The sequence below is a fragment of the Colwellia echini genome (assembly GCF_002843355.2).
Lineage (GTDB): Bacteria > Pseudomonadota > Gammaproteobacteria > Enterobacterales > Alteromonadaceae > Colwellia > Colwellia echini.
Map to the genome: position 1 here is coordinate 1 of NZ_PJAI02000017.1, position 89568 is coordinate 89568.

Below are 89568 nucleotides of genomic sequence, written 5' to 3' on the forward strand. Positions count from 1 at the left end.
CAGCGAGAATTAAAAGGTTTAAAAGCAAGGCATTGATTGAAGAGAATGGTTATTCCCTTGTCAAAATCAATAACGCAGCTTGTAAACCTTTTAAAATCGCCCTCTGGGAGCTATCTCGATACCCACTAACATCGTTAAATTTATTTGATTTAGAATGACTAAACCGAAACAAATTTGCCTTGTTAATGAGTATCGAATATAGCTCTGAGTTGAGAAGAAACTTAATCAAATTGGTATTAATCATTTATTTTTTTGCTTGGGTCACCGCTTCTGCTGCTGGTTTAGTTGGGTCAAAACGTCTAATTTGAACTACCATGCCCATACTTGGATGATCGAAATAATGAATTTCTCCGGTGATCACTCGACGGTCTTGTTTAAATGATGCGATTTCATATTGACTGTTATCACTATTACTTTTGTTAGTGAAATTGTTATTTGTTGTTTTGACTAATGTATGCTTTTTCTCAGCAATGTTAAATTCAGTGTTGATATAAAGATAATGATCTAAGTGCACTTTAAATAAACCATCAAGCATCCAAGGCTGAGGCGGTGGGGTGATACTCGTTGTGTTATTCACTGTGTTGTTTGTGATCAGGTTTTGATTAGGCTCATCGATAGCATAAGTTAATTCAGCAACGAGTCGCTTAACTTGCTCTGTGTTTGCAGCCGTTTCTGTATCGGTATCTGTTAGCAGGCTAAATTGTTCGAAAATATGGTTTAGTTGCTGTTGTTTTACTTGCTCTATTTTCTGCTCTTCAATGCTTAGAACAGTAGTGCCTTGCGCACTTCCTTCCTTGACGGCATCTTTGTTAACCGTTTCTGAATTAAGCTTTTGTTGAGTAATTGCTTCTTGGTAGTGCAAATCTAAATTTTCACCGGCAAAAACCTTGATAGCTTTTGCTTGTCTTCTATCTTCACCTATTTGGCGCCAACCAAAATGTAATAGTGATTGGTAATTACGTGAGCGTTTAATTCTATTAGCGATAGATTTTAACTGTAATGAATCTTCGCTAATTAAATAAGGGGTATTGCTTGCCCAAATGATTTCATCGGTTTCATCGGCTTGCCATTGCTCAAGGCCGTCGACTGTAGTTTTAAACTCTTCAATGGGGAAGCTATCAACATTAAAGCTTTCAAGTTGTTCTACAGTTAGGTTTTGAGTGATCGTTGCCGTTGGAATAATACATAAGGGCGTTTGGCTTTGACTAATATAATGACTAGGATACTGGGTATAGATTGTTAATGGCTGATTAGCTGTTTGGCTTTGCTCGTTAATATCAAGTAAAGCTTGGCTTTTCTCTTTAAAGGATGTCGAAATAATAGACACCGACATATTAGCGTTTTCAGAGTTTACTGCGCTGTGTATTGTCTCATTGGCATAGTTATTACTACTAACATTGCGGAGAGTCGAGTCATTATTAATCAGCGCTTCAGTAGAGCTCTCACTTAAGCTGTCTGGTGAGTTAACATCCGAATTTTCATCTACAGGGTTATCAAGGCTAAAAGGCGCAAGGCTTATATTATAAGGAAGTGCGGGGTGTGATTGTTCACAACTAGGAAGTAACTGCTTTAATGTCGCAATATTAGGTTGTATATAAGGCGTTAATAAATCAAAAGCATTTTTCTTTTTATCAGTTAAATTATTAGGGGTGAATTGCTCAGGTTTTTCAGATGAATTAGTGTTTACATGCTTAAAAAGAATGATTTCAATTTCAAACCAACGACCATTACCTTCCTCAGTATCATTATCTGCAGCGAACACACTTTGGCCGCTGAATAAACAAAATGAAGCCAATGTTGAAGTAACTAAACTAGCTAAAGTAGTTGATGTAAAACGACGCTTAAAAGGTAAATTGGAAGCATTGATTAAATTGTATTTCATAAAAATCCGTATTTTAAGGCAGAATTATTGCGCTTGAGCGGCCAGCGAAACGTTAATCTTCAAAAATTATGCGCTCAAGTTTAGCATTATATAGCACTACATTACTAAATCATTACATTGCTAACAGGTTATTTAATTAAGTCATTTAATATATTGGCAATTAAAGTAAAGCGTTGTTGTGTATCTTCATTGGCTTTAATAAATTTTAATTTACTTGCCCCCGCCATGCTATACATTGCAGGGCTTTTTTGAATTAAACTAATAATCAACATAGGATCTACCGTTGTACTATTACTAAATTCTATTGAACCGCCAGTCGCACTTGCTTCAATACGTGATATACCAATAGTTTGCGCTTTAAGGCGTAACTTGGCTATTTGTATTAAGTTTTTACTTGGCTGTGGTAACAAACCAAAACGGTCGATTAACTCTACTTGAATATCATCTAACTCATTTTTAGTTTTACAGCTAGCAATACGTTTATATAAGCTTAATCGTAAGCTAACATCAAAAATGTATTCTTCAGGTAATAATGCCGGGATACGTAGTTCAATTTCAGTTTGATTCGACATCACTTGGTCAAGGGATAATTGTTTACCTTCTTTAAGTGCTTCAACCGCTTGGTCGAGCATTTCCATATATAAACTAAAGCCGACTTGGCTCATAGATCCGCTTTGATCTTCACCTAATAATTCACCGGCGCCCCGAATTTCTAAATCATGGGTTGCTAGGGTAAAGCCTGCACCTAAATCTTCTAATGAAGCAATGGCGTCTAAACGCTTTTTAGCGTCTTTAGTCATACGCTTTTCATGAGGTGTTAACAGGTAAGCGTAGGCTTGATGATGTGAGCGACCAACACGACCTCGTAATTGATGTAGTTGCGCTAAACCTAAGTGATCAGCTCTGTCCATAATGATAGTGTTGGCGCTAGGTACGTCGATACCGGTTTCAATAATAGTGGTACATACAATCACGTTAAAGCGCTGATGATAAAAATCACTCATGATGCGCTCTAACTCACGTTCATTCATTTGACCATGGGCGGTAACAACGCGCGCTTCAGGGATTAATTTTTGAATGTCTGCCGCAGTTTTATCAATGGTATCAACATGATTATGTAAATAATACACCTGACCACCGCGTAAGGTTTCACGTAAAATGGCTTCTCTTATCAAGGCTTCGTCGTGTTCGCGAACAAAAGTTTTTACTGCTAATCGCTTAGCTGGCGGTGTGGCAATAATAGATAAATCGCGCATACCGCCCATGGCCATATTTAAAGTACGTGGAATTGGCGTTGCGGTGAGAGTTAAAATATCAACATTGCTGCGTAGCTGCTTAATTTTTTCTTTTTGTTTAACACCAAATCTATGCTCTTCGTCAACAACCAATAAACCAAGATCTTTATATTTAATGCTATTTTGTAGCAATTTATGAGTACCAATTAGAATATCTACGTGGCCAGATTCAACACGGGCAATCACTTCTTTTTGCTCTTTTGCGGTTTTAAAGCGTGATAATACTTCAATTGTTACCGGCCAATTGGCAAATCGGTCACGAAAGTTTTCATAATGTTGTTGGGCAAGTAAGGTAGTAGGTACCAATATAGCGACTTGTTTAGCGTCATTTACGGCAACAAAAGCGGCGCGCATCGCTACTTCTGTTTTACCAAAGCCAACATCACCACAAACGAGTCTGTCCATAGTTTTATGCGATAACATATCGCTAACTACAGCATTAATCGCTTGTTTTTGATCGAACGTTTCTTCAAAACCAAAGCTATTGCTGAAAGTTTGGTAATCTTGTTTGTCGCGTTTAAAAGTATAACCGTGATTACTAGCGCGTTTGGCATATATATCGAGTAACTCAGCAGCAACATCACGAACTTTTTCAGCGGCTTTTTGCTTCGCTTTACTCCAGGTATCAGTGCCTAGTTTGTGTAAAGGCGCATGATCACTATCGGCACCAGAGTATCGACCAATTAAATGCAGTGAACTAACAGGTACATAAAGCTTGGCTTCGTTGGCATAACTGAGCATTAAAAACTCGGTGACTATGCCGCTGTTTTCAATGGTTTGCAGGCCTAAATAACGACCAATACCATGTTCAATATGTACCACGGGTTGGCCAATAGTAAGCTCGGCTAAGTTTTTGAATAAGGCGTCTGCTTGTAAATCTTGTGCTTTGGTTCGACGTCTTGCTTGCGAAACGTGATCACCTAATAATTCAGCCTCAGTAATTAGAGCAATAGCGTTTTTCTGGCTATGTCCTTTGGCTTGAAATGAGAAACCCTGAGTTAATCGGTTAACCGTGATACCAATGCTTTCATCGCTACTGATAAAGTCATCAATATTATCAAATTGCGCGGGCTTAATACTATCGCGTTCAAGCAATTCAAGTACGCTTTCTCGACGACCTTGGCTTTGAGCGATAAATAACACTTTACTCGGTGTTAGTTTACTGGCTATAAACTTATTAATAAGCTCAAACGGATGTTTTAATTTATGATTGATTGTTAAATCAGGCAGGGCGCTTACATCAAAATATATTTCACTGCTTTTGGTTTTAGCTCGTGTTTCGTCAATTTCACTAACTGTCTCGATAACTACTTCATTTACGTCTTTGCCAACGTCTTCGTTAATTTCCGTACTAATGCTGTCATTGGTATCTATTTGTTTAGCGGCTAATAAAGTATTGTCGTTTAACGCTGCGGTTTTTATTGCAAGGCTCTGAATTGATTCTTGCTTAGCAATGGTGATGCGATCGAATGGTTTTAGTGCGCTATAAAGCTGAGATTCCGTTAAAAATAACTGCTCCGGCGGTAAAAGCGGTCTTGTTGGGTCATAACGTCTATTTTCATAACGATACTCAATATCAAGCCAGTATTGCTTAAGGGAATGTTCAATATCACCACTGATCACCACTAATGTATCATCAGTTAAATAATCACATAAGGTGTTACTAAGTTTATTTCCTTGGCCATCTACTTGTTTACTTTCGCCTTTATTATCAGCAAAGAATAATGGCAAGTAGTATTCAATTCCTGGAGGTAATATACCGTTACTGACTTTATGGTAAACAGATTCTTTATGGATATTGCCACTAAATTGCTCGCGAAATTGACTACGGAACAAGTTAATACCCGCTTCATCAATAGGAAATTCATGGGCAGGTAATAGGTTAATTGCATCAACGGTTTCTTTAGAGCGTTGGTTTTCCGGATCAAACAGTCTTATTTCATCAATTTCATCATCAAAAAAATCTAAGCGAAATGGCTTTTTACTGCCCATCGGAAAAATATCTAAAATGGCACCACGGGCGGAAAACTCGCCGTGTTCTAATACTTGATCAACATTGCGATAACCACTGTCTTGCAAGGCTTGGCGCATTTGATGTAAATCTTTTTTGTCACCCTTTTTAATAATCAGGCTATTAGCTTCAATATATTGTTTAGGTGCTAACTTTTGTACTAAGGTAGTGACAGGCACAATAATAATGCCAGTGTCCATACGCGAGAGTTGATATAAGGTTGCTAAACGTTGCGAAATAATATCTTGATGCGGTGAAAAATTGTCGTAAGGCAAGGTTTCCCAATCAGGAAATAAGCAAATAGTGGTTTTATTTTGCTTATCATGTTTGGCTAAGCTTGTTAATTCTTGCTCAACTTTTAATGCTTGCGGTGTATTATTGGTAATTAATAAAATAGGAGTGTCGGCTATTTTTGCCGCTTCATAGAGCGCTAAACTACTACTGCTGCCGTGTAAATTATGCCAACTTTTTTTATCTGGATTCTTACCACGGCGCTTGGCCAAAACTGGGGTTAACAGGCTACTTACTTTGCTCATGATTTCCTTACACTTTCCATACACTAATTAAGAGGCGCAATTTTACCGACGCAATTTATAATGTGGCTATTCTAATTAAGCTAGCTTCAGATCGCCAGTATAGATGCATTTTTGTTTGTAAATTACAGTGTTATAAAGATTTTATTTTGCTTATTTATTTTCATAACTTGTGCCCTCAAAGTGAATATCTCGTTATTGGCTTCGCTTTCCTGCCTTGTCCTACCAAGAATGGAACTATTATAGAAGAGGGATTCTATGTGATTGACAACACTAACTACACACTTTCATTAGCCCCTACACCCCCGACATTGCCCCCGAACTTAACTTTTTATAATAAATTTACGAGTTAAGTTAGGGTATAAATTAACGCGATAAATTATTAAGTTACGTGAGAGTTAGTTACTCATTAGGTTAAGCTAGGCTTAGCTTTAGCATTGACAGAAATGATATTTCCAACTAAACCTAATAATACTGTTAGGTAGTCATTAGATTGTGGCTAGATATTTTAACTATAAGTTTTAATTAAACACTTAACAGCTACTTTTGATGTATTACTTTACAAGGAATTAAAGATGTTAAATAAAGCATGTCAACCCAACACAAGTTCGCTCAAAACACACCCAGTTAAAAAACTATTATCTGTTTTTACAATAGGAGTCGTTTTATTAACAACCCCGTTATTAGCTAACAGCAAAGAGGTAAATGTTGCTGAATCTAGCCAAGAACAAGCGGTTGTTAAAGAACAAACAGTTAACCTGAATAAATCATCCCTTGAACAATTACTTACCCTAAAAGGTATTGGCTATAGCAGAGCACAGTCGATAATTGTTTATAGAGAACAGATGGGGGGCTTTAAATCGGTTGATGAATTGAGCCAGGTAAGTGGTGTTGGTGAAAAGATCATGAGTGAGAATAGAGCAAGATTAACCATTTAAGTTAAGCGTTGTTCGCGTTATTTTATTAGCATTTAATATAAAATTAAAAATCAGCTACGGCTGATTTTTTTATGCTTAAAATTATGTTTTGCTTTTCTACAAAATTTAAGTACGTGGTTTAAGCAAGAGGTAAAATATATTACTTTAGGTAGCAATAAAGCACAGAAATTAACTCAATATGTTAAAACCTAAAACCTAAAACCTAAAACCTAAAACCTAAAACCTAAACTTAAAGTTAAGTATTGATAAAAATGTTATAAAAAAGCAAAGTGCTTATTACTTTTTGATATATAGAATGCGTTTCTTATGATGGAATATATCTATATTTATGGCATTATAGCGCCATTAATTTTTCATAAGGTTTGTATTAGCAGATGAATTTAACCCATTTAAAAAAACTTGAAGCAGAATCTATCCATATTTTTCGTGAGGTAGCCGCTGAATTTGATAATCCAGTAATGTTGTATTCAGTCGGTAAAGACTCTGCAGTATTACTTCACCTTGCTCGTAAAGCATTTGCGCCGGGTAAAATACCTTTTCCTTTATTACATGTTGATACCAACTGGAAATTTAAAGAAATGATTGCCTTTCGTGATCAAATGGCGAAAGACTACGGTTTTGAATTATTAGTACATCAAAACCCAGATGGTATTGCTATGGGTATGGGTCCTTTCACTCACGGTAGTGCAACGCATACTGATGTAATGAAAACTCAAGGCTTAAAACAAGCACTTAACAAATATGGCTTTGATGCAGCTTTTGGTGGCGCACGTCGCGATGAAGAAAAATCTCGTGCAAAAGAACGTGTTTATTCGTTCCGTGATGACAAACATCGCTGGGATCCAAAAAGCCAACGTCCAGAATTATGGAATATCTACAACGGCAAAGTTAAAAAAGGTGAAAGTATTCGTGTTTTCCCATTATCTAACTGGACTGAGCTTGATATTTGGCAGTACATTTATTTAGAAAGTATTCCAATTGTTCCACTTTATTTAGCAGAAAAACGTCCTGTTGTTGAGCGTGACGGTACATTAATTATGGTTGATGATGACCGTATGCCAATTGAAAAAGATGAAGAAATACAAATGAAGAGTGTTCGCTTTAGAACGCTAGGTTGTTACCCATTAACAGGTGCGGTTGAGTCAACAGCAACTACGTTACCTGAAATAATTCAAGAAATGTTATTAACAAAAACTTCTGAGCGCCAAGGCCGTGTAATTGATCATGATAGCGCTGGCTCTATGGAAAAGAAAAAAATGGAAGGTTACTTCTAAATCTAAAGATTAAACTTTAGATAGAGCCTCTATTTTCAACATAACATTTTATTTGATTAAAAATTTCCGAAGGAAAACATTATGAGTAACCAGCAAGAATTAATTGCAGACGATATTCAAGCTTATTTAAAACAGCATGAAAACAAAGAATTAGTACGTTTTTTAACGTGTGGTAGTGTAGATGATGGTAAAAGTACCTTAATTGGTCGTTTATTACATGACTCTAAAATGATCTTTGAAGATCAATTAGCAGCAATTGAAAAAGATTCAAAAAAATCAGGTACAACCGGTGAAGCTATCGATTTAGCCTTATTAGTTGATGGTTTACAATCAGAGCGAGAGCAAGGCATCACCATTGATGTTGCTTACCGTTATTTTGCTACTGACAAACGTAAGTTTATTATTGCAGATACTCCTGGCCATGAACAATATACACGTAACATGGCAACAGGTGCTTCTACTTGTGATATCGCAATCATCTTAATTGATGCGCGTTACGGCGTACAAACACAAACCCGTCGTCATTCATTTATTTGTTCTTTATTAGGCATTAAACACATTGTTGTTGCTGTGAACAAAATGGATTTGGTTGATTACTCACAAGAAAAATATCAAGCAATCAAAAAAGATTACCGTGAATTTGCAGAATCTCTTAACTTTGAAGATGTACGTTTTGTACCTATGTCGGCGCTTAATGGCGACAACGTAGTAGAAGAAAGTGCAAACATGGATTGGTATCCGGGTGCTACATTAATGAAGTTGTTAAATACCATTGATGTAAAAGAGAAAAACGAATTTAGTGAGTTACGTTTTCAAGTGCAATATGTTAACCGTCCTAACCTAGATTTCCGTGGTTTTGCTGGTACTATTTCTTCAGGTCATGTGCTTGTAGGCGACACTATCGTAGCCTTACCTTCTGGTAAAGAAAGTGTAGTAAAAGAAATTGTTACCTTTGATGGCAACATTGACCGTGCTGATAAAGGCATGGCAGTAACATTAACTTTAGAAGACGAAATTGATATTAGCCGCGGCGAAATCATTGTTAAAAAAGGTAGTTTACCAACCTCAGCTAAAGAGCTAAATGCAACTGTAGTATGGATGCATGAAAATGAGCTAGAAGCAGGGCGCGAGTACTTTATTAAACACGGCAGCAAAATGACCACAGGTCATGCTAGTAAAATAGTCAATAAGTATGATGTAAACACTATGGAAGCCTCTGCCTCAGCACAACTTGCTGTAAATGAAATTGGTAGTGTTGATTTTGTAATGGGTGAAACATTACATTTTGATGATTATCAAGTTAACCGTGGTAGTGGTGCTTTTATTATCATCGATAGATTAAGTAATCTAACGGTTGGTGCTGGTATGATTAATCATGCTATTGCTGAAGATGCAACAGAATACTCAGCGTTTGAATTAGAACTAAACGCACTAGTTCGCAAGCAATTCCCACATTGGGGTGCTCGCGACATAACTAAATAGGTTTTAGCTTACTTAGTCGCTTTAGTTCAGTAAACGGTATGCACTTTTAAGTCGGACACAGATTAGTTTGACAAAACTAGTTCGACAAAATAAGTGTGACAAAATCGCCATAAGCTCTGTTAAGAGTTTGTGGCGTCTTTTTATAAGCACAAGACCAATTTTAAACATAAACATAAGTAGATCATAAATGGTAATAGAGCAGTGGTTGATGGTGGCGGTTTTTATCACTACATTTATCAGCTTAGTTAAATACAGCAAAGTCCCAGAGCGCGTTTTTTCTGTGACGGTTTTGGTGTGTTTAGCGCTGTCGTTTGTTAGCGTAAATGATATCTTAACCAATGCAGTTAATCCCGGATTAGTTACTCTTGTTTTATTAGTGTTATGTTCTTTTGCTTTTGAGCGAACTAGTATTTTAAGGCGCTTGTCTGCAGGGGTTTTTCACGGCTCAAAAGTTAAATCAAGTTTACGTTTATTGCTCGGCACTGCTTTTGCCTCGGCTATTATGAGCAATACTGCAGTTGTGGCAACGCTGATTAACACAGTGAAAAAAAACCAACTAATCAATGCTGGTAAACTACTATTACCGCTGTCATTCGCCGCTATATTGGGTGGTACACTGACTTTAGTAGGTACATCAACCAACCTTATTGTGAACAGCTTATTGATTAAACAAGGCCATGAAGGCTTTGGTTTCTTTGATTTTTCTTTGATAGGTTTAGCGGCGTTCGCTTTATGTCTTATCGTTATTTTATTGCGTAGTCGAACATTACCCGATATTAGTCGAGATGATTTAATTACCGAAAACTATTTACTTGAAGCTGAAGTCTCGCTTTCATCTACCTTAATTGGTAAGTCTATTGAAGAAAATGGCTTAAGAAATTTAGATTCATTATTCTTAGTAGAGATTGTGCGCCAAGGGCGATTAATCTCGGCTATTTGTCCTGAAGATGAAATTCAAGCTAACGATAAACTCATTTTCAGTGGTGATATTTCCAAAGTACTTACCTTACAACAATTTGACGGTTTAAGTTTATATGCCGAGCAAGATGATTTGTTGCGCGATAACTTAACTGAAGTACTGCTTAAAAGTGATTCTGCTATTGTTGGCAAAAGCTTAAAACAGGCTGGCTTTCGGGCGCGTTTTGATGCTGCTGTTGTTGCCGTTCGCCGTGAGGGGAGCGCCTTATCAGGTAAGTTAGGTGATATTGTTTTGCAGTCAGGCGACTTTTTAGTCTTGGCTGTTGGTAAAGATTTTCCAACACGTACTAACTTATCGAAAAACTTTTATATTCTATCAGGTCGTCAAGCAGACAACATGCTTAGTGGCTGGCGCGACTACGCTACTGTTTGGGGATTTGTTGCCAGTATTTTCGTTTCTGTATTTACCACACTGCCTTTATTGAGTTGTTTATTTATTTATATCGCCTTTTTAATTTTCAGTGGTGCGCTTACCGTCAACGAAATAAAAAGACGCTTTCCGCTTGAGATTTGGATGATAGTGCTAGGCGCATTAACCTTAGCCTCAGCCATAGAAAACACTGGTATTGCCAGTATGTTCGCGCAAAATATTGAAGGCTTTTTACATGGTCAAAGTATCTACATTGCATTTGTACTCATTTTTGTTTTAACCTTAATATTGACCGAATTAATTACTAACAGCGCAGCTGCTGCTTTAGCTTTTCCTATCGCTTACAATATAGCTCTTGCTTTGGATGTTGATCCTATTCCGTTTGTTATGGCGGTTGCCTTTGCAGCTAGCGGTAGTTTTATTAGCCCCTATGGTTATCAAACCAATGTTATGGTGTATAACGCGGGTAATTATCAGTTAAGCGACTTTGTAAAATTTGGTTTACCTATTTCAATCATTTATAGTATTACCGCGATCATCATGATCCCGTTAGTTTTTCCTTTTTAACCTATGACAGTTATCGCCATTATATATGAGCGAGTACTCAATATGAGAACACTATGAAAACAGAAAATACCGTTTGGCATAATCAACAAATTAGCAAAGCACAACGTGCCGATTTAAAACAACAAAAACCAGCATTACTTTGGTATACCGGTTTAAGTGGCTCAGGTAAATCTACCGTGGCTAATGCCGTTGATGCTTTATTGTTTAAGCTAGGTTGTCATAGTTATTTACTTGACGGCGATAATGTACGTCATGGTTTAAATGGTGATTTAGGTTTTAGTGATGAAGCGCGCGTAGAAAATATTCGTCGTATTTCTGAAGTGGCAAAATTATTTCTTGATGCAGGTTTAGTTGTTTCAACAGCTTTTATCTCGCCTTTTGCTAGCGACAGAGCACAAGCCAAAGCTAAACTTGAAGAAGGTGAATTTATTGAGGTTTACATTGATACGCCAATTAGTGTGTGTGAAGCACGTGACCCTAAGGGCTTATACAAAAAAGCTCGTGCGGGCGAAATTAAAGATTTTACTGGTATAGACTCAACGTACGATGTACCAGTAAATCCAGAGATACATGTTAAAACTGATACTAAATCTGTTGAAGAATGTGCAGAGCAAATTGTTGGTTACTTAATGGCTAAAGGTTTTATTACACAAGCTTCTTTACAGTCAGCGTAAACAAGTGCCTAGTCTGTCTTTATATTTTATAAATAATTAATAATAAGTTTAAGGAAAGGGAAACTCCATGCATTACGATGTATTTAATGGCGATGCCGACGGTATTATAGCACTGTTACAATTGCGCTTAGCACAACCAAAAGAATCAGTTTTAGTGACGGGTGTTAAACGTGACATTAGCCTACTTAAACAAGTTGATATTGCGCAAGCAAGTGCTGTTACTGTATTAGATATTTCCCTCGAAAAAAATGTTGAAGCGCTTCAAAAATTACTTGATAACGATGTTGATGTTTTATATGTAGATCATCACAGAGCGGGAGATATACCTAAGTCTACTCACCTTAAAACCTTAATCAATACCGATGCCAACACTTGTACTAGTTTGTTAATAAACGACTACTTACAAGGTCAATATGTTAATTGGGCAATTGCCGCGGCTTTTGGCGATAACATGCAAGCCTCAGCAAAAACATTAGCAACCAAGCAAGGTTTAACCGCAACAGAGCAAGCACAATTAAATGAATTAGGTGTTTATATTAATTACAACGGTTATGGCGCGAGTGTTGATGATTTACACTTTGACCCTGCAGATTTATACCAAGCTCTATTAAAATATCCAGATCCATTTACGCTTATCAATGAAGAAAACTCAATATTTTGGCAGCTCAAAACCGCATACTTGGCTGATATGGCAAAAGCGCAACAATCACAAGTATTAAGTGATAATGATATCGTTAAAACGATAGTGCTTGAAGATGCTGCTTGGTCTCGTAGAGTAAGTGGTGTTTATGGCAATGAACTAGCGAATCAATCCCCTGATAAAGCTCATATTGTCTTGACGCTTAATAAAGCTAAATCTACAGAGATAATTGCTAAAACTAATAGTGCTGAAGGTAATATTGAAAGTAGTGATAAAATAGCGCAAAGCTATACTTTAAGCTTGCGCGCGCCACTTAATAATAAACAAGGTGCGGGTGATATTTGTGCATCATTCCCAACGGGGGGCGGAAGAGCTGCAGCTGCGGGAGTAAATGAATTACCTGAAATTAACGTACCTGATTTTATCAAAGCGGTTGAAAGCTACTACCAACCCTAAGCGTTTAACGATAAACTAATTATAAGTGTTAAGAATTATTAAAATTTGAACGAATCAATTTAAAGGTAATGGAATTATGAGTTTATTAATCACGGGTGGTACAGGCTATATTGGTAGTCATACGGTTGTTGAACTACTACAAAGTGCAGAGCAAGAAGGTGTATCTCAGGACTTATCTAAAGAGATAATTATTGTCGATAACCTGTCTAACTCTTCAACAAAAGTACTTGATCGTATTGAACAAATCACCGGTAAAACCGTTACTTTTATTGAAGCTGATATCTGTGACGCACAAGCATTAGATAAAGTCTTTACTACACATAATATAGAGGCCGTCATTCATTTTGCAGGCTTAAAAGCCGTTGGTGAGTCAGCTGAAATACCACTGTCTTATTATCACAATAATGTTTCTGGCACAGTAACTCTATTAGAGATTATGGCTAAACATAGTGTTAAAAACATAGTGTTTAGTTCATCAGCTACTGTTTATGGTAATAATGTTTCGCCGTTAAATGAAACCATGACAACTTCTGCTACCAACCCTTATGGTCAAACCAAATTAATGGTTGAACATATTTTGTTTGATTTAGCGAAAAGTGATCCACAGTGGTCTATTGCGTGTTTACGTTATTTTAATCCAATTGGCGCACATCAATCAGGTTTGATTGGTGAAAACCCTAATGGCATCCCAAATAACTTATTACCTTATGTTGCCCAAGTGGCGGTAGGGCGTTTAGCGCAATTACAAGTGTTTGGTGATGATTACGACACGGTAGATGGCACTGGCGTACGTGATTACATTCACGTAGTAGATTTAGCGCAAGGTCATGTAAAAGCCCTTGAGAGCTTGGGTCATGCTAAAGGTACGGTTAAAGGTTGCCAAGCGATCAACTTAGGTACAGGTAATGGCACTTCTGTTTTAGAAATAGTTAATACCTTTAAAGACATTAGTAAGGTTGATATTCCTTATAAGATAGTACCGAGACGTGCAGGAGATTTAGCAACTGTTTATGCTGATGCGGCACTTGCGGGTAGTTTGTTAAATTGGCAAGCAAAATTAGATTTAACAGCGATGATAGAAGATACATGGCGATGGCAATCAGAAAATCCTAATGGCTTTTAATTTGTTGTAAATTAAAGTCTAGTAATCTTGTATAGAGAAGTATTTACTTTTAACAGTAAATACTTCTCTATAGCATTGTTTATTTTGAACAATCATTACTCCATCTCTGTAATAGTTATGTGTAATAGTTATGACTTTTTAGCGTTAAGATAAATAATATAACCACAACTAAATACTAAACCTCCTATAGCCCCCCACAAATGGGCATCAATAGCGACATTTGCGTCAATCAAATTTGCTACCTGCTCGCTAGCTCCATAATACTGTTCATGAGCTATTTTTAACCAAACACCGATAAATAATAAATATCCTGTTTTATCTTTATGGCGAATGTCCATGATAGCGCCAAATACAAAAATTCCATGGATAACTCCAGATAAACCAACATACTGACTGATATCAGGTGAAAAAAGATATAAACCTAAGCTGCAAACTAACGCTGAACTGATAAACATTAAACTGTAATTTTTAATATTATAAAAATGTCCGTGTAGTGCCCATAATAAAAGTAGCGCAGATAAATTTAATAAAAGATGTACAGCATTAGTGTGAAATAAGTGTCCGGTAAATACTCGCCATAATTCACCTTGGCTAATCGCATTATGCTGATAAACAAATAAGTTAGCTATTTGATCATCAAATACAAAAGCTAAAATGGCGAGTATTGAAATAATGCTTACAATAAGAGTGTGCTGCTTTTGTATAGGTAAATTTTTGGCTGTAAATGTCATTAGGTAATAGTCGTATCCGAACTGGAGAGTTAATGATTTATAAAACAATGCTAAAGTATACAACGATTGTTGCACTGGGTATTAGATAATAATCATACCCAATTAAACATACTCAGCTTACTAGGTATGATTAATGAATACTAAAATAACACTTACTAATAAGAACTGATGAGTTAAATAATAAAGAAATTTGTTAAACTTATCGCAAGCTTGAAATTACACTAAGAGATTTACTTTATCTATGTCCCGAATACTTTGTGACACTTGCCAAAGACCTGAAAAATCGTGTATTTGCCAATTTACGACACCCGTAGTGAATGTTACGCATGTGGTAGTTTTGCAACACCCTAGTGAAGTCACACAAGTTAAAGGAACTATTGCGCTATTGGCTAAATCTTTAAATTCTTGCCAAATTATTGTAGGAGAAAATTTTTCAGATAATCTTGAATTACAACAAGTTATTAAACAGTATGATAGCTTGCTGTTATACCCAAGTGAGCAGGCAAAAATAATAGAGAGCTCTTTAATTAGAAGGTTGCAAAAGCAAAACTCTATCGCGAGTACACAATGTAAACCAAAATGTTTAATTATACTTGATGGTACGTGGAAAAAGGCGTATCGAATGTTTATGTTATCGCACAATGTCCAACAGTTGCCGCAGGTATGTTTACCTGAAAACCTTGCAAACGCAGGGCAATATCATATTCGTAAAGTTGCTAAAAAGAATGCGTTATCTAGCTTAGAAGCTGCTTGTTATGCACTAGCGTTGATGGAATCAGGTGCTGATGATATTGGCCCTAATCAAGCAGGAAAATATCAACCATTACTCGATAAATTTGCTGAATTTAATCAATTTCAATTATCTTTTAGACCAGAGCGCGTTGTTACGTAAAATACTGTTTTTCATGGCTATACGCTGAAAATATATTGAAAGCAAGAATCAAATACCAAGGAAAAAAAATGTTTCATCAATTATTCTTACTCCGGGTTTGCGTTAAATCTATAGCGGTTAAATTCATAACAGTAAAACCTATAATCTTAGCGCTGCTTATCTCTACGTTTTTTTTAAGTCACAATGCGTATGCCGAGATTTTACCCTCAATAAATGATGTGCCGCTTTTAAAACGAGAAGATCGTGAGCCCGAAGCCGCTACCGGATTTACTGAAAAAAAAGCCGTTTATGCGAAAGAATACATGATTGTTGCTGCTAATCCTTACGCAAGTAAAGCAGGGTTACTAATGATGGAGAAAGGTGGTAGCGCGATTGATGCAGCAATTGCGGCACAATTAGTATTAAGCTTGGTTGAACCGCAATCATCAGGGCTTGGTGGCGGCACATTTATACTGCATTGGGATAATAAAACCAAGAAAATGATTACCATTGATGGCCGAGAAACAGCGCCTAAAATGGCAACAAGTGAATTATTTTTAGATAAAGAAGGTAAGCCTCTAAACTGGGTTGATGCTGTTGTTGGTGGTAAATCAGTGGGTGTACCAGGCTTGCTTGCCGCACTACAAAAAGCACATGATAGTTTTGGTGTATTACCATGGAAAGAGCTATTCACACCGGCTATTGAGCTGGCTGAAAATGGTTTTATTGTCTCACCACGTTTAGTAAAGTTACTTGGAAGTAATTACAATCCTGGCCTTTATAGCATGCCAGAAATAAAAGCATATTTTTCACCAAATGGCGAAAGGGTTAAAGCTGGAGATTTATTAAAAAACCCTAAATTAGCAAAAGTATTACGCAGTGTAGCTAAAGAAGGAGCTGAAGTTTTTTACCAAGGCTGGATCGCTAAAAAAATTGTCGATAAGGTTCAACAATCGATTATTTCGCCTGGTTTATTAAGTATTGAAGATATGAATAATTATCGTGCTATTGAACGTCCACCTGTTTGTGCACCTTATCATCAATATAAAGTATGTGGCATGCCACCGCCAAGCTCTGGCGGGATCACCGTTATTCAAATACTTGCACAATTACAAGCGTTTCAATTATCACAATATTTACCTAACTCACTACAAGCTGCACATCTATTAACGCAAAGTGCACGTTTAGCTTTTGCCGATAGAAACAAATATATTGCCGATAGTGACTTTGTTAGCGTGCCTGTTGATGGCTTACTTAATAGCGAATACATGACAAAACGTGGTGCGTTAATTGATGAAAAAAAGGATATGGAGCAAGCCTCTGCGGGAGAGCCTGAACAAGGCGAAGATTTAGGTGATGACAATGCCATTGAAAAACCTTCTACCACGCATTTAGTGGTTGTTGATAAACAAGGTAATGCAGTATCAATGACCAGTAGTATTGAAAACGGCTTTGGCTCGGCGTTAATGGTAGAAGGCTTTATTTTAAATAACCAATTAACTGACTTTTCATTATCGCCAAAAACTAATGGTAAGTGGGTAGCAAACCGGGTTGAACCGTTGAAAAGACCACGCAGCTCAATGGCACCAATGATGATCTTTAATAAAGATAATTCTTTACGTCTACTTCTTGGTGCTCCTGGCGGAAGCCGTATTATTAATTATGTAGCACAAGTTATTGCTGGCGTGCTTGATTGGCAACTTAATGTACAACAAGCTGTTAGTTTACCGCATGTAACTAATAGAAATGATGTAACAGCCTTAGAACAAGGCACTGATATTGTGCAGCTGAAGCCTGAGCTTGAAGCAATAGGGCATCAAGTAGTTATTCAAGAGCTTAATAGCGGTGTTCATGTGATTGAATTAACGCCAAAAGGGCTTGTTGGCGGCGCAGATCCAAGACGTGAAGGGCTGGCATTAGGTCATTAATAATTAGAATAACGCATTGTTAACAGGCTATTTACTGGGCTTGTACATTCTCTTTGATTTTAATTCAATATGTTACTGCTAGGCACAATCATTGCTAGTAAGAAGATGTTAGCTGTTTAAGATTAAATAGTGTGCTGTTTGAGTTTATTGAATTACTAGCCATAATTGATAGGAATTCAATATTTGCTTTTCAAAACTTTTCAGCTCAATTGTTAGTAAAAGATAGCAGTTATATATTAGTTGATTAGTCACTTAAAAGAGTAACTAAAACGTTGTAACTAAAATAAAAAATCAAATTGAGGTGTTTTAATGCGCTTAAAAACAAAAATATTAGTTTTTGTACTTGTGTTGTTCTTATCGTTGATGAGTATTGCGCTGCTTGGTCTACAAGTATTAACTCAGGCAAGTGAGGCTGATAATAAAGCTCGAATAAACCAATTGATGAAATCTACTGTTAATATCATTGAACAATTTGAGTTACTTAGTAGTAAAAACGGACTTTCAGAACAACAAGCAAAAGAGTTTGCTACCCAGTTACTTAGAGAAAATAAATACCACGACTCAGAATATGTTTATGTGGTTGATGAGCAACTTAACTTTGTTGCAACCCCGCATGACCCGCAATTACACGGTACTAGCTTTAATGACTTTAAAGATGCCAATGGAGGAAGTGTAGGTCAAATGGTTGCAAGACTGGTTGGTAATAAAACTAATCAAATCATTACATATCATTGGGATTCAGAGCGAGAAGGTAAAGTTGTAGACTTAACCTCGGTTGTACAAAAAACACCTAAATGGGGTTGGTATATAGGTACAGGGATCAGTAATGCAGAAGCTGATGCGCGTTATTGGGATACAGCTAAATGGTTACTTACGTTATCTATTTTTATTGCACTTATTTTATCTTCGGCTTTAGCACGTTTTGGACTTGCATTAAATACAGCTTTGGGCGCTGAAATTAAAGATGTACACCAATTAGTATTAAAAGTTTCTCGAGGTGATCTCAACCAAGAAAGTCAATTTAGCTATGCCAACAAAGAAAGTGTTGTTGGCGCCATTAACTTTATGCAAGCATCGTTACAAGAGGTGTTACAAGGAATTAAAAATGTTGCAGATCATCTACATACGCAAACAGATAACTCAGAGCGTCGCGCAGGTGAGCTAGATACGTTAACAAGGGTTATGAATGAAGAGACACAAATGGTTGCCTCGGCAATAACTGAATTAACCGCATCGGCAAGTAATGTTGCGGACAACGCTAAACAAACAGCTGATTCTGTTATTGATGCAGAAAAACAAGGAAATACTGCCAATGCTCTTACCAAGGAAGCCTCTGAAACAATTAACTTACTTGAGACGCAAATTGAAAATGCAGGGACTAATATTCAATTACTTGATGATGAAGTAAATAACATTGCGAATGTATTAACCGTGATCCAAGGTATTGCTGAGCAAACTAATTTATTAGCATTAAATGCGGCAATTGAAGCGGCAAGGGCAGGTGAACAAGGGCGAGGTTTTGCCGTCGTTGCTGATGAAGTTAGGCAACTTGCTCAGCGCACGCAAGCAAGCACTGAAGAAATTCATCAAATGATCACTAAATTACAAAGTGCTACGAAAGAAGCAAAAAGTTCAGTGAGTCAAAGTATCGCCACTAGTGAAAAAACCGTTGAAAAATCTAAACAGGTTTCAGAGCAGTTACAACAAATTGCCAGCTTATTAGGAGGTATATCGCAAATGACTCACCATATTTCAACGGCGTCGTTAGAACAATTAGCCGCAGGCGAAGACACTGCTCAACGCATTGTTAATATTTCTGATACGGCAAGCAATACTTCTACGGTATCTCATGAAGCGAGAAGTGCTGCTAATGAGGCGCAAAAGCTTAGTGAAAGCTTAGAAATAGAGATTAATAAATTTAAAATGTAAACCATCCTGTCAAAATCAATATATCAGAGTAACGTAAAACGGCTTAGTGAGTATAAGCCGTTTTATTATCATCGCTTCAATAGTTTCTGTTTTTTAATTTCTTCTCACTTTATTCTCTGGTGTGATAATTGCTTGTTACGTTATTAATCGTTTAATAGTCCCTAATATCCGACAAAATGTTGGCAGGAGTGTAAACAAGTGGCAGCAAAAACAACCCGTTTTATTACCCAAGTATTAAGTTTGATTGCGCTTTTTTCGGCAAGTCAAAGCTATGCATTAGAAGGTTCAGTGCAATTACAAAAACCTAACCAAGATAAAAGCTATGGTTACAGTCTGGTTCTTGGTGATGAATTTTTTAATCAAAAAGCATTTAATTGGCAGGTTAGTTATAACCGCCTTGAAAATGTCGCAATTACTGACTTAGATGAAACGAGTCAAACTTGGGATGATGCCAATTTAGATTTCACCTTACAGACCATTGAATTAGGTTTGTCTTATCGTTATTACCCTCGCTCTTACGACAAATTAATTAGTAGCTTAATGATTGAGTTTCAAGTGGCTGCTGCAGTTAATTTGAGTGAACACAAACTTGTTTTTAGACCAACTTTAGACCGTGATGATATTTACTTTGCTAATCAGGGGGATATCAACCCTGTTATGTCAGTTATGCTGCAAAAAAGTTTTACTAAAAACTCAGCCATACAACTAGGCTTAAAGTATTACCCGAGCTATTCAGACTTTGGCAGCATTAGTACTTTGTACCTTGGCTATAATTATCGTTTTGGTCGCCAAATAGGTTACTAAGTTAAGTAATTTGAGTTCGGAATAAGCAAGGTGCTACAACAGCCTTATTTATCCGTATTTCTTCGTTAAGAAAACTCCCAATAACTCGTTATTGGCTTCGCTTTCTCGCCTTGGACTACGAATAACTAAAACGATTGTAGATGCGCGACTACAAATAGTTGGTTTTGTTTTACTGTACTATTTCATTATCCCGATCTCAGATTAAGTAACACTGACGTCCATTAAAGTTTTATCTTTTGGAATTGTTGCCGATAACAACTAACTGACAAAAATTTTCACCCTATTTCCCTCACTTTGGAGAAGCGTGTGTTGAAGTATAAAATACGTAGCTTTAAATTTTTAATTATCTTGTCACTGTTAATCAGTAGTCATGCTTTTGCCGTTGATACCGACGGTGATGGCTACGATGATTCCGTCGATAAATTCCCTAATGATCCCTTAGAGTGGCTTGATACCGATCTTGATGGCATTGGTAATAATAGCGACGATGATATTGATGGTGATGGACTCACAAACGATATTGATAATAACGATGATGGCGACTTGGCGATAGATATTTACGATCCCCTGCCAAATGATCCCAGTGAGTGGTTAGATACCGATCAAGACGGTTTAGGTAATAATACTGACACCGATGATGATAATGATGGCGTACCCGATGCACTTGATGTATTTCCACTTAACGCATTAGAAAGTTTAGATACCGATCTTGATGGTATCGGTAATAACGCCGACAGTGATGATGACGGTGACGGCGTACTTGATGTTTATGATCAATTCCCCCTTGACCCTCTTGAATACTTAGATACCGACCTAGATGGTATTGGCAATAATGCCGATAATGATGATGATGGTGATGGCGTTAATGATGCCGATGATACCTTCCCACTTGACTTCAATGTTAATGCTGACCTTGATGGTGATGGGATTGGTAATGCACAAGATCCAGATATTGACGGCGATGGCATTGTGAATACCTTTGATATTTTTCCTTATGACAATACCGAATGGTTTGATACCGACGGTGACAGTATAGGAAATAATACCGATGACGACGATGACGGAGACGGTATCCTTGATACTTTAGACGCATTACCGCTTGATCCTTTAGAAAGTATTGATACGGACAACGATGGCATTGGTAATAATGCCGATGATGATGATGACGGTGATGGTGTTTCAGATGATCTTGATGCTTGTCCGTTAGATCCGCTTGAACGTCTTGATACCGATATTGATGGTATATGTGACGGGGTTGATACTGACGATGATGGTGACGGCAGCTTAGATATTAATGATGCTTTTCCGCTTAATTCTCTCGAATGGCTCGATACTGACAATGATGGTTTAGGCGACAACAGTGATAACGATATAGATGGTGATGGTATCGGTAATGCGTCAGACGCTTTTCCTTTGGATCCAAGCGAATATTTAGATACAGATCTCGACGGTACTGGTAACAATGCTGATCTAGATGATGATGCTGATGGTGTACTTGATAGTCTTGATGCTTTCCCACTTGATTCTACGGAATCAGTAGACACTGATGGCGATGGCATTGGTAATAATGCCGACCCTGATGATGATGATGACGGTATTGTTGACGCGGATGATGCTTTTCCGTTAGATCTGTTAGAGGATCGTGATAGCGATGGCGATGGTATTGGTAATAATACCGATCCTGATGATGACACTCACGCCACAACTGGTGTTGGCGATAATGTGTTAGACGCTAATGATGCTTTCCCTTTTAATCCACTTGAGTGGAATGATAATGACGGTGATGGTATTGGTGATAATAGCGACTCTGATGATGACACTCATTATGTGACCCTAGTTGGCGATGGTTTTCCTGATCTTGTTGATGCGTTTCCTTTTGATGCCAGTGAATGGCTAGATAGTGATAATGATGGCACTGGTAATAACGCTGATAACGATGATGATAACGATGGCGTTTTAGATGGCGATGATATTTATCCATTAAATTCAGCTGAGCAGTACGACAGTGATGGCGATGGCGTTGGCGATAATAGCGATAGTGATGATGATAATGATGGTTTCGCTGATGCAATAGATGCCTTTAAAAATGATCCTCTTGAATGGTTTGACACTGACGACGATGGCGTTGGCAATAACGCGGATTTAGATGACGATGGTGATAGTCGTCCAGATAATATCGACTTATTTCCTCTTGATGCAACAGAATGGCAAGATTCAGATAACGATGGCATAGGCGATAATGCCGATGCAGACGATGATAATGATGGCATTAGAGATATTGATGACGCATTTCCATTTAATCCTATTGAATCGGTAGATACCGACGGTGATGGCTTAGGTAATATATTAGACACAGATGATGATAATGATGGTTTTTTAGATTTTGAAGACCAAATGCCATTTGATGCAAATGAACGATTTGATACCGATGGTGACTTAATTGGTAATAATGCTGATTTGGATGATGATGGTGACGGCATGAGTGATGTTTTTGAATTGCTTCATAACTTTGATCCATTAAATAAAGATGATGGCTTGTTAGACACTGACTTTGATGGGGTGAGTAACCTTGCTGAAGCATTAGCTGGAACTAATCCGTTAAATGATGATTACGCGCCAATTATTACGCCGCCTCAAGCTGTGCACATTAACGCAGAGCATACTTATACAATGCTCGATATTAATCGTTTAATCGAATTAACTAATATTACAGTACGTGATGGTCTTGATGGCAGAAATTGTTGTGGCTTAACCGCACTTGGTTTTGAAACTGGCGCTAAAAATGTTAGCTCAGGTTTAGTTTCAATACTTTGGCGAGCAGTTGATAATGCAGGTAATATTGCCACAACAGCGCAAACCTTAAATATTCATCCGTTGGTGAATTTTAGCTCAGCGCAAACGGTTGCTGAAGGCGGCGTAGCAAAAGTGTCTGTAGTTTTATCAGGCCAAGCTCCTTCATACCCAGTTACTATTCCGTTAACTATTACAGGCAGTGTTGATGAAGCTGATTATACTATGGCTGATAATCACATAGTGATTGAACAAGGCGTATTAGGTTCTATTGACATTGCTCTCAATACCGACTTTCAATTAGAAGGAGATGAAACCTTAATTGTAAGCTTTGAGCAGGGCGTTAATGCAGGCGTACACCAGTCACATGTAATTACCGTATCAGAAGATAATGTTGCGCCGAGTATCAATTTAACGCTTTGGCAAAAAGGTATTCAAGTACCGAGTGTGGCTAAAAATGATGGTGAGGTGACGGTTGAGTTATCAATTACCGATAGTAATATTTTAGACACGCATCAAATTGATTGGAAAATTCCAGATTATTTAGCCGCAGTACAATCGGGCGATGAATTGCAGTGGGTTTTTCCTGTAGAAAATGTAACTATTCCTGATGAAAACAAAGGGCTGATCAATATTAGTGTCACTGTTACCGACAGCGGAAATACCACCAATAGTGGAACGCAAGAACTGTCACAAACTAAGCACCTTTATATTCCGTTGTTGGCAACTCAGCAAACGTTACGGGGGTTAGATACCGACAGAGATGGTATTAATGACAATATTGAAGGTTTTAGTGATGAAGATCTAGACGGTTTGCCGGCCTATATGGATAATTCAACAATTCCATACTTACAACCATTACATGTTAATGCAGCTGTGGTTAAATTAGCTGAAACTGAACCAGGTTTACAGTTAAAATTAGGTAAATTTGCGCTTCACCAAAGCTCAGATGGCGTACAGCTAACTCAACAAGAGCTAACGAATACAGGGTTGGTTGAGCAAGATACTTTGGTGAATACTATGGGCTATTTTGATTTTGAAATTCATAACATTACACCATTTGGTCGCTCAGTTGCTATTGTTTTACCATTAAGCCAAGCTATTAAAGATTATGCGGTTTACCGTAAAGTAAATAGTGATTTACAATGGAGCGACTTTGTTGAAGACAGTCAAAACGTTATTGCTACAAGCTTACCAGTCAATGGTGTTTGTCCGCCGCCGCACAGCGATCTTTATCAAGTGGGTTTAAATATTGGTGATACTTGTTTAAAACTATTGATTGAAGATGGTGGCGCTAATGATGCTGATGGCATTGCTAATGGTGTAATTGATGATCCAGGCGGCATTGCGGTGATTGACAATAATACAATTTCTCTTGATGTAACTCCTGAAAAATCAAGCAGTGGTAGTACCTCAATATTAGCATTACTTTCGTTAGCTTTATTTGCCTTGATGAGAGCACGACATCTACTGTTGGTTAGTCGTAAAGAAAATAGCAATCGGTAGTAGCCATTGATAGTAGTTATCAATAGTGCTAATTAAGAGCAGTTATCAATATTAGTTAGAAATAGTAGTTATCAATAAAGGGTTTGTTAACAGGAAATTAAAAGTTGAACGACTAAGTAGCCGTTATAACTAATTACTTATAGCGCTCACAGGTTAGCTTAATAACTGATCATTTAAGTTAAAATTATCAGTTATTAAGCGTAGATCACCGATAAATCATTTTTTTTGTTGAATCCTTGTCATATTCTTGGTCAAATGACGCCCATAGTCATAAATAATTAATATTAGTTATTTAGCTGCATGTCTCATCAGACCCTTGATGAATTTAACGTCATGCTGCGCAAGATAACCTAGACACATAACCAAGACAAAATAAGCAATAGTCATCTAAATGAAATATTCCCGCGTATTTATTAATAGCTTATCGTATGAACTGGCACCTGAAGTTGTCACCAGCGTAGAGCTAGAATCTCGTTTAACTCCTTTATATCAAAAGTTTCGTATCCCAATGGGACAATTAACCGCATTAACTGGTATTGATGAACGCCGTTGGTGGCCAGCAGACCATATTCTTTCTGATGGCGCAATTGTTGCTGCAGAAAAAACAATGCAAGAAACAGGTATTGATGTTGCTGATATAGGTGCGGTTGTTTACACCGGTGTTTGTCGTGATCAACACGAGCCAGCAACAGCTTGTCGTATAGCTGCAAAATTAGGTGTATTAAAAGACACTGCAATATATGATATTAGCAATGCGTGTTTAGGCGTGCTGTCAGGTATTTTAGATATTGCTAATCGAATTGAGCTTGGTCAAATTAAAGCTGGCTTAGTGGTTTCGTGTGAATCTGCACGTCACATAGTAGATGTAACCATTGACGATATGCTTGCCGAGCCAACGATGCAAAATTATGCTCGTTCTTTAGCTACTTTAACCGGTGGCTCTGGCGCTGTTGCGGTATTACTTACGGATGGTAGCTTTGATTTAAAAACAGATCGAAGTCACCAATTACTTGGCGCTAGCCATTTATCAGCACCTGAGCATAATAATTTATGTCAGTGGGGCTTAAAAGAAGTTGGTCCACAATTATTCCGTGAATTTATGCGTACCGATGCGGTGAGTTTACTCAAAGAAGGTGTTTCTTTAGCAAAAGATACTTGGGAACATTTTTTATCGCAACGCGAATGGGTTGAAACACAAGTTGATAAAGTTATTTGTCATCAAGTTGGTGCAGCTAACCAAAAGCAAGTATTAACTGCTTTAGGGATTTCTAAAGAAAAAGAATTTCCAACCTACCAAAAACTAGGCAATATGGGCACAGTTTCATTACCGGTTACCGCGGCAATGGCGCATGATCAAGGCTTTTTACAAAAAGGTGATAATGTTAGCTTTTTAGGTATAGGCAGTGGCTTAAACTGCATGATGTTGGGGCTTAAGTGGTAAATATGACTAATTTAGAGAATCACTCGCCGTTTAAAGCTAATTACATTAACCGTAATGGTCATCAATATCATTATGTCAATGAAGGGCAAGGCTCTCCTGTGGTTATGGTGCATGGCAACCCCAGTTGGTCGTATTATTACCGTAATCTTGTTAGCCAATTAAGTGAAAATCATCAATGTATTGTTCCTGATCATATCGGTTGCGGTTTATCAGATAAACCTGATGATGAAGGTTATGATTACACCTTAGCTAATCGTATAGATGACTTAGACGCTTTACTTGAGCATTTAAACGTAAACGAAAATATTACCCTGGTTGTACATGACTGGGGCGGAATGATTGGTATGGGCTATGCGGCTCGATATCCTGAACGTATTAAACGTTTAGTTATATTAAATACAGCAGCTTTTCATTTACCAAAAACTAAAAAGCTACCACCTGCTTTGTGGTTAGGTCGCAATACGTTTATTGGTACTGTGCTGGTGCGTGGCTTTAATGCATTTTCTGGAATCGCTTCTTGTATTGGTGTTAAGCGTAAGCCAATGCCTAAAGCAGTGCGTGAAGCTTATGTTGCGCCATTTAACTCATGGAAAAATCGCATATCTACTTTACGATTTATTCAAGATATACCGCTTAAAGAAGGCGACAGAAACTACCAATTGGTTTCCGATATTAGCGATAGTTTAGAAAATTTTAATAAATTACCAATGCTTATTTGTTGGGGATTAAAAGATTTTGTTTTTGATAAACATTTTCTAGATGTTTGGCAGCAACGCTTCCCAGAAGCAAAAGTACATGCTTTTGATGATTGCGGACATTACATTTTAGAAGACGCTGCTGATGAAGTAGTGCCGTTAATTAATGAGTTTATCAAATCAACAGAAGTACAACTTACAAAATAGAGTTTAGACACATAAGTTTAACTTGGTAATATCTAAAAGCCCAACAGGAAACCGGAAAATGATAGAAACAACTAACTCGTCTTCCAATCAAGCTAACTTATGTCGTCATCTCGCTCATGCTGCAATAGCCACGCCAAACGCGTTAGCCGTTGCAGTACAAAAAAGCCAAAGCGGCATACTTACCTATCAAGAAATTAATTTTGTAACCTTACATCAACGCAGCGATGAAATTGCTTATGCATTAAATGCCTATGGCATTAAATCAGGCATGAAAGCGGTGTTAATGGTAACCCCAAGTATTGATTTTTTTGCCTTAACTTTTGCTTTATTCAAAGCGGGTATTGTACCTATTTTAGTTGACCCGGGTATGGGCATTAAAAACCTAAAGCAATGTTTTATTGAATCTGCCCCTGATGCTTTTATTGGCATTCCGAAAGCGCATATTGCCAGAATAATATTTGCGTGGGGTAAAGGCAGCGTAAAAAAATGTTTAACCGTGGGTGGAAGCTCTGTTATTGCAAAACTAGTTGCCAAGGTAATTGGTGGCGATAGCTTAGCTAACATACTTAAACGTTATCCTCTGAATATAGAAAAAGACACAGATAATAAAGCGACTTACCCAATGGTAAAACTTGCTGATGATGCTATGTCGGCAATAATGTTTACCAGTGGCAGTACAGGTACGCCAAAAGGTGTGGTGTATAGCCATAAAATGTTTGAAGCACAAATTACTGCACTTAAAAACGATTATGCTATTGAACCCGGAGAACGTGATTTAGCAACCTTTCCATTATTTTCATTATTTGGTCCTGCATTAGGTATGGCGTCAATTGTGCCAGATATGGATGCCAGTAAACCGATTAGAGCCAACCCTCATTATATCTTCGCAGCTATTGAAAAATATCAATGTACTAATTTGTTTGCCAATCCCGCATTAATTGAAGTGTTAGGGCAGGCGGGGGCAAGTGATGCTCAGCAAGACAACTCAAGCGTTACAAAATTAACGAGTTTAAAGCGCGTTATATCAGCAGGTGCACCAGCAACATTGCCATCTATTGCACGATTTACTCACTTACTTAATGATAATGTACCTATATTAACGTCTTATGGCGCTACAGAGTCGTTACCGCTAACTAAAATTGCGAGTAATGATTTACTCGAAACTAGCCATATTACCGATAATGGTGGTGGTATATGTGTTGGCCGACCTATTAGCGGCGTTGACATTAAAATTATTAAAATTACTGAAGAGGTAATTGAGCAATGGCATGACGTTCTTGCCTTAGGCCCGAACGATATAGGCGAAATTGTCGTAAAAGGTGATATGGTCAGCCAGCAATATTATCAGCGTGACTTGGCTACTGCACAGGCAAAAATTAAAGACTGTGATGGAGCCGATAATGTACGTCATAGAATGGGCGATTTAGGTTATTTAGATGATAACGGGCTATTGTGGATGTGTGGCCGTAAAGCACATCGCGTTGAAACACCGAAACAAGTTTTTTATTCTATTCCTTGTGAACGTATATTTAATACTCATAACCTCGTTAAGCGCTCTGCATTAGTTGGCGTGAAACTGTTAAATGTTACAACGCCAGTAATATGTATAGAGCTTACCGATGAAGCGAAAAAACTACAAAAAGTAAAAAACAGTACATTTGATGAATCGAGTTTGTTCTCAGCATTAAGATCGATTGCTTTTGCTCATCAACAAACTGCAGCTATTTCACATTTTTTAATTCATGATGATTTTCCTGTTGATATTCGTCATAACGCAAAAATATTTCGTGAAAAGCTTAGCGTGTGGGCACAAGAAGAGCTAACTGATGACTGACAAAATTATTCCGAACAAAACTACTACAGACATAGCGATTACGGACACAAAAATCATAGAGCCCATAATCACTGAGACAAGAAGCACTGAAAAACACATGCATGAATTAGAATCTATTATTGAGGCGTTTAATAAACAGCTTCAACAACCGCTGAGTGATCTTGCTGAGCAAACAAATCATGTGTTTGTTACAGGAGCAGGGGGGTTTTTAGGAAAAGCACTCTGTAAATTATTACGCCAAGCGAACATTAAAGTAACTGGCTTTGCCCGGGGTGTTTACAGTGAATTATCTGACATCGGTGTAAACATGGTGCAAGGTGACATTACTGATTTCGCCCAACTTAAAAAAGCAATGGCATCGTGCGACCTTGTTTTTCATGTTGCTGCTAAAGCAGGTGTTTGGGGCAGTAAAGAAGATTATTACTTACCCAATGTTCAAGGCGCTAAAAATGTTATTCAAGCCTGTACCGAATTAAGCATCGAACGATTAGTTTACACCAGCACACCTAGCGTAACTTTTGCTGGGGTTGATGAGGCAGGAATTGATGAATCAGAGCCTTATGCTAATAAATTCTTAAATTACTATGGCGAATCGAAAGCAATTGCTGAGCAATTAATTTTAAATGCCGGACAAATAGACAAAACAGATGTGGAATATAAACTTAAAACCGTAGCTTTACGTCCTCATTTAATTTGGGGACCTAATGATCCACATTTGGTACCGCGTGTTTTAGCAAGAGCCAGCGCAGGTAAATTAAAATTAGTCGGTAAAGAGGATAAACTAGTTGATACTATTTTTGTTGATAATGCCGCTTACGCACATATCTTAGCTGCAATTGAATTAACTAAAGTAAACGCTAAGTGTAATGGCAAAGCGTATTTTATTAGTAACGATGAACCCATTACCATGGCTGAAATGCTAAATAACATTTTACAATGTGCTAATTTACCACCAGTAACTAAACGCGTACCTAGCTCTGTTGCTTATTCAGCAGGTAGCTTACTTGAGTGTGTTTATAAGTTATTGAATAAAAAGCAAGAGCCAATAATGACCCGATTTGTTGCAAGACAGCTGTCGACTAGCCATTATTTTGATATTAGTGCTGCTAAACATGATTTAGGTTACTCTCCGCTTATATCAATCAATGATGGTATGAAGCTACTCAAAGCATCACTTGTTAAGTAACCTGAGTTCGGGATAAGCAAAGTGCTACAACAGCCTTATTTATCCGTACTTCTTCGTTAAGAAAACTCCCAATAACTCGTTATTGGCTTCGCTTTTTCGCCTTGATCTACGAATAACTAAAACTATTGTAGATGCTTTAGTGTAAATATTTGATATTGTTATGCTGTACAATTTCATTATCCCGAACTCAGGTTAAATAGCCCTTTGTCAAAAAATAAAGTTTAAGATATAAGTGCCAATGCATACTTTTATAAAGCATAAAGTAATAATTATTAGGAGTTTACCTACACACTATGAGTAAAGTTTATCATCATCCAGTGCAAATATATTACGAAGATACTGACCATTCTGGCGTTGTATATCACCCTAATTTTCTAAAGTATTTTGAGCGCGCGCGCGAGCATGTTATCGACAGTAATAGACTGGCTACCTTGTGGCAAGAGAAGGGGTTGGGCTTTGCCGTTTACAAAGCAAACTTAACCTTTCAAGATGGTGTTGAGTTTGCAGAAATTTGTGATGTGCGAACCACTTATCAATTCGATGGTAAATACAAAACCGTATGGCGCCAAGAGTTATGGCGGCCTGATGGTACTAGGGCGGCTGTAATTGCTGATATTGAAATGGTTTGCTTAGATAAAAACAAGCAGTTACAACCTATCCCAGAAGAAATATTAACGCCGCTAAAAGCAGGTGAATAATTGACGTTATAAGTAGTTAATTACTTATAATATAGCAGTACCTTCAGTCTCTATAACCGTTTTTGCACCCGCAAGCTCAATGACTTTTAACAGTGTGGTTTGAATGGCTTCATCTGTTCTCGCATCAGATTTACTGGTAAATATTTGTTCTTGAACTGCAACACCCTCCGCTTGAATAAAGCCAACCACAACAGTTGTTGCACAGTTAGCTGATTCACCAAAATAAGTTAAGGTAATTTGTGGGTAACCTTGAAAGCCTTTTTTAATTCTTTTGGCGATGCGTTTTGTTGATTTATCTACGTTCATAATATTATCTTGAGTAATTGTTTAAGCTATCTTGCTACAATAACCTGTTTAGTTACTCGAAAACCATTATAATCATCTTATATTAAGTAATATTGTTATGAAAAATTCAAAAGGTAACCCATGAGCACAAATACTAACGTCAATACCAAAATATATAAGCACGTACATTCTTTAGCGAAAGATTTGATGCAGGCGGTGATGAGAAAAAATCAGGCTAAGTTTGATGAGTATTATGCGGAGTTACAGCAAGTTTGTGACGATAATGAAGATTCAGATAAAGATCACCCTGTACAGTGGGAAACCCTCGCTGATTTTACTGATGACCTAGAGCTGGCAATTACTATTTACGAGAAAGCCTTGGTTAAAGCACAAGCGATTAATTCAAAGGACTTTCTTTCATCAATTAGTTTCGCCATTGCCTCGTTGCAAGTTGAATTAGGTGATACAACGAGCGCTATTGCACATTTAGAACAAGCAATGATCAGCAGTAATAAAATTGCCGATAAAGATTTAAAAGCTGAAATTCAAGAGTTGTTAGCTGAGCTTAAAGGCGTTGAAGTCGAAGATTTAACAAAAGAAGTTGTGGCCGAAGTAGTTATTGAAACCGTGGAAGAAGCGCCTATTGAAGCTCAGCCAGTTGAAAAAGTTAAAAAGTTAAAAACTTGGCAAGATTTATAGACCCTGTAACAATAACTGTTTATTTATAGTGCTATATAGCGCCTTCTTATTTTCAATGTAACTATTTTTGTTGTAACTTTTTCAATGTAGTTATAGTTATAGTTATAGTTATAGTTATAGCTATGGTCGATTTAGCTCAACATAATTTGATGTGGGGCTATAACCATCACCACCCATTTTACCAACAGAGTCAATGAATTGTTGGTTAATACCCTCATTACTGTAAAGATCATCTCTTACATAAACAGATTTCACGTCTAAAAGCACAATAGTCCCTCCTGCCGGTAAATCGCTGACAGAAATAACTTCTCGTAAACTACATTCATATCTGATCGGTGAATCCGTAACCGACAGAGGACTTACCTTACTGCTTAGACTGTGCTCAACGCCAGCTAGTTCAAATTCGCTCTGATCACGACTAATACTTGCACTGGTCGCATTCATTTTTTCAAGTAAGTTGTTATTTACAATGTTAACAACACATTCGCCCGTTTCTTGTAAATTTTGTAAAGTGTCTTTATCAATGCCGCTTCTTTGTGTTACTTGTGTGTATAGTAATACTGGTGGGTTACAGCTAGCGACAGTAAAAAAAGAGTAGGGCGCAAGGTTATCAACGCCATCTTTTGAACGTGTACTTATCCAAGCAATTGGTCTTGGTGTAACGCCGCCATTTAAAAGCCGATAGTTTTCTTGAGCAGTGAGAGTTGAAGTATCGAGATTCATTGATTTTCCGTAATCTTTATTAAAAATGTAAAGTATTAAAAATACCTGGATTCAAATAATAAGTGCATGTCAATGCACTACATTAAGGTAGCAGTTACGCTTTAAAGTTCTGTATTACAGTTAACGATTAAAGGATAAAAATAAAAATATAAGAACCAAAAACCATTTATACGCGTATAGTAGATTCAATACCTTATTAAATAGTACTTTACGATGTTCTCTTTCTTTAAGAAAAACCCGATTAAAAAATTAGATAAACGCTACGAAGCTAAACTTGAACAAGCTATGCAAGCACAACGAAATGGTGATATTAAAGGTTATGCGATGATCACTGCTGAAGCTGAAGAAATTAAACTTCAAATGTTAGCGCTAGAAAAAGACAGTGCAAAATAGAGTTATGTTTGGCCAAACCTTAGTTTATGCCAAGCTTATACTTAAGTAATCACTCAGTAATACCTAAGTAATGTCTGTGATTATATTCTGCTCATTTGTATTTTAAGTATACTTTACAAATATTAGCTAACTTTTAGCTATCTTGTGCACAGCGGGCTATTTCTTTTTTACAGCGAATAGATATTGCTATTTGTTCATCTTCAGACATTCTCATCCAATCACTTATTTCTGCTGCAGTTCGATAACAACCCAAACAGTTGTCATCAGCATCTAACTTACATTGACTGATGCATGGGCTAATTACGGTGGTAGTGGTTCCTATGAACATTTTTACTTCTACTTATTTTTTAACAATAGTTTGCACAAAATACTGGGTATATTTGTATATGAGTAAAGATTAGTCTGTAACTTCGTCAAGTGTTTATTAAACACGTTTTAAAAGAAACATGAACCTAATTTTCAAGGCGCCTATTATAACGTTTTTTTAACGTGAATAAAAAGAGCGCCATAGATTATAAATGCGTGTGGGTCTATCAATATGCTAATGAATTGATAGACGTTGGTGGATTACTCATACAAACTACTCGGCAAGTTATTCACCTAAGTTACTCATTCAAATTATTAGTCCAAGCTATTCATTCAAGCTACTCATTTAAAATAGTATCAAAACCACCATAAATTAAGCGCTTACCGTCAAATGGCATAGGATTATTATCAGGGTGCATTCTTGGATCTTCCATTATTGCCTGCCAAGCGGTATTACGAACTTCTTTAGAAGGCCAAGTAACCCAAGAGAATACTACTGATTCATCGGCTTCCTTCTTAACGGCTAAAGTAAATGAAGTGACTTCGCCTTCAGGTACATCATCTTGCCACGTTTCTACAATGCTAAGCGCGCCATGATCTTTAAATACCAAGGCTGAAATTTTTGCATGTTCAATATATTTTTCTCTGTTTACAGTGGGTACTGCAGCGATAAATCCGTCAACATAAGACATGTTAGTCTCCTTATTTTTTTAAGGTATATTTAAAAATATGTGTAAAAATATTTTTTAAGTTTGAGCATGCTTTAAATCAATTTTAAATCAATTTTAAAGCATTGTTAAAAGTACATTTAAAGTAAATAAGCTTGTTTAGAAAAAGCATTTATAGGCTAATTTATAATAGTAATTTAGAACTTTAATTGATCAAGTTAATTTATCGAGTTAACTAATAAAATATTGCTCCATCATTTCAACTATTTGTTCAGTACTAATTTCTGCCAATAAGTGTTCAGTTGATGAGTTAATTGCACCTGCTTTATCACCTAAAGCAATGTCGACAAAATCGGCTTTACTATCGTGCAATACCAATACTATTTTTTTATCAATGGAGACACAATCTATAGTAATAGCATCAGCTTGCATACCTTGTTCACGTAACGTTTTATCCATAATACCCATCAGTGTATCGGTATTTTTATTACGTTCGTAAAATATATCATTTGCGTTAGCGACAATTTCAGAGAGATTTTTTAAATTTTGTTTCATTGCATAATTACTTATTGTTACTTATTAATGTTACTTATAAATGTCATTTATCAAATAATATTTATTAATTAGTTAGTAAAAGAAGAGAAATGATTCCGTTTTTAGCTACAAATAGTAGCCATTGTTGCCTGCGTCAATTGTTGTAAATCTTGAGGACTTAATTCTATCTCCAATCCTCTTTTTCCGGCACTGACAAATATAGTAGAAAATTGAATTGCCGATGAATCAATAAACGTAGCTAAACGTTTTTTTTGTCCGAGCGGACTAACACCGCCTAATACATAACCCGTTGAGCGTTCAACATCAGCCTTTATCGCCATACTCGCTTTTTTACCGTTAAAGGTTTTAGCAATTAGTTTCATACTTAACATGGCTGACACAGGAATTACCGCAACAGCGAGTGATGTTTTATCAATACTCACTACTAGCGTTTTAAACACTCTATCTGAAGAAATTCCCAATTTATTAGCGGCTTCTTCACCATAAGACTCACTTGCAGAATCATGACTATATTCATGAACATGATAGGTAATGTTATTTTTTATAGCAGCCTTAATTGCAGGTGTCATGTAATGCTCAACTTTATATATTTACAATAAATATAAACGACTTAACTTAGACAAACAAGCGACTAAAGCTCCTGCTAGAAGGATAGCCTAAGTCATCTCATTCTTTTGGATGGTTCGCCATTTCCCTGGACTTATTTGATAAGCCTCTTTAAATCGATGTGCAAAACTTACGCTATCAGCATAGCCAATCGTAAAGGCTATTTGTTCTAAATTATAATTACTAAAGCGCAGTAAGTTACAGGCATATTCTAATCGATATTTGGTAATAAGCTTTAATGGACTAAGCCCCGTTTCTTTTTTACATAATCGGTAAAATTGAGGCTCAGACAGGTGCATCTTTTGAGCAAGCAATGCAACAGACCAAGGATATTTAAGTTGCTTTTTAATCGACTGAATAAGTAGTTTTAATTTGTTTTGTTGTGCGGTTAAATTTGCTTTTAAATTCACCGATTGCTCAATTTGATAAACCAAAATATCTATTAAACCTAAAGTTATAGCTGTTTTATTTTGACCATTTACTTGATTAAGGTCTCTTAACAGCGTCATGGTTTTATACAGTGGCAAAGCTTTATCTGATTGAAAAACTGCAGGCGTTAGCTCGTGAAAGTATTTAAATTGTGGGCAATCGTGGAGTAACAACCAACACATATCCCATTTTTCTTCGGCTAATTCATAAAGAAAAGGTACGCCAGCAGGAAGCACAACAATACTACCCGCCGATATTAGATGCTCACCATTATCTAATGTTATTTTACCGCCACCAGAATGGGTAATAATCATGTAATGAATACGTGTTCTTTTGTTATTCAAATCAAATGATTCTCCGATTCCCGTTTTTCCTATTTGGTATTCTGTTTTGAGTGTTGATATGCCAGCGCAGGCGATGAGTGTCTCAGCATTACCGGGCATCTGCTCGAAGTTGAGGAAATACTCTTCACAATCTTGATGAATATTTAATATATCTTGCCACATAATTTTCCATATAATAAAACGTTATACACTTCAATTAATGCATTGCTTACAAGCCTCTTCTAATTCCAGCTGAATCTGTATTTTTAAGCGGCTTGTTTAAGCGGTTTGGGTGTGCGTGATAGTTTTAGACATGATAAAGGATATTTGTAATTATAGTGTAACTTTGTTTTATATAATAAAATAAATTTTTAATTTTTACGATTAATCCCTTTAATAATGACAATATTTACCCCTGGATTCCTAAAGGAAACAGTCAAGCTTGCTTGGCCTATTTCATTGCAAAGTGTTTTAGTAACGCTATTAGGCATGATAGATATTATCATGGTCTCTCACTTAGGCAACGAAGCTGTCGCGGCGGTGGGCATAGGCAATAGAATTTTTTTTGTACTTTTAATTGTTATTACCGGTATCTCAACCGGTGTTGGCATCATGTCGGCTCAATATTACGGCGCATCGCAAACTGTTAAAATTAAAAAAACGATTGTGATGGCAATAATCTTCGCATACTTATTTTTATTACCGGTAATCGTTTTAAATTTTTTCAGCGCATCATCAATTCTAGAGCTAGCATCATCTGCTCTATCTGTTATCGAGTTAGGTGAAAGCTACCTCTGGATCACTGTACCAAGTTTGTTTTTTCTTGCCGTTATTCTTATTTTTGAAGGGGCTTTACGAGCAACAGGCCAAGTTAAATTACCTATGTTATTTAGCATTTTAGCTATTTTATTAAACGTTATATTAAATTATTGGTTAATTAATGGTGGTTTAGGTGTTGAACCAATGGGCGTTGTGGGTGCCGCATGGGCAACCACGTTAGCGCGATTATTTCACGTATTAATTCTTGTTTATTGTTTGAAGAAAATAGCCCATCCCGTTTTCCCAAATAAAGCATGCCTTACTAATATTTATGACCGAAAAAAATGGTTTAACTTTATACAACTTACTTGGCCATTAATGTTAAGTTTTGGTGTTTGGTCATTAGGCACCTTTGTTTATCAATTGATTTATGGGCGAATAGGCACGATAGAATTAGCGGTAATGAGTATGTTAACGCCGATAGAAGGGATGTTAATCGCGTTCTTTTTTGGTTTTGCTGCGGCATGCTCTATTATTGTGGGTCAAAACTTAGGTAAAAATAATTTTCAAGCGGCATGGAAAACTGGCGTGATATTCTCAATGGGCGGTCCCATAATCACGTTTGTTTTAGCGCTTATTATTTACACTTTTGAAGATGTTATTCTTCAACCTTTTCAATCGATGGAGACGTTAACTTTACAATTAGCGGCTGAAATATTCGTTTTAATAGTTTTTGGCACCTGTCTTAAAGTTTATAACATGACGATTTCCATCGGCATACTCCGTGCTGGCGGCGATAATAAGTATTGTTTAATCATTGATACTATTGGTATGTGGGTTGTGAGTATACCATTAACCTTTATCACAGCTTTATACTTTCAATGGCCGTTATTTTACGTAGTGTTAACAGCATATTCAGAAGAGGTATGTAAAGCGTTTATGTTTACTTGGCGGATGAGAAAAAAAGTTTGGCTGAAAAACCTTATAACTAGATAAACCCGCTCTATCTTTTTTGGGGATTAGTATGAATGAACCAGAAGGCTGAAAGAGGCGATTTTATCGTAATGTTAGGTTCATGGTTAACTGACATTCGTTTATCCGCTGATTTTAACTATGGCTCGAATAATTTTCTTCACGAAATGCAGAAGGGCTTTGTCCGAACAACTTTTGAAATTGTCGACTAAAATAACTGTGATCAGCAAACCCAGTGTCATTGGCAATTGTTGCGATACCACTATTTGATTCTATTAGAAGTCGTCTTGCGTTTTCTAAACGAACCTCATTAATAAATTGTTTTGGCGTTTTCCCCAAAAACTTTTTAAAACGACGCTCTAGTGCGCTAATAGATAAATGCGTTATTTCTGCTAGTTCTTCTAAACAAATGTTATTCATGTAGTTTTTTCTAACATAAGCAACAGGTACTTTTAACGCATCCATTCCAGCTAATGAACGTGATGTTTTCTCTAAATGTCGAGTAATACCATATGAGCCAATGGCTTTACCTTCTTCATTGAGTAATGGCCGTTTTGATGTGGTAAACCACGCAATGTCCCCAGATTTAGTTTGATTCATTTCCAAGCGATTACTTACCAGTTCACCGTTCATTACTTTTTGATCGTCAACATAATATTGTTTTGCCATATGCGCAGGTGAAAAGTCAAAGTCACTGAGCCCAGATATTTGTGATAGAGACTTAACCCCCATGTGTTCTAACAGTAATTTATTTGCATAAACAAAGTGATTATTTTCATCCTTAACCCAAAAAACCACATCAGGCATGAGATCGAACATACTAATGATTTGTTTAACACTAAATTGGTTAATAAACTTATCTACATAGGCTTGAGAGAGGTTTTTTTTAGTCATATTTTATACTTATATTGGCTCTAAATAACAAAACAAACATAGTGAAAGATAATAGTGTATGAGTTTACCGAAAATAACTCAACGCCGATTTTGTTATACATATAACCGATTTATTAATAACACGCCATAATAAAATATCAGTATAGTAAATCATCACTTTTGGTTTGTTGTCATAATATGTACTAATGACAATGCCATACACTATTTATAAATATTTATATAAGAGTTAACTATTATGCGCAAAATTAGAATGGGTATGGTTGGTGGCGGAAAAGGCGCATTTATTGGCGCTGTTCATCGAATTTCTGCACAACTAGATAATCAAATTGAATTAGTGTGTGGTGCTTTTAGTTCAGACCCCGTTAACTCTGTCGCATCAGGTAAAGCCTTATATTTAGATGAACAACGATGTTATGCCTCATACCAAGAAATGTTCGAAAAAGAACGTGAACTAGGTGATGACGGTATGGATATGGTGGCTATTGTAACACCTAATCACCTTCATTTTCCTATCGCTAAAATGGCGCTTGAACATGGCTTTCATGTGATGTCAGATAAACCTGCTACGGTTGACTTATCAGAAGCGCTAGCGTTGAAAGAAATTATTGAACAAACAGGATTGTTATACGGTTTAACCCATACCTATACCGGTTATCCGATGGTAAAAGAAGCTAAAGCGCGAATCAAAAAAGGATTAATAGGTAAGGTAAAAAAAGTTGTTGTTGAATATCCACAAGGTTGGCTAGCAAATAAAAGTGATGAACAAAGCAAACAAGCCGCATGGCGATTAGATCCTAAAACTGCAGGTATAAGTTGCTGCATGGGCGATATAGGCGTACATGCTGCTAATCTTGCTGAATATGTGACAGGCCTTGAAATTACCAATTTATGTGCTGAATTATCAAGCAATGTAAGTGGCCGAGTACTTGATGACGATGGTAGCGTATTACTGCGTTTTAATAATGGAGCACAAGGAGTTCTACTTGCCAGTCAAATATCAGTAGGCGAAGAAAATAGTCTTAAATTACGTGTATATGGCGAAACAGCAAGTATTGAATGGTCGCAACTTGAACCTAACAGTGTGTGGATGAAATTTGCAGACAAGCCGAGCCAACTTATACGTGCAGGCGTTGGTGAAATGGATGAAATAACCCAAGCGAATATGAGAACACCAGCAGGACATCCGGAAGGTTATTTAGAAGCCTTTGCTAATATTTACACACAGTTTTCTTATCAAATTCGAAGTAGATTATTCGGTCTTTCGGAAGATGTTAATATTGGGGCAATGAATGATGTTCCAGGTATCAATACTGCGATTAGGGGAATGGCTTTTATTGAGAATGTTGTCGCAGCTAGTCAGTCTGAACTTAAATGGCATCCTTTTTTGTTAACACCGCAAATATTAACACCGCAAAAAATTGTGATAGCCAAAAAATCAGATTTAGGAAAATAGCGTAATGACCACAAATAAAATGACTAAAATCAAAGGGCCCGCTATTTTTCTTGCTCAGTTTATGGGCGATGAAGCGCCATTTAATGACTTATCTTCATTATGTCATTGGGCTGCAAGTCTAGGCTATAAAGGCATTCAATTACCAACAGATCCTAAACTGATTGATTTAGAAAAAGCGGCAGAGAGTCAAAGTTACTGTGATGAAATAACAGAGATAGTTGCAAAGGCGGGTTTAGTGATAACCGAACTCTCTACTCATCTTCAAGGGCAGTTAGTTGCGGTGCACCCCGCTTATGATCAAATGTTTGATAACTTTGCACCGAAAGCGCTGCAAAATAATCCACCAGCAAGAACCGAATGGGCGATAGAGCAACTTAAATTTGCAGCGAAAGCAAGTCAACGACTTGGTTTAAAAGCCCACGCTACTTTTTCGGGCGCGTTGTTATGGCATACATTTTACCCATGGCCGCAACGTCCACCAGGTTTAGTTGAACTAGGCTTTGAAGAGTTAGCCAAGCGTTGGTTACCTATTCTTGATGTTTTTGATGAAGCAGGTGTTGATGTTTGTTATGAACTTCATCCGGGGGAAGATTTACACGACGGTGCAAGTTTTGAACGTTTTCTTGAAGCGGTAGATAATCATCCTCGCGCTAATATTTTATATGATCCAAGCCATTTTGTTTTACAACAATTAGATTACCTGGCTTTTATCGATATATATCATCAGCGTATTAAAGCTTTTCATGTAAAAGACGCTGAATTTAATTCATCGGGTCGTAGTGGTGTGTATGGAGGCTATCAGTCTTGGTTAGATCGTCCTGGGCGCTTTCGCTCTTTAGGTGATGGGCAAATTAACTTTAAAGCCATTTTCAGTAAATTAACCCAATATGGCTTTAGCGGCTGGGCAGTACTGGAATGGGAATGCTGTATAAAACACCCGGAAGATGGCGCTAAAGAAGGCGCTAAATTTATTGAGCAACATATTATTAATCCAACCGACAAGGCGTTTGATGATTTTGCTGCCGTAGCTACAGATAATAATATTAATAAGAGCCTTTTAGGGCTGAAATAAAGGAATAAAGCTATGCCAAGTACTACAACAATACCAAGTAGTAAAACTATGCCTGTTAGTAAAACTATAAGCGAAAAAGATTCAACACGAATCTTTACCATTTGCTGTTTGGCGCTACTCGTTACCTCAATGACTTTCGCAATACGTGCTGGAATTTTAAGCCAACTAGGTGTTGAGTTTGCACTGACTGACGCTCAACTTGGTTGGATAAATGCTATGGCTTTTTTGGGCTTCCCTGTTGCTATGATGGTTGGCGGGGCGGTATACAATAGTCTTGGTGCTAAAAACTTATTAATTATTGCCTTTGTATGTCACTTAGTAGGGTTACTACTGACTATTGCGGCGGGAGGATTTTGGGGATTGTTAATTTCAACATTCTTCATTGGTTTTGCTAATGGTGCAGTAGAAGCAGGCTGTAACCCACTAATTGCAGAAACTTATCCTAAGAATAAGACGACCATGTTGAATAAATTCCATGTGTGGTTTCCTGGTGGAATAGTGGTTGGCGCGCTTATTTCCAAAGCTATGACTGATGCTGGTTTAGGTTGGCAGTTACAAATTGCGGTGATGTTAATTCCAGCCTTTATATACGGCGTGATGACGTTAAAGCAGCACTTTCCTAACTTTGTTCGCATTAAAGGCTCTACTCGTGAAAATGTTAAAGCGTTATTTTCACCTTTATTCATTTTTATGGCCATTTGTATGACATTAACGACTACGGCTGAGTTAGGTACGCAGCAGTGGATTGAGAGAATCTTAGGGGCATCTGGTGCATCGCCAATGTTAATTATGGCGTTAATCACAGGATTAATGGCGGTAGGTCGTTATTTCGCAGGCCCAGTAATTCATCGCCTTAACCCAACAGGTGTACTTTTATTTTCTGCAATTGTTGCAACCGCAGGTATCTATGCAATGAGTATTGCCACTGGTTCAATGGTTTATTTTGCAGCTATTTTATTTGCTATTGGTGTGATGTACTTTTGGCCAACCATGGTCGGGTTTGTTGCTGAAAATATTCCTCAAAGTGGCGCGTTAGGTATGTCTATGATTGGTGGTGCAGGTATGTTTGCATTAAGTATATGGAACCCTGTTATCGGTAGTTGGATTGATGGTGCCCGTGAAAAAGCTAATGCGGCTGCAATCGCTGGGGTAGATCCCGAGTTAATAGCAGGCCAAACCGTACTGGCTAATCTCGCTGTTTTTCCTGCAGTACTTATTGTTGCTTTTAGCTTTTTGTACATTTATATGAATAAAAAACATATGAATAAAAAAGTCATCGCCTAAAGCACTAAACGAATCAAACGCTGAATTTAATTAACTTAGTGTTGAAGTAAATCAGTATTACAACATATCAGCATTGAAATAAAAGAGGTTGGTTATGAAATATAAAAATACACCTGCAATGACATCAACAACGATAGCGAGGAATCAAACATCTAGACGACGTTTCCTTAAGGGATTTAGTGCAATGTTTGGCTGCGTGGCAGGTTCAATGTTAACAGGCAATGCAGTTTCTGTTGCGATGGCATATACCCCAAATGCTGACAGTATTTTATCAGACGGTAAAGTTTTTGATAAAAACCAATTAATGCTACTAAAAGAAATCTGCTCAATTGTTATTCCTAAAACAGATACATTAGGCGCCGCTGAGTTAGATGGTCATGGTTTTATTGATAATCAACTTTTTCATTGTCATACCAAAGCAGAGCAGGAAAGAGCGGTAGCAGTATTAACAATGATTGATAACACTTCGCAACAACAACTATCAAACTCCTTCTTAATGCTAACGCCAGAGCAACAATTTCAATTATTGACAGAGTTAGATCTTGGTGAGAAAAATTTCAATCAAGCTCAGCGAGCTGATTTTAAAGTGCTAAAGCAATATATCTGTTTTAGTTATTACACCTCGATCGTAGGCGCGACACAAGAGTTGCGCTATGACCCAGTTCCTGGTGGTTTTAAAGGCTCTATACCTTATAAGGAAACTGATTCTTCGTGGGCAACAAACGGCTTATTTCATTAATAAGCGTTAGTTAACCTAAGTTCGAGATAAGCAAAATGCTACAACAGCCTTAATTATCCGTATTACTGCGTTATGAAAGCTCCCAATAACCCGTTATTGGCTTCGCTTTCCCGCCTTGTACTACGATTAATTAAAGCTATTGTATAAGGAAGTTTTATAAGTGATTGATATTATTTCTTTACTAACTTTCATTATCTCGATCTCAGGTTAGTTAAATATGCAGGTGAAATAACACCTTAAACAGATTTTATTGAGATAATTATGCAAGAACAAGTCTATATAAATAAAACCAATGAAGTTTATGATGCGATAGTCATTGGCTCTGGTATTTCAGGCGGTTGGGCTGCGAAAGAATTTTGTGAACGCGGCTATAAAACGTTAATGATCGAGCGTGGCCGTGTTGTTGAGCATCGCAAAGACTATACAGGTGAAAACACCCCTATGTGGCAACAAGAGCATAGAGGCCGTGTAGATAATTTATTAGTTGAACAACAATATAACATTCAAAAACAATGTTATGCCTTTGGTAATACTACCAAACACTTTTTTGGCAACGACCGAGACTTGCCATATACCACAGCACCCGGTACAGAATTCTCATGGATACGAGCAAACCAGCTGGGCGGTAAATCGTTATTATGGCATCGTCAAAGCTACCGTTTAGGAGAATATGACTTTAATGCTAATAAACTTGATGGTTATGGTAATGACTGGCCAATTCGTAGTAAGGATCTTGAAAAATGGTATTCACATGTTGAAATACATGCAGGTATAAGTGGCGCTCAAGACAATTTACCTAATTTACCTAATAGTGAATTTTTACCGCCATTTGAAATGATGGCTCCAGAAAAAGCAATACAAGCAACGCTGGCTAAGTTATACCCAGATAGACCATTAATTATGGGACGTACAGCGCATTTAACTAAACCTTCTGAATTACATGTATCACAAGGCAGAGTGCAATGTCAGGCTCGAAATGAATGCCATGCGGGGTGTTCATTTGGTGCTTATTTTTCAACGCAAAGCTCAACATTACCTGCTGCTGCCAAAACAGGTAATTTACACATTGCGCCAAATAGTGTTGTGCATAGCCTGATTTATGATGAAGTGACTAACCGCGTTAAAGGCGTTCGCGTAATAGATAACGATGATTTAAGCGAACGAGAATATTTTGCCAAAGTTATTTTTGTGTGTGCCTCAACAATTGGCTCAACTCAAATATTGATGAACTCCACCTCGAAAAAATTTCCTAACGGCATTGCTAACAGTTCAGGTGTTTTAGGCCATTATTTAATGGACCATAATTATAATTCAGTTGCTTCTGGTGATATTGAAGGCTTTGAAGACGAGTATTATTCAGGGCGCAGACCTTCTGGACTTATCATCCCCAATTTTTATTATAAGCCTGATCCCAAACGTGGCTTTAAAAGAGGATATGCGCTGGCTGGTGGCGCTTACCGAGAAGGTTGGCAGTCTCAACAACACCACGATGGTTTAGGTGTTGACTATAAAAACAAAATAAAACAAGCGGGTAAATGGCGTTTTAATTTATCTGCTCAAGGTGAGATGTTACCGCGATTTGAAAATCAAATGCGTCTACACCCCACCTTAAAAGATAAATGGGGTATTCCGCAAATAGAGTTTGATGTCAGATTTTCAGAAAATGAAAAACTTATGATGGAAGACGCGGCAGAGCAGTCAATTCTCATGTTAAAAGCGGCCGGACTTAAAAATGTTACCGGTCATGCCACGCATAGTCCTCCAGGCTTAGCCATTCATGAACTAGGTACAGCCCGAATGGGGCGAGATCCTAAAACCTCTGTATTGAACGGTTTTAATCAAAGTCATGATATTCCCAATTTATTTGTCACTGATGGGGCAAGTTTTTGTTCGTCAGCAGTACAAAATCCAAGTTTAACCTTTATGGCATTAACCGCTAGAGCCGTTGATTATGCGGTTAAAGAAGTAGCAGCTAAACGAATTTAAATGTAAATACTGATAAATAAGATAAAAAATATAACAACAAAGGAATAAGAATGAATAAATTAAAACTAATGATATGTTCAGTAATTATGAGCATGTCATGCTTAACGCAAGCCGCTGACAGTGTAAAAGTAAGCGGTATCGAAACAAATAGTGTCAAAACCTATAAAAACAAAGCAATACCTAAAATAAGCGTGCAATTATGGTCTGTAAAAGATGCACTTAAAAATGATTTTAAAGGCACATTAAAACAGATTGCAGCTATGGGGTTTGATGGTGTCGAATTCGCCGGCGATTTTGGACCTTATAAAAATGATCCTAAAGGGCTTAAAATTTTTTTAGATGGTTTAGGTTTACAGGTTAGTGCTGCACACGTTAGTTTTACAGACTTTTCACCTGAAAAGTTTGATCAAGCTATCATATTCTATAATACATTAGATACCGATACACTTATTGTACCTTGGGATGAACGTGCTTGGGATAGCGCCCAAGTAGATAATTTAATCGTAGATTTAAATAAATTATTTACTCAACTTAACGCTGAAGAGTTTAAATTTGGATATCATAATCATGATCAAGAATTTGATGATTTTAAGGAGACAACTTTTTGGGATCATATTGCTCAATCAACACCTAAAGACTTTGTTTTACAAATGGATGTTGGCTGGGTAACGTACGCTGAAAAAGATCCCGTAGAATATATTAATCGTTACCCTAACCGTACATTAACAACTCATATAAAAGCAAAATTACCAAAAGCGGTTACAGATAAAGCTGATGCTGACAATAAACGCCCAATTGTGGGTGATGATGTTACCGATTGGTCGGCGGTTTTAATCGCAGATATTATGGTTGGTGGTACACAATGGTTAGTGATTGAACAAGAAGAATATCCTGATGGCTTAACGCCTCTACAAGCGGTTAAACTATCAAAGCAAGGTTTAGATAAGGCTATTGCTAGTTTGAATAACTAGGCGCTTAATTAAGGGGGATGTTTAATTTATGTATAATATAAACATAAATTAAACATCACCTAAAATCGGATAATCACCGTCAAACATGTCATAGATACAATTCAAGTATCATTTTATTTTAAACTATGAACGGTAAATAATCGCGGTAAGTATCTGTTTATAATTACTTTTTAGTTATCTTTAAATCGACTTTATAATCACCATTTAATGCCAATTTATATTTATTATTTAGCGTATTGAATCCAACCAAAAAACTATTATTATCTAGAAAAGTAAGTTAAGGTTTGGTTATAAACTTGTATATTTATTCTTTGAGGTTCTTTTAAGTGTCTGAAACAAAAGATTATAGTGAAATAAAATCTGTATTATTCGTCTGCATGGGCAATATTTGTCGATCGCCAACGGCTGAAGCGGTTTTTAGACATAAAATGCAACAAAGAGGATTAACACTTAACATCGATTCAGCAGGAACTTTAGGCGCTCATGCTAAAGAAAAACCCGATCATCGTGCGCAAAAATCGGGTGTTGCCCGTGGTTATTCATTTGATGGTATTAAAGCGCGTAAAGTAACAGTGCAAGACTTTGAAAACTTTGATCTGATCTTAGCAATGGATTATGACAATGTTGAAGAGCTTAAAAAGGTAGCTCCATTAGGCTTAGAAAATAAAATACACCTGATGTTAGATTTTGCCGAAGGCTATGAAGAAGACCAAGTGCCTGATCCTTATTATGGTGGTGCAAAAGGTTTTGACTATGTACTTGATCTTGTTGAAGCGGCTTGTGATGGATTATTAAGTAAAATGTAAAATGTAAAATGTAAAATGTTGAGTGATGGTTATGTGTACTTATAACTTGGTCAATGTAAGCAAAAATAGCGAAATAAATTGCCAATAAAGAAAGTATTAAAACCTTAGCCAAGTCTAAGATTTTTTTATGCCTTTAGTTTATATATTTACTTTATTAGTGACTGTAAAACACTCAGTATATAAATTAACTCAAATTCAGAACGTCGAAAATCATTAGCTTATTGGTCATAATAGGTAGCAATAGCACAAAGCCTATGTACTTTGTGCTGCGTTAAATACCCCGCCATAAGGTTAACAATTATTGAATATATTGATGATAATTGAATTAAAATTTATTTCTTCCATGATATACTTGAAGCACTGTCCTGTTTTAACAAAAAAGTTAAGTTTTTATGCTTCCCCATATTAGCCATCAAAGTCATCTTCCTCCGTTATATAATGAGTTTATTAGTACATTAAAGAGCCGTAGTTTTACTGGCGATATTAATGCTAGTTATAGCGCGAGACTCGCTGTTGCAACCGACAACAGTATTTATCAGCAATTACCTCAGTTAGTTATTCATCCACGAACTAAAGCCGATATTGTAGTATTAACAAAAACGGCAAGTGAAGCGCAATTTGTTAGTATCAAATTTAGTGCGCGTGGCGGCGGTACGGGGACTAATGGTCAAAGTTTAACACCGGGTGTTATTGTTGATTTATCTAAATACATGAACAAAGTATTAGAAATTAATGTTGCTGAAAAATGGGTACGTGTTGAAGCAGGCGTAGTAAAAGATCAATTAAATGATTACTTACGTCCGCATGGTTTTTTCTTCGCGCCTGATTTATCTACCTCAAACCGTGCAACTATTGGCGGCATGATCAATACCGATGCTTCAGGGCAGGGATCTTTAGTTTACGGTAAAACATCAAATCATGTTTTATCGCTTGAGTCAGTATTAGCTAATGGTGATGTACTGAGTACAGCGCCTATGGCGTTAGATGAAGCAAAGTTATTAGCTGACAAAAATGACAGCGCATACAGCCAAATTATTAAACAAGTACTTGAAACGTGTATTGAAAATCGTGACTTAGTACTTGAAAAATTCCCCCGCTTAAATCGCTTCTTAACAGGTTATGATTTAGAAAACGTATTATCTACAAATGATAATGGTGAAATTACCGGTGTTGATTTATCGCGCTTGATCACTGGCTCAGAAGGCTCTTTAGCATTTGTTTGTGAAGCCAAATTAAATATCAATCCAATTCGTGTTGCTAAAACACTTATTAATATTAAATATGATAGTTTTGATTCAGCGCTTCGCCATTCTCCTGCACTTGTTGAAGCCAAAGCTACTTCAGTAGAAACAGTCGACTCTCGTGTACTAAATCTTGCTAAACAAGATATTGTTTGGCATAGCGTCAGTGATTTAATTACCGATGTACCTGGCAAAGTGATGGATGGTATTAATGTTGTTGAATACAACGGTGATAGCGTTGCAGAATTAGCTGACCAAGTTGCAGAGTTAACCGCAACACTTGACGAATTAGTTAATAACGAAAGCTCTGGTGTTATTGGTTATCAAGTGACGTCTGACTTGCCTAGCATTAACAAAATTTACGGCATGCGTAAAAAAGCAGTAGGCTTGTTAGGTAAAACAGAAGGCTCACAAAAACCGTTAGCTTTTGCGGAAGATACGGCGGTTCCACCTGAAAATCTAGCCGATTATATTGTTGAATTTAGAGCGCTATTGGATAGCCATAGCTTAAACTATGGCATGTTTGGTCACGTTGATGCAGGTGTTTTACATGTACGTCCAGCACTTGATATGTGCGACCCAGAGCAAGAAAAACTATTACGTGTTATTTCAGACGAAGTGGTTAAATTAACTGCTAAATATGGCGGTTTAATGTGGGGAGAGCACGGTAAAGGTTACCGTAGTGAATACGGTCCAGACTTTTTTGGCGCTACGTTATTTACTGAACTTAGAAAAATAAAGTCAGCGTTTGATCCACACAACAAAATGAACCCAGGTAAAATTTGTACGCCAATCGAATCAAATGAAAAATTAGTGACAGTTGACGACACTAAACGTGGTTTTTATGACAGACAAATACCTGTTAACGTGAAAGAGTCATATACAGCTGCCTTGGATTGTAACGGTAACGGTTTATGTTTTAACTATGATGCTGACAGCCCAATGTGTCCGTCGAGTAAAATTACTAAAGACAGACGTCACTCTCCTAAAGGGCGTGCTGGTTTAATGCGTGAATGGTTACGTTTATTAGAAAACCAAGGTGTTGATATTCTAAAATTAGAAGACAGTATCAATAAGCCGAAAAGCATTTGGTCAGTTCGAGAAATACTCAGTACTGCGGTTGATAAATTACGTATTAATTTTATTAGCAAGCCAGAGCAAGATGATAACGGTAATGGTGATTTTTCCCATGAAGTAATGGAAGCAATGCAAGGGTGTTTAGCCTGTAAAGCCTGTGCTAGCCAATGTCCGGTAAAAGTTGATGTGCCAGACTTTAGAGCGCGATTTATTAATGTTTATTATTCTCGCTACGCTAGACCATTAAAAGATCATTTAGTTGCTAATGTTGAAATTTTAGCGCCATTGATGGCAACAGCACCTAAAATTGTTAATGCGGTATTAAATACTTCAATATACGAAAAAATATCAGCTAAAACTATTGGTTATGTTAATACGCCGTTATTATCTGTTCCTACCTTGAAAAAACAAGTGAAAAAGGCTGGTTTTTCAGGTTTTGATTTAGCTAAACTTCAAGGCTTAACTGTTGAACAGCGAAAAGGTTATGTATTAATAGTGCAAGACCCATTCACTTCTTTTTATGATGCCAATACCGTACAAAGCATGATGGCATTAATCAAAGAGCTTGGTTTAGAGCCTATATTGTTACCATTTAAACCAAACGGTAAAGCACAGCATGTTAAAGGCTTTTTAGCGCGCTTTGCTAAAACCGCAAAATCGAGCAGCGACTTTTTAAACCAAGTGGCTAAGCTTGATATGCCAATGATTGGTATGGACGCGTCTATGGTGCTGTGTTATCGCGACGAATATGCAAAAATATTAAAAGACCAACGTGGTGACTTTAATGTTTTACTTGCTCATGAATGGTTATTGAACTTTGTTAAAACTGATAACTCTTTTAAAACAACCGAAATGTTAACTGAAAAGCCATTTAAATTGTTTGCTCACTGCACTGAAAAAACAGCATTGGTAAACAGTGAAAACGAATGGCAAACCATATTCAAGCATTTTGGTTTACCACTGGAAAAAGTCAGCGTGGGTTGTTGTGGTATGGCTGGTACGTATGGCCATGAGAAAGTTAATTTAGATAACTCTAAAGGCTTATTTGAATTAAGTTGGCAGCCAAAAATTGATAAACTTGACGACGAGCAAGTACTGGCAACAGGTTTTTCGTGTCGCTCACAAGTTAAAAGGTTTAGCGCTTTAAAAGCGAAGCATCCAGTAACCGCTCTTTTGGCAAGCTTGCAACAATAACCGTTATTCAAGTAAACGAAGTAACGTGTAAGGATAATAAACTATACAAAAATCGTATGCTTTATTATCCTTACTGCCTTGAAGTTTAAGTATAAAGTTCAGAGTTACAGTCTTAACAGGCTAGTTAAGCATAGTTAAACTTAGTTAAACTTAGGTAAACTTAGGTAAACTTAGGTAAACTTAGGTAAACTTAGGTAAACATAGTTATGTATAGATAAGTATATTTACAATTACATGGAAGTGAAAAGATGACAGACGAACGTTTAGTTTTGTTACTCAAAATTTGTATTGGCATAGGTATATGCTTATTGATATTAGGTGTGTATCTACAATTTTTTAGTACATATATCGACTCACTTGGCGTTACCGGCATTATTTTACATGCCAGCTGTATCGCACTAGGTATGATTTTTTCCTTACCTACTAAAATTTATTTAACTTTTTTACTAATGAAGATGGAAGCTGATGCCAATGAGCATGCTCATAAAAAAGCTATGAAATCTTCTTCATTAAAAACAGATGAAAAGGTATAAAAATATCTATGATACCAAGCCCATAAATACGTGATCATTTAACTTGTTAAAGTGTTTGCCTGTAAATCACCATCTATACGTAAAGCCTTGTTAAAAGCTATTTCTAATTCCAACTGAATCCTGATCTACAAATGAAATAGCCATATATCTACTTTTTCAATAAAAAGCTGTTATTTCTGCTACATAAAGGCTCTTTTTCGTGTAAAATCTATCCCATTTTTACTATCTGACTTTTTATCATTTGAGATGATTTTTATAAATCATTTTATTTTTCATTTGAAAGGTCGAACAGTAAGCGATTAACAGGCATGTTCTGCTTAACTATATTATTAAACAGCTACAACTTGTTAATCCGTTTATTTACTCCGTTTTAGAGGGCATCATGAGCTTAGACACCACCACCATAGATGACATTGTAGCGCAGGCAGAAACAGCCATAGCACAAGCATCAGACTCAACCGCACTTGATTTAGTGCGTGTAAATTTTTTAGGTAAAAAAGGACTTTTTACCGAGCAAATGAAAGGCTTAGGCGCATTATCTAAAGAAGATAAACCTAAAATGGGCCAAGTAATTAATATTGCTAAACAAGCAGTACAAAAATTGCTAAATGACCGTGGTGAATTATTACGTGCAGCTGAAATTAAAGCAAAATTAGCGGCTGAGTCAATTGACGTAACCTTACCTGGTCGAGGCACTAAAATTGGTGGCTTACACCCAGTGTCACGTACCATTGCTCGTATAGAAAGTTTCTTTGGTGATTTAGGCTTTGAAGTTAAAGCGGGCCCTGAAGTTGAAGATGATTATCACAACTTTGATGCATTAAACATTCCTGAGCATCATCCTGCACGTCAAGATCACGATACTTTCTATTTTAACCCTAAGTTAGTATTACGCACCCAAACGTCAGGCGTACAAATTCGTACTATGGAAGTTGAGAAACCGCCATTACGTATTATCTCTCCTGGCAAAGTGTACCGTAACGATTACGACCAAACACATACGCCAATGTTCCATCAAGTTGAAGGCTTAATGGTTGATAAAGATGTAAGCTTTACCCATCTTAAAGGCATTTTGCACGACTTCTTACATCACTTTTTTGAAGAAGAAGTTGAAATTCGTTTCCGCCCTTCATACTTCCCATTTACTGAGCCTTCAGCAGAAGTAGATATCATGGGTAAAAATGGTAAATGGTTAGAAGTATTAGGTTGTGGCATGGTTCACCCTAATGTTTTACGCAGTGTTGGTATTGACCCTGAAGTATATACAGGCTTTGCCTTTGGTATGGGCGTAGAGCGCTTAACTATGTTGCGTTATGGCGTAAATGACTTACGTTCATTCTTTGAAAACGATCTTCGCTTCTTAAAACAGTTCAAGTAGGAATAACTCATAATGAAATTTAGTGAATCTTGGTTACGTGAGTGGGTTAATCCTGCACTTTCATCAGACGAATTAGCGCATCAAATTACGATGGCAGGCCTAGAGGTTGACGCAGTTGACCCAGTAGCAGGTAAGTTTAGTGGTGTTATTATTGGTGAAGTGGTTGAATGTGGCCCGCATCCTGATGCAGATAAACTGCAAGTTACAAAAATTAGCTTAGGCGATTATAGCTCAGCAACCGTTGAAAAAGGCGAGTTGCTTGATATCGTTTGTGGTGCTAAAAACTGTCGTTTAGGTTTAAAAGTTGCGGTTGCTACTGTTGGCGCTGTACTACCTGGCGATTTTAAAATTAAAAAAGCAAAACTACGCGGCGTACCTTCATTTGGTATGCTGTGCAGCGAATCTGAAATAGGATTAGCTGATGATGCTGATGGCATTATGGAATTTTCAGCCGATGCACCATTAGGTACATGTGTGCGTGAATATTTAGACTTAAACGATGTAACCATCGATGTTGATTTAACCGCTAACCGTGGCGACTGTTTAGGTATTAAAGGCTTAGCACGAGAAGTTGGGGTCTTAAACTCTATTGAAGTAGTAACGCCTGATATTACTGCGGCTTTCCCGACAATTGAAGATAAGTTAACCATTAACATTGAAGCGCCACAGGCGTGTCCTCGTTACTTAGGTCGTGTTATTAAAGGTATTAACCCAAATGCGACTACGCCATTATGGATGGTTGAGAAATTACGTCGTTGTGGTACTCGTTCTATTGACCCTGTAGTAGATGTAACTAACTACGTATTGTTAGAGTTAGGTCACCCAATGCACGCTTTTGATCTCGATAAAATTTCAGGCGGCGCTAATGGCACTATTACGGTTCGTTTCGCGAATAAAGATGAAAAATTAACTTTATTAGATGAAAACGAAGTGACCTTAAAAGAATCGACTTTAGTTATTGCTGATGAAAGCAAAGCATTGGCAATGGCCGGTATCTTTGGTGGTCTAGAGTCAGGTGTAACTGCTAACAGTACCGATATCTTTTTAGAAAGTGCGTTCTTTGCGCCACTAGCTATTTTAGGTAAAGCACGTCAATACGGTTTACATACCGACTCATCACATCGTTATGAGCGCGGTATTGACCCAACATTACAATTCGATGCTATCGAGCGTGCTACTGAGTTATTGTTAGCGATTGTTGGTGGACAGCCTGGTCCTATCGTTGAAGCTAAGTCAGAAGAGCACTTGCCACAAACGAAAGACGTAACTTTACGTCGTGCAAAATTAGACAGCCGCATTGGTCATCATATTGAAGATGTACAAGTAAGCGAAATTTTAACTCGCTTAGGCTTTACAGTTAGCGAAGAGGGAGAGGGTACAGCTAAAGAATGGCAAGTTAATGTACCCGCTTATCGTTTTGATATTAAAATTGAAGTTGATTTAATTGAGGAAGTTGCCCGTATTTACGGTTATAACAATATCCCTAATATCGCGCCAAAAGCTACATTAACTATGTGTGAAAATAAAGAAGCAGCCCTTTCTTTATCAAGCTTAAAACAAACGTTGGTTAATCGTGATTACTTTGAAGCTATCACATATAGTTTTGTTGACCCTAAAGTACAAAGCTTAATTCATCCGAATGAAGCCGTGATGACATTACCACACCCTATTTCATCTGAAATGTCAGTAATGCGTTTAAGCATGTGGACAGGTTTATTGCAGTCGGTTGCTTATAACCAAAACCGTCAACAATCACGAGTACGTTTATTTGAAACAGGTTTACGTTTTGTTCCTGATGAAAGTGCTGAAAATGGCGTTCGTCAACAAAACATGATTGCCGGTGTTATTAGCGGTAACCGTACAGATGAACATTGGTCAATGGAAAAAGCAGCGACTGATTTTTATGACATCAAAGGTGATGTTGAAGCACTATTAGCTTTAACATGTGATGCTGATGCTTATGAATTTTCAAAAGCTGAAATTGCAGCCTTACATCCAGGTCAAACTGCTAAAATTACTAAAGCAGGTAAATTGGTAGGTTATGTTGGTACCTTACATCCTGAATTAACAAGAAAATTAGGATTAAATGGTCAAACATTAATTTTTGAACTATTGTTATCTGAAGTTTTAGTGCAAAAAATACCTGAAGCCACTGCTGTATCTCGCTTTCCTGCTAATCGTCGTGATTTAGCTATTGTAGTGAAAGAGGAAGTTGATGCAAAAAAAGTGTTACAACTTATTGAAAAGGTTGGCGGAAATTATTTAATTGATCTAAACTTGTTTGATGTATACCAAGGTCAAGGTGTTGAAGACGGTTATAAGAGTCTCGCCATCGCCTTAGTATTACAGGACACCAATAAAACTCTTGAAGAAAAAGACATCACAGATGTTATTGACAGAGTTGTTGAAACCTTAAAAACAGAATTAAATGCATCACTGAGGGACTAAGCAATGGCGCTTACCAAAGCAGAAGTAGCAGAACATTTATTTGAAAAAGTTGGGCTGAGCAAGCGCGACGCAAAAGATATGGTAGAACTATTTTTTGAAGAAATTCGCGAAACGTTAGAAAGCGGTGATCAAGTAAAGCTTTCTGGTTTTGGTAATTTCGATTTGCGTCAGAAAAGCGAACGCCCGGGACGTAATCCTAAAACAGGTGAGGACATTCCTATTTTAGCGCGCAAGGTTGTGACTTTTAGACCAGGTCAGAAACTAAAAAGCCGTGTTGAAGATGGTAATGCCGAATAAATAAATTAGTGCAGACTCTGTTGTTAATTCATAGTCGCGCTAATTGATTGGTATTCAGTCTCATTGTTTTAGTGCTATATTGAAATGAACTTCATTTAAAGTAGTTCATTAATAGATATTATTTAAAAAACCGCATAACTTAATTGTTATGCGGTTTTTTGTTTTATATTTGAGTCATATTTATTAGCGTATAGCGCTTATTAATATAAAGACTTACGGGCTTTGACACTTACCAGCTGTGATCTCACCTTCAATACTAAGCGGGGTATACCTGCTCCATTCTTTAGGTGTTCTATTTAATAGGTGGGAAGGTGACCGAATACAGCTGTTTTTTAAATGATTTTTGCTACGCCTTTGAGAAAGTTTGAAGCGACTTTGAAGCATCTTTGAGGGAATGTAGGCTGTTGGGAGTAAAGGTAGAAAAGATAGGTTTTTGAATAGTTTAACCCCAGCTAACTAATGTAGGGGATGTATGGAGACATCCCCTTTATTTATGAAAGTTATACTTAAGAACTTTTTATTTAAGAATAAAGCGATTCACAATTTGTGTCAGCTCAACATTAACATTAGAAATTGATTCGGTTTCTTTTGAAATATCTTGACCTGATGTAGTGAGCTCTTCAACCATAGTGTGAATATTGCTTACAGACTCACTAATACTATCAATCACACGACTTTGTTCATTGGCAGATAACGAAATTTCACTACTAATTTGATCAACCTGATTGACTTCTTTTAGCAATTCTTCAGTACTTTCTGATATTTGATGGACGTCACTCGCTGTACTTTGACTGGTGAGTCTAGTGCCATCAATAGATTGAACTACAGTATCAGCACCACTACGCAACTTACTTAAAGAACTCTCTATTTCACTGGTACTTTGTTGGGTACGAGCTGCTAGAGCTCTTACTTCATCTGCTACTACAGCGAAGCCTCTGCCTTGTTCACCCGCTCTTGCGGCTTCAATAGCAGCGTTTAATGCTAATAAGTTAGTTTGCTCTGCAATACTACCAATAACAGATAATACTGAGTTGATATCCTTGGTTTCTTGACTCATTTTTTCTACATTTTGAGCGGCAGTATCAATTTCATTGACTAGGGTACTAATGCTTCTTTGCGCTCCGCTGATAATGTTTCTGGAGCTTTCACCGCGATGATTAGCACTATTAACTAAGTTCGCCGCTTCTGTTGCGCTGCCTGCAACTTGTTGAGCAGAAGCGCTTAATTCTTGCATTGAAACGGCAACAGTATTAGTTTGGGTAACATGCTCACTAAGCACGTCTCTACTTTTATTGGTTTGTTGTTGTAATTCACTTACACCAGTAGAAATATCATTAGTCAATATTTCTATACTCAGCATGTTCTCTTGAATAGTTTCAATAAAGCTATTAACACCTTGAGCAATTCGGCCTAAATCATCATCACTCTTTACCGCTAATCTTTGTGTTAAATCACATTCGCCACTTGATAGGTTATCAGTCAAGCGTCTTAGCTCTAAAACAGGTCGATATAAGTAATTAAGGAAAAGTACTAAAATGATACTAGAAACAATGACAATAATTAGCATGGTTGTTAATAGAATTGAAGTTTGTTTAGTTACCGACGCGTAAGCTGTTTTACTATCTAAAGCGACAATTAAAAACATTTCGCTATCGCCAAGTAAGTCAATGCGATTTGAGAATAGTAGGGTGTCTTTACCGTCAACTTTAGTGTTAGTCATAAGTTTACTGGTAGATAATATATTTCCTGCTGATTCTTTAAAGACGGGTGTGTCTGACAAATTACCTCTTACTGAGGCGTAGTCTGCTGTTGACGCTAAAATCATACCTTTTTCATCAACAATAACACCAACTGCGCCATCCATAATATCGACACCTTCAAGTACGCTCTGTAATTGACCTAAACGGATGTCGGAAAGAATAACACCACCTTTAATCGTATGTAGTGCGCCAAACATAGGTACATTTTCTTTAGTGAAAAATATATCACTTAATATTAAGCCCGAACTATTTTTACCTTTTTGGTACCAGGCTCTAACTCTTGGATCGTATTTTTCTTTAATCCCAATACCGCCGGGAAATGTAGAGTTTGAAGGCTTAGATACAAAAGAGCTACCATCATCAAATGCTATCGTTATTTTTGATACACCTGTGCTAAATGCTGCTACTTCGGCTAATTTTTCGTGAGCAGTTTGATAGTCGTATTTCTCATATAATTCAGCTAAGCCTTTCGCTGGCTCAGAATGTTGTAAAATATATGAACTGATGACATTAGATTCAGCTTTTATCGATGATTGTACGCGTTTAATTAAATCATCTTCAGCATTTTGTCTAAGAAGGTTGTACGAGAATAAACTCATGATCAATAAAGAAGAGATGAGCAAGAGAGTAATAATCAATATAAGTGATTGCTTAAAGCCAAGTTTTTTCATAGATAACCTTTAATTTTAGCTATTATTTGTACCTTTCTAAGTCACATTAAAATAAGCATTAGTTATTGTAATAATTAACGAAATACGTGCTGTGATTATTAGATCAATAAATTATATTATTTATAGTCCGTTATAAAGGTTAATGTATACATTAATAATGGATAAGAATCAAAGTATATAAAAGAACAGTACTAAGCGTTTTTGTACGTTAACTTGATGTGAATGTAAAAAGTAGTCAATAATAAAAGTGTAGCTGAATTGCTAATTTTTGTTATTTAATTAATGAAATATTACTCATAAAGAATAACTTAATTTAATTTAATATATTCTTTAGGAGTAAAAAATTTAGTTACGGCTTTACCTTTGCTTATTGATTCAAGAGTTGCCAAATATTGCTTGGCATCCGCGACAGATAGGTTGAGTGATAAATTTGGCGTTGTTTCGCTGGCAAAAGCCAATGTATTTAAAACCTCAAGGAAGTTATTTTGCTTAAAGTCGCTTTTGTTATTGGTTTTTATACTCGTTAGATTAGATGTCTTCACGTTATCCAAAGGGTCAATAACCGGTTCAATAGCACTCAAATATTGATAAAGCGTATTTTCTGCTAGCAGATAGTTTTTATTAGCTATATGAGTATAAAATTGTTTGCGTAATTGTCGTTTATCATAATGAGTAACCGTTTTGTAAAGCGATAATATGCTTTGTCGTTTAATAATACATAAACTTAATAATGTAATAATTACAATTAAGGTCAATATCTTAAAGAAAGATTCAGTATTTAATTCAAAACCTCTAAATATATTACTTGCTTGATCTTTTGTGAATAACCCACCAGTATAAACAGTCCAGCTTGATGCAGGTATTTTAAGTTGCTCAAGCGCATTTGAGTTGGTATTCCACCAGTAAATAGTATTTTCAGGTAAAGTATAATCGCCGGCATTCTCAAATATATAGGTAAATGATTCAACTCGTGTACCTGTTGAAGTGCCTCGATTTGAATTATCAAATATTTTAGCTGGTTTGTGATATACGCTGATGCCATCAAGTGCTTGTGCTGTATTGTTTATTTCAGGGATCATCATGGCTGGAATATCATCGGCAGTTATTGTAATGGTCTGAGTAATAGCATCACCTACTGCATAGGTTTTTTCTGCATCAAATTGTCCGTCGATAGTTAAGGTCACAGCTGAAGATACTATAAAGCTATCAATACCTTGAAGAGCTTCGGGTTGGCCTATTTCAAAACTTACTGGTTTGGTATTAGCAATTCCCATGACCACACCGTTATTCTCGGTATTCACTGAAACATTTACTGCTATGTTAGGCAAGTTATAGATGCCTGCTTTATTGGGGTATAACGTAATATAATGAGTTTGCGTAGACCAAGTAGTACCTGCAATTCGTTGGTTACCGTTAGTTGTAATAATGTTATTAGCCGGTATTACTGCATGTGGTACTGAGAAAGGCTCTACAGTACTTCCTTTGGCAAACCAACGCTCAGTTGCTACTTCGATTGATATGACAAATGCTTGGCCAACAATTTGAGTTTCTTCTTCATTATCATTAGGCAAAGTGAGAGTGATTTTCAGTTTTCCTTGTTCAACTAAGTCAGCAATAGTTAAGTCATTAATAATTAGGTCGTTATTAGTTGAATTAGCAAGTGCCCATGGTGAAAGGAACAATAAACTGATCAACAGCAAAGTGTTTCGCGCAAAGCTCTTAGGCTTAACGTTGGGCAATATAATGAAAGATAATTTAATCATTAGTATCTCCTTGGTTACTGCTTGTGTCATCGCCACTTTTTTCATTATTATATTGACTAATTTGTTGCTGCATATAGAATTTTTTAGCTAAAAAATTTGCTGGATTTTTTTGAACATCTCTAAGCCACATTTCATTTAAACTAGGATCAAGTAACAAATCTTCAGCGCTGTACTGTTCTAATTCTTTTGGTGCTTCAGGTTCTTTTTTATCTGCGCCATCACCTGTTTGTGGCTCATCGCCTAACTCTTGCGATGAGTCACCTTTCTCTACTTGTTGACTTTCGGATAGACGATTAACTTCATCAATGATGGCTTGAACAATAACTATATTGGTTTTAGCGGCAATATTACCTGGATTCTCATTGAGAATTTGTTGATATAAATTACGTGCTTTAATGTAATTGCGACCTTGAGCTAAAGCATTTGCTTGGGCAACTTGACTAGCTACATCGTCAAACTGTCCGTAAAGCGTTACCGCGTTGTTAAATTGCTCGGCGCCGTAATTACTGTAAGCTTGCCATTGAGTATTACTAAAAGTGTTACTGGCTTTTTGGTAATAGGCTAGGTTGAACAATACTTGGCCTTGTTGATCACGAGTAAGCCATAAATCAGCAAATTGTTGTGGCTTTAAGTAGATAAATACGCAAGTACAAAGAATAAAAGCTGATATTAACCATTTTCGCTTAAGGTATAAATTTTGTAACCCTGTTTTTAGCTTTATTGCTGAAAACAAACCTTGCGAGTTATTTGGCGTTAGTGATTGTGAATGATTAGGATACTTTACCATTGTAATGTCCATCCTTTTCTAAACCAGAACAAGAAAATAGCCGCAACCACAAAAACCATCGGGTATCCGGAGTCATGCCAAGGTCTGCTGTTGTCATCGACAATCACAATATTATTTTTGATGTAGTTATTCACACGTTTTACGTCACTGTCATCATTAGTCATCATTTGCAGACGACCATTACTTTCATTACTGAGTGATTTTAGTTGCTCGAGTTGTAGTGGAATAATATTACTGCTTGGCTCATCTGCCAATGTGTGTGTTAACCCGCCAGATTGTTGAGTAGAATGTCTTTCATTCTGCTGTGTGGTGGTTGATGCGGTGGGATCTGAAGTTTTCCCATTCTCTAAACCAATAGCCCAAACAACAAGTTGTGCAGAGTTATTATCAAAAAAGTTTTTAAATGCCTTCACCGTATTATTGCTTGCGCCATCACCAACTAAAAGTACGGTGCCTGGCACGGTAGAGTTAGCTAATAGGTTGTTAGTTAACGGAATAATACTTTCAGGTAATTTACCTGACAAAGGCATTATTTTGTCACTTAACGCATCAAGAAAGTGACGGATCATTTCTCTATCGTTAGTAATTGGCATAACTACATGGGCGCTCCCTGAAAAAGCAATTAATGCGGTTTTACTGTCACCTCGTATTTCTAATAGTTCTATTATTTTCTGTTTGGCGCGTAATAGCCTTGAAGGTTGAACATCACCTTGCTCCATGGTTTTTGATACATCAAGCGCGATAATTAATGGCGAGTTATTTTCACTAAAAGGTGAGGGCTGTTGTTCCCAAGTTGGTCCCATTAATACAATACATAAGGGGATTGAAAGTATGAAAGTCATTTTTTTCGGAGACAACCAATTATTGTTATTCCCGCTCACCGTTAAGTTTTGCAATATGGGCGCAGACATTAAAGGTCGCCATTGTGCTAAGCTGTCATCACATAAGGTAAATGCCCGTAAAATATAAATAACAACGACGAATATAAGCAACCAATAAGGACGCAAAAAATGAAAGTATTGCATGCTGTCAAACCATAAGGAAATATCATCAATCATGATTTACTCCATCTAACTCGCTATTAGTTTTTTTATAATCGATAGTACTTTTAGATAAGCGAGAGCGAATTCGTATATTTACCACGAATAAAGCAAGCAAATAAATACTAACAAAAACAATAATAGGGTAATGATGAATACTCACTCTTGGTCTAAAAGATAACGAATCAAACTCTTGTGGCTCAAGTTTGTTAATTTCAGTGTAAACCTGTAAAAGTTCATCACTGTTTAGCGCTTGAAAACTTTTACCGTGAGTTATTTTTGCAATGTCATTTAATACATCGAGATCTACCTTCTCTTCACCAACCGCACTCGGATCGCCAATAGCTATGGTATAAATTTTTATATCGTGTGCGGCAGCAATTTTAGCAGCTTCAACAGGGGGAACTTTTGAAGCTGTGTCGTTTCCATCAGTTAATACAATCAACACCCGATTTTTAGTATCAGATTGTTCAAACACACTAATAGCTAAACCTATTGCATCACCAAAGGCAGTACTTTGTCCGGCCATTCCAATATCACTTTCATTGAGTAAAGATTGCCAAGCGCTAATATCGTCGGTAAAAGGTGCTTGTAAATAAGGGGCGTCACCAAAAAGTATTAACCCTAATCTGTCATGATCTCTGTGTTTAACAAAGTCATCAAGAACGTGTTTAACAGCCACTAAACGGTTAACGTATTTTGTATTTGTATTGGTATTTTGATTTGATGAATCAGCAGCGGAAGTGCTGGAAACTGTATTTGTTAGGCTATTTGTTGAGACACTTGTTGAGGAATTAATTGAGCTATTCGCAGAGCTGTCAGCAGTGTTATCAGTTAAGTTTTTATTAACAGCTTTGGGTAAAGTAAAGTCTTCAACAGCCATAGAGCCAGATAAATCGACTGCTATCATTAAATCTCTAGCAGATTTCTCTTGGTTTATAGGCTCACCAATCATTTCAGGCTTGGCTATTGCGGTTACAATACAAAGCCAAGCAATAAAAACCATTAAACGTTGTAGGTTATTACGATTAAGTAGTACTGCACCCGTTTGTGGCTTTTCACCCGTAATATCAACAAGATTAGCGAAATAAGGAACTTTTATTGATGGTTTCTTTTCTTTATAAGCAGGAGCGAATAAGGTTACAATTATAGGCAATAGCACCAAGAGAAAAGCCCAAGGGTAAGCAAACTCAATCATGCGTTACTCCTAATTTTTGTTGCGCTTTATTTTGCTCTGAATCTACTTTTTCCTTTCCCTCAGAGGAAGCAATGAAGTTAAGTTGATGAAATTTGATCCACTGTGCTATTTGTTGTTTAAGACGCTTTACACCTATTTGGAGATCATCTTCGGAAAAGTCATTGTTATTAACTTGAACATATTGAGGGCTGATTTTTGGTAGGTAAGCTAATTGACAGAGTAATAACTCACAAGTATATGTTTGTGTTTTATCAGTAAAATTGGTTTTATTACAATTTTTATCTAACCAAGTTACCCATAATTCTCCATGCAAAGCATTTATTGCCGTTTTGCTAGCCTGAACAGTCATTTGTATATTTTCTTTATTTTGTAATACAGAAATATTTTGTAAATAAGCCGTATGGGCAAGTAAGGCTGTTTTTCTTAACAAAGCGGGTAATTGTTTAACATCTTCGTCATTCTCTAAAGAGCATTGTTCAAGCCAAGCAAGTGCTTCTCGTCGGTAAGCATTTATTTTATAAGTTTTCCAAGCGTTATATATTTTCTTGCAAATGAACAACACGAATATGCCTGCAATTATTTTCCAGGCCAGTGTTTGCGGCATAAAACTAATTGTTTCGGGGGCAGGGGTGTCTACTATTTTTTCAAGCAGATAATTACCCCAAGGTTTTGGAAAGTCCATTATAAGCTTCCTGCTTTATAACCAAGTGCTTTACGTAACTGTTGCTCAACGGGTGCTATAGTATCTATTTCAATTAATGGAATGCGATATTTTTTAGCGGCAGTTACATAACTATTAAGTTGGCGAGTAATCTCAGCTTGATACTTTTGTTGCACTTGTTTGTTATCAGATGAAAATTGAATTTGTTGTTTACCATCACTGACAATCATTTGAGACATTTTCGGTAACGTTTGCTCAAGGGGATCAAAGACATGACAGGCAATTATTTCATTGTGTTGTCTTATTTTTTTTATGTGATCAGTACTTTTATCATCAAAGCCATGACCATCACCAATAAGAATGATTAATCCATTATGGCTTGATACTTTATTCAAAGTAGCTAACATTTTATTGTATGAATCAGTATCGTTAATATTTGATGGGATTGAATTATTAATCGACAACTGATGATTTTTCTTCAGCATTTCAGATAATAAATTAATTACGTGTTGTTGTCCGCGTTTAGCTGGAATAACTTTGGTTTCACTATCGTTATAAATAATTGCGCCAATGCGATCTCCGCTGTCACTAATTTGCCAGGCAATTAACGCCGCAAGCTCTGCAGCAATAACCGATTTCATTTTATTTGAGCTACCAAAGAACATACTCATACGTTGATCAATGGCTAAGTAGACATTGCGCTCACGCTCTTCGGTAAAAACTTTTATGTGCGGCTTACCTGTACGCTGAGTAACTTTCCAGTCCATCGAGCGTATGTCATCACCGGGCTGGTAATGACGTAACTCCTCAAAATTTAAACCACGACCACGCAATTTTGATACATTTTTACCACTCAACACACTATTAGCGGGTTGATTAGGACTGAATGAAAAACCTTTCGCTAAATACTTTAAGCGGCGTAGTGTATTTAAATCAGCATAAATACAACTATCAGCTTGGTTAGCAGAAGTCGCGTCAACCGTTTTATCGGCTTTGTGTAAAGAAGACTTGGTGTTCATGCTATACCCCTTAGGCTACAGCCACCTGTTTTAATATTTCATCAATGACATCGTCTGCGGTAACACTATCTGCCAAAGCATCGTAACTGAGCACTAAACGGTGGCGGAGCACGTTATGAACAACCACGCGAACGTCAGTAGGATCAACAAAATCTTTACCACTTAACCAGGCTTGCGCACGGGCACATTTATCAATAGCAATACTCGCTCGAGGGCTTGAGCCAACAGTTAACCACTGTTGTAGTGGTGAGTCTGGGTAACGCTCTGGCTTTCTGGTTGCCATGACAATAGCCACAATGTAATCGATAATTGCTTGGCTTGAATGAATTTTATGAATTTCATCACGTGCTGTAAAAATATACTTTGGGTCTATATTTTCAAGGGCTTGAACATTTTGTTCTTCATCACGAACTAATTTAATAATTTGACTTTCTGCTTCATCATCAGGGTAATCAAGATTAACTTTCATGATGAATCTATCCATTTGTGCTTCGGGTAATGGGTAGGTTCCTTCTTGCTCAATTGGATTTTGGGTTGCAAGTACCATAAAGAGCTCTGGTAATTTGTAGGTTTTACCCGCCACGGTAATTTGTCTCTCTTCCATGGCCTCTAATAATGCGGCTTGTACTTTTGCAGGTGAGCGATTGATTTCATCGGCAAGTAATAAGTTGTTAAAAATAGGACCTTCTTGGAAAGTTAACACAGGCTTACCGTTAACCTCTTGATAAACTTCTGTACCGGTTACATCTGAAGGGAGTAGGTCAGGAGTGAATTGAACACGACCTAAGTCAACAGAAAGTGAGCGCGCTAAAGTTTTAATTGAACGGGTTTTAGCCGTACCAGGTAAACCTTCAAGTAAAATATTACCATTAGTTAAAAGCGCAATAAGTAAAGAATCTACGACATGAGATTGACCAATAACTACTTGCTCAATTTGTGTTTTGAGTAATGATAATTGCGCTAATGCATCAGATTTATTATCAGAATTTGAAGTATTTATCTCACCTGTTGGGTTAGTTATTACAGTTTCAGATTCTATTTGGCTGTTATCACTCATTCGATTCTCCCTGGTGCGAATTTAGGTATTTAATACTATTTCACATAAAGAAGTGATCACTTTCTTATGTGAATTGGTAAAACATATCGTATTACTTTTAAAAAAAGTTGTCTATTTCTGCGTTTATATTTATTAATAGTAATGCTCTGTTAGTAATTATTGCTAAAACAGTTACTTAGAGCCGTTACTTAGAACTATTACTGAGCATATCTCTAAGTCCTTGGATTACATTCGCTGGCACCATTGGCTGTAATTGCGATAAACACTGGCTTGCTAATGAGCTTTGTTGACGAACTTGCATTTCACATAATGCATACAAATGTTGTGGATTATTACTTAATTGAAAAGCTTTATACAGCGCCTTATAAGCATCATTTGGTCGGGTTTGTTCAAGGCTTAACCCGTAAACATAGAAATAATGACTATTTTGCGGATCAAGTATTGTAGCTTTTGCTAACGCATTGGCGGCATTTTGATAATTTTTAGCACGAATATAAGCTAAACCTAAAGCGTAAACTAATGCAGCATCATCAGGGTTGGCTACTTGGCCTAGTAATAAAGTATCAATGCTTTGTTTATTATCACCCATTTGATGATAAAGCTGACTTAAATTAAGGTAAGTTTGGGCAAAGCTTGGTTCAATGGCGATCCCTTTATTAAAGGCTTTTATTGCTTCCTCAGTGTTACCTTGAGAAGCCAAGACAATACCGATATTTGAGTGGGCAAAGCTACGATCATTATTGTACTCTTGGCTAGCTATATACTCATTAAGTGCAGGGATTAACTGGCTTTGTTGATCACTAGATAACTGTTCCCACAAGGTCACAAGTGAATAGGCAGCATTGGTTCTAACAGTGAGCACTTTATCGTTTAATAGGGGAGATAATATGCGCCATCTTTCGGCACTGGCCATACTTTGTGCACCTTCAATTGCGCCTAAGCGTATGTATTCGTCAGGATCTTTGGCAGCTCTTGCGATAGCAATAATAGTATTAGTGTTTGAAGTGTTTGCCATTTTAGTTAATGCAGAGGCGCGAATAATGCTTGAATATGCTTTATTTTGTGCAATACGTGATAATTGTTCGGTAACTCCTAGCAATTGAGGTTCAGTTAATGTCATGGTTGATGCGGTAAAAATAGGAACAAACGCTTTTTCTTCTTCAATGTGTGAATTAGGGTACCAAGTATTAACCTTATTAGCGCTCCACTCACTATTTTTGTCTTCGTGGCAAGTTAAACAAGTATCAGGTGTGCCTAATTTTTTAGCTAAATTTGGGGTGGGAATATGAAAGCCGTGATCACGTCGAGCATCTATTTCCATATAAGTTGTTTCTGGCATATGACAATTTACACATTGTGCACCGCTAGAATCTGATTGGTGTTTGTGATGTTTTTCTGTCGCATAATTATTGGCTTGATGGCACTGTAAACATAGTGTTTCAACAGGCAATTTCAGCTCCGTAGTATGTGGATTATGACAATCGCTACAGACAACACCGTTTTTATACATTTTTGATTGCAAGAATGAACCGTAAACAAAGTTTTCATTATAAACCTGTCCATCGGCATGATAGTTATCACTAGAGATTAAATCTAATAAATAACGTTCCCCAAAGGCATTTCCTTGTACATGATCGTTATTACTAATTTGAGTGCGCCTACTATGGCATTGTGCGCAAACCAATACTTGTTGGCTACTATTGTCGACAGATTCAGGTATTAAGGTTTTTTTGTTTGTTGCTATTTTCCAATTTGATACTGATTTGGACAAATTACGGGCAAAGCCTTTGTTTGCAGCAGTGTTTTGATTGCCGACTGTAGTTTCAGACCAAGTAATATGATCGCTAGCAGGCCCATGACAACTTTCACAAGCCACGTTGATTTCACTGAAAGTGGTATTATAAGTATTGGTTTTTAAATCAAATTTTTTCTCAACATTGGTGGAATGACAATCAGCGCACATGTAATTCCAATTCTGGCCAGTGTTAGTCCAGAAAAACTCTTGATGTTTTTCTGTCATGTCAGGATAAAGGTTAAACCAACGTTGACCTCCATTTACTTTACTGCGTGAGTCCCAAGCAAAAGGAATGAGTTGCACCCGACCATCGGCAAATTCAACCATATATTGTTGCAATGGTGTGTAGCCAAAGGTGTATTTAATTTGGTAATCATGAAACTTACCGTCTTCACCTTGAATATTGACCCAGAACTCATCGCCTTTTTTAAAAAAAGTACTTGGTTTACTGATATTTTTATCATCGGATTTTAATGAGACATTATTAAAGTCACCTAAAACACTCGCTTTATCAGCGTGCTTCATTGACATATCGTGATGTGAACCTTGCCAATCTTTATAGGCTTGCTCATGGCAATTAACACAGGTTTTTGAGCCCGTAAATTCCGCTGCGATAGTTGGCTGTAAAAGCAAAAGAGTAAAGGGCAGAAATAAGGTAATAATTCGCTTTATACTTTTTTTAGTTAATAGGTTAAACCGTTGGGGTATTAATGAAGAAAAAGCGACGGTTTTTGATACTTGAGTCATTTTAATGCCGTGTTAGATGAAGGTACTAATTTAATGGTATATTTTTATATAATTTTTACATAAAGGTACATTTTTGATGTACCAATATTACAGATTTATCAGCATAAATCTATGCTTAATATGACTATGGTTTACTCACTTAGTTATTGTTTTTAGTGTGAAAATAGAATCAATAAAATATAATCAAAAAAAAGCCCAACAGTTGTTGGGCTTTGATACTAACTACAGTTAACTAACTTGTAAAACAGCTAGTTATTAATTACTTATCTGTTAGGACGTAAACTCTGTAATTGTTTTAATGCTTCAGCATTTCTGATGCTCTTATACCCAATATCGCTAGCACTTAAGCTACTACCTGTTTGGAATGGATATTGATCAATTGTGCTCATAAACTTAGCTACTTGCTGTTGAATAGGAACAAATAACCACATGTTATCTGCATACCAACGAAGATACATTTGTGAATCTACATAAGCAGTTTCAAACGGATCAGCGTGTAAGTTAGTAATTACAGGCCAAGCTGGTGTTTGACGATAAGCAGTACTAATACCACCTTCTTGGATAGCAAAAGCAATTTTCCATTGGTTCCAACGAACAGCATTTAAATCACCATCGGCACTGAAATATAGTTTACTTTCACGTGGAGAATTTTCAGCTTTACCTTCAAAGAAAGGTTTGAAGTTATGGCCGTCGGCATGAATTCTCCATTTAGTGCCATTTGCGGTATAACCTTTTTTAAGTTTTTCAACTACATTTGGTTCACCAGCAGCAGCAACAAGAGTTGGCATCCAATCTTCATGAGACATTAAGTTGTTGAATTTAGATCCCGGTTTGATAGTACCTGGCCATCTAACCAGCTGAGGTACACGCATACCACCTTCGTTGGTTGTACCTTTTTCACCTTTAAATGGTGATGTTCCACCATCAGGCCATGAGAATTTTTCTGCACCATTGTCTGTTGAGTAGATTACGATAGTGTTGTCGGCAATTTTTAAATCGTCCAACTTATCAAGTAAAAGTCCTACTTGATCGTCATGCTCAAGCATACCATCAGCAGTTAGACCAACACCTGATTTACCGCGATATTTTTCTTGTAAATGCGTCCATACATGCATACGTGTTGAGTTATACCAAATAAAGAATGGTTTTTTAGCTTCATGAGCTTTATCAATAAACTTCAGCGTAGCGCCTAAAAACTCTTGATCCACAGTTTCCATGCGCTTTCTAGTTAAAGACCCTGTATTTTCAATTTTACCGTCGGCAAAAGAGTGAAGTACACCACGCGGACCATACTTCTTGTGGAATTCAGGATCTTTCGGGTAGTAATAAGTTTCAGGCTCTTCTTCAGCATTTAAGTGGTAAAGATTACCAAAAAACTCATCAAAACCATGGTTTGTTGGTAAATGTTTATCTTGATCACCTAAATGGTTTTTACCAAATTGGGCTGTCATGTAACCTTGCTCTTTAAGCAAATCAGCTATGGTAGGTGTCCAATCAGGAATACCGTGATCCGAGCCAGGCATACCAATAGTTAATAAACCAGTACGGAAAGGTTCTTGACCTAGAATAAATGATGCACGACCGGCAGTACAACTTTGTTGTGCGTAATGATGTGTAAATAAACCACCTTCATTCGCGATTCGGTCGATATTAGGTGTCATGTAACCCATCATACCTTGGTTATATGCACTTATATTGTAATAACCAATATCATCACCCCAAATGGTTAAGATGTTGGGTTTAGATTTGTTCGTGGTTGCCGCTGCAGAGGTGGCTATGGCGATTAAACCTACACCTAATGCTAATTTTTTTATGGTACTTTTAATTTGCATTTTTCTTCCTTAAATGATCAGATTAATGAGCTTAATGTATTACAAAAATAGGTATATACGAATAAGACTTAATTAATTTAATTTATAGTTAAGCTAATTACTAGTAAATTTACATTAATTCACATAAATATTATAAATATAAAGACTATATCTATCAAATAGTAACCTAAAAAGTTGATTATTATTTAATTATCAATATTTAATTATTAAATTTTTATTTATGCGTTCAATTCGATATGTAAATAATAGTATATATAATACATTGAGGTATGTTGATCTTTTGAGATTACTTTTACAGCAACTTGTTTGGTTTAGGTTCATTTAAAACGAATTTACTCTTTGTTGCTCGCTTTTTAAGTAGAATGACTATGATTCAAATACTCTCGCTGCGATTAGATTCGTTCTAAATTGAATAAACTTTAATCCAGAAAGATCAACATACTCTTCAGTATTTGTACAATAGTACATTAAAAGGAATTACAGACCAATGACACTGCTATCGCTTCGTGGCTTTAGTTATCTATAAGTTTGTAACTAAATGTAAAGAGTCATGTTTTAACGTAAAGTTATATTAAGTTGATCACTAAAGCGCAGCGTTGCCGGATTCAGTATTTCAATTGATATAACGCATTTTTTATAAATATTGTGTTAAAAATTAGGCTAAAATTGCTTTCTAATTTATTATAGTTATTTGCCTTACAAGAAATCCCATGCGCCGCTCTAGTTACCCAGAACAAGAAGTCAGTACCTTAAACTGGCACGCTTTTAAACTTATTCTTCCTTATTTATTTGAGTATAAAAAACGCATAGCTTTGGCTATGTTATGTTTAATCCTGACTAAAATTGCCAGTGTTTACTTACCTTTTATATTAAAAGATATTGTAGATACTCTTGATGCAAATAATACAGACAAACAAAAATCAGCCCTTGTTATTGTTCCGTTAGCTTTGGTCGGCGCTTATGGTATGGTTCGATTATCTATAGTGCTTTTTGCTGAGATACGAGACACCTTGTTTGGCCGAGTGACTGAACGCGCCATCAGGCGTATTAGCTTAAATGTTTTTCGCCACTTACATGCCCTTGATTTAGATTTTCATTTAAATAGACAAACGGGTGGTTTATCCCGCGATATCGAACGTGGCACGTCGGGCATTAATTTTTTAATGCGTTTTATGGTATTTAACATAGTGCCAACATTGCTTGAAATAGTGATGGTAGTAACTATTTTATTTGTTAAATACGGTATTTGGTTTGCCGCTATAACGCTAGCTTCAATTGTTATCTATATTGCGTATTCTATTTTTGCCACCGAGTTACGCACACGTTTTGTGCGAGAGGCTAATAAAGCTGACTCATCGAGTAACACAAGGGCTATTGACAGCTTGTTAAATTATGAGACTGTTAAATATTTTACCAACGAAGATTTTGAAGCTAAGGCTTACGATCAGCAATTATCAAATTGGGAGCAAGCTAAAATTAAAAACCGTTTATCACTGTTTGCTTTAAATGGTGGTCAAGCGCTGATAATTGCTATTGCGATGACGGCTATGTTGGCACTAGCGGCTGATAAGGTAGCAGCAGGCGTGATGACCTTAGGTGACTTTGTGCTAATTAATGCCTTTATGATGCAGTTATTTATGCCACTGAACTTTCTCGGTTTTGTGTATCGTGAAATAAAAGGTTCACTTGCCAATATTGAAAACTTTTTTGGTTTATTAGCGAAAAAGCCCAAAGTAGAAGATATAGATAATGCCCTTGAGTTAAATCTAGGCGGGCAGGGAGGTGCTGGGTTTGACGCTAAATCTAAGACTAATTCGGCTGCTGATGTAGATAATGTTGATTTTAATACCGCGAGTATTGTATTTCAGGATGTTAGTTTTGCTTATCATGAAAAACGACCGATTATTAAAGGGATTTCGTTTGCTGTTAATGCGGGTGAAAAGGTAGCGGTTGTTGGTCACAGTGGTTCAGGTAAATCAACGTTAGTTAAATTACTATTTCGTTTTTATGATGTAAGTGCTGGCACTATAACTATTAATAACCAAGATATTAGCCAAGTTAGTCAACATTCGTTACGTACCCATATTGGCATTGTGCCGCAAGACACAGTACTTTTTAATGATTCATTATTTAATAACGTACAATATGGTTGTCCAACGGCAAGTAAAGATGCCGTATTAAAAGCAATAGAGCTTGCACACCTATCTGATTTTATTGCAAGCCTACCTGAAGGCTTAGAAACTGTAGTAGGGGAACGTGGTTTAAAACTCTCAGGTGGCGAAAAACAGCGCGTAGCCATTGCTAGAACAATTCTCAAAAATCCGCTAATATTAGTCTTTGACGAGGCAACATCATCTCTTGATAGCCACTCAGAGCAAGCAATTTTAACTGCCATTAATGAAGTAGCGAAAAGCAGAACAAGCTTAGTTATTGCACACCGCCTCTCTACCATAGTTGATAGTGACAATATTATTGTAATGAGCCATGGTGAAATAGTAGAGCAGGGTAATCATCAACAGTTACTGGCGCTTGATGGCCAATATAGTAAAATGTGGCAATTACAACAATCGTCGAAATAGATTTTTTAAGATAAAAATTTATGTTTTAATCTGATCGATTAGCCCGATAATTAATAGCAAGAAAAAGTGAAAGTATGACTGAAAAAAATGAAATGATATTAGGGCAAAACAGCTCTGAAATTAATGCAACTAAAGCGTGGATAAATGACATTATTATTGGCTTAAACTTTTGTCCATTTGCTAAAAAAGAGTTTGTTAATAATACCATTTATTACCATCAATCATCGCTTGAACAAGTTAAACCGGCGCTGCAAGAATTAGTAGAGCAATGTCATTACTTGCAAAATAATGCCGATATTGAAACAACACTAATAATTTATGCCGATGGATTTAGAGGCTTTGACCGTTATCTTGATTTAGTTGATTATGCCAATGACTTACTGATTGAGTCAGGCTTTGAAGGTATATTTCAACTTGCAACCATGCACCCCGAATATTGCTTTGCCGATGATGATTTTGACGCACCGAGTAATTTCACCAACAGATCGCCTTACCCAATGCTACACATTATTAGAGAGGAGAGTATGGCTAAGGTACTTTCAATTTATAAAGAGCCAGAAAAAATACCAGAAAATAATATTATATTAGCAGAGCAAAAGGGCAGTGGTTACTTTCAAACTATATTGACTAAAATTCATCAAGACTTCCCTCAAAAGTAATAATAGTATTATCAGTGTAATAATCATTAATATAATCTTTGATATAGTCACGCAAGTAAGCATAAAGAATAGATTTTAGCATCACGCTTGGGGAATAGGTACTTGCGCTGCAATAATCCGAAAATTACTGTTGGTTTTCTTGGAAAGCAGAAAAACACAAACCACATACAACTTTAAATTGCGAATCATTTTGTTCATTCCAACCTTCATCGGCTTCGTAGACCTTATAGTATTCATTACACCATGCTATAAGGTCACCGAGCTCACGATTGTTAGCTGCTTCACAGTTAGTGTTGATTATATAGCTTCACTAAAAATCAACCTTGCCATCATTCACAAAATTACCCCAAGTAATAATTGTACCGTCTTTCTTAATAGCAGAAAAATTCACGGCAGTTGCATAGATAGAAATTACATCAACTAAATGAGGAGTAATTGCCGGTTCTAAAGTTAAAGGATCAATCTCAACTGAAACATCTCCCCAATACTCCACGGTATTATCCTGTTTTAAAACAGCAATTGCGCTACCAACACCAACTACTTCTTTAACATCTTTTATTGCATCTTTAGGTAAATTTATCCCCCCCCATAGGTACAAATGTCCATCCTTATCAAGAGCGCCAAATGCTTCAGGACTCAAAGAGCTCTGTGAAAAACCATAAATTTTTTCAATATTTGAAAGTGTCCTAGGGTACTCATCATAAGTTGCCCAAGAGAAGCCATCAGAGAAATTTCCTTCCTTTTCACCGTAACTTCCCCACGGAACAATATTTCCAGTTGTTGTAAGTGCAATAGTTTTCGAACCACTGTATTCAACAGCCTTGATAGCCGGTAGGTTTTCTGGTGGGTTGACTCCCCATGTATCTGAATGTTCGATTCCCCAATACTTAGTTGTATCGTCGTTAAATACCGCAATGAAACCTAGATCGGTGCTATATAATTTTTTTACATTAAATGGTCCGTTAGCAGGGTAGTTTTCTAGCCACCTATCGTTATATCCCCAAGTAATCACTTCTCCTGTTGGTAAAATAGCAGAATAAAAAGAGGAATGAGCGATTAACGACGTTATCTCGGGTGCTATGTAGCTTACTTCTTCATAATTAAGTCCACTCCAATATATAATTGAACCATCACTCTTAATTGCAGAAAAAGATCCTCTTGAAGAAACCAAATGGTTAACATCGGTCACAAGCCTCTGATAATAACCATCTTCTGAATTCACCCCCCATGATATAACTGTATTATCTTTCCGTAATGCAGCAAAACTTGAGTATGTTGAAATAATTTCTTTAATATCAAACAACTCAGCCGAAACATGACTAGAATCACCGCCTCGGTCACTATTGCCCCAAGTAACAACAGTACCATCTGCTTTTAATGCAGCAAAGGCTCCTTCTGTTGAATAAATTTCATCCACATCGGTTAACATATACTGGACATCAGAAGAGTCTCCGCCATGCTCGTCATATCCCCAAGTAACAACAGTGCCATCACTTTTAATAGCCGCATGAGCAAAAGAGCTAGTTACTATTTTCTCAGCTACTATAGCTGGGGTGTTAACTTCTGTTTCAACAGTTTCAACTAAGGCCGGTGTATTATCTTCTTGAATATCCTTTTCTGTAGTTGTTTCAGGGGCACTATCACCTCCGCCACAAGCAATAATTAAATTTACTAATATTAATAAACTTATTGTCCTAACATTCATTTTCGCTTCCAAAATTATTATTGATAAATATAAAGCTCGGCATAATGCTAAGCTCCTAAAATGGCTGGCTATAATAGCAAGAAAGAGCACAACTAGCTGTTTATTGTTTAATTACTTGTTAGTGAGTTACCAATTGCTTCCCATAAATATTATAATTAATCCAATGTAATTAACTACAGAAATGTATCTAAACCATACGGGTAATTTTTTTTGAAAAAATAGAAAGTGGTAAAAAAACAAAAACCATACAAGGACCCCCTACAAGAAGAAGTCCAATCCTTTGGCCAAACCAGTACCTGCAGCATCATTTCCGGCACTGTAATCTTCAAAATAAGGCGATAATATTAAACGCCAAGCAATCACCTGTAATAGAAGAATAACGATAGCTTTACTAAAAATTTTTGAATCTTCGGTAGTTTTCATATAACTCACCAACGCCTAAGAAGAGGGCTAAGAATTATTGGCTAAAATGTTAATGAGCAAAAAGCCAACAGTAATTTCCCGTTGAATGCTCTTGTTAAGTTGTTTATTACCAACGAAGACCATATCTTTTTTTGATTTTTACATACAGACTCAAGTCGTCATTGAGGCTATATTGATTCCAACCTTGGCCAATAACACCCACATATACAAAATATAATGAAAAAGACAGGATCACTATACTCCAAAGTGTTTTTTCTATTATTGAACCAGAACTGGACAATAATATGTAAATACAAAGGATACCGAAAAGTGCCCCAACGAAACTTATTATACGCCGCAACACAATCCAAATCACTGCTCCTAATTTCTGAACTTTAGTTGGTTCTTTATTTCGAGTTGGAGATATATACCAACAAAATAATAAAGCTATGGAAATACTTGTGAGCAACCAAAACCATAAAGGCATAATACTCCCTTAAATTTACTTCTCTAGCTCTGCAATGATGTGAACAGTTTCAACATGACATACGTTAGATGTGAGTTCAATATTATATACCGACCAATCTAAGTAACCTTCTTTAGATACATGGATATTATAAATACCGCTTCTTTCTCCAGCTCCTTGAAGGTATTGAGCATTATCACACTCACCAGAACTAAAAGATGTTACCTCTTCAGAGTAATCATTATCTTCAATAATAGCGGTGACATTGCAGGCAATAGGCTCACCTGTTGCTTTATCTATAATTTCAATGGTAAGTCCAGATACGTACTGCTCTGTACAAGCAACATCGCCATTATTGACGGAATCACTTGAATCTTCACAACCACTTAACATAATGGAAGTAATTAAAATAAACTTATAAAAACAATTCTTCATATGAAAATTCCTTGTAAAAATAAAGCATTTGGTTAAGCGGCATAAGACACCTCATCTTTAGTTAGATTTTGGTGTTCGCTTTAACGGGGGAAGATCATTGTTATGTGTATTAGCACTCAAAATAAGTCTGCTGTTCTGAAACTAATATAAATTTAGTAGATTTGAGTTTAATGAATTTATATGGATTTGTAATAGCAGTAGAAGTAGCGCATGTACCGCTAGGAAAGCTATAAACAATTTCCCCTTGTATGTCATTAGAGTCTTCATAAAATGAAAAATTTAAACTATGCCCACCCGATGTTTGCATGCCCATATCAATTAATATAATTGATTCACTTGCAAAATCTATGGCCTCCACTGGCTCGGATGTTCTTTTAAGTAATTCACTTTCATATTCTTCTTGGCTTCTTATTACTATCACACTCTTACTAGTGATATTCGCAAACTCATTATATTCAGCTTCATGAATTACCTCTGACTCCATTTGGAGTTCGGGTGATTCAGCCTTAGCTGAGTTGCACCCTTGTAATTGATAAATTAAAGGTAGAATTATTAATAACCGTTTCATTTCGTGTACTCCTTTACGTACAGTGTTTCGTATATTCGTTGGTATCTAGCCAAGAATCTTTATCTAGCTTTGTAGGATAAATCTAGTAGATCTCTTTCTTGTCGCATAACATGCAAAATATAAACTTTATCGCTATCCACTTTTATAGAAAACACGACAAGAATTAGTTAACTTCACGGTAATTTAAGTTAACTAATTCTAGTGGCCTTTTACCTGATTCAGGAGGATTTTATAACCTTGTTAGTGAGTTAATTACCAATTTATTGCAGCAAAAGTTAAAAACAAACCTATATAATTAAACGTAGACACAAACCTAAACCATGCTGGTAAGTTTTTCTTTAAAAAATAGAATGTTGTACAGAAGATAAAAATCATTGATGGAACAACAAAAAAGAAAACACCAATTCCACGAGCCATGCCCGAGCCTGCAGCGTCTGTACCTGTAATATAATCTTCGAAAAAGTGACTTATGATTAAAGCCCAAGTTATAGCTTGAAATGTAAGAATAACGTATGCTTTTTTTGGGGTTTTTGAACTTTCAGCAATTTCCATATTGACTCAGTAACGCCCTAATAATGGGCAAGTAATAGTTGGTTAAAATAAGCGACGCAAGAACAAAAACCAACTGTTTTTTGTCCTTGTTGAATTGCCTTGTTAGGTTTTGATTACTTATAGTCTTTTAACGACTTACTTTTAATAGCATCAACTAAAAACGTTGGTAAGTTATCTAAAATTTTACCTGATATATAACCATAAATGCATACAGGTGCGACAATAATAAGAAAAATAACACTTGATATAACATCATCTGTAGCCATTGGTATAATCGATAATAATGATAACATTATCATTGTCAAAAGCATCAAAGATAATAGCCCGCCTAGAATTCTTATTATTGAATTAATTTTAATATTTTCTTCCATTTTACGAACACTCCATTTAGAAAAGAAACCTAACGCCTCATTAAGAGGAAATTTATAGTTGGCTAAAATGTTGAGCGCAGTGAAAACAGCCAACTGTAAATTTTCCTGCTTTAATGACTTGTTAGGGTTTTATTAACTCTGCCCATTTATTGTTTAAAAAGCCAGTCTCTTGCCCAACTGACATTATTACGGGACTGAAATCATTAGTTTTAGGCAACTCAAAAACTACGTCATAGACGGTTATATCTTTAGCGCTTGTACCATTAGATTTAGCCCACTCCACAATGGCAGGATCTTTAGTATCAGCGATACTTGCTTTGTCGAGTGCCTTTAAAAATATATAGTGCTCTAATTCAGATTCAATTTTCGTTGGATTGCGTTTAATAGAAAATTCAATAACAAGAAGCTCAGACTTATTGCTGTACAATTGAGAAATATAACTTTCAGCTTTGTTTTTATATTCAGCCTCTGCACCCCATAATTCATCTATTTCATTAGAGTACGAGAATGCTGAAATGAATATTAGGAAAATAAAAGATAGTTTAAATTTCATCCGTGACTCCAGAAAACCCTAACGCCCTGTTAACAGGCAATAAAATAGTTGGTTAAAATAAGCGACGGAGGAGCAAAACCAACTGTTTTTTGTCCTGCTTTAATGACTTGTTATACGTAATTAACTACTTAAACTGCTTATTTGCTATAAATATTGGTATCAGCAATGCAACCAAGATAAAGAAATAGAAAACAAATGCAACATGATCATGTTTCTTTTTCCCTTTGGTAGAGTAGATATTTATACTTTTAGTTTTCCATAAACTTGCTAGTACGTAGCTACTCAATACATTAGCTAATATACCTACCAAAGAATATATGATCCGCTCTTTTATCTTTAAAGTACTCCAAAAAGTATTCAATGTATAAAATGAAAAAAGCACATTGAATAGTCCAAATATAACTAAAACTAAAGTACCGCTTACGGAAAATATATAAGTAAGTTTTCCTGAATATATTGTGCCAGAAAATCCGAAAATCGATATTAATAGGATAGCTAGTATTGGTAATCCGATAAGAGAAATAGGCCAAATTAATAATACATCTTTATTTCTTATAGCATCCATTTATGCAGAGAGCTCCATTTACGTATAACAGCTTATTCAAAGGAATAATTCCTTCTATCTATAAAAGAAAATTATCCATCTGATTTTTTAAATGTTATTGAGAATACGTCACTATTCAATTTATTTCAATCACTTAAAAATTAGCCCTGAACTGGTGGATGTGTAAAAGAAGGAAACTTTCATTCTTTGCTGTAGAAAGAGGGAAATTAATAAAGTTGTATCAATATAGAGTATCAATATTGTAATTATTCGATAAATGTAAACTTTGTCTGTGATTGAATGACCATAGCCATAGCCGATGTAAAAGCTTGGGCAGTCACGTGATTTTACAATGACTAAATACCCCAAGTTCAGGTTAACTAATCAATACTCATATGTTGGACATTAAGAGATAATTGGATCTAGGCCGCACTCTAATCGACCTTTTTCCTTATCTCGTGTCGGATTCGCTCTTTGAGCATACTTTGACAAAAAATTGATAGTTTTTTGCCATATTTTTTTCAGTGTCGATATCACACCTTGTGTGATTGATTCCATTAATTGATAAAACCAACCTTGGGTGTTTTTTGCGACCATAAAGCTTGATAGCTCAATACCTACAAGTTGTTGAACACTCATTCCTATTCGCCGTTTTACTAACAACGTTAATAAGCTTGCCCACACTAAACCTTCCATCATACTTGCTTTTCTGGTGTTAAACTTTTGAAGGTTGCAATATGACTTCCATTCCTTAAACAGTAATTCTATTTGCCACCGGAGACTGTATAGCTTTATGAGCGCTTCAGCACTAAACTTTTCTCGACTTAAGTTTGTTGCCCAATAAGTCGGCTCACTTTTCCCTTTAGGCCAACTAGCAATCAAACGATAATACGTTTGGCCTTCCACATCCATATCAACAATAACGCTACGGCGAATATGCTTTTTAACGTCCTTTTGTTTCTTCTGGGAAAACCGTTTCAAGACTTTTCCTTGGCGATTAAATGCGGCAACAACGACTGGATTGACTGTTGCTTTAGCACGCACAATATAGAAACCACCTGCGATATCTATTGATTCTAGGTACGACAACTTGAAGTACCCTCTATCGGCGAGAAACAAAGTGTCAACTAACGATTTAGCATCGGGTAAAAAATCATATTCAGCTTGGCTATCTGGACTGATTGAAATATCTTCGGGATAGCCTTTAAATAAATCCCAACTCACATGTACCTCTATTGCTGCAGGGCTTATTTTAGTAAAGCGACCTTTAAAGGTTTCTTGTAAACTATCATGTACAGCAAACGAACTTCCATCTTGCATTACTATACGTTTAAAATCTGACAGTGTAGCGTCTGTACCGAGTATTTGTTGCTGCCATTCACTTAACGCTACATCGACTAATGATTTCATTAATTGGCTGAATTCAGGCTTACTCAGTTGATTATGAAACGGTTTATATTGAACATCTGTTTCCGTTAACTTCACAAAATAACGATGTAAATCTGTCACGGTGCTTACCGACTTATCACCTAGTGCCGTTATTAACGACATGACTAATTCAAAGGGTTTTATTATTCGTTTACGGCTACAAAAACGAATTTCTTTACCTATTTCGTTAATATTATAATCGTTAAGTACTTTCGTTATTTTGTTTAACTCAGTATTATGTTTATTCATGCTCTGCTTTTGGGATAGATAGTGGTTTGGCGATTACTATCAGATCAAATTCAGAGCATGTTTTCAATTGTTTTATTCCTTAAGATCCAACCTATGAATATTCCTTAAATTAAATGCTTTATTAATAATTCTGATATTAAAGGAATTTAAGGAAAAAAAAAGCGCTCACCTAAAATTAGAGAGCGCATACAAACAACATAAAAAATTCAGGGAAGAACTTTACTATTAAGTAAGAGTCTTGTTATGACTATTAGTTCAATTTAAATTGAATTAATTGAAAGTTTTTATAAGTGATGTTTAAAAGGTAACCATTAAAATATATTAGTCGATTGTTAAATGTCAGCTAGGTGAGGTAATGCTGCAAAGGCTCCTTTTTTCTGGCAGGTAAAAGCACCACATTTAGCTGCAAATAACACCGCAGCAGAAACGTATTCTTGTTGCTCAATAATTTTATGTATTGACTCTATTTCGCTATGTTCTTCAACTGATTTTGCGAGTGAAAATAGAAAACCTGAAATAAAACTATCACCTGCACCTGTGGTATCGACCGGAGATATTTTAGGTACTTCAAACATTGTTGAAAAACCAGTGCAAGTTACTTGAATAGAACTTGAACCATCAGTGATTACAATAAGCTTCACACCAAGTAGTAATAAATATTGTATGTAAATATCGACATCAACTCCTTTGGTTTTAGCCAAATATTCAGCTTCGTCTCTACTCAATTTAACTATATCGGTTTCTTCTATACATGTTTCAACTCGGTTAGTTAAAAACGATAAATCTTGCCAAAGTTGCTGGCGTAAATTTACATCAAAACTAATTAAGACATTATTTTTTTTAGCACTTCTTATAGCGTAAAGCGTATCAGTATATATTGGCTGACTAGTTAATGTGTTTGAACAAAAATGAAAAACGCCTATATTTTGCCAATTTACTTTATCAACTTGAGATATGCCATATTGCATGTCGGCAGTATTATGTCGGTAAAAGTTGAAGGCTCTCTCCCCACAAGAGTCTAAGCTAACTAATACTAATGCAGTATTAGCATCAGCTATTATTTTAACGTAATCGGTATGAACTCCGTCATTTTCTAGAGCTTGTATGAGCATATTACCAAAATTGTCTTCACTAATACCTCCTGCAAAGTATGCTTCTCCACCTAACTTAGCATAGGCTACTGCGACATTGGCAGGAGCACCTCCAGCTAACGGAATATAACTTGGGTCATTTACTGACGTAGGCAGAAAGTCGACCAACACTTCGCCATAACTGATTAAAGAAATCATAGATTGTCCTTAAAAAAGCCCATCTAAAATGGGCTTGTTATTACCTGTAAAATTGCTGCTTACCGACTAAAAATCGTATTTAAGCGTCATACTTGTTGTTCTACCATTAATTGCTCGAGCTCTAATGATATTATTAGCAGGGATATTACCTTCTTCAGCTTCAGTTAGACCGACTACATTAAATAAGTTGTTTACATTTAAAGCAACGCTGAAGCTATCTGATAAATAGTATTGTGCAAAGGCATTTACTTGGGTGTAACCATCAAACTTAAGCGCGTCTCCGGCATCTTGATCACCACCATCTTGAGCGTAAGCATCAGTTGTACCAATAAAGTTAAAGCCTGCGGTACCTTCTTCGAAGTTATAACTAGCTGTTAGTGAATATATTATGTCGGCTTGTCTTCTAGGTGTATTACCAACCGCATCGGGATTTAATGCATCTTGAGTAATCTCTGCATCTGTCCAAGTCATGTTGCCACTCACAGTAAAATCACCAATGTAGTAAGAACCTTCTAATTCAATACCATGTGATTCATATACACGGTCAAAGAATTTTTGGCTAGTTGCTTCAAAGTTTTGCTCTTGAGTTTCAGCAAAGAAGGCCGTAGCAAATAAAGCGAGTGCATCTTGGCGATACTTGGCTCCTAGTTCATACTGATCAACTTCATCAACAGCATCTTCTGGGGCTACAGAGCCATCATCTGCAATTTTTCCGAATGCTAAACGATCAGCATTAGTTGTACCACCGTGACTAAGATTCGCAAAAATAGCTAAATCATCATTTAGTATATAGTTAGCACCAAGTGAGTAAGATGTGTAACTCCAGTCATAATTGGCGATAGATCTTCCACTATTATTTACTGAAGACACACTTTCTTCAGGCTTTGAAATGATACCGTCTCTGTTCATGTCAATAGTAGACTGAACTGCACCAGCATAGGTTCCTGTTGCTGAGCCACTATCATAACGAACACTGGCATCAATGGTTAAACGATCAAACGTTGAGTTAATAGCAATATAAGGAGCAGAACTTTCATATTGTAAGTCGTAGTTTCTGGTACAACAATTCCCCCAAGCTGGAACACCATATGCAATTAAGCCATTGTCTGAGAAGCTTGTTCCATCAGCAGCGGTTACATCAATTAGTGAAGCGTTATTACCATTAATCTCTGATAAGTAAGTATTCCAAAGCCATGATTGTTCAATGTTTTGTAAAGACTTGTAATAACCAAAAGTAACATTAGTATTATCAAATGATTTTAATATTTTTAAATCGTTAACCATAAAGTCCAAGTTACTCATTTCAACATCAAAGGTATGAATACGCATTAAGTTGTCACCTGTGTATGCTTGTCCTTGTTGTGGTCCTGCAGCATACGTTAGACTTGCACCAGAGCCAGCAATACTATCTGCAAGTACTTGGCTGCTTTGGATGCTTTCAGGGAATGGGGAAGTAAAACTACCTTTGGTACTTGATGTTCTAAATCTGTTCTCCATTGACCAATCATTGCCTAAGTCAAATACCGCTTCTAAACCTACCGCGTTTACTGTTGGGTTCATACCATCACGCATATCTGAACGACGACGGTTGCCTGTGCCATCTGTGGTAAATAATGAAGTGAAATTAGCTGAATGGATAGCATCTGACTGAGAATCAAAGCCTGGCAATGATGAACCGTCTGCATACATAGGCATAGGTAAATAGCCCGTTGTAGCATCTTCTAAATACTTGTAGTAGACCCGAACATAACCTTGATCAAATTCTTTTGTTATATTGGCTTTGATTTGTCCACCATTATCCCCTACATAACCGGTATTTCTTGGACCTTCACCTTGACGATAAAAACCACCAAAATGGAAATACATTGAGTTGTTAATTTCACCACCAAAGTCAAAATCTGTACGGATAGTATCGTAATCTAAACCAATGGTCGTGGCGATACTGCCAGATTCGGACTCACCCGTTTTACTGATCATGTTAATAATGCCGCCAGGTGCATTTGACGCTAAAGTTGATGAAGAGCCACCACGAATTGATTCAATTGATGACACTGTACTGTCAAGTCTGAGAAATATATCAGAGTTACCAAATGCGATGTCTCCAAATTGTAAAATGGGTAAACCATCTTCTTGTAGTTGTAAGAATTTTGCGCCACCAGCTGCAACAGGAAGACCGCGAACAGCAATGTTTGCATTACCTTCACCACCCGATGATTCTGCGCGGATACCAGGAATTGATCTAAAAGCTTCTGATGTACTTCTAGGTGTTGCAATTTCAATTTCGTTTGGTGTCAAACTACTTACCGAAGCTGTTGATGCCATAACAGTAGTACCTTTACCTGACACACCAGTAACAACGATTCGTTCAAAGTCTAAGCCTTTTTCAACAGCATTGTCTTCAGTTTTTCCTGTCTCTGCTGCACTCAAGCTAGAACAAATTGCCATGGTTAATGTGCTTAGTATTAATTTTTTGTAGGTTATGCTTTTCATTTGTATTCCCCGAGTTACTTTATAGTATGTTTTATAATTAATTGTTGTCATATTGTTATTAATCGCAACTTAATCGATTAAGTTTATTATTAGTTATAATCCCATTATTTTGCAAGTACTCATTTAATTAAATAGTGATATCTTTATTAATTAATTGATAATTGGCGATATTTATTTTCTATTTATGAACGTTATGCTGGGTGGGATCTGCAATTAGGTTATAAATGGCAGCTAACGCTAAGATAGCTGCAAAGAACGTTGCTAAGTAAAAACCATAAGATACATGACCAAATAAATCGCTTATAACCCCCATAAGAAGAGGGGCTACTGCAGCAGAAACAGCAGTAAAAAACAGGATTACTCCAGCAACAGCGCCATGTTTTGATGGGTGGAAACAACTAATCCCCTTAGAGTTAAGGGTAGGGTATATCATGGACATAAATAAACCTGAAAGTGGCAATAGTACAACTGCGGCTTCAACACCTATTATCGCAGTACCTAGATAACAAAGAAATACGGCTAACGAGAACCAACACATAACAGTTTGCCATTTAAAATGTTTTAGCATCAGTACTCCTAAAAACCGCCCCCCCGCTCGTAAAACAAAGAAGATTGTAAGTGAGTATGTGGCTAGCCAAACTAGAGAGCCAGTATAATCAGCTAAGAGTGTTGGCATCCAAACATAGATAGCAACTTCTGTGGCAACATATAACGCGATTGCCAATGAAAAGCCCATAGCATAAGGGTCTTTCATTACTTTAAGTGAGCTTTTTAAATTTACTTTTCCTTCGATACTTGGCTTACTTACAGGGTATTTTGTTTTCATTGCAGCTAAGCAAAGTAATGCACACAATACCCCAGCACTTATATATAAGTACTTCCAAGATATACCTGAAACAAGTAAGTAACTTACTATTGCTGGGCCTACAATAGCGCCGATACCAAAAAATCCTTCTACTTTATTCATCGTCGAAGTATGTTCTTTATTTGACGATGAAATGTCACCAATTAACGCTAACGCCCCAGTTTTAAATAAACCAATAGCGATACCAATCAAAGCGAGAAGTGATAAAAAATATATAAAACTACTACCTAAAGAAAATAGAAAACATGCGAGTGAAAATATTAATAAACCAATAACAATCGTTGATTTTCTACCCCACTTATCCGCTAGGTACCCTAAAAGTAAACCGCTAAGAGCAATGAAAATCATAGGTATATAATGAAACGCGCTCGCTTGTGTTAAATTTAATTGATAGGTTTCTATCAGTTGGGGAATGATAACGCCAACTGCATCAGAGGTCATCGCAAATACAAAAAACATCATATATGTGAGAAGTTTTATTCTCCTTACTGACGCATCTTCCGATAATGGAGGACTTAGTGTTAAGTTATTTTTTTCGTTCATTATTTTTCCCCTGTTAATAAAGCTTTTTATGTTAATTGTAGTTAAAAACTGTGTTGATCATTTATTCTTTTGTCTTAGCATCTTAAAGAAAAGTTAAATTATTCTTGATTAATGCTTGATTCTATATAAAGATAGATCTTAATCGATTAAGATGCAACATAAACTTAAAGGGTAAACTAATGAAAAATAATGTTCAGCTAATAACCTATATTGATAGACTTACTGGAGAAGGGACTCAATCATTAACAAATTTGTTAAATGAGCAACTTACAGGTTTGTTTTCAGGTGTTCATTTGTTACCTTTTTATTATCCAATAGATGGTAGTGATGCTGGTTTCGATCCTATAGATCATACCCAAGTTGATAGCAGGCTTGGCGATTGGAACGATATAAAAGAGCTAGGCGAAGAACATGAGTTGATGGCTGATCTCATCGTAAACCATATGTCAGCTCAATCAAAAGAGTTTAAAGATGTATTAAAAAAAGGCTCAAAATCTGTTTATTGGGATTTATTTTTAACTAAAGAAAAGGTATTTCCAAATGGTTTGAGCGATGCAGAACAAGCAAAAATATATCGCCCTAGACCAGGTAGTTGCTTCACTAAATCTTCGTTACCTAACAATGAAAGTGCAAATTTTTGGACTACTTTTACAGATAATCAAATAGATATAGATGTGACATCTGCAATAGGAAAAGAGTATTTAGCCCGTATATTAAAAACATTTTCTGAAAATAATATTAAAATAATTCGTTTAGATGCTGCGGGTTACGCACTTAAAAAAGCGGGTACAAGTTGTTTTATGCTTGATGAAACCTTTGATTTTATTGATCAACTTACGGATGTTGCTAACAAACTGGGTATTGAAACACTTGTAGAGATACATTCTTATTATCAAACTCAAATAGAAATAGCTAAACGCGTTGATCGAGTTTATGATTTTGCTTTACCACCGCTTATTTTACATAGTATTTTTACTCAAAATTTTACAGCATTAGCAAAGTGGTTACACATTTCACCAAGAAATTGTATCACTGTGTTGGATACTCATGATGGCATTGGTATTATTGATGTTGGTCCAATGAATGGTAAAGCTGGTTTATTAGATAATATTGAAATAGATAATCTGGTTGAAAAAATTCACCTTAATAGTACCAACGAAAGTAAACAAGCCACGGGAGCTGCAGCGAGTAATGTAGACTTATACCAAGTTAACTGTACGTATTATGATGCACTTGGGCAAAGTGATTTTGATTATTTGATTGCCAGAGCAATTCAATTTTTCTCTCCTGGTGTACCACAAGTTTATTACGCTGGTTTACTGGCTGAACCGAATGATATGGCATTATTATCTAAAACGAATGTTGGTCGAGATATAAATCGACCTTATTTAGATATTGATCGCATTGAAAAAGCTTTAAATAAGCCTTTTACAAAAGCAATAATTATACTCATTAAATTACGTAATGAAACTGAAGCTTTTAATGGTGAATTTACTGTTAATAGTAATAACTCATTATTGGAAATGAAGTGGCAAAAAAATGAGAATAATGCAACGCTAATTGTCGATTTAGCCGATCGACAAGCACAAATTGAGATTACAGAAAACAACAGCACTCGTATTATAAGTTTAAATATGTTGCTCAATATGAGCTAAAAACACATCAATAAATGTTCAGTTTATAATATAACTACGTATACTGTAGTTATATTATAAACTGCTGAATTTACGGTAATAAAAAAGGTCATCATGACAGTTAATAAAGTTTGGACGCTTAAAAGTATTGCTAAAGAGCTAGGTGTTTCAAATGCTACAGTTTCTAATGCATTTAACAGGCCCGATCAACTCTCTAAAAAGCGTAGAGATGATATACTCGAATCATGTAAAAAAATGGGGTATTCAGGACCTAATAAGGCGGCTCAATCTTTAAGGAATGGTCGCTTTAATATCGTTGCGTTGGTGCTTCCTGATAGCGTTGAATACATGATAACAGATCCTGTGGCGAGTAATTTTGTAAAAGGTGTTTCAGCTGTTTTAGAAAACAGTAAAGTTAATTTATTATTGTTTTCTGGCACCTCAGATAGTATTAATGCAGTGTCTGATTTTGTTGATGGCTTTATTTGTTACGGTAGTCCACGTAATACTGAATTGATTGATCAATTAAGAACGACAACAAAAAAAGTTGTCACCGCAGATTTTGATATTGATCGTAAAGCCTCTATAGGTATTGATAATGAACAAGCTGCTTATGAAATAGCGAAACTTGCGATAAACTCCAAAGACGATGATATTGCTATTCTTGGTTTAAGGCTACTCGATTCAAATTTAACTTGCCGTGTATACGACTTACCCTCTTCAGACTTTACATGTTCAATTTCTCATCAACGATTAAAAGGTTATCGACGAGCTATTAAGGAATTAGATGTTAACCTCAGAGACGATAGGGTTTGGAATATACCTGCAAGTAAACATAATTCTGCCTTAATAGCGGTTAGAGAAGCATTAACATCATCGCCTCGCCCAAATGTTTTACTCTGCATGAGTGATCTTATTGCTTTAACAGCAATAAAAGAAATTAACTCAATGGGTCTTAAGGTACCAGAAGATATAAGAGTTGTTGGTTTTGATGGGATCGATGAAGCGCTACATTCTTCTCCTGTATTAACAACGGTACATCAAAATAGTGAAAAAAAGGGTAATAAAGCAGCAGAACTTTTTATCGATAGAGCGACTGACTCGGTATTAATTCCTTTTCATATAGAGCACGGCGGAAGTTGTTAAAATTATTAATTAAATAGCAAAGTAGTTGTAAATTTTAATAAGTATAAATACTCATGTCTCGTTCTGAAATACGTTGACGGTTTTAATGGAAGGCCAGTAGCTTTTGCTCCTGGTCTTTTTTATGCTCTTGGTTTGGTGTTTTCAGTCTGTAGTGGTCAACTAATTTTGGCCACAGTTATGTATTCAAGTTCGTATTTTTTCTCTGACTCATTTAGTGTTAACCCATCGTTATAGCTGTGTGATCTAACCTCGCTGTAATATCTAATAATATACTTAACAACTGTATTTTCAGCAGACCTTTATTGGTACCCTCTATCTTGAATTGTTTTTTCTGCTACATCTAGTGGTAAAGCAATGACTGTAGCGTTTTGTCTTATTCTTTCAATATGTTCAGGAGTTAAAGGCTCTTTATTTAATTGCCTTGCTCTAGAAAGTAATGCTTCAATACCAGGCGAGTACATTAAATACAGATTTTCAGGGTTAGAACGAGAATAAAGTTCTTAAAAGGCCCTGAATCGCCTACCTTTAAACGGGGAACATCCGCTATAGCTGTATTTGAAAAAGATAATAAACCTAGAATAAAACTAAACATTTTTAATGAATACTGCAAATTCCCCCCCATTTAAATTGACTTGTGAGCCACGCTCTTATGCGAACCACTATAAATCTGTTTTATAGTAAAGCCAGGCTCCAAATGAAAGAAGCATATCAATTGACATAAACACACCAATTGTAATTAAAAACATGATTAATGAATCTGCTATGAAAACAGAAAAAACCGCACTGATGATAAGAGCTAAGAGGAAATGATTTCTAAAGTATGTTTCATCTTTAAATCGACGATGACGATACAATAATAAGTTTAGAAAAGTATTCATACTACACTCACTAGTCAAAAGCTGGCAACGCCTCAACAAGAGGCAAATATCAGTTGGTTAAAATAAGCGACGCAGAAGCAAAAACCAACTGTTATTTGTCCTTTTAAATGACTTATGTATTGTCCTTCTTTAATGCCTTGTTAGTTGTTGATAGTTAAACACATTTAACTTACCAACAACACAAAAATTTAATTGATGGAAGTGAGTATTTAAAAACACCACCGCAACTTAGCCACTGAATGTGAACTTTGAGCCGTTTACGAATTTACTTATTAAATTTACCCACAAAAGTTAGGCGAAAACTGTGTTACCAAAAACGCTAAAAACTTACGAGTAAATTGAAAGTAACCACAAGAAAGGAAGGAAACAAACACCAATCCTTTGATGTGAAATACCGCAAGATTAAACTAAATTTACTCGAACAAGTTGCGGCAACTAACGAGCTTGTAGAATAACTCATTTTTATGTTATTTATTAATAAAAATACTCTAACTGGATTATTTTCTTTTAACAATCAAAAACGTTTACGTTTTTGGCGATTTAATTTTTTACATCGTTAATTCATTGAAATAGCTAATTGGTGCTTAATAATTCAGTGTAATAGCGGTTTATATGATGTGTAGTTGGGCTTTTAACCCTTAATGCAGGTTGTTTCTTAACTTTTCAATATTATGAACAAGGCAATACAGTTGCCATTGGGTGTTTACTTTTTCTTGACCGCGTAAGGTCAATTTATTCATGCCTTTATTGACAGTAATATTGCCAAATACAGGCTCGATAGCACCTAATCGCTTACTGTATTGTCGTCGTCCTATTGGGCTATCTATTTTGACTTTCATTTTGTCAATGTAGCTTAGCCTTTTACCCGAGCCACATTGTTTAAACTGAACTTGCCGTCCTGTTTTTATTGGCGGTTTTCTCATGCATTGCTGTTGCAGTGGGCAACTT

At 36.5% G+C, this 89568-nt stretch carries 71 protein-coding genes and 2 pseudogenes; 36 read left to right on the forward strand and 37 right to left on the reverse strand.

Translation table 11 applies throughout. The annotated features are described in order from the left end of the window. Positions 1 to 244 precede the first annotated feature (244 nt). Positions 245 to 1882 carry a CsiV family protein gene (locus tag CWS31_RS13390; protein WP_101343914.1) on the reverse strand — a complete coding sequence of 546 codons (1638 nt, stop codon included), beginning with the start codon at positions 1880 to 1882 and terminating at the stop codon, positions 245 to 247. 128 nt (positions 1883 to 2010) lie between these two features. Then, on the reverse strand, positions 2011 to 5724 hold the full coding sequence (gene mfd, locus CWS31_RS13395; RefSeq protein ID WP_101343915.1) for a transcription-repair coupling factor: 3714 nt from the start codon (positions 5722 to 5724) through the stop codon (positions 2011 to 2013). Between the two features lie 572 nt (positions 5725 to 6296). Between mfd and CWS31_RS13400 the strand changes: the two genes are divergently transcribed. The 7 genes from CWS31_RS13400 (at position 6297) to galE (ending at position 14223) form a co-directional block, all read left to right on the forward strand. Then, the gene (locus tag CWS31_RS13400; protein ID WP_101343916.1) at positions 6297 to 6659 is read left to right on the forward strand and encodes a ComEA family DNA-binding protein; all 363 of its coding nucleotides are present in this window, start codon (positions 6297 to 6299) and stop codon (positions 6657 to 6659) included. A gap of 374 nt (positions 6660 to 7033) precedes the next feature. Further along, positions 7034 to 7933 carry a sulfate adenylyltransferase subunit CysD gene (gene cysD / locus CWS31_RS13405; RefSeq protein ID WP_101343917.1) on the forward strand — a complete coding sequence of 300 codons (900 nt, stop codon included), beginning with the start codon at positions 7034 to 7036 and terminating at the stop codon, positions 7931 to 7933. Positions 7934 to 8014: 81 nt separating this feature from the next. Then, the gene (gene cysN / locus CWS31_RS13410) at positions 8015 to 9415 is read left to right on the forward strand and encodes a sulfate adenylyltransferase subunit CysN (RefSeq protein ID WP_101343918.1); all 1401 of its coding nucleotides are present in this window, start codon (positions 8015 to 8017) and stop codon (positions 9413 to 9415) included. A gap of 187 nt (positions 9416 to 9602) precedes the next feature. Beyond that, a complete protein-coding gene (locus CWS31_RS13415; RefSeq protein ID WP_101343919.1) occupies positions 9603 to 11330 on the forward strand; it encodes an SLC13 family permease in 1728 nt (575 codons plus the stop codon). A gap of 53 nt (positions 11331 to 11383) precedes the next feature. Next, a complete protein-coding gene (gene cysC / locus CWS31_RS13420) occupies positions 11384 to 12004 on the forward strand; it encodes an adenylyl-sulfate kinase (protein ID WP_101343920.1) in 621 nt (206 codons plus the stop codon). A 67-nt stretch (positions 12005 to 12071) separates the two neighbouring features. Further along, entirely contained in the window at positions 12072 to 13100 is a 1029-nt protein-coding gene (locus CWS31_RS13425; RefSeq protein ID WP_101343921.1) for an acetyltransferase, read from the forward strand. A gap of 76 nt (positions 13101 to 13176) precedes the next feature. Then, complete coding sequence (gene galE, locus CWS31_RS13430; RefSeq protein WP_101343922.1) at positions 13177 to 14223, forward strand: UDP-glucose 4-epimerase GalE; 1047 nt, start codon at positions 13177 to 13179, stop codon at positions 14221 to 14223. Positions 14224 to 14351: 128 nt separating this feature from the next. Here the strand turns inward: galE and rrtA are convergent, their stop codons facing one another. After that, a complete protein-coding gene (gene rrtA, locus CWS31_RS13435; RefSeq protein WP_101343923.1) occupies positions 14352 to 14954 on the reverse strand; it encodes a rhombosortase in 603 nt (200 codons plus the stop codon). Positions 14955 to 15195: 241 nt separating this feature from the next. On the opposite strand from rrtA, the gene CWS31_RS13440 reads away from it, so the two are divergent. The 10 genes from CWS31_RS13440 to CWS31_RS13485 all read left to right on the forward strand — a co-directional run bounded on the left by CWS31_RS13440 (position 15196) and on the right by CWS31_RS13485 (position 30843). Then, entirely contained in the window at positions 15196 to 15846 is a 651-nt protein-coding gene (locus CWS31_RS13440; RefSeq protein WP_101343924.1) for a tRNA-uridine aminocarboxypropyltransferase, read from the forward strand. 68 nt (positions 15847 to 15914) lie between these two features. Next, positions 15915 to 17753, forward strand: a complete 1839-nt coding sequence (ggt, locus tag CWS31_RS13445) for a gamma-glutamyltransferase (protein ID WP_101343925.1) — start codon at positions 15915 to 15917, stop codon at positions 17751 to 17753. 309 nt (positions 17754 to 18062) lie between these two features. Next, a complete protein-coding gene (locus tag CWS31_RS13450; RefSeq protein WP_101343926.1) occupies positions 18063 to 19682 on the forward strand; it encodes a methyl-accepting chemotaxis protein in 1620 nt (539 codons plus the stop codon). Positions 19683 to 19880: 198 nt separating this feature from the next. After that, positions 19881 to 20486 carry a hypothetical protein gene (locus tag CWS31_RS13455; protein WP_246143536.1) on the forward strand — a complete coding sequence of 202 codons (606 nt, stop codon included), beginning with the start codon at positions 19881 to 19883 and terminating at the stop codon, positions 20484 to 20486. A 306-nt stretch (positions 20487 to 20792) separates the two neighbouring features. Then, positions 20793 to 24782 carry a thrombospondin type 3 repeat-containing protein gene (locus CWS31_RS13460; RefSeq protein WP_101343927.1) on the forward strand — a complete coding sequence of 1330 codons (3990 nt, stop codon included), beginning with the start codon at positions 20793 to 20795 and terminating at the stop codon, positions 24780 to 24782. Positions 24783 to 25173: 391 nt separating this feature from the next. Beyond that, the gene (locus CWS31_RS13465; protein WP_101343928.1) at positions 25174 to 26223 is read left to right on the forward strand and encodes a 3-oxoacyl-ACP synthase III; all 1050 of its coding nucleotides are present in this window, start codon (positions 25174 to 25176) and stop codon (positions 26221 to 26223) included. Positions 26224 to 26225: 2 nt separating this feature from the next. Further along, positions 26226 to 27125 (forward strand): alpha/beta fold hydrolase, encoded by a 900-nt coding sequence (locus CWS31_RS13470; protein WP_101343929.1) that lies wholly within the window; start codon positions 26226 to 26228, stop codon positions 27123 to 27125. A 58-nt stretch (positions 27126 to 27183) separates the two neighbouring features. Next, positions 27184 to 28959 carry an olefin beta-lactone synthetase gene (gene oleC / locus CWS31_RS13475; RefSeq protein ID WP_101343930.1) on the forward strand — a complete coding sequence of 592 codons (1776 nt, stop codon included), beginning with the start codon at positions 27184 to 27186 and terminating at the stop codon, positions 28957 to 28959. A 97-nt stretch (positions 28960 to 29056) separates the two neighbouring features. Next, positions 29057 to 30145 carry a 2-alkyl-3-oxoalkanoate reductase gene (oleD, locus tag CWS31_RS13480; RefSeq protein WP_101343978.1) on the forward strand — a complete coding sequence of 363 codons (1089 nt, stop codon included), beginning with the start codon at positions 29057 to 29059 and terminating at the stop codon, positions 30143 to 30145. 293 nt (positions 30146 to 30438) lie between these two features. Next, complete coding sequence (locus tag CWS31_RS13485; protein ID WP_101343931.1) at positions 30439 to 30843, forward strand: acyl-CoA thioesterase; 405 nt, start codon at positions 30439 to 30441, stop codon at positions 30841 to 30843. Positions 30844 to 30867: 24 nt separating this feature from the next. Here the strand turns inward: CWS31_RS13485 and CWS31_RS13490 are convergent, their stop codons facing one another. After that, positions 30868 to 31149 carry a hypothetical protein gene (locus tag CWS31_RS13490; protein ID WP_101343932.1) on the reverse strand — a complete coding sequence of 94 codons (282 nt, stop codon included), beginning with the start codon at positions 31147 to 31149 and terminating at the stop codon, positions 30868 to 30870. Positions 31150 to 31269: 120 nt separating this feature from the next. Here CWS31_RS13490 and CWS31_RS13495 point away from each other — a divergent pair. Then, positions 31270 to 31695, forward strand: a pseudogene (locus CWS31_RS13495) (tetratricopeptide repeat protein); the annotation flags it as partial. Positions 31696 to 31947: 252 nt separating this feature from the next. Here the strand turns inward: CWS31_RS13495 and CWS31_RS13500 are convergent. Then, positions 31948 to 32550 (reverse strand): flavin reductase family protein, encoded by a 603-nt coding sequence (locus tag CWS31_RS13500; protein WP_101343934.1) that lies wholly within the window; start codon positions 32548 to 32550, stop codon positions 31948 to 31950. A gap of 213 nt (positions 32551 to 32763) precedes the next feature. Here CWS31_RS13500 and CWS31_RS13505 point away from each other — a divergent pair, with 213 nt between their 5' ends. After that, positions 32764 to 32943 carry a DUF6435 family protein gene (locus tag CWS31_RS13505; RefSeq protein WP_101343935.1) on the forward strand — a complete coding sequence of 60 codons (180 nt, stop codon included), beginning with the start codon at positions 32764 to 32766 and terminating at the stop codon, positions 32941 to 32943. A gap of 133 nt (positions 32944 to 33076) precedes the next feature. On the opposite strand, the gene CWS31_RS13510 is transcribed toward CWS31_RS13505, so the two are convergent. From CWS31_RS13510 to CWS31_RS13530, 5 genes are all read right to left on the reverse strand, one after another. Then, positions 33077 to 33271, reverse strand: coding sequence for a DUF1289 domain-containing protein (locus CWS31_RS13510; protein WP_101343936.1), 195 nt, complete (start codon positions 33269 to 33271; stop codon positions 33077 to 33079). Positions 33272 to 33587: 316 nt separating this feature from the next. Further along, a complete protein-coding gene (locus CWS31_RS13515) occupies positions 33588 to 33941 on the reverse strand; it encodes a DUF1428 domain-containing protein (RefSeq protein WP_101343937.1) in 354 nt (117 codons plus the stop codon). Between the two features lie 207 nt (positions 33942 to 34148). Beyond that, positions 34149 to 34472: a hypothetical protein gene (locus CWS31_RS13520; protein ID WP_101343938.1), complete on the reverse strand. Its 324-nt coding sequence runs from the start codon at positions 34470 to 34472 to the stop codon at positions 34149 to 34151. 101 nt (positions 34473 to 34573) lie between these two features. Beyond that, positions 34574 to 35041: a Cys-tRNA(Pro) deacylase gene (gene ybaK, locus CWS31_RS13525; protein WP_101343939.1), complete on the reverse strand. Its 468-nt coding sequence runs from the start codon at positions 35039 to 35041 to the stop codon at positions 34574 to 34576. An 87-nt stretch (positions 35042 to 35128) separates the two neighbouring features. Beyond that, a complete protein-coding gene (locus CWS31_RS13530; protein WP_101343940.1) occupies positions 35129 to 36013 on the reverse strand; it encodes a helix-turn-helix transcriptional regulator in 885 nt (294 codons plus the stop codon). A 216-nt stretch (positions 36014 to 36229) separates the two neighbouring features. Between CWS31_RS13530 and CWS31_RS13535 the strand changes: the two genes are divergently transcribed. Then, positions 36230 to 37585, forward strand: coding sequence for an MATE family efflux transporter (locus CWS31_RS13535; protein ID WP_101343941.1), 1356 nt, complete (start codon positions 36230 to 36232; stop codon positions 37583 to 37585). A 111-nt stretch (positions 37586 to 37696) separates the two neighbouring features. Here the strand turns inward: CWS31_RS13535 and CWS31_RS13540 are convergent, their stop codons facing one another. Continuing rightward, positions 37697 to 38455, reverse strand: a complete 759-nt coding sequence (locus CWS31_RS13540; RefSeq protein ID WP_101343942.1) for an AraC family transcriptional regulator — start codon at positions 38453 to 38455, stop codon at positions 37697 to 37699. 235 nt (positions 38456 to 38690) lie between these two features. Here CWS31_RS13540 and CWS31_RS13545 point away from each other — a divergent pair, with 235 nt between their 5' ends. The 12 genes from CWS31_RS13545 to CWS31_RS13600 all read left to right on the forward strand — a co-directional run bounded on the left by CWS31_RS13545 (position 38691) and on the right by CWS31_RS13600 (position 54934). Further along, on the forward strand, positions 38691 to 39908 hold the full coding sequence (locus CWS31_RS13545; RefSeq protein WP_246143538.1) for a Gfo/Idh/MocA family protein: 1218 nt from the start codon (positions 38691 to 38693) through the stop codon (positions 39906 to 39908). A 19-nt stretch (positions 39909 to 39927) separates the two neighbouring features. After that, the gene (locus CWS31_RS13550; RefSeq protein WP_101343980.1) at positions 39928 to 40980 is read left to right on the forward strand and encodes a sugar phosphate isomerase/epimerase family protein; all 1053 of its coding nucleotides are present in this window, start codon (positions 39928 to 39930) and stop codon (positions 40978 to 40980) included. Between the two features lie 48 nt (positions 40981 to 41028). Further along, positions 41029 to 42264: an MFS transporter gene (locus tag CWS31_RS13555; RefSeq protein ID WP_101343981.1), complete on the forward strand. Its 1236-nt coding sequence runs from the start codon at positions 41029 to 41031 to the stop codon at positions 42262 to 42264. 94 nt (positions 42265 to 42358) lie between these two features. Continuing rightward, positions 42359 to 43003, forward strand: a complete 645-nt coding sequence (locus CWS31_RS13560; RefSeq protein ID WP_101343943.1) for a gluconate 2-dehydrogenase subunit 3 family protein — start codon at positions 42359 to 42361, stop codon at positions 43001 to 43003. A 261-nt stretch (positions 43004 to 43264) separates the two neighbouring features. Beyond that, positions 43265 to 44989: a GMC oxidoreductase gene (locus CWS31_RS13565; protein WP_101343944.1), complete on the forward strand. Its 1725-nt coding sequence runs from the start codon at positions 43265 to 43267 to the stop codon at positions 44987 to 44989. 50 nt (positions 44990 to 45039) lie between these two features. Continuing rightward, positions 45040 to 45960, forward strand: coding sequence for a sugar phosphate isomerase/epimerase family protein (locus tag CWS31_RS13570; RefSeq protein WP_101343945.1), 921 nt, complete (start codon positions 45040 to 45042; stop codon positions 45958 to 45960). A gap of 326 nt (positions 45961 to 46286) precedes the next feature. Further along, a complete protein-coding gene (locus CWS31_RS13575) occupies positions 46287 to 46766 on the forward strand; it encodes a low molecular weight protein-tyrosine-phosphatase (protein WP_281286836.1) in 480 nt (159 codons plus the stop codon). A 392-nt stretch (positions 46767 to 47158) separates the two neighbouring features. Beyond that, the gene (ydiJ, locus tag CWS31_RS13580) at positions 47159 to 50278 is read left to right on the forward strand and encodes a D-2-hydroxyglutarate dehydrogenase YdiJ (protein WP_101343947.1); all 3120 of its coding nucleotides are present in this window, start codon (positions 47159 to 47161) and stop codon (positions 50276 to 50278) included. A 248-nt stretch (positions 50279 to 50526) separates the two neighbouring features. Beyond that, positions 50527 to 50811: a hypothetical protein gene (locus CWS31_RS13585; RefSeq protein ID WP_101343948.1), complete on the forward strand. Its 285-nt coding sequence runs from the start codon at positions 50527 to 50529 to the stop codon at positions 50809 to 50811. A gap of 382 nt (positions 50812 to 51193) precedes the next feature. Next, positions 51194 to 52189, forward strand: coding sequence for a phenylalanine--tRNA ligase subunit alpha (gene pheS, locus CWS31_RS13590; protein WP_101343949.1), 996 nt, complete (start codon positions 51194 to 51196; stop codon positions 52187 to 52189). A 12-nt stretch (positions 52190 to 52201) separates the two neighbouring features. After that, positions 52202 to 54637, forward strand: a complete 2436-nt coding sequence (gene pheT / locus CWS31_RS13595) for a phenylalanine--tRNA ligase subunit beta (RefSeq protein ID WP_101343950.1) — start codon at positions 52202 to 52204, stop codon at positions 54635 to 54637. Between the two features lie 3 nt (positions 54638 to 54640). After that, the gene (locus tag CWS31_RS13600; protein ID WP_101343951.1) at positions 54641 to 54934 is read left to right on the forward strand and encodes an integration host factor subunit alpha; all 294 of its coding nucleotides are present in this window, start codon (positions 54641 to 54643) and stop codon (positions 54932 to 54934) included. A 517-nt stretch (positions 54935 to 55451) separates the two neighbouring features. Here CWS31_RS13600 and CWS31_RS13605 read toward each other — a convergent pair. The 10 genes from CWS31_RS13605 to CWS31_RS13650 all read right to left on the reverse strand — a co-directional run bounded on the left by CWS31_RS13605 (position 55452) and on the right by CWS31_RS13650 (position 69264). Beyond that, complete coding sequence (locus tag CWS31_RS13605) at positions 55452 to 57365, reverse strand: methyl-accepting chemotaxis protein (RefSeq protein WP_101343952.1); 1914 nt, start codon at positions 57363 to 57365, stop codon at positions 55452 to 55454. Between the two features lie 308 nt (positions 57366 to 57673). Beyond that, the gene (locus CWS31_RS13610) at positions 57674 to 59128 is read right to left on the reverse strand and encodes a BatD family protein (protein ID WP_170252877.1); all 1455 of its coding nucleotides are present in this window, start codon (positions 59126 to 59128) and stop codon (positions 57674 to 57676) included. Continuing rightward, a complete protein-coding gene (locus CWS31_RS13615; protein WP_101343954.1) occupies positions 59121 to 59915 on the reverse strand; it encodes a hypothetical protein in 795 nt (264 codons plus the stop codon). Before CWS31_RS13615 ends, CWS31_RS13610 begins: the two co-directional genes overlap by 8 nt. Beyond that, positions 59909 to 60973, reverse strand: a complete 1065-nt coding sequence (locus CWS31_RS13620) for a VWA domain-containing protein (protein WP_101343955.1) — start codon at positions 60971 to 60973, stop codon at positions 59909 to 59911. Before CWS31_RS13620 ends, CWS31_RS13615 begins: the two co-directional genes overlap by 7 nt. Then, positions 60966 to 62153, reverse strand: a complete 1188-nt coding sequence (locus tag CWS31_RS13625; RefSeq protein WP_101343956.1) for a VWA domain-containing protein — start codon at positions 62151 to 62153, stop codon at positions 60966 to 60968. Before CWS31_RS13625 ends, CWS31_RS13620 begins: the two co-directional genes overlap by 8 nt. Beyond that, positions 62146 to 62835, reverse strand: coding sequence for a DUF4381 domain-containing protein (locus CWS31_RS13630; protein ID WP_101343957.1), 690 nt, complete (start codon positions 62833 to 62835; stop codon positions 62146 to 62148). Before CWS31_RS13630 ends, CWS31_RS13625 begins: the two co-directional genes overlap by 8 nt. Then, the gene (locus CWS31_RS13635; protein WP_101343958.1) at positions 62835 to 63833 is read right to left on the reverse strand and encodes a DUF58 domain-containing protein; all 999 of its coding nucleotides are present in this window, start codon (positions 63831 to 63833) and stop codon (positions 62835 to 62837) included. The genes CWS31_RS13630 and CWS31_RS13635 overlap by 1 nt, the downstream gene beginning before the upstream one ends. Positions 63834 to 63843: 10 nt before the next feature. Further along, entirely contained in the window at positions 63844 to 64890 is a 1047-nt protein-coding gene (locus CWS31_RS13640; protein WP_246143540.1) for an AAA family ATPase, read from the reverse strand. Positions 64891 to 65074: 184 nt separating this feature from the next. Continuing rightward, a complete protein-coding gene (locus CWS31_RS13645) occupies positions 65075 to 67432 on the reverse strand; it encodes a tetratricopeptide repeat protein (protein WP_101343959.1) in 2358 nt (785 codons plus the stop codon). 263 nt (positions 67433 to 67695) lie between these two features. Beyond that, positions 67696 to 69264, reverse strand: a complete 1569-nt coding sequence (locus tag CWS31_RS13650) for an arylsulfatase (protein ID WP_101343960.1) — start codon at positions 69262 to 69264, stop codon at positions 67696 to 67698. A gap of 710 nt (positions 69265 to 69974) precedes the next feature. Between CWS31_RS13650 and CWS31_RS13655 the strand changes: the two genes are divergently transcribed. Beyond that, positions 69975 to 71843 carry an ABCB family ABC transporter ATP-binding protein/permease gene (locus CWS31_RS13655; RefSeq protein WP_101343961.1) on the forward strand — a complete coding sequence of 623 codons (1869 nt, stop codon included), beginning with the start codon at positions 69975 to 69977 and terminating at the stop codon, positions 71841 to 71843. 74 nt (positions 71844 to 71917) lie between these two features. Further along, entirely contained in the window at positions 71918 to 72502 is a 585-nt protein-coding gene (locus CWS31_RS13660) for a DUF1415 domain-containing protein (RefSeq protein ID WP_211355836.1), read from the forward strand. Between the two features lie 310 nt (positions 72503 to 72812). On the opposite strand, the gene CWS31_RS13665 is transcribed toward CWS31_RS13660, so the two are convergent. The 14 genes and pseudogenes from CWS31_RS13665 to CWS31_RS13725 all read right to left on the reverse strand — a co-directional run bounded on the left by CWS31_RS13665 (position 72813) and on the right by CWS31_RS13725 (position 84962). Next, entirely contained in the window at positions 72813 to 74207 is a 1395-nt protein-coding gene (locus tag CWS31_RS13665) for an RCC1 domain-containing protein (RefSeq protein ID WP_101343962.1), read from the reverse strand. Positions 74208 to 74465: 258 nt separating this feature from the next. Beyond that, positions 74466 to 74630, reverse strand: coding sequence for a hypothetical protein (locus CWS31_RS17580; protein ID WP_170252878.1), 165 nt, complete (start codon positions 74628 to 74630; stop codon positions 74466 to 74468). Between the two features lie 106 nt (positions 74631 to 74736). Further along, entirely contained in the window at positions 74737 to 75096 is a 360-nt protein-coding gene (locus tag CWS31_RS13670; RefSeq protein ID WP_101343963.1) for a hypothetical protein, read from the reverse strand. Between the two features lie 15 nt (positions 75097 to 75111). Then, entirely contained in the window at positions 75112 to 75510 is a 399-nt protein-coding gene (locus CWS31_RS13675) for a hypothetical protein (protein ID WP_101343964.1), read from the reverse strand. A 109-nt stretch (positions 75511 to 75619) separates the two neighbouring features. Further along, entirely contained in the window at positions 75620 to 76078 is a 459-nt protein-coding gene (locus CWS31_RS13680; RefSeq protein ID WP_101343965.1) for a protease complex subunit PrcB family protein, read from the reverse strand. A gap of 63 nt (positions 76079 to 76141) precedes the next feature. After that, positions 76142 to 76301, reverse strand: a pseudogene (locus CWS31_RS18000) (type II toxin-antitoxin system RelE/ParE family toxin); the annotation flags it as partial. A gap of 29 nt (positions 76302 to 76330) precedes the next feature. Continuing rightward, complete coding sequence (locus CWS31_RS13690) at positions 76331 to 76630, reverse strand: hypothetical protein (protein ID WP_101343966.1); 300 nt, start codon at positions 76628 to 76630, stop codon at positions 76331 to 76333. Between the two features lie 113 nt (positions 76631 to 76743). After that, the gene (locus CWS31_RS13695) at positions 76744 to 77094 is read right to left on the reverse strand and encodes a hypothetical protein (RefSeq protein ID WP_101343967.1); all 351 of its coding nucleotides are present in this window, start codon (positions 77092 to 77094) and stop codon (positions 76744 to 76746) included. 28 nt (positions 77095 to 77122) lie between these two features. Further along, entirely contained in the window at positions 77123 to 77554 is a 432-nt protein-coding gene (locus CWS31_RS13700) for a hypothetical protein (RefSeq protein WP_101343968.1), read from the reverse strand. 124 nt (positions 77555 to 77678) lie between these two features. Then, positions 77679 to 78119, reverse strand: a complete 441-nt coding sequence (locus CWS31_RS13705) for a hypothetical protein (RefSeq protein WP_101343969.1) — start codon at positions 78117 to 78119, stop codon at positions 77679 to 77681. A 384-nt stretch (positions 78120 to 78503) separates the two neighbouring features. After that, positions 78504 to 79775 (reverse strand): IS4 family transposase, encoded by a 1272-nt coding sequence (locus CWS31_RS13710; protein WP_101343970.1) that lies wholly within the window; start codon positions 79773 to 79775, stop codon positions 78504 to 78506. Between the two features lie 332 nt (positions 79776 to 80107). Next, positions 80108 to 81064 carry a carbohydrate kinase family protein gene (locus tag CWS31_RS13715; RefSeq protein ID WP_101343971.1) on the reverse strand — a complete coding sequence of 319 codons (957 nt, stop codon included), beginning with the start codon at positions 81062 to 81064 and terminating at the stop codon, positions 80108 to 80110. 66 nt (positions 81065 to 81130) lie between these two features. Beyond that, positions 81131 to 83554 (reverse strand): TonB-dependent siderophore receptor, encoded by a 2424-nt coding sequence (locus CWS31_RS13720; protein WP_101343972.1) that lies wholly within the window; start codon positions 83552 to 83554, stop codon positions 81131 to 81133. A gap of 178 nt (positions 83555 to 83732) precedes the next feature. Continuing rightward, positions 83733 to 84962, reverse strand: coding sequence for an MFS transporter (locus tag CWS31_RS13725; protein ID WP_101343973.1), 1230 nt, complete (start codon positions 84960 to 84962; stop codon positions 83733 to 83735). Between the two features lie 179 nt (positions 84963 to 85141). Between CWS31_RS13725 and gtfA the strand changes: the two genes are divergently transcribed. Beyond that, entirely contained in the window at positions 85142 to 86617 is a 1476-nt protein-coding gene (gene gtfA, locus CWS31_RS13730) for a sucrose phosphorylase (RefSeq protein ID WP_101343974.1), read from the forward strand. Between the two features lie 93 nt (positions 86618 to 86710). After that, positions 86711 to 87742 (forward strand): LacI family DNA-binding transcriptional regulator, encoded by a 1032-nt coding sequence (locus CWS31_RS13735; RefSeq protein WP_101343975.1) that lies wholly within the window; start codon positions 86711 to 86713, stop codon positions 87740 to 87742. A 299-nt stretch (positions 87743 to 88041) separates the two neighbouring features. Here CWS31_RS13735 and CWS31_RS17585 read toward each other — a convergent pair whose 3' ends face one another. Both CWS31_RS17585 and CWS31_RS13740 read right to left on the reverse strand, forming a co-directional pair. After that, positions 88042 to 88203, reverse strand: coding sequence for a hypothetical protein (locus CWS31_RS17585; RefSeq protein WP_170252880.1), 162 nt, complete (start codon positions 88201 to 88203; stop codon positions 88042 to 88044). Between the two features lie 1055 nt (positions 88204 to 89258). After that, a partial coding sequence (locus CWS31_RS13740) for a transposase (RefSeq protein ID WP_246143541.1) occupies positions 89259 to 89568 on the reverse strand: 310 nt, incomplete at its 5' end.

What these genes read in the sequence shown, in the direction of transcription:
- CWS31_RS13510 (WP_101343936.1), bottom strand. Translation starts at nt 33,271, where the DNA reads ATGTTCATAGGAACCACTACCACCGTAATTAGCCCATGCATCAGTCAA.
- CWS31_RS13700 (WP_101343968.1), bottom strand. Translation starts at nt 77,554, where the DNA reads ATGAAATTTAAACTATCTTTTATTTTCCTAATATTCATTTCAGCATTC.
- CWS31_RS13720 (WP_101343972.1), bottom strand. Translation starts at nt 83,554, where the DNA reads ATGAAAAGCATAACCTACAAAAAATTAATACTAAGCACATTAACCATG.
- CWS31_RS13725 (WP_101343973.1), bottom strand. Translation starts at nt 84,962, where the DNA reads ATGAACGAAAAAAATAACTTAACACTAAGTCCTCCATTATCGGAAGAT.
- CWS31_RS13645 (WP_101343959.1), bottom strand. Translation starts at nt 67,432, where the DNA reads ATGACTCAAGTATCAAAAACCGTCGCTTTTTCTTCATTAATACCCCAA.
- CWS31_RS13560 (WP_101343943.1), top strand. Translation starts at nt 42,359, where the DNA reads ATGAAATATAAAAATACACCTGCAATGACATCAACAACGATAGCGAGG.
- CWS31_RS13425 (WP_101343921.1), top strand. Translation starts at nt 12,072, where the DNA reads ATGCATTACGATGTATTTAATGGCGATGCCGACGGTATTATAGCACTG.
- galE (WP_101343922.1), top strand. Translation starts at nt 13,177, where the DNA reads ATGAGTTTATTAATCACGGGTGGTACAGGCTATATTGGTAGTCATACG.
- oleC (WP_101343930.1), top strand. Translation starts at nt 27,184, where the DNA reads ATGATAGAAACAACTAACTCGTCTTCCAATCAAGCTAACTTATGTCGT.
- pheT (WP_101343950.1), top strand. Translation starts at nt 52,202, where the DNA reads ATGAAATTTAGTGAATCTTGGTTACGTGAGTGGGTTAATCCTGCACTT.
- CWS31_RS13570 (WP_101343945.1), top strand. Translation starts at nt 45,040, where the DNA reads ATGAATAAATTAAAACTAATGATATGTTCAGTAATTATGAGCATGTCA.
- CWS31_RS13465 (WP_101343928.1), top strand. Translation starts at nt 25,174, where the DNA reads ATGAAATATTCCCGCGTATTTATTAATAGCTTATCGTATGAACTGGCA.
- CWS31_RS13520 (WP_101343938.1), bottom strand. Translation starts at nt 34,472, where the DNA reads ATGAAACAAAATTTAAAAAATCTCTCTGAAATTGTCGCTAACGCAAAT.
- CWS31_RS13615 (WP_101343954.1), bottom strand. Translation starts at nt 59,915, where the DNA reads ATGGTAAAGTATCCTAATCATTCACAATCACTAACGCCAAATAACTCG.
- CWS31_RS13400 (WP_101343916.1), top strand. Translation starts at nt 6,297, where the DNA reads ATGTTAAATAAAGCATGTCAACCCAACACAAGTTCGCTCAAAACACAC.
- CWS31_RS17585 (WP_170252880.1), bottom strand. Translation starts at nt 88,203, where the DNA reads ATGTACTCGCCTGGTATTGAAGCATTACTTTCTAGAGCAAGGCAATTA.
- CWS31_RS13565 (WP_101343944.1), top strand. Translation starts at nt 43,265, where the DNA reads ATGCAAGAACAAGTCTATATAAATAAAACCAATGAAGTTTATGATGCG.
- CWS31_RS13660 (WP_211355836.1), top strand. Translation starts at nt 71,918, where the DNA reads ATGACTGAAAAAAATGAAATGATATTAGGGCAAAACAGCTCTGAAATT.
- CWS31_RS13640 (WP_246143540.1), bottom strand. Translation starts at nt 64,890, where the DNA reads ATGAGTGATAACAGCCAAATAGAATCTGAAACTGTAATAACTAACCCA.
- CWS31_RS13600 (WP_101343951.1), top strand. Translation starts at nt 54,641, where the DNA reads ATGGCGCTTACCAAAGCAGAAGTAGCAGAACATTTATTTGAAAAAGTT.
- rrtA (WP_101343923.1), bottom strand. Translation starts at nt 14,954, where the DNA reads ATGACATTTACAGCCAAAAATTTACCTATACAAAAGCAGCACACTCTT.
- gtfA (WP_101343974.1), top strand. Translation starts at nt 85,142, where the DNA reads ATGAAAAATAATGTTCAGCTAATAACCTATATTGATAGACTTACTGGA.
- CWS31_RS13450 (WP_101343926.1), top strand. Translation starts at nt 18,063, where the DNA reads ATGCGCTTAAAAACAAAAATATTAGTTTTTGTACTTGTGTTGTTCTTA.
- CWS31_RS13530 (WP_101343940.1), bottom strand. Translation starts at nt 36,013, where the DNA reads ATGTGGCAAGATATATTAAATATTCATCAAGATTGTGAAGAGTATTTC.
- CWS31_RS13635 (WP_101343958.1), bottom strand. Translation starts at nt 63,833, where the DNA reads ATGAACACCAAGTCTTCTTTACACAAAGCCGATAAAACGGTTGACGCG.
- CWS31_RS13675 (WP_101343964.1), bottom strand. Translation starts at nt 75,510, where the DNA reads ATGAAGAATTGTTTTTATAAGTTTATTTTAATTACTTCCATTATGTTA.
- CWS31_RS13610 (WP_170252877.1), bottom strand. Translation starts at nt 59,128, where the DNA reads ATGATTAAATTATCTTTCATTATATTGCCCAACGTTAAGCCTAAGAGC.
- CWS31_RS13665 (WP_101343962.1), bottom strand. Translation starts at nt 74,207, where the DNA reads ATGAATGTTAGGACAATAAGTTTATTAATATTAGTAAATTTAATTATT.
- CWS31_RS13670 (WP_101343963.1), bottom strand. Translation starts at nt 75,096, where the DNA reads ATGCCTTTATGGTTTTGGTTGCTCACAAGTATTTCCATAGCTTTATTA.
- CWS31_RS13500 (WP_101343934.1), bottom strand. Translation starts at nt 32,550, where the DNA reads ATGAATCTCGATACTTCAACTCTCACTGCTCAAGAAAACTATCGGCTT.
- CWS31_RS13630 (WP_101343957.1), bottom strand. Translation starts at nt 62,835, where the DNA reads ATGGACTTTCCAAAACCTTGGGGTAATTATCTGCTTGAAAAAATAGTA.
- CWS31_RS13625 (WP_101343956.1), bottom strand. Translation starts at nt 62,153, where the DNA reads ATGATTGAGTTTGCTTACCCTTGGGCTTTTCTCTTGGTGCTATTGCCT.
- CWS31_RS13415 (WP_101343919.1), top strand. Translation starts at nt 9,603, where the DNA reads ATGGTAATAGAGCAGTGGTTGATGGTGGCGGTTTTTATCACTACATTT.
- CWS31_RS13620 (WP_101343955.1), bottom strand. Translation starts at nt 60,973, where the DNA reads ATGATTGATGATATTTCCTTATGGTTTGACAGCATGCAATACTTTCAT.
- CWS31_RS13690 (WP_101343966.1), bottom strand. Translation starts at nt 76,630, where the DNA reads ATGGAAATTGCTGAAAGTTCAAAAACCCCAAAAAAAGCATACGTTATT.
- cysD (WP_101343917.1), top strand. Translation starts at nt 7,034, where the DNA reads ATGAATTTAACCCATTTAAAAAAACTTGAAGCAGAATCTATCCATATT.
- cysC (WP_101343920.1), top strand. Translation starts at nt 11,384, where the DNA reads ATGAAAACAGAAAATACCGTTTGGCATAATCAACAAATTAGCAAAGCA.
- cysN (WP_101343918.1), top strand. Translation starts at nt 8,015, where the DNA reads ATGAGTAACCAGCAAGAATTAATTGCAGACGATATTCAAGCTTATTTA.
- CWS31_RS13440 (WP_101343924.1), top strand. Translation starts at nt 15,196, where the DNA reads ATGTCCCGAATACTTTGTGACACTTGCCAAAGACCTGAAAAATCGTGT.
- CWS31_RS13650 (WP_101343960.1), bottom strand. Translation starts at nt 69,264, where the DNA reads ATGCAAATTAAAAGTACCATAAAAAAATTAGCATTAGGTGTAGGTTTA.
- ybaK (WP_101343939.1), bottom strand. Translation starts at nt 35,041, where the DNA reads ATGACACCTGCAATTAAGGCTGCTATAAAAAATAACATTACCTATCAT.
- CWS31_RS13585 (WP_101343948.1), top strand. Translation starts at nt 50,527, where the DNA reads ATGACAGACGAACGTTTAGTTTTGTTACTCAAAATTTGTATTGGCATA.
- CWS31_RS13540 (WP_101343942.1), bottom strand. Translation starts at nt 38,455, where the DNA reads ATGACTAAAAAAAACCTCTCTCAAGCCTATGTAGATAAGTTTATTAAC.
- pheS (WP_101343949.1), top strand. Translation starts at nt 51,194, where the DNA reads ATGAGCTTAGACACCACCACCATAGATGACATTGTAGCGCAGGCAGAA.
- ggt (WP_101343925.1), top strand. Translation starts at nt 15,915, where the DNA reads ATGTTTCATCAATTATTCTTACTCCGGGTTTGCGTTAAATCTATAGCG.
- CWS31_RS13470 (WP_101343929.1), top strand. Translation starts at nt 26,226, where the DNA reads ATGACTAATTTAGAGAATCACTCGCCGTTTAAAGCTAATTACATTAAC.
- CWS31_RS13545 (WP_246143538.1), top strand. Translation starts at nt 38,691, where the DNA reads ATGCGCAAAATTAGAATGGGTATGGTTGGTGGCGGAAAAGGCGCATTT.
- CWS31_RS13515 (WP_101343937.1), bottom strand. Translation starts at nt 33,941, where the DNA reads ATGTCTTATGTTGACGGATTTATCGCTGCAGTACCCACTGTAAACAGA.
- CWS31_RS13605 (WP_101343952.1), bottom strand. Translation starts at nt 57,365, where the DNA reads ATGAAAAAACTTGGCTTTAAGCAATCACTTATATTGATTATTACTCTC.
- oleD (WP_101343978.1), top strand. Translation starts at nt 29,057, where the DNA reads ATGCATGAATTAGAATCTATTATTGAGGCGTTTAATAAACAGCTTCAA.
- CWS31_RS13505 (WP_101343935.1), top strand. Translation starts at nt 32,764, where the DNA reads ATGTTCTCTTTCTTTAAGAAAAACCCGATTAAAAAATTAGATAAACGC.
- CWS31_RS13555 (WP_101343981.1), top strand. Translation starts at nt 41,029, where the DNA reads ATGCCTGTTAGTAAAACTATAAGCGAAAAAGATTCAACACGAATCTTT.
- CWS31_RS13735 (WP_101343975.1), top strand. Translation starts at nt 86,711, where the DNA reads ATGACAGTTAATAAAGTTTGGACGCTTAAAAGTATTGCTAAAGAGCTA.
- CWS31_RS13715 (WP_101343971.1), bottom strand. Translation starts at nt 81,064, where the DNA reads ATGATTTCTTTAATCAGTTATGGCGAAGTGTTGGTCGACTTTCTGCCT.
- CWS31_RS13655 (WP_101343961.1), top strand. Translation starts at nt 69,975, where the DNA reads ATGCGCCGCTCTAGTTACCCAGAACAAGAAGTCAGTACCTTAAACTGG.
- mfd (WP_101343915.1), bottom strand. Translation starts at nt 5,724, where the DNA reads ATGAGCAAAGTAAGTAGCCTGTTAACCCCAGTTTTGGCCAAGCGCCGT.
- CWS31_RS13490 (WP_101343932.1), bottom strand. Translation starts at nt 31,149, where the DNA reads ATGAACGTAGATAAATCAACAAAACGCATCGCCAAAAGAATTAAAAAA.
- CWS31_RS13390 (WP_101343914.1), bottom strand. Translation starts at nt 1,882, where the DNA reads ATGAAATACAATTTAATCAATGCTTCCAATTTACCTTTTAAGCGTCGT.
- CWS31_RS13705 (WP_101343969.1), bottom strand. Translation starts at nt 78,119, where the DNA reads ATGGATGCTATAAGAAATAAAGATGTATTATTAATTTGGCCTATTTCT.
- CWS31_RS13550 (WP_101343980.1), top strand. Translation starts at nt 39,928, where the DNA reads ATGACTAAAATCAAAGGGCCCGCTATTTTTCTTGCTCAGTTTATGGGC.
- CWS31_RS13535 (WP_101343941.1), top strand. Translation starts at nt 36,230, where the DNA reads ATGACAATATTTACCCCTGGATTCCTAAAGGAAACAGTCAAGCTTGCT.
- CWS31_RS17580 (WP_170252878.1), bottom strand. Translation starts at nt 74,630, where the DNA reads ATGAAAACTACCGAAGATTCAAAAATTTTTAGTAAAGCTATCGTTATT.
- CWS31_RS13680 (WP_101343965.1), bottom strand. Translation starts at nt 76,078, where the DNA reads ATGAAACGGTTATTAATAATTCTACCTTTAATTTATCAATTACAAGGG.
- ydiJ (WP_101343947.1), top strand. Translation starts at nt 47,159, where the DNA reads ATGCTTCCCCATATTAGCCATCAAAGTCATCTTCCTCCGTTATATAAT.
- CWS31_RS13710 (WP_101343970.1), bottom strand. Translation starts at nt 79,775, where the DNA reads ATGAATAAACATAATACTGAGTTAAACAAAATAACGAAAGTACTTAAC.
- CWS31_RS13485 (WP_101343931.1), top strand. Translation starts at nt 30,439, where the DNA reads ATGAGTAAAGTTTATCATCATCCAGTGCAAATATATTACGAAGATACT.